Genomic DNA, 115343 nt, shown 5'->3' with positions numbered 1-115343 from the left:
GCTTGAGCTTGGGGCTCTTGAGCAGCTTGCTCACCTCGTCGTACCGCAGCACGGCGATGCCAAAATTGGTCCTCGCGTACCAGTTGGCCGCGCGTGCGTTGCGCAGTTCTTCGGACTGCATGGCGAACGACGGATCCGAAATGTTCAGGTACGGAATGTCAACAGTGGGCGTACTCATGGTTGGAACCTTTTCCTCATCTTGCTTTAGGTGGATTGCTGGGCTGGAAGGCCCGGACTGTGGCGCTAGGCGGAAAGTGATCCGGCAGGGACTGCATCTCCTGCAGGTGCGTCGCCCTTGAGGTAGGGCTTCTTCCAGACCATGTAGATCAGGCCAACAACCACCACGCCGACGGCGGAGATCAGCACCAGGTAGTTGACGAACCAGCCCGCCTCGGGCGTCCGCGGCCACGCCATGTTGATCATGCCGATCACGCCCCAGGTCAGGGCCGCAATGTTGACCGGGATCCCCCAGGCGCCGAGCCGGAAAGCGCCCTTGGCCTTCCAGCCCTTGAGCTTGGCCCGCAGCGAGGCCAGGACAACCATCTGGAAGCCCATGTACATGCCCATTGCCGCGAACGAAATGATGGTGACCAGGGCGTCTTCGGAAACCTTGGAGCCAATGACGATGATGGCCGGGACCAGGCCGGCCAGCAGCAGGGCGTACGGCGGAACGTGGCGGGTTTCGCTGAACTTGCTCAGCAGCTTGCTGCCCGGGAGGATCCCGTCACGGGCCATCGAGTAGGCCAGCCGCGAGGACGCGGCCTGAAGGCTCAACGCGCAAGACACGAAGGAGATCAGTACGATCCCGAGGACCACCTTGAAGCCAACCGGTCCGAAGGCCGAGAGCAGCACATTGCCAATCGGGTCGGTGTCCTCGCCGGAGATCACGGCGCCAAAGTCCGGCACGGCCAGAATGAGGGAGAGGCAGACGAACATCGCGGCGAAGCCACCGATGTAGATGGTCATCCGCATGGCCTTGGGGATCCGCACTCCGGGATTCGGCACCTCTTCGGCCACGTCGCCGCAGGCTTCGAACCCGTAATACTGGTAGATGCCGATCAGGCCGGCAGCGGCAAAGGCGATGAAGTAGTTGCTTCCTTCGCCTGCCCCAAAGCTCTGGAACAGGACGCTCAGATCGTGCTCGCGTGCGGTGGTCAGCAGCCACACGCCGACGGCGATGGCGCCACCCAGTTCCGCCAGCAGGCCGAGCATGGCGACCTTGCTCAGCACCTTGGTGCCGCCGAGGTTCAAGATGGTGGCCAACGCGATGACCACGAGGGCGGAAATGATCACCGTGTCGACTGTGCTTTCAAAGCCGAACAGCAGGCTGAGGAACGGACCGGCACCGTAGGAAACGCTCGCGATGGTAGCCAGTAGGGCGCAGAGGTAGATCCACCCGTTCATCCAGCCCCACTTCCGGCCCCAGAGGCGGCGTGACCATGGGTAGACACCCCCAGCCACCGGGTAATTGGAAACGATTTCGCCGAACACGGTGGCGACCAGCAGTTGGCCCAGGCCCACGATAACGAGGGACCAGAACATCGGTGGCCCCGCGATGCCCAGCGAGGCAGCGAAGAGCGAGTAGATCCCCACGACCGGGGACAAGTAGGTGAAGCCCAGGGATACGTTCCCCCAGAAGGTCATTTCGCGCTTGAATTGCTTCTCATACGAGTAGCCAAGGCTGGCAAGGTGCTCGGCGTCTTCGTCGACGCCCGAACCTTCAGCGGGTCTCGTCATTTCGGCTGACATTGCGCTCCTTCAAAACGAATAGTCAGTGCGGTGGACGGTGCACAGGAGTTTGCTGCCTCCGCATGTGATTGAGATCACAATAATGTCGATCACGAAAAAACCCTACAAATGAATGTTTTGTTTGGCAAGGGTTTCTTTTCCCGGCCAAACCTCCTCCCACCAGGGGCTCCGGATGCGGTGAAACTATTGACAAGCCCTGCGAGGCCTTGAGGTCGGCCTTCCGCCTTCCCGGGCGAAACCTAGACACGGTGCAGAAAAAGCCTCAGCTACGAGGGTTTTAGACACACCGGAGAGAAAGTTGCGCCGGTCAACCGTGGCGGAAGGCAGTGGCCGGAGGGGTTCCCCCGGCGAAGCACTTGGATGAAACGACCAGACATTGGGCCACCCGTCCACCCTCTTCCCGAGCTCCCTCCCGTAAACTCGGCGGCACATCATGCTTGCAGGAAGGATCGATCGTGCCCGACCCACTCAGCGTCTCGGCGCCGGTTCCAGCAGAAAGGCCTCTGGCCGGACTGCTGGTCGCGGACTTCTCACGCGTGCTGGCCGGCCCGCTGGCGACCATGACCCTTGCCGATCTCGGCGCGCGGGTCATCAAAGTGGAGCGCCCGGGCAGGGGCGACGACACCCGCAGTTGGGGGCCGCCCTACTCCCCCACCGGTGCCACGTACTTCGAAAGCGTGAACCGCAATAAGGAATCCGTCTGCTTGGATCTGTCCCAGCCCGGAGACCGGCAACTGGCCCGAAAACTGGCGGTAGCCGCCGACGTCGTCGTCGAAAATTTCATGCCCGGGGGGATGGACAAGCTCGGGCTGGGCTATGAGCAGCTCTCCGCCGAGAACCCGAAGCTGGTTTACGCCTCGATCTCCGGCTTTGGTTCGGCCGAGGGAGCGTCGCTGCCCGGTTATGACTTCATTGTCCAGGCAGTCGGCGGGCTGATGAGCATTACCGGGGACGCCGAAGGCTCACCCTACAAGGCCGGGGTGGCACTGGTGGATGTGCTCACCGCCAAGGATGCCAGTATCGGCATCCTCGCGGCACTCCAGGCCCGCTCCGCCACCGGACTCGGCCGGCGGCTGGAGGTCAACCTGCTCTCCAGCCTGCAGGGCGCATTGGCCAATCAGGCGCAGGCCTGGTTGGGCGCAGGGACCATTCCGCAACGGATGGGCAACGCGCATCCGTCCATCGTTCCCTATCAACTGCTCGAATGCGCCGACGGTCCGCTGGCGGTCGCGTGCGGCAACGACGGGCAGTTCCGGCGCTTGACGGAGGCGCTCGGACAGCCGCATCTGGCCGAGGACAAGCGCTTCGACACCAACACCGCCCGGGTGCAGCACCGCGCCGAACTGATCCCACTGCTGGAAAAGGCACTCTCGTCCACGTCCGCCGGGGTGTGGCAGGACAAGCTGACCGCCGTCGGTGTTCCGGCCGGCCCGGTCGCCACTATCGACGAGGGCATCAGCTACGCGGAATCGTTGGGCTTGAAACCGACCATCGAGGTGCGTGACGCCACCGGCCAGCCGGCCGGCCGCCAAGTCCGGCATCCGATCTCCTGGACGCCGCCATTTGAACCACGCGCTTCGGCCCCGCCTGCCCTCGGGGAGCACACCGAGTCCGTGGTGGAGTGGCTGCGGTCCTTGGACTAGTGACCGTGCCGGCGCAGCGCCAGCCAGAGGCGCGCCGCCACATCCGGGTCGTCGACGCTGACGCCGAGCACCCGCTCGGCAACAGCCATCCGGTGGCGCAGCGAGTTCCGATGCACGCCCAACTGCCGGGCCGTCTCTTCCCAGTGCCCGCGGTGGCGCAGATACGCCGCAACCGTCGCTACGAGGTCGGCGCGGCGGTAGCCGGCGAGCGAATCGACCCAGCCATCGGCACGGCTTTCGTCGTCGGCCGCCAGGTCCAGCAGGCGGCCGGCAGGGGCTAGTTCGGCAGATCGCTGCAAAGCCGCCACTGCCCGGGCAATCTCAGGCAGGTTGAGTGCTTCGGTCCACGCCGCCCCGGTCTCCGGCGCGGACTGCCCGCCCGGTTGCGGCGCCGCGGCCGGCGGCACGGCACCGCCGCTGCTGCTCCCTGCCGCCAACCCCACGAGCCCGACGTCGGTGGCCCCGCCGGCTGGGGCCTGTTCGGCCGCTGCTTCCGTTGCGCCCGGATCCAGCAGGAAGTAGCCCAGCCGCCCCTCGCGGTAGCTCAGCGTACACGCGGCCAGCGCCGCCAACGGTACGCCGCCGCCGTCGTCAAGCCGCAGTCTGGCCACCGCACCGGCCAGCGCCCGGAGGGAGTGGTAGGTTTCCATCCGCGCGGCCAGCACGCGCACGCGCCGGGGCAGCGGATCCAGCCCGGAATCCGCGGCCACCATCCGTGCGGCCTCCAGTTCCCCGCGGACCAGCAGCTTGGCAACCGCAGAGCCAAGCACGGCCGAGGTGCCCGAAAGCTCTTCCTGCTGCTGGGCTTTCATCGCCAGCAGCACGCAGACCGTCATGATGATCTGCCGGTCGGCCTTGGTCAGGGTCCGGCCCGGCCCGATGGCCAGGAAGCCTTCGATCCGGCGCCCCACCAGGATCGGATACTCCACCACCGGGCTCCCATGCAGCCAAAAGGTGGCCGCGGAATGAGTCCCCGCGACGTTGAGCCGGGTGGTTTCCAGCTTCAGGTGGGGCAGCAGGCTTGCGGCGCTGGACGGACGCACGGTGGCCTCGGCCCCGTCCGCCGGCAAGTAGGCAGCCCAGCCGCCCAGCGCCTGGGCCAGTCCCTCCACCACGGCCTGCACCGCGTCCGGGCGCGTCGCTGCCCGCGCCAGCGCCGTCTGGGTTCCGAGGCTGGCAATCAGGTCCGCTTGGGAACCGCGCGAAGTGAGGTCCCAGAAGGCACGGGATACGTCCAGGAACGGCACACCGTCGGGAACCACCAGCAGTTCCACGCCCTCCGCGGCGCAGGCCAGGACCAGATCGGCCGGCACGCTCTCTAGGCCTTCGCCCAGCCCCAGCCCCAAGGCGGCCACGCCCTTGGCAGCCAGCCGCCGTACATACGCGCCGGCGGCGGTACCCTCGAGCGGAATCCCGGTGGTCAGCAGCAGCTCGCCGCCCTCCAAATATGGTGTGGGGTCCGCCAACTCGGAGACGTGGACGCCGGAAAGCTGAATGCTTGGAACGGGACCAGGAACAGCCCGGCGGAGCGAACTGCCGAGCACCTGGCTGAGCTGGGCGAGGGAAATCATGGTCTGATTATCCAAGGTCGCGGCCCAAATTGGGCTAACCGTCCAATGACCCGTGCCGTCGCCGTGTCTAACGTTGCCCTTATGACCGATGCATACTCCGCAGCCGGCGCCCCGCCAGCTGCCCTCCCGCAGACCCGCCACCTCGCCACCGCCATCCCCGGCCCTCGATCCCAGGCGCTGCATCAGGAACGCCAGGCCAACGTCAGCGACGGCTTCGGCATCGTCCTGCCGGTCTTCATCGAGCGGGCCGACGGCGGCATCCTGCAGGATGTGGACGGCAACAGGCTGATCGACTTCGCCTCCGGGATTGCGGTGACCAGCATTGGAGCCAGCCACCCCCGCGTGCGCGAACGGGTGTCCGCCCAACTGGATCGCTTCACGCACACCTGCTTCATGGTCACCGAGTACCAGTCCTTCACCGACGTGGCGAAGTGGCTCAACCAGCACACGCCCGGTGACTTTGAAAAGCGCACCGCGCTCTTCTCCACCGGGGCCGAGGCCGTGGAGAATGCCGTCAAGATCGCCCGCTCGGCCACCGGCCGCAGCAGGGTGCTGGTCTTCGACGAGGCCTATCACGGCCGCTCGCTGCTGACCATGGCCATGACGGCCAAGGAGAACCCGTACCGGCTGAACTTCGGCCCCTTTCCCGCCGAGATCGTGCGCGCCGCATCGGCCAATCCGCTGCGCCCGGCAGCACAGCACGACGGCGGCGTTCCCGCCTCCGCGGCGAACGTCACGGCGGCGGCCCTCGCATCGGTGGAAGCCACCCTTGCCGAGCATGGCCCGGAGAACTTCGCCGCCATGGTCATCGAACCCATTCAGGGCGAAGGCGGCTTCGTGGTGCCGGCACCGGGCTTCCTTACCGGGTTGCGTGGCATCGCGGACCGGCACGGCATTGTCCTGGTGATCGACGAGATCCAGGCGGGCATGGGCCGCACCGGAACGCTCTTCGCCAGCGACCATGAAGGAGTAGCCGGCGACATCACCCTGAGCGCCAAGGCACTGGCCGGCGGCCTGCCCTTGAGCGCCGTGACCGGCCGCGCGGAACTGATGAACGCGGTCCACGCCGGCGGGCTCGGCGGCACCTACGCCGGCAACCCGCTGGCCTGCGAAGCCGCCCTGGCCGTCTTCGAAGCGTTCGAGGACGGCAGCCTGCTCGCCAACGCCCGGGCCATTGAGGCAGCGGCGCGGCAAGTTCTGGCGCCGCTGGTCACCGAGACCCACGCGGTGGCCGATTTCCGCGGGCGCGGCGCCATGCTTGCACTGGAGTTTGCCGACCGGGAGACCCTGGCCCCGCGCGCCGATTTGGCCAAGGAAGTAGCCGCCCGGTGCCACGCACAGGGAGTGCTGACCCTGACCTGCGGCACGTACGGCAACGTCATCCGTTTATTGCCGCCGCTGGTCATCGGCCAAGACCTGCTCGCCGACGGCCTCCAGGTGCTGCGGCAAACCATCCTCGACGTCACCGCCGAGCAGGGCGTCACCGCGGAGCAGGGCATCACGGCCGAACACAGCGTCACGGCCGCCTCCCCGTCCCTGGGCTGACGCCGGGCACTCACAGCGCACCGCCGTCGTGATCTCACATCCCTTTAGCTGACAGAAGGAAAGCACATGTCTCTGGACCATGACCTGATCGCCCTTGATTCGCTCCTGACCGAGGATGAGCGAATGCTGCAGAAGGACGTCCGCTCGTTTGTGGATTCGTCGATCAAGCCCCATATTGCCCGCTGGTACGAGGACGCCGTGTTCCCGCTGGAGATTGTGCCCGAGATGGCGAAGCTGGGCCTGCTCGGCATGCATCTGGACGGCTACGGCTGCGCCGGCCGCTCCGCCGTGGAATACGGTCTGGCCGGTGCCGAACTGGAAGCCGGCGACTCCGGCCTGCGGACCTTCGTCTCGGTGCAGGGCTCGCTGGCCATGAGCGCCATCCACAAGCACGGCTCCGAGGAACAAAAGAAGCAGTGGCTGCCGCAGATGGCTGCCGGCGAAGCGATCGGCTGCTTCGGCCTGACCGAACCCACCGCCGGCTCCGACCCGGCCAACATGAAGACCTTCGCCCGCCGCGACGGCTCCGGCCCCGACGCCGACTGGGTGCTCAACGGCTCCAAGCGCTGGATCGGCCTGGCCTCGGTGGCCAAGGTCGCGATCATCTGGGCCCAGACCGAAGACGGCGTGCGCGGCTTCATCGTCCCGACCAACACCGCCGGCTTCAAGGCCACCCCGATCGAACCGAAGCTCTCGATGCGCGCCTCCATCCAGTGCGACATCGAACTCACCGACGTCCGGCTGCCCGCCGACGCGCTGCTGCCGAACGCCAAGGGCCTGCGCGGGCCGTTCGAATGCCTGAACGAAGCCCGCTACGGCATCATCTGGGGCGCCATGGGCGCCGCCCGCGACGCCTGGCAAACCGCCGTCGACTACTCCAAGGAACGCCTGCAGTTCGACAAACCGCTGGCCGGCTACCAGCTCACCCAGGAAAAGCTGGTCAACATGGCACTGGAAATCAACAAGGGCTTCCTGCTGGCCCTGCACCTGGGCCGGCTCAAAGACGCCGGCCAGCTCCAGCCGCACCAGATCTCGGTGGGCAAGCTCAACAACTGCCGCGAAGCCATCGAGATCGCCCGCGAATGCCGCACCATCCTCGGCGGCAACGGCATCACCCTGGACTACTCACCGCTGCGCCACGCCAACAACCTCGAATCCGTCCGCACTTACGAAGGCACCGACGAGGTCCACACCCTGATCCTCGGCCAGAAAATCACCGGCCTCCCCGCCTTCCGCTGAGCACCCGGCACTGAGCAAAGGAGCATCATGAGCACTGCGGTTCACCTGCAGCACTACATCGGCGGCACGTGGTGCGACGGCGACGGGCCGCGCATCGCCAGCACTAATCCGGCCCGGCCGGACCAGGTGGTGGCGGAAGGCCGGCAGGCCGGAGCAGCGGATGTGGAGCGTGCCATGACGGCGGCTGCCGGCGCCCGGCGGGACTGGGCGCGCACCCCGGCGCACGACCGCGGCGCTGTGCTGCTGCGCGCCGCCGTCGTGATTGAACAGCACGCGGAAGAGTGGGGGCTAGAGCTGTCCCGCGAGGAGGGAAAGACCCGTGCCGAGGGCCGCGGCGAAGTGCTGCGGGCCGCACAGATTTTCCGTTACTACGGCAACGACGGCGACCGTACCGCCGGGGAGATCTTCGCTTCCCCGCGGCGCGGCGAACAGATCCTGGTCACCCGCAAACCGCTCGGTGTCGTCGGCGTGGTCACTCCGTTCAACTTCCCGATTGCCATTCCCGCCTGGAAGATCGCCCCGGCGCTGGCGTACGGCAACACGGTGGTCTGGAAACCTGCCAGCACGGTGCCGCTGCTGGCACTGCGGCTGGCGCAGGCACTGGAGGCCGCGGGCCTGCCCGCCGGAGTGCTGAACCTGCTGATCGGCCCCGGCTCCATGGGCAACGCCTTGGTGAACCACCCGGGGCTGGACGGGCTGACCTTCACCGGTTCCACCGGCGTCGGCCGCCAACTGGCAGCGGCCGCTGCAAGCCGCGGCGTTCCGGTGCAGGCGGAGATGGGCGGCAAGAACCCTGCCATCGTCCTCGCGGACGCCGACCTGGAGCTCGCCGCCGAACAGGTCATGCTCGGTGCCTTCCGGTCCACCGGGCAGAAGTGCACCGCCACCTCCCGGCTGGTGGTGGCGGAGTCCATCGCCGATGAGTTCCTGGCCATGCTGAAGGAACGCGTCGAGTCCCTCGTCGTCGGCGATCCGACGGACCCGGCGGTGCAGATGGGACCGGTGGTGAACGGCGGTGCCCGCAAGTCCATTCTGGAGGGCCTCGCCACCGCGCGGGCGCAAGGCGCTTCCGTCGTGGCCGAGGGGACTATGAGCGACGACGGAGACCTCGCCACCGGGTACTTTGTGCCGCCCACCATTCTGGAGCTGCCCGCCGGACGCGAGCTGGACGTGTGGCGCGAAGAGCTCTTCGGCCCGGTGCTGTCGGTGCGGCGCGCGGTCAGCGTGGAGCAAGCGTTCGAGCTCGCCAACGACGGCGAGTACGGGCTCTCCGCCGCGCTCTTCACCCAAGACCTCACCCGCGCGCTCGAAGGGATGGAGGACCTGGATGTGGGGATCCTGCACGTGAACTCCGAAACTGCGGGCGCGGACCCGCATGTGCCTTTTGGCGGAGCCAAGAAATCCGGCTACGGACCGAAGGAGCAAGGAGCCGCGGCGAAGGACTTCTTCACGCACACCACCACCGTGTACCTACGCGGCGGCGTGCCCACTGTCTGACTCCCTCCGTCGTCGATACCCCGCCCTGCGCCGACGTCCGAACCCGCTATTCCGCCGTCGTCATCTCCCACCGAAGGAACCATGAGCAATCCCAGCATCGAGAACATCAGGCACATCCTCGTCGTCGGCTCCGGCGCGATGGGCTCGCAGATCGGCCTGCTCGCAGCCCTTGTCGGCTACCGCGTCACGGTCCAGGACATTTCCGAGGAGATGCTGGCGGCCGCGAAGGACCAACTGGCCTCGCGGCTGCAGGCCAGCGTGGCCAAGGGCAAAGCCTCTGCGGACGACGCCGACGCGGCGCTCGCGCGAATGTCCTTCACCACCGATTTGGCAGCCGCGGCGGGCGCTGATTTCGTCATCGAAGCCGCCACCGAACGGCTCGACATCAAGCAGCAGATCTTCACCCGGCTCGGCGAACTGGCCCCGGCCCACGCCATCCTTGCCACCAACTCCTCCACCCTCGGCTCGTCCAAAGTGGCCGAGGCCAGCGGCCGGCCCGAGCAGGTGTGCAACATGCACTTCTTCAACCCCGCGCTGGTGATGAAGTGCGTGGAAGTGGTGCGGAACGATGCGACCTCGCAGGAAACCGTGGACACCACCATGGAACTCGCCCGCCGCTTCGGCAAGGAGCCGGTCTTGATCAACCAGGAGGTTCCCGGCTTCGTTGCCAACCGGCTGATGGCCGCGATCCAAAAAGAGGCCCTGGCCCTGCATGCTGCAGGTGTGGCCAGTCTCGAAGACATCGACGCCACCGCCAAAACCGCGCTCGGCCACCCGATGGGCCCGTTCGAACTGATGGACATGGTGGGCCTCGATGTCATCGACTTCATCGCCCGGGCCACCTATGACGAAACCGGCGAGGAAGCAGACCGTCCGCATCCGGCGATTACCGAGTTGGTCGCCGAGGGCAGGCTCGGCCGCAAGACAGGCCGGGGCTGGTATGACTACTGATGGATAACCGCACGGCCTCCGAAGTACCATCAAGCAATCAGAGTCCTATCCGCCCCAAAGACCATGAGGTAATAGTGCCCGCACCTATCGCGGATGTCCTGGCAACTCAGGTTTCCGCCCGCCCCCGCATTCTGGTCAGTTGTTCCCTCAGCGGACCGGAGAACGACGCTTGGTTGATCGAAGACTTGACTGCCTACGCAGACAATGTCGGGCATGAACTACACGCCCAGGACGCGGACTTCGAACTCCTGGACGTGGGCGCTGCTGCTTCCTGGGAGCTGGACGCTGCCACCAGCCTCAGCGGGTTCGACGGCCTGCTGGTTCTGGGCGGAGGAGACATCCACCCGTCCCTCTACGGACAGCATCCTACAGCTGCTCCCGGTTACGGAGTGGATGAGCGCGTCGATCAGGCGGAGATTGCGCTGGTGAGAAGCGCCGCCGGTTTTGGGCTGCCTGTGATGGGAATCTGCCGCGGCCTGCAGGTCATCAACGTCGCGTTCGGCGGGACTCTGACTCAGGATCTTGGCCCGGAATCCATCCATCAGGTGCACACGGATGAGCCCGGCATGAGCGGCCACGATGTGGTGATCAAGCCGGGCACCCTGGTTGCCGCGGCCTTGGGCGCCGGCGGCGTGACGGTCAGGTCCGGGCACCATCAGGCTGTTCAGGATCTCGGCATCGGGATGCTGGCCACCGCGGAGGCTCCGGACGGCGTCATCGAAGCCATCGAACACCAGGATCAGTGGGTCCTTGGCGTGCAGTGGCACCCCGAAGACCCGGACACGGTCCCCGGGCAACTCGCCGCGCTGCTGCGCATGTTCGCGGACCAGTGTCGGAAGGCGCCGGCCCCGCACCCGGGCGGGCGGACGATCGCCGCCTAAGACGCCTCGCTCGACCGGTCGGCAGGAACAAACTCTCCTGCCACCACGCGGCCCAGCAGTTCCGTGAGCAGATCCACGCCGGCGAGCATATCGTCGTCGTTAGTGAGCTCCTTCTCATTGTGCGAGACGCCGTCCACGCTGGGCACAAACAGCATGATGGTGGGGACGATGTCCTTCATGTTGGTCGAATCGTGCCCGGCGAGCGTGCGGACCGTTCCGTACGTCAGGCCCAGTGCCTCCGCGCTCTTGGCGGCCAGACGCAGGCCGGCTTCGTCATAGGCCTTGGCGGCCCATACATGTTCGGCACCGCGCTCGATCCGCACGCTGGCGCGCGTCTCGATCTGGGCGACCCGTCGGTGCAGCTCGGCGTCGGCTGCCGCGAGGACCTCCGGGTCGGTGCTGCGAACGTCCACCAGCAGCTCCACCCGGTTGGCCACCACCACCGGCGAGTTCGGGTGAACCGTGAACTCGCCGCAGGATGTGATCACGGCGTGTTCGTCCGTGCTGAATTCGTCGGCGATCTCCCGCGCCGCGACCACCAGCGACGAGGCCCCGAGCAACGCGTCGTGTCGGTCTGCAATAACCGTGGCGCCGGTGTGCGCCTGCTCGCCGTGCACAATGAATTCGTATTTGTTGGCACCCCAGGTGGACTCGACCAGACCAATGGTCAGCCCGTTGTCCTCCAGTGACCGACCCTGCTCAATATGGATCTCCACGTAGGCAGCGACATCCAGGGAAAAGTCGCCGACGGTGCCGATCGCTTCCAGCGCCTCGCGCACTGTGGTGCCGGACGGATCTGTGGTGGCCAGGACTTTCTCGGCCGGCAGTTTGCCGGTGAACACCGAGCTGCCCATCATGGACGGCTTAAAGCGGCAGCCTTCCTCGTTGAACCAGTTGATCACTGCAATGTTGAACATTGGCGCGGCATCCGCGGCCCCGGAGCTCTCGGCGCCGGTGTCTGCCCCCGAAGTCATCCGCTCCTTCAGCCGGATCGCCGCATGGGCTCCGGCCAGCACGCCGTAGGCGCCGTCGAAGCGCCCGCCGAACGGCTGCGAATCCAGATGCGAGCCGACGGCGATGTACGGCGCGCCGGGTACCAACTCAAGCAGCGCAAATTGGTTGCCCACCGCGTCGTAGCGGACCTCGAAACCGTGTCCTTCGACCAACCCGCGGAACCAGTTCCGCGTCTGCCCGTCCGCCGGGGTCCCTGCCTGACGGTCCACTCCACCGCCCGCCGTGGCACCGTACGTGCTCATCGAGCGGAAGTCGTGCAGGAAGGAGCGGGCGTCGTCGTTGGAAATTCCGGCCTGCTGCGAGGCAGTGATGGTCATGATTGCACTCCTAAAGGTTCTGGTTGGTGGCCGGAAGCGGAATCGGTCCCCGGGCCGAGGGCCGTGCCCGCGCCCACGTTGTCGAACGTGAATTCGCCGCCAACGATCGTGGCAAGGACCTCCAGCGCGGAGATGTCGGCAGCCTCCAGCGGTGAGCCGGACAGCACTGCGAAGTCCGCGAACTTCCCCCTGCGTAAGGTGCCCTTCTCGCTGGACGCACCGGTGGCCTGGGCGGCCCAGTCGGTGTAAGTCCGCAGCGCTTCTTCTGCGGTCAGGCCCTCGGATGCCCCGCCGAGTATCAGTCCTTGTTCGGTGCGCCGGTCCACCCAGGACTGCATGGCGCGCAGCACGTTGTTATCGGCCACAGGCAGGTCGGAGCTGCCGGCCACCAGGATGCCGGCGTCCACCAGCGAGCGTCCCCGATACAGCCAGCCCTCGCGTCCGGCCCCCACCAAGGCAGCAAACTGATCGCCCAGCGGGCCAATGAACGCGGCCTGCGGAGTGACCGCGATCCCGGCCGCGGCGACCGGTGCCAGCTGGTCCGGCCGCGATATGCCGAAGTGCTCAATCCGGTTGGGCAGGTGGTTCCGCCCGTACCGCTCCTGGCAGCCGGTAATAATGTCAATGGCCAGGTCAATGGCCGCATCGCCAATGGCATGAAGCGCGATCGGCCAGCCGGCGCGGTAGGCCGCGTCCACGCGTTCCCGGTAGGCCCCGGGTGAATCCAGCAGGTAGCCCGTGTTGTGCTGGTGGCCGCAGTAGTCCTCGGTCACGGCCGCCGTGGCGCCCAGCAACGAGCCGTCCATAAAGACCTTCACCGGTCCCAAGGACACCCACTCGTCGCCGAAGCCCGCAACCGCCCCGAGGTCCAGGCCGCATCCGTTGCCGGTGCCGTGCATGTCGGCTTCGTTGGCCTTGATCGGCCGCAGCGAGTCCAGCGCGGGCATCAACTGGGCGCGGGCATGAAGCTTGCCGGCCCGCCTAGCTGTCACATAGGCCTGGACTTCCAGCGGGCTGTGCCCGATCCAGCCGCCCCCGATACCTGCCTCGGTGAAGCTGGTGATGCCCTCAGCCGCGTAACGTGTAGTCGCCGCATCCAGCGCTTCGACAATCCGCTCCACGGGGTAAGGCAGCAGCAGGTTCTGGATCAACTGCTGCGCGGATTCCTCGACGATGCCGGTGGGGTAGCCGTCCGGGCCGCGCAGCACGGCGCCGCCGGTTGGATCGGTGAAACCGGGTTCCAGGACGCCGGCCAGCCGCAACGTGGCGGTGTTAGTGATGGACAGGTGCCCCGAGACGTGCCGCAAGTACAGCGGCCGGTCGCCGGTAATCTCGTCCAGCCGGCGAATGTCGGGGAAGGACCCGCCGTGATGCTTGTGGTTGAATCCGGTGCCGTTGACCCACGCGTCGGGCTGGTCCTCGAGCCGCCGGACCTCGGCTTCGAGCAGTGTGTACAGTTCTTCGAGACCGCGGGCGTGTTCCAATTCGACGACGCCCAAGCCCAGCCCCCACCAGGCGGTGTGGCAGTGCGCATCGATGAAGCCGGGCACCACCACGGCCCCGCCGAGCAGAATCTCACGTTCTGCGGTGCAGCCGTCCAGTTCGTCGTCGAAACCGACAATACGTCCATTGAGCACGCCGACGGCGCGGGCGTGGGGACGCTCTGCCTCGAGGGTGAGGATCTCGGCGTCGCGCAGGATCAGGTCCAGCTTCATCGCGTCCCCTCCCCCGCACCGGCAAGGGAACTGCCGGAATCCGCAGCCAACCGGGCGGAAGCCAGGCCCGCGAGCTCCTCCGGTGCATTCGCGGTGCCCGGCGGCATGGTCTCCGGATCCGTGACCAAGTGCAGCAGCGCCAGCCGCCCGCTGGCCAGGGCACGCTCCAGCGCCGGACCGAATTCCGCGGCGGTTTCAACCCGTTCGCCGTGCCCTCCGAAGCTGCGGATCCAGTCAGCGAAGTCTGGGTTGAGCATCGAGGTCCCGGACGGCCGCTCCGGGTAGTGCTTGCGCTGGTGCTGCACGATCGTGCCGTAAATGCCGTTGTCCACCACGATCACCAGCGGGGCGGCACCATGCGCCGCGGCCACTGCCAGTTCCTGCGCGTTCATCATAAAGTCGCCGTCGCCGCAGACCGCCACCACCTGCCGGCCCGGTTCGATCAGCGCGGCCGCGACGGCGGCGGGAACAGCCAGCCCCATGGCTCCGTTGCGCGGCCCGATCAGCGAGCCGGCACCATGGTGGGTCAGGTAGCGGTGGCCCCAGATCGTCGCGTTGCCCGCTCCGTACGTGACCACCTTGTCCGCGGGCAGCCGGTCTTCCAGCACGCCGAAGGCTACGCCCAGGTCAACGCCGGGGCTGTTGTCCGGACGGGGTGTGGCGTACCGGCGCTGGTCATCGGCGAGCGCGTCCATCCAGCCACTCCCGCGGGAACCCCGCACCATGGCGGGGCCAGGAAGTGCGTCAACCAACGACGACGGCGGGACCGCCAGGTGCTGGTCGATCCGGCCGGAGTGGGTGGCGGCATCCGGATCCGGCAACACAAGCACGGTTGGTGCGTTGAACCCCTTGGTGTAGCCGTCGCTGAGCACGTCGCTTCGGCCGCAGCCGATGAACACCAGCAGGTCGGCTTCGTCCAACCTTGCGGCGAGGGTGTCTGCCCGCCCGTAGCCCAGCCAGCCGGCCCACGCCGAAGAAGAATGCGGAACCACGTCATAGGCGCGCCAGTCGGCGGCAACCGGGATCTGTGCCTCGGCCGCCCATTGAGCGAGCCTTCCACCGGCGTCGCTCCAGCCGTCGCCGCCGGCAACGATCAGCGGACGGGCAGCCGCGGCCAGCCGGCCCGCCAGTTCCTCCATCGCAACAGTCGGCGGTACCGCAGTTGCGAGCGCACGCGGCGGAACTGCACCGGCGTCAGTCGCCCGGACCAGCACATCCTCCGGCAGACCGATCACCACCGGGCCGGGCCGGCCGGAGACGGCCAGGTGCATCGCTTCGGCCACGATTTCCGCGGCGCGGTGTTCGTCGTCGAGCACCACCACGCGTTTGGCGGTCGTCGAAAACCAGCCGTCCAGGCTGAATTCCTGGAACGAGTCCCGTCCCCGGTCGGCCACCGGGATCAGGCCGACGAAGAGCACCAGCGGCGTCGCGTCCTGCCACGCGGTATGCACGGCAATCATTGCGTTCGCCGCACCCGGCCCGCGGGTGACCATCGCGATGCCCGGGGTGCCGGTCTTGCGCCCCTCGGCCAGCGCCATGAAGCCTGCACCGCCTTCCTGGCGGCAGACAACCGTTGACACGGGCGAGTCGTGCAGCCCGTCCAAGACGTCGAGGAAGCTCTCGCCCGGAACCGAATACACGCGGCGGACGCCGTGCGCCTCAAGCTGGCGGACAATCAGGTGGCCTGCGGACTGGGTCATGGTGCGGTGCTCTCTCGTCAGGAAGTTCGTCGCCGGAAGGTGGAATCAGTGCTTGAAGCCGGGCAGGTTCACGCTCATGCGCGGGGCCACGACGCCGGCGACGGCGGTGAACAAGCTCAGGAACACCAGCATCACGGCGGCCGGCCACCAGTGGTTTCCGGCGGAGGCCACCAGGCCGGTAGCCAGCAGCGGGATGAAGCCGGAGAGCATGCCGGCAGTGTTCTGCGCGAAGCCCACGCCGGTGTAGCGGGTCCGGGCCGGGAACAAGCCTGTCAGCACCGTGCCGGAAGCCGCGTACGGGAAGGACAGCGTTGCCACGGCGAGGACCATGCCCATAACCACCAATACCGGGTTGCCGCTATCCACCAGCAGGAAGGCCGGAACCGCGGCCAGCGCGGAAGCGATGCCGCCCCACAAGATGACGCGGCTGGCGCCGAACCGCTCGCCCAGTCGGCCGCCCAGGATGAGGACAGGGATTTCGACGATGGCCGCAATCATGCCGCCCAGCAGCATCAGCTGGGCGGAGTAGCCCAGGATGTTCACGCCGTAGTAGACCACAAACGCGGTGACCAGGTAGAAGCCGCCTACGCCGAGCAGGGCCGCGGCCATGCCGATGATGATGTGCTTCCAAGACTCCCGCAGCGTGGTCCGGATCGGAGCTTTCTCCACCTGGTCGTGCTCCATGAGCTCCGCGAAGACCGGGGATTCGTCCAGTCGGCTGCGAATGTACAGCGCGATCAGGAGCATCGGGATAGCGGCCAGGAACGGGATGCGCCAGCCGAAGGAGTTGAAAGTCTCCTGCGAGAAGAACAGTGTCATCAAGAAGAAGCCGCCGGAGGAGAGAATGGTGCCGATCGGTGAACCGATCTGCGGCAGCGCGGCATAGCGGGCGCGGCGCTCCAGCGGAGCGTTCTCCACCACAATCGTCATCGCGCCGGACCACTCGCCGCCCACAAACAGGCCCTGGGCCACGCGCAGCAGCACCAGCAGCACCGGTGCGGCAATGCCAATGGCGGCGTACGTGGGCAGCAGGCCGATCAGGCCGGTCACCGCACCGATGCCGACGATGGTGATCATCAGGGTCTTACGGCGGCCGATCTTGTCGCCCATGGCGCCGAAGAACATGCCTCCCAGCGGACGCGCCACTAGGCCGACACCAAACGTGGCGAAGGATGCCAGCGCCGCCGCCGTGGCGTTCTCATTGGCGAAGTACTGGACGTTGAACACCAGCGCCGCCGCCGCGCTGAACAGGAAGAAGTCGTACCACTCCATCGCAGTGCCAATGAGGGCACCGATGGAAACCTTCATCGCCTCCTTGTCAGTGATCTGCCGGGTAGCCCCGGCCTCGAGGTTCAAGGTTTCTGACATGGTTCCTCCATGTTTGGTGTTCGGGTGTCCGGCCGTGCAGAACGGCCGCAACGAACTGATAATGCACACCAGTTTTCCAGAGTGGGCCGCGTCACACCCGCACGAATCGTCGCGGCTTTCCGGGGCTAGAATGTGCAAAAGCACATGATAGGGGCCGAGAACACCATGGAAACACCGCAGATTCATGAGAACGACGACGATGCCTCCGCCGCCCGTTGGAACGGCCTGCTGGACCAGCTATCCGTGGACAGGCTGACGGACCTCTTCCTCGAGCGCGTCCTGCAACTCGACGACTATAGGGACGGCGTCCTGCCGGCCAGCGAGATCCGCCGCACAGGAGCCGCCTCGTTCGAGGCGCTGATCGAAAGCCTGCGCCCGGGCGCAGACAGCAAGCGCCTCATCGCCGAGCGGCAAGGCATCTCATTGGACGTTGGTGTCTCCCGCGCCAGGGCAGGCGTCCCCGTGGAGTCGCTGATGACCGCCATCCGGATCGACTTCACCGTGATCTGGGGCGAGCTCATGGCGCTGGCGGATCCGGGCGATGCCGAACTGCTGGTGCGACGGGCCGAAACGGTATGGCAGGTGGTGGACTCTTACGCAGCGCAAACCCAAGCCACCTACATCGCCGAGCGCCAGCGCATGGCCCAGGAAGAATCCTCGGTGCGGCAAGGCCATGTGGCCACCATGTTTGGTCAGGTCAGCCCGGCATCGGAAATGCTCTCCCGCATCGCCGAGGAGCTCGGCATCGACCAGTTTGCTCCCCTCGTTGTCGCGGCAGCAACAACGGACGACGCCGCCGCCCTCCGTGTGGAGGTTGCCTCGGCTTCGCGCCGTGGCTCAGAAATATTCACGCATCCGCTGCCCGACGGACTGGTCGCCTTCTGGGCAGCCGATGACCGGCCGGGCAGCGCGGCCCGCGAAACCATCGAGCAGATCAAGAACATCCGATGCGGCCTGGTTGAACAGGTCCGCGGCCTCACGGACCTGCGCGTCGCCGCCCAGGCAGCCCGCGCCCTGGCGTCCTTGGCCAAAGACAACGATCAGCAGGCCCTCACCATGCGAAACTCCTGGGCACGACTGGCCCGGCACCGCCTGTCGGAAACCGGCGTTCCCATTGTGCCCGACGTCGACGCCGCGCTGGCCCGATGCGGAACAGTGGAACGAGCCCGGCTGGAAGAATCGGTACGGTCCTACCTATCCACCGGCAGCATCGCCGAGTCCGCAGACCAGCTCTTCTGCCACCGAAACACCCTCATGAACCGACTGCGCCGCTTCACGGATTTAGTCGGCATCGACGTGACCATCCCCCAACAAGCCGCCCGCCTCGTCGTCGCCTGGTCCTGATCGAGCGTCGTTTCCGACTCCAGCGAGCCGGAGCACCTCAGCTCCCTGGATATCCAGCGCACTCGACCGGTGACCTGACTGTCTGGGGTTCCTTGCTCCCAGGGGGGAGCGCTTGGTCACACCCGGCTGCGGGCGGCGATTTCCGGAAATACCCTACTGCCGAAGGTCGTTCTAGCCTGTTGTGACCCTGGCTCCCCGAATCCGCATCTTGGTAATATCCGCAGTCGCCGCCCTGGCCCTGGCCGCCGTCGTCGTCGGCTGGGTGTTCACAGCCAATGCACGGCCCTCCGCAGCGCAGATCCCGCAGAGTGTTCTGGCCGCGGACACCAGAATGGGAGCCGTAGAACTGCGGGTAAAGGACCTGCAGACCGTACGCAGGTTCTACGAAGAAGGCGTCGGCCTCGAGCCGCTCGGCGAAACCGCGGGAAGCGTCAGCCTGGGCGTGGGCGGCGAAGAGATCCTCCGCCTCACCGCGGCCGAGGGTGACTCTACGAATCCGGCCGATGCCGGGCTCTACCATGCGGCCGTCCTCTACTCGGATGGTCCGGCCCTGGCCCAGACGCTGGTACGTCTGATCCAGATGGCACCAAACCTCTATCAAGGGTCGGCCGACCATGCGGTGAGCCACGCGTTCTACTTCACGGACCCCGAAGGCAATGGCGTGGAACTCTACATCGACACGCCGGCCGACACTTGGAAGTGGCAGGACGGTCAGGTCCAGATGGGCAGCGCCGCACTGGATCCGAACGACTTCATCACCCGGCACCTCGGCCGAACCAGCGACGGCACCGCCGCTATGGGACACGTCCACCTCAAGGTCGGGGATCTGGTGCAGGCACGCGAGTTCTACGTGGACACCCTCGGCTTCGCGGTGACCTCCGAAATCAACGGAGCACTCTTCATGTCCGCCGGCGGCTATCACCACCACCTGGCCGCGAACGTGTGGAGTTCGGCCGGGTCAGGAGACCGGCCCGACACCCTCGGACTCGGATCATTCGCCGTGCGGCTAGCCGGTCCCGCCGAGCTCGACGCCGTAGCCGGACGCCTGGACGCCGCCGGCATCGACTACCAGCGCGCCAAGGACTCCATGGCCGTTGCCGACCCGTGGGGGAATGTGGTCCGTCTGAGCCACTGAACCACCCGGGAGAAGTCCTCCCGGACTCTCAGAGCAGAAGCCCCATCACAGGTGATGGGCTATCGCGTCTCGGAACCCAGCTACACCACCGCCCCCGCAGGCTCCTTCGCCGCGGCGGCACCGTCGTCGTCCGCGGCGCCGACTGCGGGCTCCAACTCGGTGATGCCCTTTTCCGCGGCCCGTCGATCCACCTTCCCGCCCGGCCACCAGAGGAAGCGGCGGCAGGCCAGCATGAACGCCGGCAGCGTCATGACGCGGATGATCGTGGCGTCCAGCAAGATGGCCGCGGCCAGGCCCACGCCAATCTGCTTCAACTCCAGGAAGCTCAGCGAACCGAAGATGGAGAACACCGCAACCATCACGACGGCGGCGCTGGTCACCACCCCGGCGGTGCGCACCACGCCGTCGAACACCGCTTGCTGGGCCGGCATCCCGGCCAGTGCGTTCTCCCGGACGCGGCTGACCACAAAGACGTGGTAGTCCAGCGATAGCCCGGAGAGCACCACAAACAGCAGCGTGGGCACCCACGGGGCTATGTACCCGCTGGACGCGAAGCCCAGCAGCGGCTCCGCCCAGCTGTTCTGGAAGACCAGCACCAGGATGCCGAAGGCTGCAGCCGTGGAGAGCAGGTTCAGCAGCACTGTGCCCAGCGCCACGGCCACGGAGCGGTACACCGCGAACATGTAGACGAAGGTCAGCGCGACCACGATCCCGATCACCACCGGCAGCTTCTCCATCACGTTGGCCACGTAGTCCATGTCGTACGCGATGGCCCCGCCCACATACGCCTCGGCCCCGTCGATGCTGCCGAAAGTCTCCGGCAGCAGGGCCTCGCGCAGCTCGGTCACAGATTCCTGCCCGGCCTCAGATCCCACCGCGTGCGGGGTCTCCACCTGCAGCAGCATGGTGCGCTCGTCGTCGGCAATCCACGGTTCCGCCACGGCGCCGAACAGCCCGGCCCGAGCCCCCACCAGCGCGTTGAAGTCCGCGGCCTCGCCGGCCAGCGCCGCTTCCGCCCCGGCCGGCACGTGCACGGTTACGGTGTTGACGTTTGAGCTGTTCGGGAAGTCTGTTTGCAGCCGGTCGAGCGCCTGGATGGTCTCCAAGCTGCGCGGCAGGTCCTCGATCTGGGCGTTCTTCAGGCTCATGCCCAGCGCCGGGGCGGCCAGCAGCAACAGCACCGCCACGGAGCCGACCAGTGCCAGTTTGGGGCGTCGGACCACAGGACGCAGCAGCGCCGGCATCACTCGAGGGTTCCGCCCGGCGGTCAGCCGCCAGACGAACGGCAACCGCGGCTTGTCCGCCCACCGGCCGCATGTGGCCAGCAGCGCCGGCAGCACTGTCAGCGAGGACACCATGGCCACCAGAACCACCAGAATCGCGCCGGTGGCCATGCCGCCGAAGAATGTGTCCTGCGTGACGAACAGCCCAGCCATGGACAGCACCACGGCCGCCCCGGAGACGATCACCGAATGCCCGGCGGTCTCGGCCGCGATCCGGATCGCATCGCCGTCGGCCTTCCCCGCCCGCCGTTCCTCGCGGAAGCGCCGCAGGTAGAACAGCGAGTAGTCCACGCCCACGGCCATCCCCACCAGCACTATCAGGTGCATCACCATGCCCTGATCCGGCACCAACTGTGACGCCAACGCCCAGAGCCCGACGGCGGACGCCACCGACGCGAGGCCCAGCACCATCGGGATACCCGCCATCACGATGGCACCGAACGCCAGCAGCAGGATCACCAGCGTCACCGGCACACTCAGCAGAGTCGCTTTTTCCACGTCCTTGTTCAGCCACTCGTTGATTTCCAGCGTGATGGTGGCATCGCCCACCTGCTCCAGCGCCAGCTCAGCGTACGCTGCCTGCACCTGGTCGGTGACCTCCAGCAGCGGCTCCACCCGCTCGGTGGCGGTGCCCGGATCGCCACTCAACTGCACCATCACCAGCGCGGCTTCGCCGTTCTCCGCCGGAACCGGACCTGCCGCCTGCTCTACTTCTAGCAGGGCTTCCATCTTCCGGACCAAGTCAGCCGCAGCTTCGGCAGCCTGCGCAACGTCCAGTTCCCCGCCATCCGCTGCCCGGATCACCACGCTCTCCGAGGCCCGCACCTCATAGCCGGCCTCATCGGCCAGTTCATACGCGGCGCGTACATCACCCACCATCAGCTCGGCCTGCGTGGCCTGCCGCGGACTCAGCACAAAGTTGAGCCCGAAGGTGATGAGGATCAGCAGCAGCCACGCGCCGATCGCCTTCCACGGATTGGTCGCGCTCCACAGAGCTATCCCGGTGATGACCCCACGCTTTTTGGGCGCGATGCTGTCCACTGTGTTCCTCCCCAACTGAACGCGCGCGCCGGTCTCCCCGGTCTGTCCCGCGTCCTCCGCCCCACCCTAGCTGGGAAGTCACTAAGGGCCCGTCGGCAGAAACAAGTTCGGCGTGAACATTCGATGAAGCATTAACCAACCCAGAGCACCCGAAACACTGTTGAGGAACACTTAACCCCCGCGGTATTTTGACTTAATCGCGCTTAGGTGTTGACATGGACTGCAGGCCTACCGGTGTTATTGGATCTTCGGTGGGCCGCTCCGAATCGCTCGCGCAGGCCCCCTCGCCTGCCCGCGGACACGGTGCCCGTCTCCCTCTCGGGATTGATTGTTCAGGGCCCGGCGCGTCTCTCGCGCCGCCAGTGTTATAACGCCGCGCACTATGCGCCTGCACCGCCACCGGTGCGCCAATATGGCCGTTCTGTGGATTCGGGGCGTCGAACCTGACGGACAGATCCAATGGATGAGGAGATGCATTTAGATGCGAGTCGGAATCATTGGCGCAGGACCCAGCGGCATGGCACAGTTGCGCGCGTTCGAATCAGCCCGGCAAAAGGGAGCCGAAATCCCGGACATTGTGTGCTTTGAGAAGCAGTCCGACTGGGGCGGACAGTGGAACAGCAGCTGGCGCACCGGTCTGGACGCCGCCGGCGAGCCCGTGCACAGCAGCATGTACCGGCACCTGTGGTCCAACGGGCCCAAGGAAGTTCTCGAGTTCTCCGACTACACCTTCGACGAGCACTTCGGCCGGCCGATCTCCTCCTTCCCGCCGCGCGAAGTCCTGTTCGACTACATTGCCGGCCGGGTCCAGAAGTCAGACGTCCGCAAGTACGTCCGGTTCAACACCGTGGCCCGCTGGGTCGACTACAACGAAGACAGCCAGGAATTCACCGTCACGGTCGAGGACCTCGCGGCGCAGCGCACCGAAACCCATGTGTTCGACAAGCTCGTGGTCTCCACGGGCCACTTCTCCTACCCGAACGTGCCGGCGTTCGAGGGCATCAACAGCTTCCCCGGTGAAGTGCTCCACGCCCACGATTTCCGCGGCGCCGAGCGGTTCGGCGGCAAGGATCTGCTGCTGATCGGCAGCAGCTACTCCGCCGAGGACATCGGCATGCAGGCGCACAAGATGGGCGCCAAGTCAGTCACCTTCAGCTACCGCAGCGGCCCGATGGGCTTCGACTGGCCGGAGTCCGCCGTCGAGCGCCCGCTGGTAACCCGTTTCGAGGGCCGGACCGCGCACTTCAGCGACGGCACTACCGGCGAGTTCGACGCCGTCATCCTCTGCACCGGCTACCTGCACAAGTACCCGTTCCTGCCCAGCGAACTGTCGCTGCAGTCACCAAACCTGCTCTACCCGGGCAACCTCTACAAGGGCGTGGTCTGGCAGCAGAACACCAACCTGTTCTACCTGGGCGCACAGGACCAGTACTACACCTTCAACATGTTCGACGCGCAGGCATGGTTCGCCCGCGACGTGATGCTGGGCCGGATCGAGCTGCCCTCGCTCGAGGAGCGCGACGCGGACATCCAGGCCTGGCTGGACCGGCAGGCCTCGCTGCCCGACCATGACGCCGAGGCGGATTTCCAGACCGACTACCTGCGCGACCTGATCGCGCTGACGGACTACCCGGAGTTCGATCTGGACACCGTCGCCACCCTGCTCAAGCAGTGGATGAAGGACAAGGAAGAGAACATCCTGGGCTACCGGGACAGCATCCACCGTTCCGTCATGACCGGCACCATGGCCACCCGGCACCACACCCGCTGGATCAATGCCATGGATGACAGCCTGGAACGCTACCTCAACGGCCCCTCCGAGGACATGGATACCGGAGCCTTGGCCGCCCTCACCGGCGACGCCGAGAAGGCTTCCGCCCGGCGGTAGAGCCAGCCTCGCACCGCGTACGACGGCGGGTGGCATGGGAGCACTGCTTCCTCGCCACCCGCCGTCGTCGCGACCGGCCCCGCCCGCCGTCGTCACACGGGCCGTCCGCCGTCGTCATCTCCGGTACCGGGAACCGTCCGCACCCAACTTCCCCTGCTGTCGGCGGCCGCTGCGCAGGGCTACAGTGGAGCCAGCCGTCAGAATCGAGTGGCAGCGATGGCGTCGAACACGATCACCTTGTTCCTGGCCGGCGACGTGATGACCGGCCGAGGCGTGGACCAAATCCTGCCGCATCCCGGCGCAGCCAAGCTGCGCGAAGGCTACATCCGCGACGCCCGCGACTACGTGTCCCTGGCCGAAGCAGCGAACGGCCCCATCCCCCGCCCGGTGGACCCGGCCTGGCCGTGGGGCGACGCGCTGGCGATCATCGGCGAGGCCGGACCGGACGCGCGCGTGATCAACCTCGAGACCAGCGTCACCGCCGACGGCTCCTTCGCCCCGGGCAAGGGCATCCACTACCGCATGCATCCGGACAACATCGGCTGCCTTACCGTCGCCGGCCTGGACGTCTGCGTGCTGGCCAACAACCATGTGCTGGACTTCGGCATCGCTGGCCTGACCGAGACCGTGGACGTGTTGCACGCCGCTGGCCTCCGCACCGCCGGCGCCGGCCGCGATGCCGCGCAGGCATGGCAACCCGCGGAGGTGGACACCGGCCACGGACGGGTGCTGGTGTTCTCCGCCGGACTGGCCTCCAGCGGCATTGCCGCCGCGAACGCCGCTGGCCCCAACCTTCCCGGGCTTGCCTTCCTGCCGGACCTGTCCAGGGACACCGCCGCACGGTTCATCGGCCACGTCCAGGCGATCAAACAGGACGGCGATCTGGCGGTGGCCTCGCTTCACTGGGGCTCCAACTGGGGCTACGAGGTTCCAGACGGGCACGTCCGCTTCGCCCGCTGGCTGGTGGACGGCGGGATCGACGTGGTGCACGGGCACTCCTCCCATCATCCGCGTCCGCTCGAGATCTACCGCGGCCGCCCCATCCTCTACGGCTGCGGCGACCTGATCAACGACTACGAGGGAATCGGCGGCTACCAGCAGTTCCGCGACGACCTGCGGCTGCTTTACTTCGCCACGCATGACGCCCGTTCCCGGGAACTGCGCGGGCTGCGCCTGGTGCCGGTGCGGGCCCGGCGGATGCGCCTGGAGCGGGCAAGCAAGCACGACGGCGAGTGGCTTCGTCACGTCCTGAGTGACGCCAGCGCTGGCTTCGGCACCCGGATCAGCCTGGTCGGAGACGGCAGCTTGTCCGTCGGTGTGCCGTAAAGCTGTCCGCCAGCCCTCCGCCACAGCTACACGGCCGGTACCCGATCATGATCCCGCGCACTTGTCCGCTGCGGTACCGTGGTGCGCAGGTTGCCCTTCCGAACGAGGACAGGATCATGCCCGTGGGACTCAGAAGCGCGCTGTTCGCGGCGCAGTATGACGCTGCCATGCGCCGGGCCGAGCATGAGGAACTCGCCTCGCGCCGTGCGGCGCTGCTGTCCGGCCTCAACGGGATTGTGTACGACGTCGGTGCCGGCACCGGAGCGAACCTGCGGCACTTCCCGCCGTCCTGCCAAGTGACGGCGGTGGAACCCGATCCGAACATGCGCAAGCGGCTGCAGGCCAAGGTCGGTTCAGTCGGCAACGTCCAGGTGGTGGATGCCGGCGCCGAAGTGCTGCCGGCCGACGACGCCAGCGTGGACGCTGTGGTCTTCACGCTGGTGCTCTGCAGCGTTTCCGACCAGGCCGCAGCCCTCGCCGAAACCAAGCGCGTGCTCAAGCCGGACGGAAGGCTGCTGTTCCTGGAGCATGTCCGCGGCACCGGCGCGCACGCCACGTTCCAGGACATGCTGCGGCCCGTGTGGTCCTTCGCGGCGCAAGGCTGCCAGCTCAACCGGAACACCGTCGCCGCCATCTCCGCGGCAGGCTTCACCGTGAGGGTGCAGGAAGAGTTCGCGGTGGGACCGGCCTGGCTACCGGTGAACCCGATGGTGATGGGCACGGCAACGCCCGAAGGCTGAGATGCCTCCGGGCGTGTGACCCGTAGCTGATCGACTATTCAACTAATGCCCTTCCCAGCGCTGAGAAGGGCGCCTGCTGACTCCTCGATGCAGCAAGGTGGCGGGCAGGAATGGTTTATCCGAATCCTCCCAGTTTGTCCTTCAGCCCGCCGAGCTTCTCCCCCAGGCCGCCGGGGAGTTTGCCAAGCAGGGCGTCGACGTCGATGCCCAGGCTGGACAGCAGGCCCGAGTCCTTCTCCGTGTCCACCTTCTCGGGCAGTTCGGAATCGGCCTTGGCGGCCTGGTCCTGGTTGCCCTGCTGTTTGAGGATGTCGATGATCTGCTGCTTGTCTATCTGCATGGTGTTCTCCGATCCACGTTGATGGTCAGCGCACTGTCCACTTTCCTCACTCGGCCACAGCGTGGCAAGCCCCAAGACGTCCGCAGGCTCCCGGTGGCATACTGTTTGGACGCCACAGCGCCGTGGCGTCTCCCGTGGACAGGATTGCAGGATTATGGCTGGTCATTTCGAACTCATTGATGCGCCCGACGGCGGATTTCGGGTCAGGATGTTGGACGGCGACGGAGCACTGATGGCCGAATCGGTGACCTTTCCTTCCGTCCGGGAAGCCCGGGAAGGCATTGAACGTGCCCGCGAAATCGCCGGCACCGGACGCGTCGTTGACCGGTCGGGCGCGGCCGCGCAGTCTGACTCTTAGCTGGCTACCTTTCTCGGCTCGTACCGCAGCGCCACCGCCCCCGAGCCGAACTCCAGTCGGCTGACGAGCTTCAAGTCGAGATGCTTCGAGAGCCCGGCGAACAAGACTACCGAAGCGGTCGCATCCCGCCAGAGTACCTAGCCGGAGGCAGCGAACCCTTCGGTCCTCGACGCCGGCTAGCGGCGGCCGCTTTCCGGGCCGAAGAGGAACTCCTCCGCGTGGGCCACGGCTTTCTTGAACGAGTCGTTGCGCAGCGCCAACTGGTCGGCCCCTCCGCTCTCCGTGTACTCGGTGAACCCCGGGCGCAGCGCCCAGATCCCGCCGGCCGGCGGCAGATAGAAGACGGCGAAGGAGCGGTGCTCGGTGTCGTCTTCCCAGACCGGGACCACTGCCGCGGCCGCTCCGGTGTCCACGTTGATCCACTGGGCCCGAGGCCGCGGCTGGCCTTCCTCGAAAACACTGGGGTCAAGGAACGGAGCGGTTCCGGGTCCCCAACGCTCCTCGAACCGCTCATGGAACACCGGAAACAGGTGATGGTCGTAGCGGCGCCAACTGGTAGCAGGCATTAGTCCTCCTTCAACGATCTAAAACAATCCATCGGCGGAAGTCCCCTGAGTACGACGGCGGCCGCTCGCCCAGCCGGACTGCGTCCGGCGGGATGGGGTCGTCGAACCCCAGGTAGACCGTGGGTCCGGACGGAACCGACGGGCTGGCGTGCGGACGCCGACGCGCCGAGGATTTAGCGCGCTCGGCGGCACCGCGCATACCGGGCTCCGCGGCCCCCGGCTCCGCAGCCCCGTGCCCGGCGTACTCGCCGGGCTCTCCAGACTTGTTGTTTTGCCGGGCGGTGATGCGCCGTGAGCTGTGCCGGTCGTAGTCAGCGCGCCGCGCGGCGTCGCCCAGCACCATGTAGGCGTGGAGGATCGCCGCCGTCGTCCGTTGCTCCGCGCCGGTTTCCGCGTCATGCCCCGTGTCCGGCTCTGCCGGTCCACCGCCGTCGGGGTTCAGGTCCGGATGGTGGCTGCGGAGCAGCGCTCGGTAGGCGCGGCGGATATCTTCGCTGCTGGCGTCCGGGGCAACCTGCAGCACGGCATAGAGATCGGTTTGGTTCACGTTCGCCTTCCCTCCCGCCCACGCAGAGGGGTGAAAGTGGTGCGCCTCAGCGCGGAGGCCCGGTGAAGAGTCGCGGTGAAAAGCCGCAGTGGGAGCAAAACAGTAGATGCGGCCCGGCCGGCGGCTCCGCCGCGGTTGGACGGAGCCGCCGGCCCGGCCTGATCGATCAGGCGTCGATCATCTGCTTGCCGTCACCGCTGCTGATCTCGATCTTGCGTGGCTTGGCCTGCTCACGGATGGGGATCCGCAGTGCCAGAACGCCGGCCTCGTAGCTGGCCGTGACGTTCTCCGTATCCAGCGTGTCGCCCAGGACCAGCTGGCGGCTAAACGTCCCCGTGGCCCGCTCGGCGGCCACCACGTCCTTGCCGTCGTCGATCTTGGACCTGCGCTCCGCGCCGATCGTGAGGACATTCCGTTCCACGTCAAGGTCAATGGTGGACGGATCGACGCCGGGCAGATCCAGCTCGACGACGAATTCATCGCCCTCACGCCACGCGTCCATCGGCATGGCAGCGGGCCGCGCCTGGTTTCCGAAGACCTGCTGGGTCAAGCGGTCCAGCTCACGGAACGGATCAGTTCGCATCAACATTGCAGCAGCCTCCTTCAGTCATATTCTCTTGTCGCCCGTTCAGCTAATCTATGCCTTCGGGCACAGATATTATGACTCCGGGCTAGAATGTTTTTCAAGTCTGATGTGGGAGGAATTTTGGCAGCGGGGAAGAAGCAGCCCAGGGCGGACCAGGGCGTGTACGGCATCTCCGTGGTCAGCGACCTGGTGGGCGTGGGCGAGCAGACCTTGCGCCTCTATGAGCGGCGCGGGCTGGTGGAACCGGAGCGGACCGAAGGCGGCACGCGCCGGTACAGCCGGGACGACGTGGACCGGCTCCGCCGCATCGGCGAACTGGTGGACGACGGCGTGAACCTGGCCGGCGTGGGAAAGGTGCTGGCGCTTGAAGCTGACAACGCCGCCCTGCAGCAGAAACTCAAATCCGCCGTGAAGCACTCGGCCCGCCGCCAGCAGATCCAGGGTGCGGACGACGCGTCAGCAGCAGGCTGACATCGGGGGCCGAATCTGTTGTGCGCGCCGGCACTCCTGAGAACCCGCGCACGCGAAGAGGCAGCACCGGAGTACGTCCGGCGCCACCTCCTCGGCAGTTCTCTGTTTCCCGTTGGCGCTAGCCGGTCAGCTGGGCCGCTTCGCGTGAGCGGACGGCGAACCCCCGGTAGCCGTCGTCGGCAATTTCTTGGGTGATCTGGCGGTAGTTGTGGACTCCGCCCACATAGGGCAAAACCTGGCTGGGCTTCCCGTCGATGTTGGCACCCGTGTACCAGGATCCGGACTGGGGGAACAGGGTGAAGTTCGCGACCTCGGTGGTGTGCCGGCCCCACTCCCTCTCTGCTTCCTCGGTGGGCTCGATCTGGTCAATGTCGTTCTGCTCGAGGTAGGCGAGGCAGTCGCTGATCCAGTCAACATGGTGCTCAATGGAGACCATCATGTTGCTCAGCACCGAGGGGCTCAGCGGCCCGGTGATGGTGAACAGGTTCGGGAAGCCATGCACGGCGAGGCCAAGGTAGCTGCTGACAGCCTGCCCCCACTTCTCTTTGAGGGACTGGCCGCCACGTCCGCGGACGTCGATGCGGGTGAAGGAGCCAGTGACGGCGTCGAACCCGGTGGCCAGGACCAAGTAGTCGACCTCATAGGTGCGCTCTGCCGTCGCGATTCCCTTGCCGGTGACCCCAGTGACGGGTTCCTTGAGCAGGTTGACCAGCGTGACGTTTTCGCGGTTGAAGGTCTCGTAGTAGCCGGTGTCGATGCAGAGGCGCCGGGTGGCGATCGGATAGCCGGACGGCGTCAGGGCGGCAGCTGTTTCCGGATCCTCGACGCGCTCGGCGATCTTGCGGGCGACAAAATCGGCTGCCGTTGCATTCGCTTTGCGGTCAGTCATCTGGTCGGTGAACAGGCCTTGGAACTTGAAGGGCTGGCCTTCGGCATACACCTGTTCGAAGATCTCCGTACGCTCGGCTTCGGAGACCTCGAAGGCGGATTTGCCGGTCTCTTCAAGGGCGATGCCGCCGATGGCATTCCGGGAGGCTTCGCGCAATTGGGAGTAGCCGGCCTTGACTGCGTCCAGTTCCTCGGGGGTCAGGGGCCTGTTGTGGGCCGGCAGACTGAAGCTGGGGGTGCGCTGCAGGACGTACAGCTGCTCCGCCGTCTTGGCGATTTCGGGAATTGCCTGGATTCCGGAGGATCCGGTGCCGAGGACGGCAACGCTCTTGCCGGTGAAGTCGACCGGTTCTTCGGGCCAGTCGAAGGTGTTCAGGACGGTGCCACCGAAGTTCTCCAGTCCGGGCAGGTCCAGAACCTTCGGGGTCGAGAGGACGCCGGTGGCCAGGATGCAGAACTTCGACGTGTATCGCTCCCCGTTGTCGGTGTGCAGAGTCCATTGGTTCAGGTCCTCGTTGAACACTGCGGAACTGATCTTGGTGTTGAACTGGATGTCCCGGCGCAGGTCGAACCGGTCGGCCACGTGGCGAGCGTAGGACAGCAGCTCGGACTGGGAGGCATAGCGTTCGGTCCAGTTCCATTCCTGCTGCAGTGCATCGTCGAACGAATAGGAGTAGTGGATGCTCTCCACGTCGCAGCGCGCGCCGGGATAGCGATTCCAGTACCAGGTGCCGCCGACCTCCGGGGCAGCTTCCAGGACGCGGGCGGAGAAGCCGCGGCTGCGCAGACGGTGCAGCGCCAGCATGCCGGACCAGCCGGCGCCAACAATCAGGACATCAAAATCGGTTGTCTGGGTCATTACCGGTCCTTTCTAGGCGCCGACGGCGTCGGTGGCGGCTTCGAGTTCGGCGGCTTCGTCCAGCCGGGCGGCCAAGAACTCCCCGGCAGCCGCCAGCGCGTCCCGGCCTTCGCTGAGCATGAAAGCAAACAGCGGCCAGTCGTGGAACAGGTTCGGGCCGATTTCCAGCCTGGCACTGGTGCCGGCGGCGCCGGCACGTGCGGCGAGGCGGACGGCGTCGTCAAGAAGGATTTCGGCGGAGCCGGCGTGGATGAACAGCGGGGCCAGACCGGAGAGGTCGGCATAGATTGGCGAGGCCAGCGGAGAGCGTGGGTCCGTGCCGTTGAGGTAGTCGTTGGCGGTCTTGCGCAGTCCGGGTTCGTCCAGCAGCTTGTCTTCACCGGCCTTGGTCTTCACCGACTCTCCGGTCAGGGCGAGGTCCGCCCACGGCGAGAGCAGCCACGCGCCGGCGGGCTGCTGCAGGCCCGCGCCCTTGATAGCGACCAGGAGTGCTGCTGTCAGTCCCCCGCCGGCGGAATCTCCGGCCAGCACAATCTCTCCGGGTGCGAAGCCTTCCTCGAGCAGGCCGCGGTAGGCGGCCAGCGCGTCGTCGATGGCCGCCGGGTAGCGGTGCTCCGGGGCCAGCCGGTACTCCGGGGCGAAAAGCGAGACGCCGGCGGCGCGGGCGATGTTGCAAGCCAGCGAGCGGTAGCCGAAGGCTGTTCCGACCACGTAGGCGCCACCGTGCAGATACAGCAGCACCCGGTCCGGATTCTCGTCGCTGGTAAGCCAGACGCCTTCGATGCCGCCGATGTTCCGGGTTTCGAACGCCAGATCAGAGTCAACGGGCAGCGAAGCAAGCAGGCCCTCGAAGTCGGCGCGGACCTTGGCTGCTTCATCTTTGAAGTCCGGTCCACCCTGCTGCATCAGCTCCATGATCTGGTTGAGCTCGGAAGTAGTCACTGCGTTGTCCTCTCACAGGGATTCCGGCTCGACGGCCGGCTATGAATCCATGCTGACAGTGAGCCAGTTCACAAACTGGTGTTTGCGTGCGGGACCACTGGGGTGAGAGTGCAGGCTTCAGCGCGCGGCGGGCCGCAGCGTCGACGGCGAGGCCCCGAACGCCTGCCGGAAGGTCTTGCTGAAGTGTCCTGCGTCGAAGAAGCCCCAGCGCGCGGCGATGTCGGCGACCGAATGCCGCGTCAGCAGCGGGTCCCTGAGGTCCTGGCTGCAGTGTTCCAGCCGGCGGGTACGGATCCAGGCGGCCACGGTATGGCCTTCCGAGCGGAAAAGGCTGTGCAGGTGGCGGATGGAGATGAAATGCGCCGCGGCAATGGACGACGGCGTCAGCTCCGCTTCCGGCAGGTGGTCTTCGATGTACCGGTAGATCTGCCGCAGCTGCAATGCCGGCCCCTGCTGTGGCAGTTCATCGAGCTGGTCGGCAAGCAGGGTGCCGATCAGGTCCAGGCCGATCCGGGACAACCGGTCCCCGGTGGGACCGGCGAGACCGTCCAGGTTCTGAACCAGGCCGTGCATATAGGAGGCGACCATGCCGCCCAGGCCTGAGGTGCCATCGATCTTGTAGCCGGCGAGCGACTGCGCGTCCGGGGCATAACCGCGGATCACATCCGCCGGGAACATCGCCACCAGGAAGGAGAAGTCGTCCTCGTGGACCATCGAGTACGGCCTTGAGGTGTCGTATAGGGTCATGTCGCCGGGCTGCAGAACGGTTTCGCGTCCGTCCTGGACCATCAGGCTGGTGCCCGACAGATGCAGCGAAAGCTTGAGGTACCCGCCGTCGTTCTTGGAAATCAGATCAGGAACACGCTCGATCACATGCCCGGACGACGACAGGTGGGACATGAGCAGCTGATCCGACCCTGCCGACCGGGCATGACCCCGGAATTCTTCGCGGCCCGGCAGGGAAATGCGCAGCGGCGGAAAGACGGCACCTACGATGGATTTCCAGCGCGCGAAGTTCACGGACGGCTCACCCGCGAAGTCGACGTCGGTGGTCCGGCTGATCAGCTTCGACATCAGGTACCTCTCTAACTGCCCTTCATTGTGCCGTGCCCGCTGTCACGTCCCGCATTAGTTACGCGGCAGTCCCTGCCCGGGCTACCTGGCAGGGACGGCTCCGCGTTTGGGACTAAACGCCGGCGGCGACGCCGGTGAAGAATTCTGCAGCCTTCTCACCGATGAGGACTGCCGCCGCGTTTGTGTTGCCGGTGGGAACCAGCGGCATCACCGACGCGTCGGCCACACGAACGCCGTTCAGTCCGCGGACCTTCAGACTGCGGGGGTCGACGACGGCAAGTTCGTCGAGGCCCATCTTGCAGGTGCCGACTTGGTGGTGGTAGGTGACGGCGGTTTCGCGGACGTAGCGTTCCAGGTCTTCGTCGCTGTCCGAGTACGCCGACCCGGGATAAACCTCTTCGGGCCCCCAATCGGCCAAGGCAGCGGTGCGGCCCATTTCGCGGCACTGGCGGACGGAGGCCGCGAGAGCGCGGACGTCCTCTTCGGCGGTCAGCGCGCCGAGATCAATCTTGATCGGATCCTCAGCTGCGGGGCCCGAAAGCTTGATTTCACCACGGCTGAGCGGGCGGACGATGCCGCCGATCAGGGAGAAACCGTTCTCCGGGCCGGTCATCGAATCCAAGAAGTACATGGGCAGGGAAAAGTGGATCGGCTGGGTATCCGGTACGGCCAGATCCGGGTTGCTCTTCCAGAAGTGGTGGGTCTCCGCGGCGCCCACCTGGGACGGCGGCACTTCCTTCTTCGTGGTGGTGAAAATGACCGGCGAGAGCAGGTGATCCTGCAGGTTCTTGCCGACACCGGGCAGGTCCATGACCGGTTCGATGCCGGCCTCGCGCAGTTCTTCCGAGGGCCCGATGCCGGAGCGCAGCAGCAGTTCCGGCGAGTTGATGGCCCCGGCGGCCAGGATGGTTTCCCCCGCGGTGAGGGTGAGGACTTCGCCGCCCTTGTGGTATTCGACGCCGGTGACGGTTCCGTCCTCGATCAGCAGGCTGCGAACGTGGGCGTTGGTGATCAGGGTGAGGTTCTCGTGTCCGAGGACTGGCTTCAGGTAGGCGTGCCAGGTGTTGAACCGCTTGCCATTGCGCACGTTCAACTGCATCTTGGAGGCGCCTTCGACGTCGCCCGAGTTGTAGTCCTCATTGAGCTTGACGCCCACTTCCAGCGCGGCTTCAAGGATGTCATCCTGGACCGGGTTCCGTGGAAAGTCCTTGACGACGTCGAGCGGGCCGGAAGCACCGCGCGTTTCCGAAGCGCCGCCGTCGTAATTTTCAATTGCTTTGAAGACGGGCAGTACATCGTCCCAGTTCCAGCCGGGGCAGCCCAGGTAGGACCAGGTGTCGTAGTCCTGCTTGGCGCCGCGGACCCAGATGGTGGCATTGAGCGCGTGTGATCCGCCGGTGACCTTGCCACGCGGCAGGTGCAGTTTCCGGCCGGCACAGGCTTCCTGCTCCGTGGTGTAGTAGTCCCAGTCCTCGGGACCGTGCCAGAGTGCACCGGCGGCGAACACGTCGGCAATCGCCGGGTTGGTGTCCTCGCCGCCGGCCTCCAGCACAGCTACGGTCTTGCCGGCGTCGACCAGCCGGCGGGCGATAACGGAACCGGCGGAGCCGGCGCCCACCACAATGTAATCGAATTCGTTGGCTGTCATCGTCGACAAACTCCTCTGCATCTCTGCACTGGTATTGATTGTCCATCCATAATGCCCGTGACGTGGGTCTCAGGTCTTGCACTTAAGCGCTCGCCCATGGGAATTCGGTGCACGCTTTAGCCCGAAGGTCTCCGCAATATCGGCGGCCGCTCGTTTCCGGAGCGGCCGCCGATGCGCGGAGTGAACCGGGTGCTGTTAGCCGAGATAGGCCTTCTGCGGCACCTCAGCCGCAGGTTGGAGCGGTGCCGGCGAGAGCTGTGGGACCCGGTGTACGCGAGCCACCCGATCAGTGCCACTCAGCCAGGTGGGGCTTTCGTCATCCTGCCTATTTCAGCCGCATCTTCCGGGAGGCTTTGGGGCAGTCTCCAAGCGAATTCCCTTTCGAAAACTAGGGCACGTCAAAAGCGTCGAGGCTGTTGCCAGGTCTTTGGTGCAGTCCTATACTCGGCCACAGCCCAATCGGGAAAACCTCCGGAACCTTTGCCCAGCGGGCGTTCGGCCTGTCCGGACGGGGGCCGCGTTCTGGAAAACAGAACAGGAAAGTGCCATGACCAAGTACTTGTTCCAGGGAAAGTATGTGGGCGACGGAATCAAAGGCCTGATGCAGGAAGGCGGTTCCAAGAGGCGGGAGGCCGTGATCCGGGCCTTGGAATCGGTGGGCGGCTCGCTGGAATGCATCTACTACGCGTTCGGGGAGACCGACGTCCTTGGTGTCTTTGAGATTCCGGACCAGGCAAGTGCCGCCGCGCTGTCCCTGATGATCAATTCCAGCGGTGCGGTGGAGTTGCGGCTGACACCGCTGATGACGCCCGAGGATCTGGACGCGGCGGCAGGCAAGACACCGTCCTACCGGGCGCCCGGACAGCAATAGGGCACTTTCTTCCCCCGCGGACTCTCACGTCCGCCGAAGAGCGGGCCGCCGACCGGTGACCCGTTCCAGCCAGCGCTGTCCGGCGGACTGCACCGCCCAGTTCAGCTTCAGCGTGGCGAAGGCCCAGCTGAAGCGCCGGGCAATGGCTCCGGCGTCGGAGAACATGCGGCCGGCCGCACCGACGCTCAGCCGCCGATCAAACCGGACTGTCGCCCAGGGGGCCAGTTGGAAGCTCAGGTCCAGGTCGTCGTGGATCCCGGCCCGGTGCCGGTGGATGCCCGTTGCACATCGCTGCCAGGTGGTGCGGCGGATGGCGAAGTTGGACCCCCAGACCGGAATGCCCGCCAGCGCGGCACCGGCGCCGAAACGGTAGCCGGAGGAATACGCGGCGGACGCCAGCCAGGCCACCGGCCGGGGCAGGTCGTAGAACCGGCCCGGACCGGTTAACGCGTCAAGGCCGGGGTCGGCGAAAGCGGCACCGATCCGGGCCAGCCAGTCCTCCGGCGGACGGGTATCGGCGTCGCAGCGGACAATCACCTCGCCGACGGCGGCATCGTAGCCCGCGGCGGCAGCGGCCGGGATCCCGCGCCGCGGTTCGGTGACCACGCGTGCGCCGGCGTCCAACGCCACCTGGGCCGAGGTGTCCGAGCAGCCGTTGTCCACCACAATCACCTCGTCGGCGGGACGTGTCTGCCGAGCCAGCAGCGCCAGGCACTCGGCGAGCGCCGCGGCATCGTCCAGCACCGGAATCACCACGGACAGAGCCGGGCCGCTCGGCGGCCGGGCCGCGTCTGGCCGCACCGGGGTCACCGCCGGCCGCCGTGGCTATCGGCCAGACGGGCGGCCACCACGGCACCACGACGGCGGACATTGTGGCTGCGCTTGTCGTGGACTGGCCGGGGTGTCTGGCCGTGCGGCGTGCCCCAGGTTCGGACGGCGAGGGCGGCGCCGAGGATAGCCCCGACGAAGTTGGCGGCCAGGTCGCCGATGGTGTCGTCGTAGCCCACGCCGATCTCCGGGGTGATGTACGTGTGGCCCAGCCACTCCCCCAGCTCCCAGAGCACGCCCAGCGTCACCGTCGCGCAGACCAGCAGCACCGCCGGCACCACGACGCCGGTCCGGCCGCCGCGGCCGTTGCGCCCCGTTGAAGGGGCGGCCGCGCCAACAGCCGGCGCGCCACTAGCCGGGGTACCGCCCGCCAGCTGACCCCGCGCACCCAGCAGTTCCGCCCGCAGCAGTTCCGCCGCCAGCAGCGCCACCACCAGGCTGGCCAGCGCGTGCATCACCGCGTCCAGCCAGGACACCCGATGGTAGAGCCCCACCGCGCTGAACCACCCGGCCGCCAGCAGCACCAGTTGGCCCGCCGCGTCGACCGGCCGGCCCAGCAGATACCAGCGCAGCAGCCACTGCCCGCCGCAGACCAGCAACATGGCCGCGGCCGCCGGCCAGCCCGCCACCAGCCAGGAAGCAGCGACCAGCACCGCACCGAGCAGCCGGCCGGCGTCGGCCGCGTACCACCGGTCCTGCGCCGGACCGGGCCGCTTGCCCGGCGTGCTCACCGGATCCCCGCGTACCAGATCAGCAGCATGGTGACCAGGAATCCAACCACATAGTTCAGCCAGAGGAAGCGCTTCCAGCCGGCGTTCGCGGCGGCCGATCCGGCGTCGTCAATCCGGGCGAAGCGCAGCACGTTGACCAGGTACGGCAGCACCAGCAGCGCCGCCAGCGGGCCGGGCCAGTCGGTGGCCAGCATCAGCAGCCCGGCGGCGGCATAGGCAGCGGCGGACAGCAGCACCGTGCGGCGGGCGCCCAGCACCGTGCCGATCGATCCCAGCCCTGCCTCGCGGTCCGGGACCACGTCCTGCACCGCACCGAACGCGTGGCTGGCCATCCCCCAGAGGAAGTAGGCGGCCAGCAGCGCCCACAGCTCCGGCGTGAACTGCGCCCCCGCCAGCACCAGCCCGTAGACCGCGGGCGAGACAAAGTGCGTGCTGGAGGTCAGCGAATCCAGGAACGGCCGCTCCTTGAAGCGCAGCCCCGGCGCACTGTAGGCATACACCGCGGCCAGCGAGACCAGCAGCACCAGGTTGGACGCCACGCTGCCGGCCAGCGCCAGCACCACCACGAACGGGAGGGTAGCGATGGCGCAGGCCTGCAGGATGGCGCGGTGCCGGGCCCGGTCCACCACGGCGCCCTCGGCCCCGCCCTTGCGCGGGTTGAGCAGGTCGGATTCGTAGTCGAACACGTCGTTGATGCCGTACATGGTTAGGTTGTACGGGACCAGGAAGAAGACGGTGCCCACCACCAGCAGCCAGTCGATCCGGCCGGCGGCCAGCAGGTAGGCGGCGGCGAACGGGTAGGCGGTGTTGACCCAGGACACCGGCCGGGACGTGATCACCAGTTCGCGGATCACCGGCTATCCCCTCCCCTGGCCGTTTTTCCAGCACGACGACGGCGGGGGCCGCCGGTGAGCAGCAGCCAGACCGCGGGCAGCAGCAGGGCGGCGCCCAGCGGGTAGGCGAAGTCCTCGATCGGCGCCAGCCCGATCCGCAGCCCGGCCAGCGCGTGGCCGCCGTAGTCAAACAGGCCGGAGGCAATCATCACGTTGTCGAACACCGCAGTCAGCACCCACAGCGCGGCGATGGTCAGGCCGGCGGCCGCGGCGGCTCCGCGGGGCACCCGGCGGGCCAGCAGCGCGGCTGCCACGGCGGCGAGCGCCAGACCGAGGAAGATCCAGTTCAGCTCCAGGAAGTTCATGCCGCGCCCCCTGCCCTTGGGCCGCCGTCGTGCTCCACCAACTGTGTTTCAGCGCGGCGGGCCGCGCGCCGGTGCCGGCCCCAGGCCAGCAGACCGGTGAACAGGATCATGGTCTGGTAGCAGAGGAAGGCCAGGAAGAACGCTTCCTCCAGCGGCAGTTGCGGGCCCAGCATGATGCCGGTCATCAGCGGCGACTCCCGGTGCAGGAAGATGCCCAGCGAGATCGCCCAGACGTCCCAGGCCAGGAAGTAGGCCAGCCCGGCGGCCATGGTGATGGTGGCCGCGAGCGGCCGGGCGAAGAAGAACAGTTTGTAGCGGGCATCCAGCAGGGCCATGCAGCCCAGCAGCGCCACGAGAACGGCGAGGTAGATCATGCGCTGCTCCCCGCGGTATCGGCGGACGGCACTTCGGCCGGCGTCGCGCCAGACGCAACCGGCCCGTCGGGCTCCGGCAGCGCGCCCGGCTTCTTGATCCCCTGGACGGCCTTGAGCACCAGTTCGGCGCTGATCAGGCACATCGGCACGCCGATGCCCGGCCGCACCGAGCTGCCCGCGTAGTGCAGCCCCTCCACCTTGGCGCTCCGGTTGCCCGGCCGCAGGAACGCGCTCTGCCGCAGCGTGTGCGCGGCGCCCAGCGCGCTGCCGCGCCAGGCGTTGAATCCGTCCACGAAGTCCCCGGGGCCGTAGGTGCGGCGGACCGCGATCCGGCCGCGCAGGTCGGCGATGCCAGTCCAGGCGGCCAGTTGGTCAATGGCCGCGTCGGCCACGGACTCCACGATGGCCGAGCCTTCGCCGTCGTCGCCGCCGTTGCCCCAGGCCGGCGCCGCCGGGGTGGGCACCAGGATGAACAGGTTCTCGTCCCCTTCCGGTGCCACGCCGTCGTCGGTTGCGCTGGGCTTGCACACGTAGATCGAGGTCTCGTCCGCCAGCGCGCGGCCGGTCTGGATCCGGCCGAAGTTGTCCTTCCAGTCTCGGGTGAAGAGCAGGTTGTGGTGGGCCAGCTCCGGCAGCTTGCCGCGCACGCCCAGGCAGACCAGCACCGCGCTGGGTCCCGGGTCGCGGCGCCGCCAGACCGGTTCCGGATGGCTGCGGAGGTGGGCCGGCAGCAGTTCGGTCTCCACATGGTGCAGGTCGGCGGCGGCGACCACGGTGCGCGCCGGCGTCCGCTGCTGGGTGCCGTCGGCGTCGGTCCACACCACCGCCTCGCAGCGGGCCTTGTCGCCGGACGGGCCGGTGATGATCCGTCGGGCGGTGGCGCCGGTTTCGATCTGGACGCCGGCCTCGCGGGCCAGCCGCTCCATCGCATCGACCAGCGCGGCGAACCCGCCCATCGGGTAATACACGCCGTCGTCCAGGTCCAGGTGGCTCATCAGGTGGTACATCGCCGGGGCACGGAACGGGCTGGTGCCCAGGAACACCGCCGGATAGCCCAGCACCTGCTGCTGCCGCGGCTCGGCGAAGCGCTCGCGGACGTAGCGGTCCAGGCTCCAGCCCAGCAGCTTGGCCAGCCGCGGCGCCCGGCGCAGCACGTGCGGGTGGGCCAAGCCGCGGAAGCTGGCGAAGTCGTCGTACAGGAAGTGGTCCTTGGCCAGCCGGTAGGTCTCCGCGGCCTCGTCCAGATAGCGGCGCAGCGGCGCCCCGGAGCCCGGCTGCAGCTGCTCGAACAGCTCGACGGCGTGCTCGCGGCCGGAGCGCACTTCGGCCACCTCGGGGTGCCCTTCGAACCAGGTCCGGTAGGCCGGGTCCAGCTTCACCAGGTCCAGCTGCTCGGCCGCACTGGTGCCCATCAGCCGGAACCAGTGGTCGATCACCTCCGGCATCAAATACCAGGACGGGCCGGTGTCGAAGCGGAAACCGTCGCGCTCATAGCGTCCCGAGCGGCCGCCCAGGCCGGAGCGCTGCTCCAGCAGGGTCACCCGGTGCCCGGCCTTGGCCAGCAGCCCGGCCGTCGCCAGCCCGGAGATGCCGCCGCCGATCACCACCACGGGCTTCTCGCCGGCGCCGCGGGCCGGCGCGGCCGGCCCCATCTTCACCCGGCGGGCCGCCAGCCGGTGCTTGAACGAGGTCAGGCTCATCAGGCGGCGCTCCGTCCACGCAGGCGCTGCCGGGCCACAACCTGCAACGCGATCGCCGCCTTCTGCGGCGTGCCCACCCGGACCCGGCGGGACAGCAGCTCGTCGGCGGGAACGCGCTCCAGCCGGTTCACCAGCGCGCTGAACAGGGCGTGGGCCAGTTCCACCGCGCTCCGGGCGCCGGGCGGGAGCAGCGGAATGCCCTGCCGGGCCGCGTCCAGATCCTCGCGGATCTCGGCCACCAGCTTCAGTTTCAGCGCCTCGTCGAGGCTGCCTGCATCCGCCCGCGGGAAGTAGCTGCGGCCCAGCTCCACATTGTCCGCCGCCAGGTCGCGCAGGAAGTTCACCTTCTGGAAGGCCGCCCCCAGCCGGCGGGCGGCGGCGGCGAGCTCTTCGTCGTGGCCGGGAACCGCCCCGGGCATCGACTGGAACACCCGCAGGCACATCAGGCCCACCACCTCGGCGGAGCCGTAGATGTATTCCTCCAGCGAATCGTCGGTATGCTCGGCCACCGTGATGTCGGCGCGCATGGAGGCGAAGAACGGACGGGTCAGGTCCGTGCCGATGCCGCTGCGGCGGGCGGTTCCCGCGAACGCGTGCACCACCATATTGGTGCTGTAGCCGGACAGCATCGCCGTTTCGGTCTCCCGTTCCAGCCGGTCCAGCTGGTCCCGCACGGCGGCGGCGTCCAACCCGGCCGCGGCGGCGGCGCCGTCCACCGCCTCGTCGGCCACCCGGACCAGGGCGTAGATGTTGGCGATGTCCCGCCGCCCCTCCGGGCCCAGCAGCCTGCAGGCCAGGCCGAAGGAGGTGGAATAGGCGGACAGCACCACGCCGGCGCTGCGGCCGGCAGCGTCGGTGTAGCGGAGCAGCGGGTTCAGTTCCATGGTCCTTAGTTCCCCCTGGTCAGTACGTGCAGGCAGACACCTTCGAGTTCGGCCCGGGCGGCGGCGTGCAGCGGCAGCCTCCGGGATTCCCGCAGCGCCTCCTCCACCAGGCTGCGGGCGAGGCCCTGCGCCCGGGTATCGGCGCCGCAGTCCATGAGCGCGGTCCGCACCCGGTCTGCTTCCGCTTCTCCCCTGCGGAAAGCGGCCAGCAGGTCATCGAACCCCTCGGCCTCTGCGGCAAAGGCGGTCAGCACGGTGCGCTTGCCTTCGCGCAGATCGGACTCAGCCGACTTGCCGGTGGTGTCCGGTTCGCCGAAGGTTCCCAGCACGTCATCCACGATTTGATAGGCGACACCGATGCGCCGCCCGATCGCCGCCAGCGCCTCGGCCTGGCCCGGATCGACGCCGGCCAGCAAGGCCCCTGCCTTCAGCGGGGCTTCGAAGGAGTAGCCGGCGGTCTTCAGGCTCTCCATGTCCAGCACGTCCTGCAAGTCGGGCTGCCCAGTGGAGGCGGACAACAGCACGTCTTCCAGCTCGCCGGCCGCGGACGCGAACACCGCGTCGTGCACGGTGTTGGTCAGCTCTTCGGCCTGCGGCAGGCCCGCGGCAGCCCGGCCGGCCAGCCGCAGCGCTCCGGCTAGCAGCAGGTCGCCGGCGATGATCGATGCCGAGTGGCCGAAGTGCTCTGCATCCGGCGTGGACAATCCTTGGTCCAAGGCGTGGTCCCGGTAGTGGGCGCCGACGGTCGGCTGCCCGCGGCGGACGAAGTCGCGGTCGATCGCGTCGTCGTGCACCACCAACGCGGTGTGGAGCAGCTCGAACGCGGCCGCCATCTTCGCGCAGCGACCGATATCCCCGCCATCGAAGGCCGTGTAGGCCAGATGCACCATCCTGGGACGCAGCCGCTTTCCGCCGACCAAGGCCGACTCGATGTGATCCCACATCAGCGGGAAGGACCGCGAGATCCTGCCGGCCTGGGTACGGTGTCTGCGCACGAAGTCTTGCAGTTCCGCTTCGACCAGCGAGCTGAACCGCTGCCACCTGCCATTGTTTGACGACGGCGGGGCAGGCTTCCGGCTGGTGGTGTTGACGGTCATGACGGGCCCTTCCCGGTCAGTTGGGGGACAACGGGTTGCTCCCCCGCCAGCTCTACAATGTGCTGCTCCATCGCCTGGATGACCCCGCCCAAGTAGGCGACCACCGCTTCCTGCTGGTCGGGTTGCATGTCCCGGACCATTTGGTCCGTCTGCTGGATCATTGGCATCAGCTTGGCCATCGCGAAGTCGGCCGCATGCGCTGTCGGCTCCACCATCGTGCTCCGCCGGTCCAACGGATGCGGCACCCGGCGCGCGTGGTCGGCCCGCACCAAGCGGTCCACCACCGTGGTGGCCGCGGCAGTGGTGATGTGCAGGACATCCGCTAGTTGGGACGGCGTCATCGGCCCCTTCGCCATCAGATGCTGCATCGCCTGGAAGTCAGTCTCGTTCGTCCCCATGACGCGACGCATCTGGTACTCCACCTTGTCGTTGAGCACCAGCACCTTCCGCATCAACACTGACGCGGCATGCATCTCCGGCCTTCTCGGCTCTTCACCCTCGTCCAAAACCACAACCCAACTGATCATCAGAAAGTTTAGATACATGATGGTCTAAACAAGTTGGTTTGTCGAGGGCAGTTGCTTAGATGGGGAGGACTTTCAGGTAGCGGTAGGACGACGCACTACATCCGCGCTAGCTCGAGGAGCGCAGGCGACGGTCAGGCGGCTAGTGAATGTCAACGCATGTCAGACTTCCGCATCCGTCACTTCGAGCACCACGGTGAGTCGCTGCGCCCGGCCCTCTTGGCTTCCGGGATAGTGTTGAGTCGCCATGAAAGCACCCGTTAAAGCGCCGTTCGAACGCGCACGCCGAGCCGATTCAATCACCATGCTGGATCTCTTCGCCGGGGCCGGAGGGCTAACCCACGGGTTCTACGCAGCCTCTTCCCGCTTTGTCACGGAGCGAGCCGTGGAATTCGATGCCGCAGCGGCTGCCTCCTACCGCCACACCTTCGGCGACAAAGTCTATGCGGGCCCAATCCAGCAGTGGTTGAAGGATGAGACCACGCCGCAGGTGGACGTCGTCGTCGGCGGTCCGCCCTGCCAGGGATTTTCCCTTCTCGGAAAACGGGACATCAACGATGACCGAAATTCCCTATGGAAGGAATACGCCTCAACTTTACGAAGGGCGCGACCAAAGTACTTCGTCGTTGAAAACGTAGCTGCCTTCGGCAAGTCCTCCCAACTTCGGGATTTCGAACGAGCTGCGCGGCCAGGCGGAGAACTGGAGGAGTTCCGCTTCGAGTGGTACGTACTAAATTCTGCAGATTTTGGCGCACCACAGGCACGCAAGCGCGCGATCCTCATCGGCCATCGCCATGATGTTCCCCGACCTTCCTTTCCAGTTCCGACTCATGTAGCCAGACACAATACGGTGAGGAGCGCATTCAAGGGCATTCCCTTTGAAGTGAGCGGCACGGAGTTACCCAAATCAACCGCTGAAACATCAACGCGACCGATGCCAGGGCCATTCAAAACCACCGAACTTCACCTTGGCCGCGACTACGCCCCTCTTTCCCTCAAGCGTTTCCGCGCGATCCCTTTGGGGGGCAATCGTACGAACCTCCCCGAAGACCTCATGGCGCCCTGTTGGATCGGCCACACGTCCGGTTCTGGTGACGTAATGGGCCGGCTCCACTGGGACCGTCCGGCCGTCACGATCAGGACCGAGTTCTTCAAGCCCGAGAAAGGCCGGTACCTTCATCCCGAGGCCGACCGAGCCATCACGCACTTGGAGGCGGCACGCCTGCAAGGCTTCCCTGATGCACACCAATGGGTGGGGTCCAAAACATCGATCGCCAAGCAAATTGGGAACGCGGTGCCCATCCCTCTGGGTATGGCGATTGCGTCACAAATACTGCAACATTTCTAGAACTTAAACACCATCGCAGCCCTGCCTTGCCAAAAGTGTCCGGGGAGAGTGGTAGATATGATCGGGAGCTCGGCGCTGGCCGATATGTTACTTGATACTGGGGGGACCGATGATGGTTCAGGAATCGTGGGCTAACACAACTTCACCGCTTAGTCAATTTGTTGCTGCTGAAACGGAAAGGCAGCTCAACGCGTATCGGGCCCACCCGAATCTCGTGCGTGAGCACAGCAACATCGAGGCAGCAATTTCTCAGGGCGGTTACGGCCGCAAGCAGCTCAACGAGCTCATCCAAAACGCTGCTGATGCGATCAATAAGTCGGACGACATTGGCGAGTCCGGTGGACGCATTCGAATCGTTCTAAGCAAAGACAGTCTTTACTGCGCGAACGAGGGCGCTCCGTTCACCGAAGCCGGTTTTCGCACCCTCATGCTCTCCCATTCGTCGGAGAAGCGCGACGACGAAATTGGGCGCTTTGGCCTGGGGTTTAAGTCCGTCATCGAGATCACGGATGAGCCAAAAATATTCAGCCGGAGCGGCTCTGTGTCATGGAGCCAGAAACAAAGCCGTGAACAGCTCGAGGTTCTTTTCCCAGGCCTTGACGCGTACCCCATCCTGCGCCTGGCAACTCCAATTGACCCTTATGACGAAGCTGCCAGCGACCCAGTTCTGTCAGAGCTGATGACATGGGCCACGACCGTCGTTAAATTGCCGATAACTGGGGGCAGCTCCTGGATCTCAGACGAGATAAAGGAATTTCCGCATGAGTTCCTTCTTTTCTCCAATCGGGTTGGCGCGCTTGAGTTTGAGGACCTGACGCGGAACGCGTCTGTAGCGTGGAATGCGTCTCGGCACGGAAATAAGGTTGTTCTCGAAAATGGCAATGCCAACAGTGAGTGGCTGATTTTCAAGTACAAGCACACAGTGAGCCCGCATGCTGCAGCAGACGCGGGGAGCGTTGCCGCCCGAGAGCATGTCGACGTTACATGGGCGGTTCCGCTGACCACCACCAACTACCGCGGCAACCTCGGAAGGTTTTGGAATTATTTCCCTACCCGGCACGAAACGTCCCTACGTGGAATAGTCAACGCGGCTTTCAAGATGAACGAAGACCGCTACAGCATGTTGGAAAAGCTCTACAACGAGGAAATACTTACAAAGGCAGTACCACGGATGGTGGCTGGCGCATTGCCTCAGCTTCGCACTCCTGATGATCCCGCTTTGTTCCTTGACATCCTCCCGTCGCGAGATAAGGAATCCGAGTCATGGGCCGACCGGATCATCAACAAGCCGATCTTCCAGGCAATCGCGTCAGTTCCTTGCCTTCCAGACAGGTCCGGAACTCTTAGAGTGCCCGCGGACATCAAAGTTCAGCCTGAGTTGAAGGAAGCCACGAAGCTTACAGCTCTTTGGGAATCCTGGGTCGCGGAAGACCGCCCGTGGCTCCATCCTGCCGCACTGACCCGAGGGCGGGAGCCGCAAGTTGTTCGCATCCTAAGAGACGCCAATCGTAAGCGCGCGTCTGTCGAGGAATGGCTGGAGGAAGCTGCTGCAGGCGGCGAGCTCCAAGATTATGAGAACGCGCTGCAGATTGCCGCCATGATCGACAAGTCTTACGACGAATATCAGCCAGCTATGCGGCGCAGTCGCATCGTTCTCATGGCCGACGGCAGCGTTCAGCCACCGATCACTTCGCGGGTTTTCCTCCCCTTGGATGCGGACGACGAATCAACCAACGTTGTCTCCTACGACCTGATGCATCACGGCAACGCAAACAGTTATCTGCGGATGCTGGACCTTCAAGCTCAGGACGGCAGGGGCAGAATCAACCGTGTCGCGAGCCAGGTCTCTGCAGATTACGAGAATCAGGAGCTTGCGGAGTCGCTCTGGCGCATGACCCGCTCTCTACCCGTCCCTGAGAGCCTAGCTATCTTGAACGATCGGACGACTCCTTCAAGAATCCTGGTCCGCAGTCGCGATCAGAAGTGGCGGCCACTTGAGGACATCTGGCTCCCTGGCGCACTAATACCGAGTAGTAGCATCGGGGACGAAAGCGTTCTCATTGATGAACGGTTCCATGGGCACGATCTTGTCCTGCTCAAGAACCTGGGTGCCCGTACGGCTCTTGGCGAAGCACAGATGTCGCGCGGGGGTGCGACTTATGATTTGTGGAAGACCACTGAGGCAACCCGGATCGCGGAAGCCTCGCGCAACAGCGCGGTCCCGGTTTCCGAGGCTGGCATCCGATTCAACCAAGCGTTGGCAACCGATGGGCTTCATCTGCTAATTGGTGCTTCAGCCGCAACCCGAGCTCGCGTTACTCGGACGCTTCTAGGCCGGCCGCAGTACCCCACCAAAGTAGAGTTCTCCAGCGCCTACAAAGCCCCTGAGACGGTTGATGGACCTGATTTGTGGTGGGTCAGGAACTACGGCGTCTTCGAGACTGCACTCGGACTGGTCGACGTAAAACACTGCGTCGGGGCCGTCGATGGGGTCCCCAGCGACTATCTTCCATTCCCCGGATCCGCGGAGGCCGAAGCTCTGAACCTTCCGGGCGACGTGCAGCGGGTTAACTGGAGTTACGTCCTGCCTTTGGCGGAAGCACACCTCTCCATGACACAGCTTCATGAGCTCTACGGAATCCTAGCCTCACGGGGAGTGAAAGCCCCGAAGGAGGTACTCGCCCCAATAGGGGGCGGGCAGAGCACGCGGTATGCCCCCTCGCTGGCCGTCCTGGCATTAGACAAGGAGAGTCGAGACTATCTCGTCGATGTGGCGAATGTTCCAACCCTTTACACCGATCACGCAGATCTCAATGCAGCCCTTTCTGAGAATTGGGGACTGGAGGCCCGTTCGGTTGAATTCCACACCGTCGTCCGACCAACGCCGACGTCGGACCTTGAACCAGTCTCAATCAAGGATCTCTACCCCTACCTACGCCGGGCTGCAAGCGAGATAAAGGTCCAGACGCTGTGCGTCCCCTGCACTCTAATCGAAGAGGTTCGGTTAAACAGCTATCACCCTGACCGTACCGAAGCCACATCGGTGGCCTCCTACCTAGGAGACGACGGCCCCCTGTATTACAGGGCCCCGCAAGGCGAGCAGGCGCTGTTGACCACAATTCTTCGAGCGTTTGGCAGTAAAAAGTCAGCTTCTCAGGTGATGGCGACGATGAAGCAGCTCAAGAAGGATGCAGAGGCCCAGGCACGCCTTGCCCGGGTCAACAAGCAGACTACTGATGCTGGTAAAGTGGCCGAGCTCGTAGGCCGGGAAACCCTTCGGCGCCTTATCCCCGCCTCCGTAATTTCGATGCTTGAAGCACGCAATCTTGAGCTGACAGACGAACGGCTTTTTGAGATTGTCAGCAATCTTCACGGTACTAGTCTCCTTAAGGTACTCAAGCCTGCTCTCGAGGAGGCCGGCATCGAAACGCCGGACCAATTCCGCGGTGGCCGTTCTGCACAGGAGTTCGTCAAGGAGCTAGGGTTCTCCCCTGCGTTGGCCGGAGAGTCCATCAAGCGGAAACCGATGCGTGAAGAGGTCGTCGGTCCAGTACAGCTCAATCCGCTCCATGATTATCAGAAGTCGACGAGCAGGAAGATCAGCGAACTTCTGGCGGGAAGGACGAAGTCGACTCGCGGATTGGTTCAGCTTCCCACCGGAGCGGGCAAGACACGGGTTGCCGTCGAGTCAGTAATCCGAAATATTGCTGAATCGCCCAAGCATCAGCTCATTATCTGGATTGCCCAGTCGGAGGAACTCTGCGAGCAGGCCGTTGAAACATGGAGCTACGTTTGGCAGGCAGCAGGAGCACCTGGCGAACGGATGGCCGTAAGCAGACTCTGGGGCGGCAACAATGCCGTACCGGAGGAAACCAAGTTGCATTTGGTCGTTGCCACGATCCAGACGCTGTCCAGCATTCAGCAGAACCGCCGCCAGGTCTATAGCTGGATGTCGGACCCAGATCTTGTAATTATCGACGAGGCACATGGCGCGACAGCCGCCTCCTACACGCCCGTTCTTTCATGGTTTGGCCGCTCCTACACAGACAAGTCAAAGCTTCTGCTTGGATTGTCGGCAACTCCTTACCGGGGCTCTAATGAGAGGGAAACGGAACGATTGGTAGCTCGTTTCGGTCGAAATCTGATTGAACCTGACGAGTTCGGCGCCCAAGGCGCGCACGAGTATCTCCAAAGGATGGGCGTGCTATCGAACGTCCGCCACGAGGTGCTAGATGGAATCGAGCTCAAGCTCAAGGATATGCGTTCGGCCACCAACGAGGACTCACAGAACGCCATGCTCGAAGCACGGCTCGATCTCCGGCAGGTTGCCGACAGCGTGCAGCGAAACGAGGCGATCTTAGACCGCATTAAGGCAACTGACACAAATGGTCCGACCCTCGTGTTTGCTGCGTCTGTCGAACATGCTGAGGCCTTGGCCGCGGTGCTGACCGTCGAAGGCATTCCCGCCGCTGCGATCTCTGGACAAACGGATCTCGGTCACCGACGTTCCATAATCGAAGACTTCCGTCGAGGCAAGATTCGAGTCTTGACCAACTTCGATGTGTTGACGCAAGGTTTCGACGCTCCGAAGGTCGACGCCGTGTACGTGTGCCGTCCGACCTTCTCACCCAACAAATACATCCAAATGATCGGACGAGGACTGCGTGGACCGCTCAATGGAGGTAGTGACGAGGTGCTGATCGTCAATGTGAAGGACAACCTGGACCAGTACGGCCAGCAACTCGCCTTCACGCAGTTCGATCACTTGTGGAACAGGGAGGACGCAAGTGTCCGTTGATTTGCAGCTGGACCGTAGTCAGATTGAGGTAGCCGAAGCCGAGCCGGAGGCGCGTCTCTTCGTCACGGCGGCGGCCGGCCAAGGAAAAACCGAAGTTCTGCTTGCACGAGTCAAATCATTGGTTGAGGACGGGCTGAACCCTGCCGACGAGATCTTGGTCCTGAGTTTTTCGCGTGCCGCGGTTGAAGCGGTGAGGAAACGAGCGCGGGTCCATGACCTAGACGGACTTCAAATCCGCACTTTCGACTCTTTCGCCGCGCAGATTTTGATCGACATGGACCAGGAGACCCTTGGCGACAGCTTCGATGCCCGAATTAGGAAGGCCACGACGTACATCGCTGGGGAAGAACCTCCGGACCGAATTACACATCTGAAGCACATCCTTGTCGACGAGGCACAGGACCTGGTCGGGGACCGGGCTGAGCTTGTCCTGGCGCTCTTTTCTGTACTTGATGACGATTTTGGCTTCACCGTACTCGGCGACCCCTTGCAAGGGATCTATGACTTTCAGCTGGAAGAGTCCGACTCGAAGCTGACATCGGCGGAACTCATTGAGAAGCTCATCCAAGATTTTGGCGCCGGACACCAGACATTGTCGAAGCATTATCGGGCTATGACAGAGCGCACCCGGGAACTCATCACCGTAGGTAATGAGATCCGGAGCTTCGGCGCCCTTGAAGGATCATTATGCGAGTCTGCACACGACCTGCTTGACGATTTCCGCCGTCAAGTATCGAGCAACTCCTTGCTGAACGAGTCTGGAGCCCTCAGCCCAAGGGCAGGTGAGACGACGGCTCTCCTATGCTCGACCAACTACGAGGTCCTCATAGCAAGCGAACTCCTATGGCAAAACGGATATCCTCACCTCATCCGACGCAAGGCACAGGACATGAGCGTGGCCCCATGGGTACATTATGTCTTCAAGGATCTCGAGGACAGGACGTACGACGCCGACGAAATCAAGTCCCGCCTGCACGAGCTTTTTGGGGAGGCAGCAGCCGACCGATGGCTTGCCTTGAAGACAGCAGAGGGCAACTTTTCCGCTTACGACTCGCTGAATGTCCCCCAACTCAGCCAACGCCTACGCAGCAGGTCAGTCCCGTTGACACTTACGGTCGCTGACGTCGCGCCGCTGGTCGTTTCGACAGTTCATCGGGCCAAGGGGCTTGAGTTCACCAATGTCCTGTATCTGCAACCGGAGTTTGGCTCGCCCGCCGCAGAGCAGAACGCAGCCACGTTGAAGCAAAAATACGTAGCCCTAAGCCGTGCCCGTGAGGAGATCGTCTCCACAAAGCTGCCCAAGAAGGCGCTCAAACACGCCGACGGGTCCCGGGGCCGATGGCTGGAGAAAGCTTACGGGAAGTACGGTCAGTACACGGCGAGGATGGAATTTTTGAACTCCGACATCGACGATGTTTCCCCCTATTACCCCGTGGACGGAGACGCTGATGCGGTGCAGAGCAATCTTGTCCTTGACGACCTTATGGGTCAGGTCGTCTCCGGCAGGCTTGAGTCCCAGCCGGAGCCTGGAGAAGTGCCACGCTATGAGCTGTCGACCGGTGACGGCCGAGTGCTCGGTCGGACCAGCCAATCTTTCGCCTTCGCATTGAAAAGGAATTTCGGTTTCAAGGGCAACCGCAGCCAAGAGTGGCCCACGGCCTTCACCGGCGCTCGGGTCACGTCCATAGAATGCGCAACCGGCCACCCCGAGGAGACGAAGCTCGCAGGCCTCGGATCCTCCGGCATGTGGTTGGTACCCCGCCTCACAGGGCTGATCAGCCGGATCAAGGATTAGGAGAACGAGAGTGTCGACCCTAGATAGTAAATACGCATTCCGCCGCGAAATGGTGGACCGGCTTGTTACCGACCTCTACGGGCCCGGTGCTTCCGACGAGCTCATCACGGAGCGTCCCCTCGAGCGCTATGTCACTGGAGTTCTCTGGCCAGCGGCTGATGACACTTTCGTGGAGGCACCTGATGAGCCTGAGTCCGTGGCCTCGGCGTCAGGTGAGCCTTCCGTCGACAGCCCAGTTGCCAACGCCCGTTTGACCTATCCAAGCAGCGTGGGCATGACAGTGTCCGTTAACACAAAACTTTCTACAGTGCTGTATGTCTCGCCGACGGCGGCCAGGTACGCACCTATCCCGACCGTTCGTGAGAGCGGTAGTAAACGAGGTGAGGCGTATGACTGGCAGCGTGAGCCGGCCGACCTTCCTGTAATCGAGGTCGACCTTGAGGCGGCTGGGCCCAAGCGTCATCTTCTTGAGGGCGGTGCCCTGGAGCTATATGTCTTGGTGCGAGCTCCCGAAGACGCCATCGTGACAGCGACGGTCGTGCTGCGGAACACTCAGCCCAAGCCTGATCCGAAATCAGATAAGGATGTGGCGTGCTGGTTCCAGGCCGGGCTGTCAGTTCGCACGGATGTGCCTTCGTTGGTGGACCGATCAAAGCTGCGCACCGATGTTCCCTCGGACCCCGACCTTGCTTCTTCGGAACTTCTCTACCGCAATCACATGGTCTTCGGCGCAGGACATGGCTGCGCGGTCGAAGTGGAACCTTCGGATGTCGTTGGCCGGCTTTGTCACCGAGTATCGACGACGTTTGTGCCCCGGCAAGATGTCCACAGGTCGATGGCTGGTGGGAGCGCGGCCAATCTTTCGCTGTCTTTTATGGGTTCGGCTTCCCGTGGTGATGTGGTTGCTCAGCTCAGCGTCCTGGCAGAGGACTACTCGTCATGGATCGAAGCATCGATCAATTCCATGACCGTGCAGGGCCCAGGCGAAGTTCCGCCGCACCTGCAGGGTGTAGCCGCTGATCATATGAGTCAGGCTCGTACCGCTCACGACCGGATTAAGGCCGGCATCCGACTTCTCGAACAAGACGACAAAGCCTTCGAGGCGTTCCAGTTGGCGAACAAGGCAATGCACATGCAACGTTCCCGTCAAGACTGGGTTCGAAAAGGAGCCCACGGGGAATTCGTCTTGGGTGACCAGGCGTGGCGCCCGTTCCAGATTGCGTTCATCCTGATCAATCTGCCCTCCGTCACCGAAGATGGGCACCCTGAACGCGATATAGCAGATCTCCTCTGGTTCCCCACCGGTGGTGGCAAGACGGAGGCGTACCTCGGTCTGGTTGCCTACCTCCTGTTGCTTCGGCGCCTGCGAAACACCGCTGTCCGGGGCGTGGCTGTGATCATGCGATATACCCTGCGACTTCTAACGATTCAACAATTTGAACGCGCTGCCATGCTCATTTGCTCCCTCGAATCCGTTCGCGTGGAGAACGAAGACAGGATCGGCGGTACGCCGTTCGGGATCGGCCTATGGGTAGGTGGGGGCGCCACGCCGAATGATATCGCCACTGCAAGGACTAATCTTGGCAAGTTGAGGAACAACCAGGAGGTAGTCGAAGGAAACCCGAAGCAAATCGAAGCATGCCCCTGGTGCGGTACTCGACTCACCGTCGATGATTACCGGATCGTTAAAGATCCCTCAGACCGCATGATTGTCAGCTGCTCCAACAAGACTTGTGACTTCTCGGACGGACTACCGGTCCACATCATCGACACGGATGTGTACCGGGAACGGCCCGAACTTGTGATCGGCACGGTGGACAAGTTCGCCGGTATGTCATGGAGAGGAGAAATCGCGACCCTCTTCGGACGCATTTCGCCGGACGATCTGGGTCCAGACCTCATTATCCAGGACGAACTGCACCTGATCTCCGGTCCGCTCGGTTCCACCGTAGGTCTGTTTGAAACTGCGGTGGACTTTGCGGCCAGCGGAATTGGACGAGGAGATGGTTCGGCGGGCCGAAAGCCAAAGATCATTGCTTCGACGGCAACGATCCGAAGGGCCAAGGACCAGATCAGCTCCGTCTTCGACCGGGAATCGAGTTTGTTTCCGCCGCCGGGGCTCGATCCGGACGATTCTTTCTTCGCGCAGAAGGCGCCCTCGGACGAGTTCGGGACGAGGCAATACGTCGGAGTTCTGGCATCCGGAACCAGTCACGCCACGCTCATGGTGCGCACCTACGCATCCTTGCTGCACTCAGCCAGCGTCATTGAGGACGCGGTGGCCGAGGACCGTGACCCCTACTGGACGCTCGTCGGCTACTTCAACAGCCTCCGTGTCCTTGGCTCTGCCTACCTGCAGGTTTACGACGACGTACGGGCCCGTCTCCATCTTCTGGCCAAACGTGAAGGCAGGACAACTGCGCGCGGAATCCAGTTAAGTGAGCTCACAAGCCGCGTGGAAAACCATAAGATTCCGGAGGCACTCAAGTCCCTCGAGAAGAGCCTGATGAGTGGCCTGACGCCAGAGGACGTCGTGCTGGCCACCAACATGATCTCTGTCGGCCTGGACGTTGACCGCCTAGGCCTGATGGCCGTCATGGGACAGCCGCAGTCGAGCGCCGAGTACATCCAGGCAACCAGCCGCGTCGGACGCCAGCATCCCGGGCTTGTGGTGACCATCTTCAATGCGGCGCGTACACGCGACCGCTCGCATTACGAGTCATTCAATGACTTCCACGGGGCTCTGTACCGCGCTGTGGAGGCCACAAGTGCCACACCCTTTGCTGCGCGATCGCGCGACCGCGGCCTGCACGCCATGCTCGTTTCAGCCCTCAGGATGCTTGTGCCCGAGCTGCGAACTGCTGCAGGTCATGTCAGGGACGAGTCTTCCTCCGTGGACGAAGTCATGTCCTGGATTGGCGACAGAGTCACTGCCGTCGATTCTGAGGAAGCGGACGCAACACGTGAAGAGCTGGAGCGGCTGATAAACATCTGGCGTAAGGCGGCCTTTGCCGACGCTGACCTGCCGTACCAGGCTACGAAAAAGTCCCCGCGGGCACTGCTTATCGATTCAGCAAAAGCGCTCGAAGACCCTGATTTCGTCTACAGCACTAGCACCCTCCCATGGCCGACGCCACGCAGCATGCGCGATGTAGATGCCGAAACTACTCTCCGCCCGGCCCCACTAAGGAAGGACGCCTCCGTTGGCTAAGAAGACCTACGCCGCACGGCGCAGCCAGCTCATATCCACGTTCGGAGTCGGTAGCCTGTTTCCGGCCGAGAATAACAGCTTTATGATCACGAGCATCGATCAGTGGGACAAGAAGCATTTGAAGCCGGTCAGTGAGCCGCGTCTGGCCCGAAGTTTGAGGGTTTCACAGCTGCTGCTGCCTCCGGCCGGAGCGCGCGGAAGAATTCCCGTGGTCCGATTTCCTGAAATGCTGGTTTGCCCCAACTGCAATCGGATCGGAAAAGTCAAGCAGCTTCAGGCATCGTACGAGGACCCGAAGTGCGGGCTCTGTAAGTCCCTGGCACCTTTGACGCCATCCCGTTTCGTCGTCGCGTGCGAAGACGGGCACATCGACGATTTCCCTTACGCATATTGGGTTCATGGTTACACTCCCAACGGAGACACTGAACATCTGCTGAGCCTTGCATCCGAAGGCCGGACGTCATCCCTGGCCGACATGGTGGTTCGGTGCTCATGTGGAAAGTCCCGGACGATGGCCGATGCGTTCAATTCGATCGCGCTGAAGGAAATGAAGTGCCAGGGCAACCGCCCGTGGCTCGGGTGGGGCTACCGGGAACGTGAGTGTGGCAAGTCCCCAAAGACGGTTCAGCGCGGTGCTTCAAATGTTTGGTTCCCCGTGGTGAGGTCTGCAATCTCCATTCCGCCCTACTCCGAGTTCCTCGCCAAGGTGGTGACGTCGAAGGCGTCGCAGCTTAGCCAACCGCAGGCACTGGAGCCCGGGTCCAAATGGGTTCTGGACGGTGTGGTTCAGGAATTTGACGGCCGCTTTTCCGTCGACGAACTCCGGGCCGAAATTAAGCGGCAGTTCCATGGCGGAGAGGAAAATGAGCTTTCCGAGGAGCAGCTCCGGGAGCAAGAGTTCCTCGCGTTGATGAACGGCCGCCGGGACAGCCCGGACACTGATTTTGTGGCTGAGAAGGTAGCCGTCCCTGATCGCTACCAGCACTGGATTAAGGCTGCGCGAAAAGTTACCCGCCTCAGAGAAGTGAGGGCACTCTACGGCTTCAGTCGCCTGCATCCCAGGAGTGAGGACAAGCCGGATGCAAAATTGTCGCCGCTATCTCCTGACGACAACCGCCAGAACTGGCTTCCCGCGATCGAGACGCTAGGTGAAGGTCTCTTTCTAGCGTTGGACCGGTCGCAGGTAGAGGCTTGGGCAGCGACAGACTTCGCAGCCGGGAGGGAGAAAACGCTCCAGCTCAACGCGAAACGTGCGGCGGAGCAGCGCGGTCAGGATCCAGCTCCGGTCAGCATCGTGGAAACTCTAATCCACACTCTCTCCCACATCATCATCGACCAGCTCTCGCTGGACGCCGGCTACCCGGCGTCCTCGATTCGGGAACGGCTCTACGTAGGTCCGGACCAAGTGGGAGTACTTTTGTACACAGCATCCTCCGACTCGGCAGGTAGCCTCGGCGGCATCGCCGCACAGGCGAGCCCCAGCCGGCTGGAAGCTGCGCTGGACGAGGGACTGTTCCGCACTTCCTGGTGTTCAGCGGATCCTGTCTGTATTGAGTCGCGCGGTTCGGGAACGGATGCGCGGAACCTTGCCGCCTGCCACTGCTGCGTCCTTGTGCCGGAAACCAGCTGCGAGCTGTTCAATTCCAATCTCGACCGCGGATCCTTATTTGGGGTTCACGGTCAGATCGGCATGGGTTTCAGGGATTGGGCAGCGCTAAACCCGATCATCGAGGGTTTGGAATCGACGGTCAGTGTCCCGGACGCTGGCCACGATGACCGGATCCCAGATAGCGTGCGCAAGAGTCCGTGGCTAACGGTGTTCACTGAATCCGCACCGGACCTACAAGAACTGATTTCCGAGCTCGTTGAGGTCGACGTCGACCTCGGGGACTGGGGCGCCGACATCGGTCCGGACAACCAATGGCAGGTCGATCTCTCCTGGGCTGGCCCACGCGTGGCAGTGATGGTGGAACGGGACGATCAGAGAGATGACTGGCTAGCAGAGCAGGGCTGGACTATTTATCACACACCAGACTTCGCTCCGGCTGACCTCGCCGACAAGCTCGCGGACTTAGTTTATTAAGCCCACGTGGGGGACGCCCGAAAGGCGTCCCCCACACAATGCTTGGTCCTAGTCCAGGAAGTACTCGTAGCTCAGCGGCAAGAGGTTCTCGAGTGACGGCCGCCAGTCAGGGTAAACACTCATGAGCCCATCGTCCGTGGCAATGGAACCGTCCTTGTGTCGCTCCCACTCAATCTCCGCTACGACCACCAGATCCGTACGTCCGAACTCGTTAGCGTGGGTTACCTCGTTGCGGGTCAGGATGACCTTCTGGACGTGGCCCTGAGAGCCCTTGACCTCCACGTGCCGGACCTCGTCACCGCGCACTGCCTCAAGATCGTACGAACGGTACGCGCCGACGTCCTCCACGGTGTATCCCGCGGCCTCGTAGTGGACGATTGCCTGGCGCACGGCCTGCATCTCGATGGCCTTCTTCAAAACGGGATCCGCGCAGAACCCAGCGTAGCGCTGTCTCACCCCGTTTTGTCCGCTGACGGGCGGTGCAACAAGCGGCCGGTCGAAGCCGCCCCAGTCGCTGTCCGGTAGCAGGTCTGGAGCAGCACGGAGAACTTCCCCCGGAAGTTTGAACAGATACCCCTGATTGGGTTTCAAGCCGCTGGTCGGGTGCTTCTGGAAGGGAAAGTACATGTGTACCCGCGGTTGTCCGCAAACTCCTGCTCGAGTTCGGCCTTGACTCCGAGAATGTCGGGTTGATGATCGGCGCGCAGATCGGTCAGTAGGTACGGTCGGGGTAGTGCCGTGTACTTCGTCAGTGGGATGGTGTTAGCGGGCTTGCCGAACCATTCCCCGGCCCGCGGCTGCAGCTTTCCTGCCACGATTGACGCGCCATACATGCCGGATTTAAAGCCCATGGGGTTGTTCTTTCCCACCCAATGGAGAACGACATCTCCCACTTGAACGTCGCGCATGAGGTCGTAGCGCGGAGTATCTGGGGCAATCAGTTCGCTGCCCCAGGTCTCGACATTGACCAATTCCATCCAATAGCGCTGCGTCGGGTTACCGTCCCACCAGCGCGCTTTCTTTACAGTCGCGTTCACCATCATTACTCCCCCAACTGAATTCTGCTTTTATCTAAGTACCGAGACTACTTTGTACCAAGCAGCTCCGACGGTTTTCCGCTCCAAGACACCACGAGCCCGTCCCGGGCCCTGGTGGCAGCGACATAAAGCAGCGAACGCTCACGCAGAAGGGCGTCAGCTTGCTCGGCTGCCGCCAGGTTCTTCAATTGGTATGCCGCCGGCATTGATTGGTCAGACAGGCCGAAGAGGACCACGCGCGTAAATTCCATGCCCTTTGATCGGTGCATCGTCATTACTGACGGGACGCCGGTAGCGAGGGCCGATCCTGCCGTCCGTGCCTCAATCCCCCGTTCGTTAAGTCCGCTAATCACTTTCCCGATCTGGAAGTTAGCGCGAACGAGAATGCCAACTGTCTCGAGGGGCACACCTTCTTCCCGCCACGTGCGCAACGTGTGCGCGAGGTTGTCCAGCTCTTCCACGTAGGAGGTCGCCGAGTGCTCTTGCGGCTGGGGACCGACGCGCGATGAGGTGTATCCGCTGATGGATTCATCTCCGCCCTCAATGTCCGTCACCGGCATGCCCCTCAGAAGTCCGACGGCGTACGCGAGGTTTTGTTGCGTAGTCCGGTAGTTGAGGGTCAACCGTCGGGACCGCCCTACAATTCCGATTCCGAAGCGGGACAGCGGGATCTTTTGTCCATAGATGCGTTGATGTGAATCTTCGGCAATGAAAAGGTCGTCCGGGCCGAGCTGAACCAATTCCCGAAGGAAAAGCCAATGCCCCGCATGCAAGTCCTGGGCTTCGTCTATCAGAACGTGATCGGCCAATCGGGCCTTCCCGTTCTCGGCTCGCTGCCGCAGGATCAGCGTCGCCAGGTGCGCCATTTCCACGAAAGACGCGTGCATCTCAATCCGATTGTAGTACCTGTATCCCTCGATAATTTTCCAAACTGCAAGCCGCTTTGCACGGTTCAAAGCGGTGCCACGCCCAGCTCGCGGCACCTTGAGATATGCGTCCTTGTCGCTGATGAAATTTGGAAGTACCACGGTCTCATATTCCTGCTGCAGGAACGTCGGATTGGCTAGCTCAAGCTCCAAATCATGTTCCACGTCGCCAAGGGCAGATTCCCATTGTTGGCGAGCGAAATCCGTGTCCACAATCTTTCCTGGAGCCGCAGTTTCAAGCCCGAAGAGGTCCTTCATGGACTTCCGCTGCTCCGCCTCAGACGCAGCGCGGAACACTTTGCTCACCAGTGCATCCACGCCCGCGACATAAACACCCGCTTCGCCCGGTTTGGCCGCCCGAAGGAGGTCCGAGTCGAGTTTGGACAGACCTGATCCGAGTGATTCAGCAAGTGTGGTCGTAAACGTCGTGAGAACAATGCGCGCCGCAGGCTCAGCGCGAGACAGCGTCCTGGCGCGATGCAACAGCACCACAGTCTTGCCCGTACCGGCGCCTCCCGAGAGGCGGAACGATCCGTTGTATCGGCGTTCGGCATAGATACGCTGTTCGGGGTGGAGGAAGGTGCGCCAAGAATCAAAGTCGCCGCCCTCAATCACCTTCTTCAACTCCTCGGAGTTCTCCCCCACAAAGGTGAACTGCATCTGCGTTGCCGGATGCTCCAACGCCCGCTTGATCTTGTCCTCCTCGGACACGAGCGGGTCATCAACGTACCGGTTGAGGGCCAGCTTGTCCTGAACCTCAGCGACGGATGTACCCGCGGCGAGTTCCAAGAGCGCGGTAGCTTGCCACTCGGGGGCGTCACCCAAGAGGTCCAGGAGCTCTTCATCTGACAAAGCGGCGAAAGTGCGGTCCACAAGATCAGCGGCGAGACCCAAAGTAGCGACAAGCTCCGCTTGATCCATACCGCACGCAGCCAGTGGATTCGTCCATGGCTGTGCCTGATCCTGCCCACCTTCGCGCTCAGCCTCTGTCTCCTCCGCTGCCTCCACGACGGGAGCTTCCGCTGCGGTCCCCGTGGAAGTCGGTGTGTCCGGCGACGTCGGGGGTTCTGCCGCCGGAGCTGCGGCCTTCAAGACCTCGAGAACACCGTTGACTGAGTTGACCTGCAGCACACTTGAGCGTGCAATCTCAATGGCTTCATCGTGCGGCCACGCGCCGTAGTAGAAATAGTGCGGTATGTTTTCGAAGGCGACCTTGAACAGCACGGCGCGGTAGTTCAGGTCAATGCGCCCTGTGCGGACCCTGGGGTCTGCCGGCGTGTGCATCGGCTCTATATGCAGACCGGGGGCGGTATCGTCCTTCTGGAGCTTTTCAAAGAAGGAATAAACCTTGGCCTTCATTGCGCCGTCGATCTTGTCCTTCTTCTTGATCAGTGTCAGTAACGGCACCGTCAAGCCTCCTTCATTTTGAGCAGTCCGCGAATATCGTCAACATTAGGTCCCACCGTCGTCCAACCGGCGGCCTGGAGCTCCGAGTGCCCGTCGTCGTCGAATACGACCCCGATCTGGTGGTCGGGCCACGCGATGGAGACCGGGAGGCCATTCACCTCATATCCGAGCTCTGGCAGAACATCGAGACCGGCCTCAGCAAGTTGGAGCAACAGGGCTTTCTCAAGCACTGTCGCCTGCTCAAGAAGTTCTTTCAAAGCCGGCTCGGTCGCTTCAGCGGTCTCCTGGCGGGCCACTTCTGCAAGCACCGAGGTTCCAGCGCTCACGGTCGAGGAGACGGACCCGATGGTCAAACCTATCGGCTTGAACGCCAGTAGGTTGGACAGCTGCAGCCAGAGGCGCCAAGAGGCTTCATGCGCGGAGGATGTCAGTGCTTCGGCTCGGTCGTCAAGGCAGAGGCCGACAGCGATAGTGGACAGGCTGTTGGGTGACCCTGCCGCGGCAAACCCAACGCTTCCTGACCGGAAGGTCCATCCAGTGGTCGCGCCTTGGGGCAACACTAGGTGTTGTCCCTGTGCCAACGCTACGGCGTGGCCATACATGGAGTCCGGGTCGGCTGGCTGAGGTTTCTGCTGCATGAGCATGAGCGGCACCAGCTCGGAGAACTTGGTCCAGGCTTCGGGGTCGGGCTGATTGACCCAATGCCAGAGAATGCTCACAGCGTCCCGGCCCAGCACGCCCATGATGGACGCGTCCACAGGGTACTTCGCCATAAGCTGTGCGTTCAGCTTGGCGTTCATCCAGGACGGCAGCGTCGCAGGGGCCGAAGGTCCTGCCTCGAAGGCGTCCACGTCCTGCCACGTCACGGCCCAAGGAACCACCGCTGAGGACAGCTCTGACGTATGCCGGAGCTTGTCGCGCTTTGCTGCGTCATCCGCAATCCGGTTGTGTTCGGGCGACGCATGGAAGGTAAGCCCATCAGTGTAGATGGCGAGCACGGGGAAGTTCGGGTCCGGCGGCCCCTTCAGCAGGAAGTCGGGCCGCGTACCGGCAACATCCACCTGGGGCAGAAGCTGCCACTGAAAGTTCTGGCCGGGCATCCGGAAAGTAATGGTGTCCGCAAGCGCTCCCGGCGTCACTTTTGTGTGAGCCCCAACGGCCTTGAGCCTGTCCATCCAGGCCTTGCGGAACCGCTTTTCCAGCAGCGATTCGATCGACGTTTCGCCGCTCGGCGCCTCTTCGGTTACCGACCAATCCGCGTACGACGGCGGAGCGCCACCGTCCGCGGGCTGCTGCCCAGAGCGCAGCAGGAGACCAAGCAACCGTTCCGCACTCGCCCTGGCCACTCTGTCCACTTGCCATGGCTCGGCGTGCGGTAGGAGGCAATGATGGCAGGCAAGCCGCTCCTCAAACCGGCAACTGCAGTCGCGCACAGTCTCCCATGCGGCGTACAGCAGCTCCCAAACACGTTCCGAATTGGCGAACTCGGCCAGGTACCCTGTGCCTCCCGGGACCTTGTCATGAAGCATGAGCGCGATCCGGTCCCCGCCGTGTGCGGGATCATTGATCCGCAGCACACCGAGGTGGTCCGGCGCTCCCCCCAACACTTTCTGCAGCCCCAGGAGCAGCGCCGCCTGGAGACTCGGCACTGAGAAGTCGTCACCATAGGTCACGTCCAGCGGAAGGTGGAGCACCACGCCCTGCGTGTTGAGCTCACGGGCCAGGACAACTTCCTTAACGCTCTCTTGAAGTTCCTTCCGGAACTTGCACCAAAAGCGGTGCTCGCTCGGACGGTTCTCCTTGGCAGACTGGTCCAGCTGGCCGCAGTAAGAACACAGTCGAAACATCGGGGTCCGCACGTCGTCGCCGGCGATGGTCCTCACGCCGCCATTCGATGCGGTCCGCCCCGTATTGATCCATCGGATGTCCACCCGGTTGAAGTACTCCGCGCCGAAGTCGTAGCCTTCCACGAACCAGCGCTTTTGCAGATGCTGCTCGTCAATGTCCGCCGCGGCCACGATGGTGAATCGTTCGCGGACCCTGTTGTCGCGGCGGTCGTTGATGGCGGCCTCGTCGCGTCGAACTTCAGCGGAGACCTTCTTCATAACCACGACGTCGAGGATCTGGCCCATGTCCGCAATGGCCGCCGTCCCGCACCGCACGCAGCTCGCCACAGGGGCGCCCGTACTGGCGTCTGTCTTGATCCAGCCGCATTGAGGACATACCTGCCATTTCTGGACGTGGCTTTGCTGCGGCCCAAGATCCACTGCGTCGATGAGTATTTCCATGCCTTGGGCGTAGAAGGTGGCTCCGGGGGCGAACTCGCTGAGTGCTACGGAGGCGCCACGGTTGTACGTCACGGTGTCCGTGACGAACTCCTGCGTGTCGGCGTCCTTCCAGGACAATCCCACATCCAGGCTGACCGAATCGTCCAGCAGGGTGTAATTGGGCAGCACGCCGTAGGCTTCCAAAACGGAGATCCAGTAGTCGCCTCTGAGCTGCTTCAGCTGGTCACCGATCATGCGGAGAGTCGCTTTAGCGGTCCGCAGGGCTTGAAGTGCATCAGAGGACTTGTCGCCAAGGCGTTCCGCTTCTTTGGCCGCGGTTTCGAGCTCCGGTAGGGCCGTATCGATTTCCTTGCGCCGGCCCTCAAGCTCGTCGATGTCGGCCTTCCACTCCCCCGCCGCCCGGATGAGGTGCCGGGCCAGACCACTGGGCTCGCCGTCGTCGTGCTCGGAGGCCCAAGCAATCAGGCGCTCTCGGCTTCCCTCCGAAATCCGTTCGCCGAACTGGCCAAGGAATTCAGGCAGGTAGACCTTGGCATTCTCCGTGGCATCCCGGATCAAGTCTCCAATGAACGATCCCGGAGCAACGCTCCCGAGCGCCTGAACGGCGTCACGAGGGTGCGGTCGGCCAACGGTCCGGGCGAACCGATCTGCTACGTGGGCGACGTACTGGCGCCCCAGGATTTCTTCTGCATCCAAGTAGGTCGCAGGCGGCCGGACCTCCCCGTTGATGACCGAGAGAGGGTCGTGAAGTTTGGGCAGATGCTCACCGCGGCCACGCACAAACGCGAGGACCAACGAGTTGCCGGTCAGTCGGCCGGCGCGGCCCACCCTTTGAAGGTAGGAGGCCACTGAAGTGGGCAGCGAGGCGAGCATGACGCAGGACAGGTCACCGATGTCGATGCCCATCTCCAAGGTGGGGGTAGCGACTAGAACGTTAGGCGCCTGCGGATTGTCCGAGCCGGACTTAAATTGAGTTTCGTAACGGATCCGGGTCTTGTCGTCCAGCAGTGAGGTGTGTTCGCGGGCCACGACGCGCTTGCTTTCCCGTGAGGAGTATAGGTCCCGGTAGAAGTTCCGGGGGTCCCCTGCCTGGCGCTCTAGCCTCCCGCTGCATCGAACCAAGGTGCACGGAGCGCCGTCCAGCTGGTCGATGACGGTCCGGCTTCCGGGGGTTACGGCCTTGCAGACCTTGCACGCCAAAATGTGGCGCCCGGATTCGAGGTCATCGACGGCAGGCACCGAGAGCATGATCTTCTCCGGATCCAGCCAATAGATGTCTGCTCCGGAGTTGGTGCTGCTCTTGCCCAGCACACCGTCTTCGGCCAGCGCCGTTATCAGCGCCTTCGAAAGGTAGCCGCTGTCCGACGGCGCGACGCCGAGGCAGCGTGCAGTCCACCGTGAGTACCAGGACGTCGATGGCGTGACGGAGTCAAGATTATCGGTGGCCGCGGCCGCGCTGCCGATCCGCGGGAATGCAGGCGCGGGACGACCGGAGGGGAACGCCGGCATGCCCTCGCCCTTGGGCCGACCGCCCCAGATCTGCCAGCGTTTGCCGTCAGTGGCGATGTAGCCCTTAAGCCATTCATGATAGATGCCGCCCTGGAGGCGAACGCGTTCCACCGTGCCGCAGAGCCACTGCAGCAGCTGCTGCTCGCTAGGCGCGGTGTCCCCCACCATCGTCTGGTGCTGGGCGGAGTCGTAGGCCTTGCGGGCGACGGCGAGCATGCGCGTCGCGCTGCCTGCGTCGGTCTCGACAGCGAGAGAACCGGTGAGCTCCAGGGTCCGGCCTGTACGCGATTGCAGACCGAGCTCCAGCAGTGCGTCGAACTGAAGCCGGCGCCTCGCGAATCGGCGTCCGCGGGCTTGCTCCGGCGGTGTTGCCTGTGGATCCCAGAATTGCCTAAAGCTCTGGCGGTCAACGTAGTCCGGTGCCACCAGTTGGTAACGCTCCGCCGGCGTAGTCGCCCCGGCGATGGCGGCATCAACGACCTCCGGCAGGGTGGCCGTCTGCGCCCCCAGCGCGCGCCGCAATGCGGTTCGGAGCGTCATGGTGTGGGAGCGGGACTGGACGTAGCCGGCCCGATGGGCGGCATCCTGCACACTATCGGTGAAGACCAGCGCCTTCTTCTCGCCCTCGTCCAAGCCTTCGGCCCCGAACAAATTGGAGATGCTCACGGAGAGCATTGTTGCAATGGCGCTGCCCATGAAGGCGATGCCTTCCTTGGCCAGGCAAGCAGGGCAGACGTCACGCTTCGATTGGTCGTCCGCGACCTGTCCGCTGAGCATCAGCACGGGAATGACGCGGCCTTCGGCAAGATCGGCGCTGTCCGCTGCTGGAGGTGTTTTGGAAAGCCCACGATTGACCGTGTGTAGCCAGTGGAGCCCTTGGACCTGTTCCGCGCCGTCCTGATCGAACTCGATAATGTCCGCCTCGGCGGCGGCAGAGATGAGTGTTCTGAAGCGCGGGTTATTCGCCAGCCGCGCCTCGCGAATTTTGGAGTCGTCCAGCTCTAAGTCCATACCCGTGGGTGCCAGAACCGCGCCCCAACCGGACCGACCGCAGTGCCTGCAGTATACGGCGGGCAGGAACATATCGTTCGACTGATCCACTCCGTCATCCGACCAGCGGAATCGCGGGACGGTATCTACGGCGGCGTCCACCCGGGACATCTCACGAATCCATAAGTGCGTTTCCACGGTCAGGGCCGCACGGCCATGCCGGGCACGGATGTGGCTCAGCAACGCGATGACATGAGACAGGAATTCTTCGGCATCCACAGCTCCGACGCCCTCCGGCAGGGAATGCGCCGGGAAGACTGTCCGTGACAATTTGGCAAGCTCGACGGCGACGGTGGCGTGGTCAAGGAGGGTTTCGATGAGCGGATGCGTGCGCATCGCGTCCAACAAGTCACCCGGTCGCTGCTCGAAGAGCGCGTCGATAACGGGTTGGACAACGGCTTCGGGACTGTCACCGGCATCACGAAGTGCCGCGACGGCGATGTTCGTATTGGTGATAGATCGTGCAACGGTCTGAAGATCCCTGGGTTGGGCAACTCCCGAGCCGAGCGCGGACCAGGCCTCGGGACGCAACCGGGATTCAGTCACAACGGCTTCCGGCGGAAACACCTCTCCGAAAACAGTCTCCGCGAAGCGGAGCATCGCCTCGGGGTCCCCCTTGCTGCCGAGGGTGGCGGAGGTAGCGACCGGCGTGACGCGGCCGAGCGGCCGCGCACGGTCCTCCTCGGTCAGCCCGTGCGGACCGTCCGCGAGGGCATCAGGCCAGTAGCTCTTGAGCGACAGACCCAGCCGGCGCAACAGCATTGCGACGTCGGTTCCTTGGGCGCCGTCGTAGGTATGAAATTCATCCAACACCACGTACTGCAGGCTGGTCGCGGACTTCTGCCAGAGGGGCGCGTCCTCTTGCCGAAGCAGGAGCATGTCCAGCATCTTGTAGTTGGTCAGCAGTATGTCCGGCGGTTCCTCGCGGAAGACCTGGCGATCATTGATCAGGCCCTCCGGCGACACCTTAGTGCGGCTGGTGTCCTGCTGGCCGGTGTAGATTCCAGCGCTGATGCCTGACAGTTCGCCGTGCTTTGTCAGCAACTCTGCCAAACGCTTGGCCTGGTCGTTGGCCAGGGCATTCATCGGGTAAAGGATGAGCGCCTTCATCCCCGTGGCGCCTGCCCGCTTTGCGCGCAACACGTGGTCCAGGATTGGGTATAGGAACGCTTCGGTCTTACCGGAGCCGGTGCCCGTGGTGATCAAGGTGGGCTCGGGCCTCCGATACCCACCGTTCGTGCCAGCGCCTGTGTCCCCCTTACTACTCAACCGCCGAAAAGCTGTCGCCTGGTGACCGTATGGCTCAAAGCCTTCATACCAGTCCAGACATTCGCGCCAGCCCGGCGGAGCTGTTTCGAACGGAAGGCGCAGCCGGACATATGGGCCCTTGAACAGGCCGTCTTCGGTATCTGCCAGAAAGCCCTTGATGGCCTGCTGAGCGTTGCTGTCAGTCAGAGCGAATGTCGTCGCCAGATAGTCAGACAGTCCCCGGCGCAAATCCACGGCCTGGTTAGTGGGCAACAACTCCGTCATGACGACTGCTCCGCCAAGATCATCTCGAAATGCGCAAAGGCATTCCGCATGTCCTCTTCACGGTCGAAGCTCCGGAACGGGAACTCGAACACATACTCAACCCCGCTTTGGAGGTGCGTCCATGTCCTTTCATCGACGGTAAGACGGCCTCCATGCTTGCGGTACAAGTTGCTAATAACAGAAGGGACAAGGTGACCGTTTTTGTCGAAAAATGCGTGCTTTTCTGCCTTGGCAAGAATCGGAAACTGCGTTCTATATATTGCGCACAGCTCATCTACAGTGATTCCCCAAGCAATTGAAATCAGAACGTCGATCTCTATTTCCAGCTGTCGACGCGCATCAGCCCGACGCACCCAGCTCGCTTCGTTCCATTTGGATCCTGAAACCTCATTCCACAACCTGGCATATGCGCTCGTACAGCACACCAGCTGGGCCGCCCTACGCACAATTTCGCCCGTTAGCTGACTCTCGGCCAGGACGCGTGGGAATCGATTTATAGAGAGACCATAGAGATTTGCGAGACCGGTAGTCTTGAGCAGAAAATCGGCAGGGATCGATCCCAGCGTAGCCAAGAGAAGTAACAGTTGAGCCGCTGTCATTTCAGGCGATCCGGCCGACTGTAAGCTCAGGGTGTGACCTGCCCCTGGCGGTATCATTGCCACGTTCAATGACCGACGAATGTCGTGAGCAATCATTAGCCGCCATGCAACTCTGTAGAAATTGCGAACTGGACGCCCCACGCCCGCGCCATCAACCCAACTTCCGTAGGCAGCGTCGTACGCAGCCCTATCACCCACTGGCTGCAATCCAGACTTGGGAACATAATCAAGAGGAAGAGACAATAGGTCAACCTCAGACCAACTTGCCTTGCCCTTTCCTGGTGTCTCGAACGTCTTGTAGACCGGGTTAAACGTCGTGAGGTGCGACCCCTGAAGGATCGTATCTTCCCACGATGCATCGTCCATTGTTCCGTATTCGATGTACCCCTTCTTCCGATCGATTGTTTCGTCCCAACCCCGTGAGTATTGCAAACCCAACTCTTTAAGTTTGGGCAATTTCCCCATCTTCTCGAGAACTTTGCTACTAGACGTGTTGACTGCGTAAACCATTCGAGCTTCCGAATAGGGGGTTTTCTCCTCGTCAAGAAGATCCGCCCAAACCCTCAGAGTATTGCTGTCGACAAAGGCGATACGCTCTCTGTGCGGCCGAGTATCCCACGCGCCATCCATGGTCTTCACTCCCGGCACTTCCCCTTCGCCTCTATGCTCCAAAGATCGAACCACCGTGTCAGGATGATAAAGGAAAGAAGCAGAGAGGAAACCCGGTTCGCTCTTGCGCGGCCCGTATACGTGTACGCCATAAACGGTATTGGCGTGCACTTCAAACAAGGATAGGGAATTCGTAAACTGCCAATGTCGACGAAGATGCCGGTAAGTCTCAGCCCGCAGCGTTGCAGCCTTTTTCTCGGTAAAGTGCGATTCGGGATGGATGAGAGCGACGGCACCTTGCTTCGAGGCCGAGGTCCAAGTGCGCACCATGAAGGCGCGATATAAGTCTGGCTGGAGGCCAGACAGGACCGGGTACGTCGAATTCGAGCCCAAATACTCGGCTACGACCGGGGCGGCGATGGCGTTATCTACAAAAAGCTCAAGCATGCCGTCCCGAGCAAGCGTCTGCGCTCGCCTAGTCTTAACAGCTCCTTGGGTCGGCTTCTCGGCTAGCTGCCACCATGGATCGCCCTCCGCCAGAAGGGCTGCCTCGTCCGAACGTGGACGCACCCACGGCGGATTACCCACTTGGAGGTCGAATCCTCCGCGACCGAAAACGGACGCGAAGTCGAGTTCCCAGTGGAAGAAGCCCTGTTCCTGCGCCACCTCTTCGCAGACTTTCAACCATGGGTGCTCCCTCAGCACCTGGTCGATGCCGACAGCTCGAGAAGTGGCGATCGCCAGGGGCTCGCTGACATCCAGGTCAGCCCACGTCATAGATGCTGAAAGCATTTGCTGTCCCTGCGCCCGCCCAAATTTGTGGTGCGCCGCAGGCAAGTACTCCAATCGTCCCAAGATGCCCTCGAGTGCAGCGACCCACTCATTCACGCTCGGGGGCTGGAGGCCCCTAGTTGCAGCGTCCGTGAGGGGCCAGAACCAGAGAGCGTTCCAAGCGTCCATGACCCGCCGCAGCCGTTGGTAGGCGCTGTTCGGGTTCCCCAGTGCTTCTTCGATTTGTTCACGTGACACAGCTTCAACGCCGACAGGCTCGCCATGTGCTCCTTCGGAAGTGCAGCGTCCGAAATAGTCAATGTATCGCCGTGCTCCAGCATCAGCGATTTGTAGCCGTCGAAGTGCGAACTTCCACAGGACCTCCACTCGATTGGCAAGCTTGGCAAACCGGTCCACCTGGGCCTTGGTCGGCTTGCCCAGAACTTGCTTTCGCCAGGCCTTCAAGCGCTGCTGGGGATCCGATGCTAGATCCTTTACTTCCTTGGCATCTGCTGCGGCACCCCAGCCCGCAGCTGGCAGCAGGAAGTGGTGGATGCGGCCAATCACCGCTTCGTCGTCGGTCGCACGCTGCATGGCGTCGACGAGTCCCGTTAGGGGCGCATCCTGCGGCGCGGAAGTCAACCAGGACTTGTCGTTGACAGACTGCCGCGAATAGGTAGCCCGGCGGGCGCCAATGAGCGAGTTTCCGCGGCGCAGCCGCAGCCCGAACCACGGTGCCTGAAGGTCCTTGACCATAGTGTCCAGCCAGAGCGAGACTTCGGCGAGCTCCACCGCCGTCGAATTCAGGTCCACGCCATGAACCTGGTGAAGTGCGATCTGTGCTTTGACCTTCTGCAGTTCCTGCGGGTACTCGTCCGCAGGAATCTGGATGTCCAGCTCCGTTTGCTTGCGCTTGAGGTACTCGTCGGCCAGCTGACGCACGGCCTCGATTGCGAACGCCCCAGAACCTAGAGCAGGCTCGCACACGGTCAGTTTGAGGATGTCATCCGCTGGCGTCAGCATACCGTCCTGGTCCAGCAGCTCCGCGAGCGCCTGAGAGACGACGAATTTCGTCAGCACTTCGGGAGTGTAGTAGGACGCCGATTGCTGGCGCTCCCGCCCGGCAAGACGGAAAACAAAAGATCCGGCTCGATGCACCACCGGGCGCTTCTCCCCGGTCTGCTCGTCCACTGCCATAACGAAGTGTCTGGCTTCTATGGATTCGGAGCGGTCCACTGGCACGACCCAGGAGCCCTTCTCCGAGTTACCGTCCTTAGCTACTTCATACAGGTCCGTCTCGGCAATAAAGCCGGTGTAGGACATGAGTCCCTCGTACACTGCGCCCAGCTGGTTGATTCCCAGCTCAGCATAGGAGATAAACCCGCGGTCCCTGCCTCGCGTTTCCTTGCTCAGCAGTAGGTGCTGAAGGACCCGCTGGAGCTCCATGTTGCTGAGCTTTACCTCGTCGATCAAAAACGTCGCGGCGGGGAGGAACAAATCGGCCTTGAGCGGTTGGAAGACCAGGCCCTCGTTCACCGCGGAGGCTTCCTCCGACGTCGAGCCGTCCCCATGCCCGTGGCCGTCATCCACCAAGCGGAAGAGCCGTTCCAGCGACTCGTAGATGTGAGTCCCCTGCTGCGACGCCGGCGACTGGATATTAACGAGGGTCAGCTCCCGCAGCCGATCCAGGCCGTAGCCCTCGTTATATTCGCCCGCCCCAACAGGAAGAACGCCCATTTCCGGCGAGGCCTCCGCATAGAGCAAGAACAGGATCCGGTAGAGGAACCGCAGGGACTGGCGGGCCAGCAGCTGTCCGTCGACGTCGTCCGCAGAGATGCCCTGCGCTGCGCGACGTTTGAGAACATCATTGGCGATAATTTCGATGGACCTTCGGATGCCCTCGCGCAGATCCTGGGACACGCCCACTGTATGCTTCACGGACGCCTCGAGGACGCCGTCCCACCAGAGCGCTCCGTCCGGTGACGGCAAGAGGGAATCGCGGCCAAAGATGGCGAGGAACCGGTCTGTTTCGGCGTGTTTCTTCGTGTCGTTGCGGTCAGCCACCAGCAGGACGTCGGCGGCAAGATACCGGCCTTCGGCCCAGCGTTCCTGCTCGGTCAGCATCAACCATCGACCCGCCATTATGATCACGTATTTCGGTGCCCGCTCCGACAGGTACATCTCGGAGACGACCTTGGCGACGGTCAGGGCCGGCTTCGGCTCCTTGCCGTCCACCAGCACCCGGCCGAGCGGCAACACGGTGGACAGCACGTCCTCCGCGGCGTCGGCCGGTGCTGCTTCGACGAACAGCACCTCGTAGTTTTCCGTCGCCCATACGCCGGGGACCAGCATCTCGGTGCCGCTGCGGTCGAGCGCCACGTCCGCCGTCGTACCCTTGAAGCCGAGCGCGGTGCGCAGAAGGTCGTACGCCTCGGGTGCTCCCACCGCGTCTTCGGACAACCCTGCCAACAGAATCTGGAGGCGGCCGCGGACCTCCGAGAACCGGCTCAGGGCGCTCGAGTGGCCTTCCTTCCCCTGCTCGTCCCAGGACTTCCTAAGCTTGGCTACTTCAGCCTGGAAGGATTCTTTGACGGAGTCCGTGGTGAAAAAGTGCTCACTGATCCAGTTTTCACCTACGACAATCGAATCAAAGGACGGCATTACTGGTCAGCACCTTCCAGGTCGACAACGGGGGTATTGCGGGGAACCACGATGAGGAGCGGGCGCACCAGCCGCTGAGCGGGGGCAAGGGACTCTGCAATTTGCTGTTCCTCGGTGATTCGCTCGCGCTGCTTCTTAATTTCGACACGTTGGGTATGTTCGAACGAGAGCTGGGTCCAGTCCTTGGCACGGTTCTTCCAGTCGTCAAGCCGCTGGTTTGCCGCTGCGGCGGCCGACTCGAAGGTCAGCTGCATGGTCTGGCGAGCTGACTCCACTGCATGTGGGAGCAACGCCTGCAGACCGTCGGTCACCACGGGGCCGGGGTTGTTTGCCTTGGCTTTGACACCAGTATTCTCAAGATGCTCCCCCAGGTCCTCCAGCGGTTCCGACAGACAGAAACTCGGAGTGGCGAGGTCGGGGAAGTCGACGGCGATAAAGGCCTTGGAAACAACCTGGCCGCGTCGGTTCATCAACGTTCCCATCAACAGGACCTGAGCGACTTCGACGTCACCGCGGACAGCCAGCACTTCGCTGCGGGACATAGAAGCGAGAGCACGATCGCTAGCCCACTCCAGCACCGGGTGAAGCGGTCCCAGGTAGTGGGCCTCGGGCCAGCTCATGTCATCAGATTCGCGCGCACGGTCAAGCTCTCGAGTCCCAGCTTCCACCGTGGTGGCAAGCTTGAGGCGCTCGCCAACGCGCCGCTCTGAAAGGTAATCCTGCGGAAGGTAGCCCAGACGGTGCTGGAGATCGGCCGGCGGTGTCAGCTCTGCGAGCCCGTGCGCAGTGTGGACAGTCCAACCGACCTTCTTCTGCGGTTCCTCAAATGCTTCGTTGAGGGCCTCGTCGAGGAATTCCAGGTCCGACGAATAGAGGCCCAATGGCTTCTCGACGGGGATGTCTTCGACCGCAGGCTCACCGTGCAAGGATTCGAAGTCGAGGAAGTCCCAGACGTCGCCCGACTCCGGATCCGGGTCCGGGACGCCGACGGCCTCCTCGAAGCCTTTCTTGCCCATCAGGACGTCGCGGATGGCGTCCTCCTCCTGCTTGACACTGTACTGACCCATCAACGAGGCCACGTCATTCAGTACGGCATGGGCCTCATGTTCGCGTTCCATCAGGCGGGTCAGGACCTTGATGTCGCCGGAGAAGCGAGTGTTGTGCGGATTTAGGAGCAGCGTTGTGATCTGCGGCTTGTGCCGTTGACCGAAGCGGTCGATGCGGCCGTTCCGCTGTTCGATGCGGATGAGGCTCCACGGAATGTCGAAATGGATCAGGTGGTGACACTTGGCGTGTAGGTTGACGCCTTCGGAAGCGACGTCTCCTGTGACAAGAACGCGCAACGGACTTTTGCCCCGTTTGAAGTTGTCGACGATGTCCTGCTGTTCAACGTCACTCAGACCACCGTGCAGCAACCCGACGTTCTCGGGCTTGAGGCCAAGCGCCTGGGGCAACTTCTCCTGAAGCCATTTGAGGGTTGCGACGCGCTCGGCGAACACCACCGCACGCATTGGAGATCCCTTGCCGACGCCGATCTTTTTCAGGTAAGAGACTAGCTCGTTGTACTTAGCGGACTCACCGGTGTTGGCGTCGTCGGCCAGTCGCCTTAGACGACTCAATGCCTCCACTTCTGCGGCCTCGGTGGGTGCATCGCCGTCGAGCTTTTTGAGGCGCTCCGTCACGGTTTCGAGCAGTGCAGCCGGGCTAGACAGGAAGGCCTTGGCGAGCGTCCAGGAAAAGAGGGATCCGGTTTGCCCTGAATAAGGGGATGGCCGGCCCTCAGGGTACAGCCAGACATCGGAAAGCTCCTCGGCGATCGCGTCCTCGGCCGCAGACGCCGACACCAGCCGGTTATCCGGTTCCTCCCGCTCGGCCCAGTCGGCACCCACTTCCTGGGCGACCTCCGGACTGTGGCGGTGCCGACGGATAATCAGGTTTTCCACCTGCTTGGGATCAAACGTCCCGTCCGGGCGGACGACGGTGGGATCGAGCAGGCGGAGCAGCTCCGCGAAGGATTCGTTGCGGCCGTTGTGCGGAGTGGCCGATGCCAGGATCAGGGCCTCGGAATTCGGTGCCAGGATCCGGGCAAGTTCGTTATTGAGGGTGCCCGTGTTGGTCAGGTTGTGGGATTCATCGATGACCACGGCGTCCCAGCGAAGCTTACCTAGATGCGCACGGTAGCGTGCGCTCTTCAACGTGTCGATGGAGATGATTGCTCGCTTGTAGTACGTGAACGGGTTCCGGGTGGCCGGAAGCTTTTGACGAACTTTTTGAATACCGGAAGAGTCCAGGCGGACGAATGGCAAGGCGAAGCGGCACCACAGCTCGTGCTGCATCTGCTCCAAAACATGGCGCGGCGTAACAATGAGGATTCGCTCACCCCGGCCACGCTTGACCAGCTCGCTGAGAATCATGCCGATTTCGAGAGTCTTGCCCAGGCCAACGGCGTCCGCGATGAGAATGCGCGGGCGGATGTTCTTGGTATCGAGAGCCTTGGCGACGGCGATCTGCTGATACTTCAGGTTCCTGGAGAGCATCCGGGTGGAGACGGTCAGGTGCTCGGCTGATTGGGGAGTTGGCGTCTTGCGCAGGGTTGTCTCAAGAAACAACCGAGCTCTCCGGTAATTGGGAGTGCAGTCCGCAACCACCTTTGATTTAGCGGGATCGACGACTTCAATGTCGTCGAGCGCACTGTAGAAGGCAGCCGTTGTGTCACGTACGAGTTCCGTAAGGCCCTGAACGCGGACAAGCGTCCCGTCGACGGACGGTTCCGTCGCCGTAACCATCCAGTCCTCGTCCCGGATCCGTACAACGGATCCTGGTGCAACGTTTAGGCCTGAGGTCAACGTCTCGGTCAAAGAACCCGCTCCTATGCGATTGGTGCCCCCTGCAATCACTCATGCAGCTCATCCAGAATAGGCGCTTTCCGTACCAAATTTCCCGCCGAGGCTTAACAGCTTGGCGCCGACCCGTGTTTTGGAGGCGGCACGCAACAGTTGAGTCACGCGTTTAGGGCTGGACTGCTCTCGGCGTGGTATGAACCCTTGCATGAGTGATTCGCACGTCTTCGTAACGATGGGCAGCATAACCAACTTGGCTTGTGATGCATGGTTGCTGCCCACGGATCGCACGTACCACGTACGAGATCTCTGGCTGGAAGCGGTACCACAGCTCAAGAAAGCCCTCTCTGCGACTTTCGATGCGGAATTCAAGGCAGGGCACCGCTTTGCCCTGCCTCTGAACGAGTGGCCAAGTGATCTGCCGCTCCCGGTGCTGACGGCCGTCCCCTACAGCGGGATATCCTCGACTCAAGAACTCGTCCCACCCCTTCGGCAGTTCATCGAGATCGCTTCGAAAAGTGCGCGGCAGCGACGAAAAATCGGAATGGGTACCAACCGGCCGATCCCACTGCTGGCAGTCCCCCTCTTCGGCACGGGGGAGGGCGGCGCTGCCCATGTACGAGGGGACGTAATCCGACTGATCCTCGAGGAAGCCCGTTCTGCCGGCGCGGAAAGCTCCGACGTTGTCTTGATGCTCCAGGATGAAAAGGATTTCGCCCTCGCCCAGGAGCTCCGCAAGCGAGGCGGGGGGCCTTGGTGGAGCTCTCTAGCCCCGGAGCTACTGGCACGTGCAGAAGAACTGTCCAAAGAGGCTCAAAACGGCAATCTTGTTCCCTTCATGGGGGCTGGCGTCAGTATCAGCGCTGGCGCTCCTGATTGGAAAGAACTCATTCAGCGTCTGGCACTAAGGATCAGTCTTTCCCCTTCCGAGTTACAGTCGCTGGACAGCCGCGGAGTTCTGGACCAGGCAGGGATTCTTCGCACTTTGTATGAGGAGCGGCGGAAAGAAGGCTGGCCAAGCTTCAACGAAGCTATCGCCGACGAAGTCCGCTTGGAGCGATACGGGCTTGCACCTGCCCTACTCGCCAGCCTCCCGAGCAAGCAAGCCATCACTCTGAATTACGATGCCTTGTTCGAGCTTGCATCGAGAGATGCCGGAATCCAGAGAACGGTCATTCCCGGCAACATCGAAATGGGCGATAGCTGGCTACTCAAGTTGCATGGTTCAGTGGAGAGCCCTGAGACGATAGTTCTGACTCGCGATGACTATCTCGGCTTCAATACTTCGCGGGTGGCATTGTCTGCTCTGGTTAAGGCGACGTTGATAACTCACCACTTGCTGTTTGTCGGATTTGGCCTTGGGGACGACCACTTCCACGAGATCCTGCACGATGTCCGGCGGGCGCTTCCTATGGGACGCGAGACCAACAACGAACTCGCGACCGCCCTGACCCTGTTCAAGGACGCCCTGGATGAACGAGCATGGGCGGATCAGCTCACCCTTGTGCCGATGAGCGACTGCGGCACTGTCGGCGAGGCGGCCAGGACACTGGAAGTCTTCTTGGACGCACTCTTGGCGAACGCAACCGACAGCCATTCGTATCTATTGGCGGATGGCTACCAGGCGGCACTATCCCCCGAAGAACTTTTCACTTAGGAAGAAGCTCCGCGCGCTAACTGAAGAGCTAACCGAGGATGAGGCGAATAGCAGCGGTGGGGCTCGCCTGCTCAAAATGTTGCAAGAGCTTGGCGCATAGGACTCTCATGCCGCATTCTTTAGGTGCCGCTCTGGACCCTCCAAGGCGCCGGCGTTCCGACAATTCGTGCTTGCACCGATAAAAGGATTTCAATAATGACGAATAACAAGTCATTCTTCGACAACAGAGACCTTGAAGCCCCTCTTCCGGCTGACCCCGACGACTGCGTCATAAGACTGGCGGAGCACAGGGGACCTCACGGCGGCACTCAGGTCTTCATGCTCTGTGACCTGAGATCCGAGGATAGGACCACCTACCTATATAGACGCTACGGAGCATGGTTGGAAACCGCCGGTCACCTCGTTGAAGACGCATGGTTCTTCGCTGGCGAGGAAGGTGACATGCCGCCTTGCTACTGGTATGGCGATTCCAAAGATGAAACTGTACCGGCCGAGCTGGTGCCTGAGTCGATCATTTGGTACGACGCCTACGAACGAGGCGAGTCGACTGAAATCTGCGCCACGGCTTTCGTCGGAAGCGATCCGGAAATGCTTGTACGACGATTGCCGGGCCGTGCGCATTTTTCGATCGAGCTCCTAGTCAATGATGTTCTGTGGCAAAAATCGGCCGATGAATCCTGGACGTTTTTTAAGAATCTCTCAGTGCGCGACAGAGTGCAGCTAGAAGCACTTCAAGTAATGGCAACGCATATTCTCGAGACGGCTTTCCTCGCCAGAGAACAGGACGGGCCTGACATGGACATTGATGTAGCCGAAGCTCACGCGCTTGCTTTAGGGGCTTATCTTCCGGTCATTCCGACTTTCGAACAGAAACTGCTGGAATTGTATAAGCAAGGCCCGCTTCTCTGGAAAGATATTTCGCCTCTCGTTTCACTCCAGACCGCTTCAGAATTCTTGATTGACGGTCATGACCGCGTGTTTGGGTTAGTTGTGAATCAGGCGCATAAGAGCTGGTTGCGTTTGTACGGGACCTGGACACAGGTAGACCCCGCGCGCATTGCTAAAAAAAATTTCAAGACCCATAAAGTCAGCATTCGCAACTTGAGGAATGCAGTCAATTGGTGGGATATATGTAACCGCCCAGAAATATTTGCGCATGAGCTTCCAGTCCTACTCAATGATCGCCTGCAATTTGTGACTAATACTGACCCCTATGAGTCCCGCAACTTCCCGCTGATTCAGCTCGTCCGAGGGTCACTAAATGATGGAGATGGATGGATTAGGCAGGGCTACAACTGGCATCGTACCCAAATTCCGGTCCTCGACGTTGAGAATCATATGCCAGCAGACGAGGGAGACATGCGGCCTTGGGGCGGCGAATACCTCTACTGCGTGCCGGAAGCTTTGGAACCACTGGCATTGAGTTTCTGGGATAAAGGGCAACACGATTACCTTGTAGGCAACCGCCACCCTAGCTGGAACGACTTTCTGGACTGGCTCAAAACACGCTCATGAAGCCCTCCGATACAGTCGCGGAGAGGCTTCTTAGACTAAACCTCCAGCCTGCTTTCTAAACAACCTCGAGGGCCGGCCGCGGCCACCGCCAGTCATCGCGCCGGTGGGCACAAGTTGTGGCTCCATAAACCGTCGGAACGTGTCGCGCATGAGTTCATGGCCCGCAACAGCCTCGTGAATGATGCGTAGATCCCGCAAGGTAAAGGGCTTGGTCAGCAGGTCACCGGGGTCGGGGGCTCTCTCGTAGTCGGCGCGTGCATACTCCACGGCCTTCGCAACCATGGCTGGATGGTCGTACGGGAGTACGGGACCGCCGTCGTCCGCAGGGAATAGCTCCACGCGATCGTTTTCCAGCGCAGGTTCGAGTTGCTCGAACGGCACAACGTCCGCATGGGCCACTGACAGCACTCGGCCGCGCGGGTCACGTTGGGGGTCGTCGAACACGTATAGCTGCTTCGGGGTGCGGCCGCTGATGCCTGCCTTGTCCCGCAGGGAGCGCAGCACTGCCTCCGCCAACCGCTCCCCCTCGTGCAGGAACGTTCCAGGCAGTGCCCAATCGAAGCCAGGCGCCTTGGTGTGCTCAACGGCCAGGACGCATAGTGCGTCCCGCCAAACTGTCAGCACTGCGGTATCTACTGCTACAGAAGGGCGTGGGTAGTGGGTCAGGGGCGTGGCGTTCTTGGGCGGGGTCACAGAAAACATTAAACGCACTCTTGCGCTAAATGGCCAACTGGGCTTATCCTTGATTTAGCGCAGAAATGCGCAATACAGATATTGGCCGACAGCCGAAGCTGCGTGGCCGGACGAAAGCGAAGGGGGGATCGCATGAAGATTGGACAGCTACACATCGGAAGCGGCAGCCGGCTCGGCCCGCTCACACTGTTCCCGGTCTGGGCCGAGGGTCGTGATACCGTCGGCTTGGCCACCGGGGCGGCCGCGAACTTGGAGGTCAACGAGCTCGGTTCCGGCCCTGAGGTTGGAAAGCTCACCGTCACCAACCGCGACACTAAGCCGGTTCTGCTGCTCGAAGGCGAGCTGCTCGAGGGCGGACACCAACACCGGGTCTGCGCCCGGGACGTTATCCTGGCGGCAGGCGAGACGCGCGACGTGGATACCTTCTGCGTGGAACACGGCCGTTGGGGCGGCGCTTCGGCTCACAACCGCTCCGCCCGCCGCGCGCCACTAAACGTCCGGGCCGAGCTGCACCGGCCTGACCGCGGCGCGGAAACCCAGGGCCGGGTCTGGGAACGAGTTGCCAGGTACCAGGGCTTGAACACGGTGTCCGATTCCGGTTCCTTGGTCCATCACTTGGACGCGGGCGCGCGGAGTCCAGGCCCGGACCTGGGCCGGCTGCCCCGGCCGATCTACGGCCAGCGCGGCGTAGTCGTCGGATTCGGCGGCAAGGCGCTGATGCTGGAGTTGTTCGGCAGCCACAAACTCTTCGGCAGCCACTACCGGTCCATGGTGGAGGCGGCTTGGCTGGACATTCAGCTCACCGCGGGCTCCCTACCGGACGTCAGGACGCCGGCGCAGTCCGCAAGGGACCTGGCTGTTCGACTGATGGAGGTGCAGTTGCCGCCTCTGCCCCACGGCTTCGCCCACAGCCTGGGACCGGTGTCGGTCAGCGGCATCACCGCCTTAGAGCCAAAGTTCGGCCAGCAACCTGCCCTTGCGCACTTGAGCGGCTGGGACACCAGGCACCCGATGATGACCGGCTGACCCGCATCATCTGCCTAACCCGTACAGCTGCACCGCCTATTTCCCATCCGATAACTTCCCACTGGAGGCACCCATGAACCTTTCTTCTGCTCAAAACGACCGCGCTGCCGGCGTGCTCATCGCCCAGGCCGCCGGCGACGCCCTCGGTGCCGGCTACGAATTCGATGCCCCGATGCCGGATGGCACCCCGGTGGCCATGATCGGTGGCGGCCCCTTCGGCTTCGAGCCGGCAGAGTGGACGGATGACACGTCCATGGCGCTGGTGATCGCCGAGGCCCTGCTCGATGCCCGGGCGCATACGCTCGACGCAACAGCCAAGGACGCGGTCGTCCGCGGCTGGGCAGAATGGGCGCGAGACGCCCGGGACGTCGGCGCCATGACGTCGTCGGCCTTGAGTGGTGCCGGGCGCTTGGCCGCAGCTGCCGGCCGCACTGCACCGAACGCGGTGGACGCGCTGGCCTCCGCCGAGCAGGTGCACCTGAACACCGGCCGCTCCGCCGGCAACGGCTCGCTGATGCGCACCGCTCCCCTGGCCCTGGCCTACCTGAACGCGACACCGCAGGACCTGTTCGACGACGCTACCGAGTTGAGCTCGCTCACACACTTCGACCCGGAGGCCGGCGAGGCCTGCGCTCTCTGGTGCGTCGCCATCCGCCAAGCGGTGCTCACCGGCGAGCTGGACGTCCGCGCCGGGTTGTCCTTGCTGCCCGCCGACCGCCGGACAACCTGGCTCGAACGCATCGAAACGGCCGAGCGCAGCCGGCCGCGCGACTTCAGCCGCAATGGTTGGGTGGTCGAGGCATTCCAAGGCGCGTGGTCTGCCATTACGACGACGGCAGGCACCGCCTCCGGCCCGGCTCACCTTCGTGCCGCCTTGGAAGAGGCCGTCCGCGGCGGCAACGACACGGACACCGTGGCGGCGATCGCCGGCGGGCTACTCGGCGCGGCCTACGGCTACACGGCCGTGCCGTTCGAGTGGCGCCGACACCTGCATGGCTGGCCGGGATACAACGTGCGGGACCTGCTGCGGTTCGGCTACCAGCTGTCCCGCGGCGAGGGCAGGACGCCCGGCCGCTGGCCGGACGTGGACGTGTTCGACAACGCCGGCTGGATCAGCTCCGCTCGGACCGAGGTGGTGGAACACCCCCTGGACCCCGGCGTCCTCCTTGGTGGCGCTCCCGCCCTGGCCCGGGATGACTACGACGCCGTTGTCTCCCTGTCCCGGGTTGGAACCGGCGAAGCACAGTCACCAGCATCCGACCACGCCACCTTCCAGCTGCTGGATGAAGCCGATCCGTCCGCGAACGCCCACCTGGAGTTCGTGCTTAAGGAGGCTGCGGCCGCCGTCGCGCTCTTCCGTTCTGAAGGCAAGCGGGTGCTGTTGCACTGTGTGCGGATGGAAAGCCGCACTCCCACGGTCGCCGCGCTGTACGGGGCCTTAGTTACCGGGATGACTCCACTGCAGTCGCTGGAGAAGGTGAAGGAAGCGCTCCCCCGGGCGAACCCCAACACCGGATTCGTTGCTGTTCTTCGCCGGCTTTCCGGAGAGACAGCATGAAGGCGAACACTGACCCAATGTGCCCGCACTGTGGAGGCGAGAGGCCCGAGCATCTAGTCCTCCGTAACTATCTCTGCAGCGGTTGCTTCGCCCGCGCCAGCAAGACCGGAAGGGGACGCGCTTGGCTGGACGGCGTGGAATATGCCATCGGTGAAGCGCATATGGCCGGGGTCGACGTCATGTGGCCGCTACGCCAGGATCAGCTGCGCCCTGAGGCCGTGCCCCCAGCTTCGGCCCGTGCTGCCCGAATCGACCAGCAGGACGCAGAACTCTTCGCCGAGCCGGTGACCCCCACCGGGTGGGGACAGGTTGTCGGCCTGATTGCCGAGGAGATCCGTTGGCTCAAGGACGGTGACTTCGTGATGATCGAATACGGACAGTCCACCGACGACGCCATAGCACCATACGCCCAGGTGGCATTGGACGAGGAAGGCTACTGGTGCGAAATCGTCTCCAACGACTTTCTGCCCGGCGACACTTGGCCGCTCCACGGTGACCTGCTGAAGGAAGCGGGTTGGGACGCCCCTGACTCGGCTTGCCCGAACTGGCACAGCCTAAGGACGGGTTGTCAGGCAACGGCAGAAGCTGTCCTGGCTGGCCTCCGCTATGGGCGCGGGTGCGTCGATGTACGTAATCTGAATTGGCGCCCCGCTAGCGCGCCGCCTGAGCTCGGCTGAGCGACAATGTTCACGACTACTTCAAGATGGGCCCTAACGTCCGGCCGATAGTGGCAGAGAGGCTGCGACCAGCCGACGCGTAGGTTGCCATCAGGTCAATTGGCCCGTCGCTTCGCGTGTGCATCAAGCCCCACTGATCCAAGACCGCGACTGATTCCCCCTGTCGGCTCAGCACCCAGAAGCCATACGCCGCATCCCCGAGGACAGCAGTCCTACCTACCGCTATCCTCTGTTTTTCGGCCGTTGGATAGCCTGAGAAAACGGTTTCAGCTGGTCCACTACCATGGCCAGATGTATCGACATAGGCAGACCAGGCATTCCAATCTGTCTTGGCGTTGACCATTTGGAGCAGAACACTGGCAAGAATTCGGTAAGTCAACGAGTGAGGCTCCGTAGGGAGCGACTTTTCGGGAGACTTCAATCCCGCCCCACGCTCAATACGCTCGACGATGGACATTGGTGAGCTAGAGAAAACTTCTTCCCAGTCAATCCCGCGAAAAGCTGCATTCTTCATGACATTTAATCGACCGCCCTCTGCTCGGTTGAGAGAAAGTGCTACTTCCTCGCGGGCAAGGTCCAGTACCCCGAGGGCGTCTGCCTGCCCGCCACCCGGGTGCCAATGCAGAATTCGAAGATGTGCGTGACGCCGCACAAGTTCACTCGCTATCCACCACGACTGAGCAACGAGGAACCGTTTCTGAAATTCCATAGGACTCTTTTCCTGTTCTTCTTGGCCCAAAGAGTCGCCTCGGGCATGCTTCGAGTCGTCCATCTATATGAAATCAAAATTGCCGGGTTCTACAGTGGCAGGACAGGCGCTACCTATCGTGTCGCGCTCATCTGCTGCACTGCCGTGAGCGCCCACAGAGGCCATGCAGGTCGAAGAGTCACACTGGAGGGCGTCGCCGCAACCACCGTCACGGGCCAGAAGCCTGCCGGTGTGGGTCTGTAACATGGGCTTCCTAGCTGAGGCCGGCGGATTCAACCCTGGGGGCCCAGATACGAGCCGCGCCGTGCTCATCCATCCTGCCGACGGTGAACCGGACAACTTGGGATGTAAATCGTCGGTCCTGGCAGCTAGGTTTCGCTGCATGAGAGATCTCAGAAATGGACCGCTATGGTCCCGCGTCTTGGCCATGCGTGAGGCCGGCGTACCGATGAATACCGCGGCAGAATTGCTCCGCGTCACGCTTGACGAGCTGCGTGCCGCAGGCGCGGTGTGGGCGGCAGTCGAAGTGGAGCCACCGGTAGTGGCCGACGACGGTACAACGACGTGCCCGCGTTGCAGCCACGAAGCCTGGCCGGTTGCCTACGGCATGTGGATACCTTCCTACGACGGTCCGGAGCCCAAGGTAATTAGGGCTGGCTGCGTCATCGAGCCGGGCAACGCAGATTGGCAGTGCACGGATGAAAACTGCGGATACACATGGTGTGTTTGGGCGCCTTACCCAGAAGACTGAATGCCCGCTCAGGGGTAAAGCAAGCGTGCGAAGACTCAATTTGAGTAGAAATCGTCACAGGCGGGTGTGATCATTTTCGGTAGGGGTCCTGTGCTGAGGGGAAGGCGCAGAACCGGCTGGCACTACACACCGGAAATGGGAACAGAGGGCATTCGCAAGCTTGCGGCAGCAGGTGTCCATCGGCCGGGGTAGTCATTGAGTTGGGGGGGCCATGGCTGGCAAGCCACGAGAGGTGAACAACTACTTCGATACTCGGCAGCGACTTGATTCGGCGGTAGGGGCAATCGAGCGAATTACAGCCAAAATAAGTCCTGCGGTTGAGAACGTAACCAAAATAGAGCGACACTACGCCACTATCGCGGCCGGTTATGAGAGGTGCCTGAAGCAGTTACGGGCTGCAGATGCCACTGATCCCCGTGTCCTAGGACTTATCGAAACCGGAGAGAAGATGTTCCGGATTGCTGAACGGACTCGGGACTATTGGCGGGAACGGCACCAACGGGAAGAAGACCGCCGAGACAAGCTCCAAGGTGTGCGAAACGAGCTGGTTCATGCACGAAACCGTCTCGACGTTGCTCAGAAGCTCGCGGATGGCCATGCCCACCTGGCGTCACTCGCAGCACTGGGCGACCCTCCTCCGACGATCCGCAATACAGAACTCCCTGAGTTCCGGGAGGCCCTAAGGCTGGCGCGCGAGGCCGAGGCTCTCGCCGAATTGAAGGAGTGGCGGTGAAGAAGGCCAGCAGCAGCGCGCCAGATTCAATCGCGACTGCAACCGTAAAGGTCCCAGTAGCTGAGGGAGGGTGCGGAGGCTGTCTGCTCGGATTCGCTGTGCTGATTGCACTCCTATGGTTATTTGTCGCGCTGGTAACCGGAAGTGGCGTCGACGTCTCGTTGTTTGTGTTCATCCTTGTGCTGTTTTCATGGGTGCCTCTCCGCCTTGCAGCGCGACGTAAGTCGATTCGCCGGATCGAAGAGGCGGTAAATAATGCCCTCGCTCAGGACTTGCAGTCGCACTTGCGAATCACGCGGAAAGAGTCACACCGGCTGCATAGCCTCGCAGGCACGGAGATCCAGGAAGGCAACCAGACCTATAAGTTCGTGCCGGAGCAACCGAAACCGGGAATCACAGGCAGTCAGCCCTCCTCCAGCAGTCATGCCGTCACCATCACCGTCATGCACGGCGACCTTGGCTTGTCGGCGTACGAGGATATGGTCAAGGCAGTGCTGAGATCGCCGTAACTGCCCACTGATTCGCTCACAAAGCATCGATGCCAAGATTGTCAGCGAAGCGCTGTGCCCGACCGTTGATGGCTGGCTTGTCGGTCTCGTTGGGTGCGATGCGCAGGACGAGGTTGCCGGCTTTACGGCCGGTGTCGGCGAAGCGGTGGGCTTCGACGATGTCGTCCAGAGCGTAGGTCCTGTCGATGACTGCGCGGTACTGGCCGGATTCTGCGAGGTAGACGAGGTGTTTGAGGTCATCGGCGGTGTACTTGCTGGTGACGACGACTCGCTTGCCTGCTTTCCGCGTGCGGCTCGGTGCCTGCAGTATTGCATTGAGGTCGGCGATCACCAGAAGCAGTGAACCGCCGGAATTGAGCGATGCCTCGACACGCTCGAAGGGTGCGTTGCCGACACAGTCCATGATGACGTCGTAGGTCTTGCCTTCAGCGGCGAAGTCGGTCTGGGCGTAGTCGATGACCCGGTCGGTGCCGAGCGAGGCGACGAGTTCAGCGTTGGCTGCGCTGCTGACGCCGGTGACGTGGGCCCCGAGTTGTTTGGCGAGCTGCACCGCAGCCGTTCCTACAGCGCCGGAAGCGCCGTTGATGAGCACGGTATCCCCCGGTTTGACGTCGGCTCGGTTCAGGAAGCTGCGCGCGGTGAGTCCACCGAAAACGAGCGTCACGGCGTCTTGAAATCCCAGGTTGCGGGGTTTTGCGGTGATGACACCGTCCTCGGGCAGGGACACGTACTCCGCATGGCCGCCAAACTTCGCGCCGAGCATTCCGACGACGTTGTCGCCGGGGTGGAATTTGGTGACCTCCGAACCTACGGTGGCCACGACGCCTGCGAAGTCCATGCCAAGGATCTGGTTGCGCGGCCGAAAGAGACCGAGGCCTTTCGCGGCCAACAACCCGAGGCCTTTGGGAACGTTGCGGCTTCTGGAACGGTAATCAGCCGCGCTCACCGTGCTCGCATGGACTTTGACCAGCACATCGCGTGGACCGGGCGAGGGCTGCGGCACCTCTTCCACGCTGACGACCTCCGGAGCACCGAACTTCCGGTACACCGCCGCCCTCATCGGGGAAGCAACAGCCGGGAGTGCAGTGGACTTTCCGGGCGTGCGCCGCGGGGGCGTCGACCGGCGGGCGCGCCGGCGGATGAAGTACTCGGCGACCGCGAGGTTGAGCAGCCAGGCCGCGCCGAGGAGGGCCGCCCGGCTCAGTTCGTTGGTCGGGCCGACCAGCACGAACCACGGGATGCTCACCAGCGCCTGGGTTCCGGCGGCGATGCCGATGGCGTAACCGCGGGCCATCCAGGCGCCGTGGCTCGCAAAGTCCCGGCGCCGGATCGCGAGGACGCCCAGGACGATGCTCGCCGCCATTGCCGTGCCGAAGACCAGCCGAAGGACCAGCAGGATGACGCCGTCGTCGGGCGGGAGATCGTAGAAGACCGCCATCCAGAGGCCCGAAAGAGCCGAGAGCAGTCCGGCCGGGATAAGAATGACCCCGGCGAGGCGGTGCCAGTTGCGGCGGCCGCGCTTGCCGCGACGCAGCGACGGCACAAACTGGAAGGCCCCGAGCAGGCTGTAGACGATGACGGCGGGGATGTGGATCAGCACCGGGACCGGCGAGTCGAAGAAGCGCTCGTTGGCCGGAGTAACCGCGGCGCCGCTGGCGAGCTCGGCCAGCCGCAGCGACCCGAAGATCACCGGGATGATGCTGATGAAAATCAGGCCGGCGGGCACCAGCCAACCGGTGCGGGAGCTTTTGGCTGCCGTCGTGGCGCCAGCGATTTCTGAGATCATGACTGATCCTTGAGTCATTGGTATACGGCGTACACCTTTGTGCTTTCAAAATTAGGTGTACGACGTACACTTGTCAAGGGAAAGTTTCGTCGTGATGAAGATGGCCCGGCGGACGGAAGCGGTACGTCGCGCACCGCTGAACAGGGGGGTGCTGAGCGCCGCCGTCGTGCTTGCGGATGGAGCCGCGGATCAAGAAGACGCCCATCGTCCTGGACGACATGGACTCAGCGATCAGAGTTCCGGGCCGGCGGGTTCTCGGTCGATCTCACGCACCACCTGATGCACGCACTGGGGAGCCGGATGCCGGGCTTCAGCCAGCAGTTGCTCGACGACTCGCAAGCGTCCCTGCAGACGTACCGCCGGGATGCTGCAGATGAAGGGATGAACCTCAGCCAGTCGCGGATGGGCGACGGGCCGCTGGCTCAGCGCATTTTGGCAGCGTGCACGAAGTCGCGGATCAGGCCGATGTCCTTGACGCCGCGGCTGGATTCCACCCCGCTGGAGACGTCGACGCCGTGAGGTCGGAGCGCTGCAATCAGCGCGCCGACGTTGGTCGGGGTCAGCCCTCCGGCCAGCAGCCAGAATCCGCGCGGCGGTTGCGCCTGGATGGCGCTCGGATCGAAGGTGACCCCGGCGCCGGGCTTAACGGCGTCGAGCAGGATCCGCCCGGTCCCCCAACCGGCTTTTTCATCTTCCGGGAGTGCACTGTAGGCATCGGCGGAGAAGGCGCGGAGGGTGCGGAACCCGGCGTCCTCCAGCAGGCGGAGGTCGCTGAGCGGTTCGTCACCGTGCAACTGGACGGTGCTCACCGCGGCAGCACGGGCGGTCTCGATGACCTCACCGATGGGCTGATTGCGGAACACGCCGACCGTTTCAATCTTCGCCGGCACGGCGCTGCCGAGCGAGCGGGCCAATTCGGCGCTGACGGTGCGCGGGCCGCCCGGCGCGAAGACAAATCCGATGGCGTCCGCGCCGGCGTCGACCGCGGCCGCTACCGTTACGGGGGTCCGCAGTCCGCAGATCTTGACGTAGGTTTCAGCCATTATTCCTGCCCCTCTATGTCGTGCGTGTACGTATGCATCTGCTCGCCGTCGGGACCGAAAATGCTGAGGATTTCGACGCGTTTGCCGTCGGCGGATCCCATGCTGTGCGGCACGCGGGTGTCGAACTCGGCGGCCTCACCCGGTTCCAGTACCAGGTCCTTCTCCCCCAGCTTCAGCCGCAGCCGGCCGGAGAGTACGTAGAGCCAGTCGTAGCCGTCGTGCGTTCGCTGCGCCGGCATGGTCTTGCGCGCGGGGTAGGTCATTTTGAACGTGCGGGTCGGCGAACCGGGCGGGGACAGGCGGACAATCTGCACGCCGTGGTGCATGGACCGCGTGGGCTTGATCCGCGGATCCGGCACCTCGGCCGGAATCAGATCATCAATGGTGATCCGCAACTCGCGGGTGAGCGGCAGCAGGATCTCCAGGCTGGCCTGTCGCTTCCCGCTCTCCAGCCGCGAGAGCGTGGACACGGACATCCCGGTGCGGGTGGCCAAGTCCTCCAGCGTGCGGTCCTGCTTCATCCTTGCGGCACGCAGCCGCGGACCGATCTGTTCCAGCACCGAGTCCTTCATGACCCCCCCCTCGACTTGCTGTTTCTGCAAAGATACTTGCAATACTAACATTGGCTCCCGCACCCTTGGACCATGGAAAACAACGAATGGGATGTCATCATCATCGGCGGCGGCGCTGCCGGGCTGAGCGCGGCCCTGATGCTGGGCCGGGCGCTGCGGCGGGTCCTGGTGCTCGACGGCGGCACCCCGCGCGACCGCTTCGCCACCCACATGCATGGGGTGCTGGGCAACGAGGGCGCCGACCCGCTGGAATTCCTCAGCCGGGCCCGCGCCGAGGTGGCAGGATACGGCGTCGAGGTGCGCACCGCCGTCGTCAAGCAGGTCAGCGAGACCGCCACAGGACTCGAATTGGAGACGGACGACGCCGGCCGGCTCACCGCCCGCCGCTTGATCGCCGCCTCCGGCGTGCGGGACGATCTGCCGGCGATTCCGGGGTTGGCCCAGCGCTGGGGCCGGGACGTATTGCACTGCCCGTATTGCCATGGCTGGGAGGTCCGCGGGAAGCGGCTGGCTGTGCTGGCCACCTCCCCGATGGGCATCCACCAGGCGCAGCTGATCCGGCAGTGGAGCCGGGACGTGGTCTTCTTCACCGCTCTGGCCGGACCGGTGGACAGCGACGTTGCCGCCCAGCTCGCGGCGCGGAACGTCGTCAGCGATCCGAGGCCGGTGACGGAGTTGGCGGTCAGCGACGATGTGCTGACCGGCGTCCGGGTCGAGGGCGGCGAGGTGGTGGACGTGGACGCGGTGTTCACCGCCGCCACGCTGGTTCCGCAGGACGGCTACCTCGCCGGTTTGGAGCTGGAGCGCGAAGTCTCGGTCTTCGGCAGCTTCCTCAAGGTCGATCCGACCGGACGCACCAGCCATCCCCGGATCTGGGCGGCAGGAAACATCACCGCGCCGGGCGCCAATGTGTCGATCAGCATCGCCGCCGGTGCCATGGCCGGAGCGATGATCAACGCGGATCTGGTGACCGAGGACTTCGCGCTGGCCGCCGCGTCCGCAGAAAGCTTCCCCGCCGACTCCGCCGCAGCTGCTGGGGCGACTTCCTCCGCAGCCGGCGCAGTGACTTTTGCCGCAGCGGTCGAAGGGAGGGCATGATGACCGGCCACTCCTCCCCCGAACAAGCGACAGACGCGCGCATCTTCTGGGATGCCCGCTACGGCGAGCACGCCAGGATCTGGAGCGGAGCAGTCAATCAGGTCCTGGCGGACACGGCCCCCGGACTCGCGCCGGGACGCGCTCTGGATCTGGGCTGCGGCGAGGGCGGCGACTCGGTGTGGCTGGCCGAACGCGGCTGGCAGGTCACCGGAGTGGACGTTTCGGCCACCGCGCTGGAACGCGCCCACGCACTCTCCGAGTCCCGCGGCCTGGGAGCGGAACAGATCAGCTGGCAGCAGATCGATCTGGCGGCTGACTTCCCGGCCGGCGAATTCGAGCTGGTCTCCGCCTGCTTCCTGGCCTCCCCCATCCAGCTTCCCCGCGCGGACATCCTGCAGCGGGCGGCCGCGGCCGTCGCCCCGAGCGGAACCCTGCTGGTGGTATCCCACGCCGGTGCTCCGCCGTGGGCCGGAGACTCGGGCGGCCATAAGCACTTCTTCCCCACCCCGGAAGACGAGCTCGCAGCACTGGAGTTGGAGGACGACGCATGGGATATCCGCTGCGCCGAAGTCAGGAGCCGCGAGGCGGCGGGACCGGACGGCGAACGGGGCCTGCTGGAGGACACGGTGGTGATTGCCCGCCGCCGATGAGGCCCGGGCGGTGTGTCCGCAGCCGCGCGGCTAGGTCTGGCCCGGCGCAGAATCAGCGGCGCAGCTAGCGCGGAGACCAGGCGAAGGGTGGCCTTGAGGCGGCAGGGCCTGCCGCAACCCCAAGGGAAGGATGGTCATGGAACCCGAGGAATTCGACCTGCTGGTGGTCGGCGGCGGCAAGGCGGGCAAGTCCCTGGCGATGGACCTGGCCAAGTCGGGACAGCGCGTGGCGATGGTCGAGCGGGCCATGATCGGCGGCACCTGCATCAACGTGGCGTGCATCCCCACCAAGACCATCATCCACTCGGGCCGGGTGCTGGAGACGGTGCGCCGGGCGGCGGAGTTCGGGGTGGCCGGCGCGGAGAACCCGCGGATGGACATCAACCTGCTGCGCCACCGCAAGGAAGACGTGGTGGACACCATGGTGGCCGGCCAGAAGAAGCTGTTCACGGGCTCCGGCATGGACTTCATTCTGGGCGAGGCCAAGTTCGTGGCGCCGAAAACGGTGGAAGTTTCGCTGAATGACGGCGGCACCCGCGTGCTGCGCGGCACCGACGTCGTGATTAATCTGGGCACCGAGCCGGTTTTGCCCAACATCGAGGGGCTGGCCGAATCCAACGTGCAGACCAGCAACACGCTGCTGCACTTGGAGCAGCTGCCCAAGAGCATGGTGATTCTGGGCGGCGGCTACATTGGCTGCGAATTCGCCGACCTGCTGAACACCATCGGCGTGCGGGTCACGGTGGTGCAGCGGCCCGGGCGACTGCTGCCGCGCGAGGACGCTGACGTGGCCGAGGCGGTGGCGAAGGACTTCACCGACGCGGGCATCACGTTGAAGCTGGGGGCGTCCGCAGAGAAGATCCAGCGCGCCGACGATGGCACGGTCACGGTGAGCCTGTCCACCGGGGAGACGGTCAGTGCCGAGGACGTGTTGGTGGCGCTCGGGCGGCGGCCGATGACGGACGGAATCGGGCTGGAGGACGTTGGCGTGGTGCTTTCGGAACGAGGCATGATCCAGGTGGACGACCGGCTGCACACGTCGGCCCACGGCGTCTGGGCCGCGGGCGACGCAGCGGGATCACCGCAGTTCACGCACGCGTCCTATGACGACTACCGCATCCTCAAGGCAAACTTGGCCGCTGCCCGCGGTGAGGGACGGCCGCGGTCCACCGTGGAACGGCTTATCCCCTACACCGTCTTCACGACGCCGGAGCTTGGCCGGGTCGGGCTGACCGAGCGGCAGGCCCGCGACGCCGGCCACGACGTGCGGATCGCGCGGATGCCGGTGAGCGCGATCCCGCGCGCCCGGGCCGTCGGACTGTTGGCCGGCGAGTGGAAGGCTGTGCTGGACCGCGCGACCGGAAAGATTCTGGGCGCTGCGCTCAGAGGTGTGGACGCCAGCGAGGCGATCGCCGTGCTGCAGATGGCGATGATCGGCGGGCTGGACTACACCGCCGTGCGCGATGCGATCATCACCCACCCGACCGTGGCCGAGGGGTTGAATCTGCTGTTCACGCCGGCGTGGATGGAGGACTAGGCGTAGGGGGGAGCGCCTAGTCCTCCGGATCAGTGAGCGTCGATCACCGTTGGCCCAATGCCTCACGGATTTCGAGCTCTTGGGCGATGGCGTAGTACTGGACGATGGCGTCGCGGACTGGATGCTTGCGGTCAAGCTGCCGGAAGCACCGGCTGCTGAACATCAGGAGCTCGTCGATAGACAGTACGGACAAATCCGATGGGAAGACCGTTTGTTCCGAAGTCAGAATCATGGTGCTCATGCCGTCACCTCCACGTCGCGATGACCGCGGTGCAGGGGGAGGCATTCGTGAGACTGTGGCTTTGCGGGTACGTGCAGCTGGTTTTTCAAGGGACTTCTCGTTCCATACGACTGTTCCGTGGCCAACTGCTTAGCCACGTTTCACGCTACAGCAACACTCCTCGTTGTCAACGCGAAGCTTGAGAAGCAGCTCCGGTCACCGGTCGAAATGTGTCCCCTCCGAGGCTGGATCGGCCGACGCCACCAAGCCAGCCGCCAGGTCGCGCAGTTTGATGTTGCGGCTGCTGGAGGCGGACCGGAGCAGGTCGAACGCTTCTTCCTGGCTGCAGCGGTTCTGGCCCATCATGATGCCAATGGCCAGGGCGACCGTTGTCCTGGAATCCAGCGCCGCCTCGAGGTTAGCTTCAGCGTCGCGGTGGCGGGCCAAGCGGATGGCCAGGGACAGCGCTCTGGACGCTTGGCGGGCGTATTGTTTGGCAGACTCGATGGCTTCCTCGTCGAACCTGTGGGATTCGTTCGAGTACAGGTTGAGGGCTGCGGAATCGCCGGAATCGATGGGAATCGGGACGCCTAGGATGGACCGGACGCCCTCATCGATGACGCGCGGCCGGTACTCCGGCCACCGGGCGTCTTCGTGCACGTCTGCCACGTGCACCAGTTCTCCCTCCCGCCCCGCCCTCAGGCAGGGACCGTCGTCGTAGTCGTACTGGATCTCGTCCACGCGCTGGGCACGGTCGCTGCTGCTGGCCACTGTGGCGGCCTTCTTGTGGCGCAGCAGCGTGATGCCGCAGAGGAGTTCCTCGTCCGGGTGCGAAAGGTTGTGGGCGGCCAGGCGCAACAAGGCATGGAGGAAAACCTCGATGTCAGTGTTGTCGACTGCCGCGTCGTGGAGAAATTCCTCCACCGTCAATTGAGAAGCCTCTTGATTTTCGCCCGGCATGGCGCTTTCCCTTTCCCCGTTCTGCTTGACGCTAATTTAACCCAAGTCGGGCGGCCCGCGCATCATTGTTCCGCCGTAATCCGCAACACGCTCCGGATCAAAGGCAGCCGAACGGATGCCCGCCGATGCCAGTAGCGCTAGTGTTTGTCGGATACCCGCCAAGCCAAGCAGGAGGAGGAGCATGCGCGCCTATCTCCTGCTGATGCTGGTGGTGGTCTTTTATGCCGGCAACATCCTGACCGGCAAAGCGCTCAGCGACCTGCCGCCGCTGACCATCGCATTCGGCCGGATCGCCGTCGCTTTCCTGGTGCTCATTCCCATCGGCTGCCGCAGCGCGTGGAGTTCGCGGGCCCTCTTTATCCGTCATTGGAAGCCGCTGTTGCTGATGACCGTGACCGGCATCGCGGGATTCAATACCTTGATCTACTCAGCGCTGCAGTTCACCTCGGCCACGAACGTTTCGGTCCTGGAGGCGTCCATTCCCGCAGTTACCGTGCTGCTGGGTTTCTGGTTGCTGCGCGAGCGGCTGCGGCCGCTGCAGTGGGCCGGTGTGCTGCTCTCGCTGTGCGGGGCGCTGTGGGTGGTGACCAACGGCCAACTGCTGCGCCTGGCTGAAATGTCCTGGAATGTGGGCGACGCGATCATGGTGGTGGGGGCGCTGTCCTGGGCGGTGTACTCCATTGCGGTGCGGCGGTACCTCAGGCTGTTCCCGGCCCACGGAGCCGTCTTGGTGATGACCGGTTTGTCCGTTGTGTTCATGCTGCCGCTGCTGCTTGCCGAGTGGGCTTTGGTGGGAATTCCCCAGATCAGCGGCGGGCAGTGGTCGGGCCTGCTGTACCTGGGTATTTTCCCATCGGTGATTGCCCTGCTCCTCTACAACCGGGCCGTGGCCACGCTCGGCGCCTCCCAAGCGTCCGTGTTCCTGAATTTCGTGCCGGTATTCACCATGCTCGGCGCCTACGTGCTGCTGGACGAGGCGATCAGCCTGATGCAGGTTCTGGGCGCCGTGGCGGTGATCCTGGGCGTTTTCTTCACCACCCGGAGCAAGCGGGCGCCCGTCCGCTTCGAAGAACGGTCCGTGGTGGCCGCGGACGAGTGATAACGATTCAGCATTCCGGCGGCTTTTGGTCGGGTCCGGGCTCCGACACCCGTACGATTAGTAAGGGTGCTGTCAAAGTGGCGGCCCGGGAGCCGCCACCCGCGGCCAGAAAGCAGGAGACGTTGGCGCCTCATCTCGATCGATCCGGCATGCTGCTAGACGGGCGGTACCTGCTGATGAACCTGGTCGGAACCGGAGCGAACGCCAAAGTGTACCGGGCGGAAGATCAGGTTCTGGGCCGGGAAGTGGCCGTCAAGGTCATTCAGCGCCCCTCGATGAACGAGGAGGAGTTCCACCGCGACGACGCGGAGATCAAGCTCCTGGCCCGACTCAACCACGGCAACCTGGTAACCCTCCTGGACGCGGGCATCGACCGGATCGAAGCCGGGCATCCGCAGATCTACCTGGTCATGGAAATGATCGAAGGCGCAGACCTGAAGGCTCGCGTGGCGCAGGGTCCCATGCCGCCGCGGCATGTTGCCCAAATCGGCCATGATCTGGCCGAGGGCTTGGCCTACATCCACAACAACTCCGTGGTCCACCGGGACGTTAAGCCCGGGAACATCATGCTGTTTAATTACGACGACGGCGGGTCGCGCCTGCGCGCCAAACTCGCCGACTTCGGCGTCGCCGTCGTGATCTCAGAAGATGCCCATGTCCCTGGCATCTATGGCACTGCCGGCTACCTGAGCCCGGAGCAGGCCAAGGGCGAACCCATCGGGCCGGCCAGCGACATCTATTCGCTGGGTCTGGTGCTGCTGGAATGCCTGACCGGCGAGCCCGCGTTCTCCGGGCCGCCGCTGGAGTCTGCCGTCGCGCGGCTCCTGCGCGATCCGGCGATCCCGGCCAGCCTGGGGCCGGAGTGGGTGCAACTGCTGACCGCGATGACCGCGCGGCAGCCAGAGGAACGGCCTACCGGGCGGGACGTGGCACTGGCGCTGGCGGACACGATGATGTCATTCCGCGGACGCCGCAGAGTGGACGCCTCGGTCATTCCCGTCGATGAGCCGTTGCGCATGGAAGAAGTCAAGCGCTACGACATCCTGGACACCCCGCCGGATGGCAGCTTCGACCGCATCACGGCGCTGGCGTCCCGGCTGTTCGCGACCCCTATCGCCATTGTCAGCGTGGTGGACCATGACCGGATTTGGTTCAAGTCGCACCACGGGCTGGATGTCGAGCAGATCGACCGGGAGCCCGGGCTCTGCGCGTCGGCCATCCTGCAGAACGGGCCGTGGATCATCAACAACGCGCCCGCGGATCCCCGGGCGATGACCAACTCGCTGGTGGCCAGCGACTTCGGGCTGAAGTTCTACGCCGGCGTCCCGTTGAAGACCCGGGACGGCTACAACTTGGGCACACTGTGCGTCCTGGACTTCGAGCCGCGCGATTTCAGCGCCGAGGACACGCAGACGCTGGAGGACCTGGCCGCCGTGGTGATGGACAGCCTCGAACTGCGGCTGGAAAGCCGCCGGCAGTTGTCGGAAGAGCCGATGGCCGTCTAGTCACCCCGTGGGCCGGTTGCTACACTTGCTACACGTCCCACGGAGGCTCCCATGACCACCATTCCCCACCGGCAGTTGCGCAACGAGAGCAGCAAAATCCTGGAGCGCGTCAAGAATGGCGAGACCATCGACGTCACCAATAATGGCGAAGTCGCCGCGACGTTGATACCGCCGGCGTCCTCCCCATTCGAGCGTCTGCTTCGCTCGGGCGCAGTGAGGCAGCAGTCCCCTACCGGGCCAGTGGACTTCACTCAGCTGGAACGGGCTCAGGCCGATGTCAGCACCGAGGAGCTACTGGACGACCTCCGCGGTGATCGGTGACTGTCTATCTCGAAACCTCAGCGGTCTTGAAACTGGTCATCGATGAGGCCGAATCTACCGAACTGGCCTGGACGCTGACCCGGTTCAGTGCGGACGGCGAGATACTGGTGGCGTCCATGCTCCTCTATACCGAACTGCACTGTGCTGCGCGACGGCGGTCAGGCGCCATGGTCCCTGCCCGTACCATTAATTCCGTGCTGGCTGCCATCAACCTGGTTGACCTCGCCCGCGAAGACCTGATGGTCGCCGCCGCGTTACCCGGGCGCCTCAGATCCGCCGATGCAATCCATCTGGCCACAGCGATCCGGCTCCGCACCGACATCTTCGTGGCCTACGACCGCGAATTGGTGGCCGCCGCAGAGGACGCCGGACTCTCCGTCCTGTCACCGGGGAGGGCAGACAGCGAGGGCGATCTGCGGTAGCGTCCCACCATCACGGCTAACCGCCCCGCAAGCGGCGCCGGCTAACGACCGGAAGGGCACCCATGCTGCGAGGAATGAGCACGGTCAGCTACTGGACCTCGGACCTGCCGGCAGCGGTGGAGTGGTATTCGGACCTCCTCGGCACGAAGCCGTATTTCGAGCGGCCAGGCTATGCCGAGTTCCGGATCGGCGACTACCAGCATGAGCTCGGCCTGATCGACACCCGGCACGCTCCGGCGGGACACGCCATTGATCCGGGCGGCGCCATTCTTTACTGGCAGGTGGACGATGTGGAGGCCGTACGCCGTCGGCTGCTGGAAAAGGGCGCGACCGAACTGGAACCGGTCATTGAGCGGGGCCATGGCTTCATCACGGCCTCGGTCGTCGATCCGTTCGGCAACGTACTGGGCATCATGCAGAACCCGCACTACCTGGAAATCCTGCGCTCCCGTCCGGGATCTTGAGGCCGCCGGTCAGCTTGCCGGCCGCCGCGCCAGCTGCCGGCGCCGCCGCTAGCCACGCCGCGCCATTTTGTCAGAGGCGGCACCTAGTCTGAAAGCAGCTTCACGAGATGCGCGCCGCCCTCCGGCAAGGAGGGCAATGCTCCGACATGGCCGCACACCAACCCCAACCTCACGGGTGGTTCGGATGAAGAAGCGGCCCGCCTCCAACTGGAGCAGGCAAGAGCGTCCGCGGTGGCGGACCGTTGAAAGGAACTGGCATGGCCAACTACCAAAACCGAGCAAACGATGAGCCTCAGATGAGGACCGAACCGTGCTCGAAGTTCGGCCCGGGACACCAAGTCCATTGGATCCAGGCCCGGAAAGCACTCCAAGACGATGTTGGTTTTCCGGTGACCGTTCATCTGGAGGCAGAAGGAACAGTCCGTCTGGATGACGCAGGCCAGGAGCGGCGCTACTGGCACCATGACACGGCCGGCCTCGCCGAGGCCTTAGCCCTCCCCTGCGGCGACATCATCTGGTACGCGCGGTTTAGTGTGCTGACGATCGAGACGATCGTGGACCGACGCCTTTTCAACCTAGGACCGGTCGGCAAGGCAGTGGAGTGCTGGTCTTAGCCCGGACACGCCGGCGCTGAGGGTAGGCTGACGCGCTTCCGCGCCTTTGGGCGCGGAAGCCGCGTCAACTGCCGGCCGCTTCCAGGTTGGCAAGGTAGCCGGCGAAACCGCCCGGTGTCCGGCCCTGCAGTCGGCCCGAGGTGGTGACCTGCAGGTGCGCCGCCGGCAGCACCAGGCCGCCGAGCGAACGGATGGCCTCCACCAGCCGGACGTCCTCATGCTCGGCGAGCGCGGGGAAGCCGCCGGCCGCCAGGTACATGGACGCCCGGACGCCGAGGTTGGCGCCGTGCACCCTGGTACTCGGTTCCTGCCCGGTGTAGTTATCGCGCCAGGCACGCAGCAGCCCGGGCGCCAGGGATGCGGTCTCGGGTTCCACCGTCCCCGCCACCGCATCCGCTCCGGCGTTGGCCAGCAGCGCAAAGGACGTCAGCCAGTCGTCCGGCACCAAGGTGTCCGCGTCGGTGCAGGCCAGCCAGGTCTGCTCGGCTGGGGTGTGGCATCCATCGGCGTCCAGCGCGGCAGAGACCCCGGCCGCCCGCGCGGCACCCACGGAGCCGAAGTCGCCCGCCAGCACGGTGATCCGGCCGTCCGCGCGGCCCGCGTGCCCGGCGATCTTGGCCGATTGGTCGGTACACCGGTCCAGCACCACCACCAGCTGCACGCCGCAGTTCGGCTGCGCGTCGCCGAGCGCGTCCATGGCCCGCCGCAGCCGGCGCAGGCACTTTCCCAGCAGTTGCTCCTCGTTATGCACCGGAACAACGACGGCGATGCGCCGCAACGCGGGTGCCGCAGCCACTTCCCCGGCGGCGGACTCTGCCAGCGTTACTTGGGTGGGGCCGGCCACCGGCGCGGCGGTCACTGCGGGCGCTCCGGCGCTTGGAGCACTTCCAGCAGGAAGTCCCGTTCGCAGTGGAGGGCCACTACATCCCAGCCGGTGGCTTCCTTCGCGACCGCGTGGACCTGTTCGCCGTCCAGTTCCCAGCCCTCGATCGGATGCAGCCAGTGGCACAACAACAGGTGGCCTCCGGGGTTCAGGGTTTCCTGCACCTTTCGGAGCAGCTCCCGCAGTTCCGGGTCGGTCAGGAAGTAGCCGATTTCCGAGATGGCCACCAGGTCCAGGCTGTCAGCGGAGCTTGGCCAGCCGGCGGGCAGCTGTGCCTGCACCAGCTCCACGTTGTTAACGTCCGCCAGCCGGCGGCGTGCCTGCTCCAAGGCCACGCCGCTGGCGTCCACCGCCGTCAGCCGGTCGCAGCGGCCGGCGAGTTCCGCGGTCAGCACGCCGATAGAGCAGCCGACTTCCAGCGCGTTGCCGTACTGTTCGGCAGGGAGTGCGGCCAGGGTGACGGCGCGCTTGCGGCGCTCGTACCAGCTGGACAGGTAGTTCCACGGGTCCGGATCGCTGCGGTACAGCCGATCGAAGATTTGCTCGGCGTGCTCCGAGCCGGCCGGACCGGCCGGGGTCCACTCGAAGACTTCGATGCCGCGGTCAAAGTGTTCCTGGAACGCCTCGCTGAGCAGCACCTCGTCGCCGGCCGCCGGGGACAACGGCCGTGTCTGCGAAACGTGGGCGGCCAGGGCCAGTTGTTTGGCCGCCGCGTCCTGCGCCGACAGTTGCACGGCCCGCCAATCCGCCCAGCGCGGGTCCGCATCAGAGTCGGCCCAGTGCCAGTACCAGATAGGGAACTCCAGCAGGTCCGCTCGGTGGGCCGTGGCCGACCGGGCCGCCGCATGGCCCACCGCTTCATGGTCCGGGTGACCGTCCTGCCGGTAGGGCGCCGCCACCAGCGCGTGCGCGTGGCCCTCCAGGGCTTTGGCGAAGGCGGCATCCAGGGCGTCGGTGTGCTGGCTGACCTTCCCGTCGGGGATGCCCAGGAATGTCCATTCCAGTCGGCCGGCGGCTGATCCGTGGTCCGTGTCGGCTTGGGTCTGGGCCTGGGCCTGGGCCTGGGCTTGGGCTTGGGCGGAGGTTTCCAGGGCATGCATCGCGGCACGGAATTCCGCCAGCCGCAGCCGGCGCAGATCGGCGGCAGAGTAGGTGGGCGATTCCGGATGGGAGGCTTCCCCGGCGGTGCAGAGCAGCACGGTGACGTCCGCTCCCCGGACCAGCGCGGAGTGGATCAGCCCCGCGGCACCGAGCGATTCGTCGTCGGGGTGCGCCGCGGCCACCACCAGCCGCCAGCCGCGGCCCGGAAGCACGCCCTCCGCGAGGGCAGGCAGCCGGTCGATGCCCGCCGCCTGCCAATCGGCTTCGGGGGTTCCGGCGTCAACGTGGGAAAAGCTCACCACTCCGACTCCCCCTGTTCCATCATGATGGTGCCGAGCGCCGCGTCATCCCGGACGGCGTGGTGTTGGCGGATATAGACGCTGAGGTCGGCCATCCGCCGGGCGTGCTGCTCGTCCCACACCATCGGTGCAGGGCCGAGCGCGTGGCCACAGATCTCCAGCATCCGCGAGCAGACCGCCGCGATCTGGCCGCGGACTCGGTGGGCCTGGACCGCACCGGCGGCGCCGTCGTCCACTGCGCCGGCCGCCGCGGCCAGCACGTCGGCACCGGCCGCCAGCAGGCGGTCCGCTTCGCCCAGCCAGGCCAAGGCCAACTGGTCCGGGGGGCGAGAGGTCGCAGCTGCCCGGAGCGTGCGGAAGAGCCCCACAGCCCCGCCGAACCAGCAGGCGGCGACGCCGATCCCGCCCCAGGCAAAACCCGGGCGGTGCAGGTACCAGTCGGTTCCACCGACCGGGGTGCCAGCTGCCTGCTGGAAGGACACCGGGCCGCTGGGAACGGCGGCCAGGCCGCGGCTAATCCACTCGGCGGGCTCCACGGTGACCGCCGGCTGCGTCAGGTCCACGGCGAATGCCCGGCGCCCGCCCTCCACGTGCGCCGTGACCACCGCGCGGTCCAGCTGCGCTGCCAAGGAGCACCATGGCTTGGTGCCCGATAAAAGCCAGGCACCGCCGTCGTTGTTGGGTTTGGCCTCCAACCGGGTGCCCGACGATTCCGCCGCAAACACGCCCCACGTTGTTCCCGCGGGACTCTCCACCCGGGCCTGGGCCAGGATGGCGGCCGCGTCCAGATGCGGCTCCACGGCGCGGGCGGCGGTCAGGTCCTCGGCAGCCAGCGCGGCGAGGAACTCCCACAGGGCCAGGGTGTTGCCGGAGCCGGGCACGGGCGCCGGGGCCGGCGCGGCACGGAGGATCGGGAGCAGCGGCAGCGGATCACCCGCGCACCGGGAAGCTTCTGCCAACAAGGGCCCGGCAGCGCCCCACTCGAGGCGGGGCTGCTGCCGGACCCTGAAGGCGCTGTTTTCTTTCACAGCGGGCGGCCGGGTTACTTAGTCTTCTTGGCCGCGCCCTTTTCGGTCTTCTCGCCGCCGCTGGCCAATTCGCCGGCGCTGTTCTCCAAATGCGCACGCATGAACCACTGGAAGAGTTCCAGCTCGGCGGTCTGGCCGATCAGCAGGTCCTCGGTGATCGGGTCGATCTCGCCGACGGTCTCGATGGCCTCGCGGTGCGCGCCGACCACCCCGTTGTAGACCACGTCCAGCGCGGCGAGGTGCTCCGCGGTGCCGGCCCGGTGAATGTCATAGTCGTCCCAGCTGCGTTCCTTGACCAGGGCGCCGGGCAGCCCGTTCGGGGAGACACCCAAGGTGGCCATGCGCTCGGCGACGGCGTCGACCATGGCGCGGACCTTTTCGATCTGCGGATCGAGCATTTCGTGGACCCCGATGAAGTCCCGGCCCACCACGTTCCAGTGGGCGTGCTTGAGGGTCAACTGCAGGTCATTAAGGGCGTGGAGCCGCTGCTGCAGGATCTTCGCGACCTTGCGGCCGTCTTCCAGCTTGAGGCCGGGAACTGTGTAGCTTGCCTTGGATGGGGTCGTTTCCGCCATGAGAAACCTCCTTGCTCGGCGATGCCGCTTGTCGGCATCCTGCTGTTTTCCAACCTAGCGGCCAACTGTAGAAACGTCCCGCCGGAGCACGTTGCGTCAGCCAAGGGCGAAATTCAGTAGGCTTACTAATCGCGGGGGCCGGTGCCGGCTACCACCCGAACCACCACCGCGGTGATCAGCACCACCGCCGCACAGATGGCGGCTGCGATGGCGGTGCCGTGATCGACCAGCCCGCCGTCCACCCGCCCGACCGCGATCCAGGCCAGACCCCAACTGGTGGCCAGCGCCGGGGCCAGCCGGCCACGGCTGTAGACCGCCGTGGCGACGCCAATGGCCGCCGCCACGGCAAGCACGATCGAGGACAGCAAGGTCACCGGAAGCCCGAAGCCGTCCACGCCGGACGCGGCGAGGACGGCCGCGGCATTGGCCACCGTGGCCACCGTGACCCAGCCCAAGTAGAGGCCGAAGGTGCCGTCGGTGATGAGCGCGTCCAACGCTCCCCCGTTGGGCGTGCGGACCAGGATCACCAGGATGCGGGCCAGCACGGCCAGCAGCACGATGATCACGGCCAGGCTGATCACCAGCAGTCCGAGCTGTACCACCCAGATCCACGCCGCGTTCAAGAGCATGGAGGCCACCGCCCAGCGGCGCAGCGCGGCATGCCGGGCGGACCGCCGCTGGGCCGGCAGCAGTTGCCAGACCGCGTAGGCGAGCAGACCTAAGTAGATGACGGACCAGATCCGGAAGGCCGGCGAGGCCGGAGCCAGCGGCGTGGAGTCTTCGTTCAGCCAGCCTCCGGCCGCCTCCTGGATAGGGGTCCCGATCAGCACGCCGCTGCCCATGAAGGCGGCAGCGATGGCCACCAGGGAGCTGACCAGCACAAGGACCGGCACTCCCAATCCGGTCCTGACATCCGTTCCTTGCTGCATGCTTCCTCCGGCCGTCGTCGGTGCGTTCATTGCTGAAGAGGGTCCACCGTGGAATAGCGATCAGGTTCCGAGGCTGCCGCGGACGATGCTGACGGTGGAGTGCGCGGGGTTGCCGTCCAGTGGCTCGTCCGAGACGTCCACAATGGGGAACTTGGACAGGTCCAGTCCTTGCGGGATGGGGAATCTGCCGCTGTCCGTGTCCATCACGCCGAGGCTGACCAGCCCGGACAGGTCCGGCGCTATCAGCCACACTTCCTGATAGCCCTTGGCCTCGTTGGCGCTCAGCCGGACCTCGAGTTCCCTGATGCCGTTGGTCTCCACCACCCTCGCCGTCCCGGTGGCGGCGTACTGCTCCAACGGCTTCAAATCCGCCTGTGCCAAAGTGGCAGCGTTTCGGTTGACGCTCCAGGACACACCGATGACTACCAGCAGCACCACGGCTGCCGCGGCGGCCAACCAGGCGGGCAGGTTTCGGACCCTGGGGCGCCTCGCGGACTGCAGACTGCGGACCGCAGCGGGACCGCCGGTTTCGTGCAAGGGGTCTTCCGCCAGTTCCGGGGAGAGCCCCAGTTCGCGGTGGATGGCTTGCCAGACGTGCGGCCCCGGGGACTCCAGTTGCGGATCGGGATCTGCCTTGGCAGCGTTCACCGCACGGCGAAGTGCTTGGTACTCGTCGGCGCACTGGCTGCAGGTACGGAGGTGATCCCGGTCGGACCGGTCGCCGACGGCGTCGTCCAGCGCGAGCAGGCTGATCAGTTCCGGATCAAGGTGCTGCATGATCAACCTCCAATCGGCGCCTCAGGTGCTGCAGACTGCGATGAATATGGCTCTTGACGGTACCAAGCGGCAGATCGAGCCGGCGGGAGATCTGCTCGTGGGTCAAGTCTTCGTAGAACGCCAGCCGCATGATGGAACCCTTGGGTTCGCCCAGCCGTTCCAGCTCGCCGTCCAGCAGCAATCTGTCCGCGAGTGTTTCCGGGGACTGGGAGCCTTCGGCATACTCGGGGTCGGGCAGGACCGCCGAGACGGCGCGGACTTTGCGGTTCTCCCGGGCGGTGGACGACTGCGCATCGGCGATGGCGCGGCGGGTTATCCCCACGATCCACGCCGGCAGCCGGCCCAGCGACGGGTCGAATCCGTCCCGCAGGCGCCAGGCCCGGATAAAGACTTCCTGGGTGACATCGTCCGCGGCCGCCTGATCCCGCAAGGCTCGGGAAGCCAGCGTCCGGACCAGCGGAGCCAAGTGGCGGTAGGCGTCGGCGATGGCTGACTCCTCACCGGCGGCGAAGGCCTTATCGATGCCGGTATCCCACGCGTCGAAAGGAGGAGGTACCAAGCCTGCATCCTTCCGGTCGTCGGGAGTGGAAACTACCCCGCTGGCTGGTGCAGAAGGGCCGGAAAAGTCAGTCTGGGACCGCTGTGACAACCACATTGTGGCTGTAATCCTGCCGTGCGTCCAGCCACTCGCCGCCGCAGGTGACCAGCTTCAGTTGTGGTTTTCCGTCCCGGCGGAACACGGCCGCCGCATCGAATTGGTCCTTGTCCATTAGTTCAACTTCCGAGACGCGGTAGGTGAGGGTCTCGGCGTCCGCCCGTTCCACGATGATGCGCGTGTCCGGCCGCAGCTGCCTGAGCTCGGAAAACGGGGCCAGTCCGGACAAGGTGTCCACGTGGGCCGCTATCACCGCGGTTCCGGTCCCGTCCCCCGGTGCCGGACCGTGGCGGTACCAGCCCGCCCGGTCAACGGAATCGGGAATCTCCATCTGGTTGCCAGCCCTAACTCCGACGGCGACCACGCTGACATCGATCGAGGTTCCGGCCACCACCAGCCGGGTCGGCGGTGCTTTCTCTTCCGGCGCCGCGGGCAGTGCCCGGTGGACCGGAATGGCCGCCGGGTCCGGGATCACCGAGGATTCCGGGGCGGCCGAGGATTCCGGGGCCCGGCCGTCCTGTCGGGCGCCTGCGTTGCCCGGGCCCTCAACCGAGGGCGTTACGGAGGACGCGACCGGGGACAGCGGGACGCCCGCGGCCGGCTGCGGTGCTGCGCATCCGGCAGCGGCGAGCAGGACTGCACCGAGCAGAAGCCCGGCCCGGGCCGCCGTCGTCGTCGTGTTGGTCATGGCGCCTTCTGACGTGTGGTTTGCGGGTATCGGGCTGGTGGGTAGCGGAGGAAGCCGGTGGTGCCCCGGGCAGGCACCACCGGCTTCGGAGCCCGCCGCTGCTAGTCGTTGGCGCGAACCGACAGCTTGCGACGGGCGGCGGCGCCGGCGCCGAGGAGCAACAGGAGGGCTCCTCCGGCAACTGCGGCGCTGGTGTAATCCGGGCCGGTTTCGGCGGCCGCTCCGGACCGGCCGCCAGGCACAGCGCCCGGAGCCGAGTGGAGTCCTTCGATGTTCTGCACGGCCACGGCCAAGTTGCCGTCATCCAGGCTGCCCCACGCGTAGACGATGGTGTGCGTGCCCTCCGCCACCGGCACGTCGGCCGGCCCGATCACCGGTTCGGTGGTCCCGGCCGCAGCCACCGTGGCCGAGATGGTTCCCGGGTCCAGCGTGAGCGTCTGTTCGTCCGGGTTGGACAGGCCTTGGATCACTGCGGAACCGCCGGCCAGCACGTCGACGGCGGGGGCTGCAGCGGTGTGCCGCACTGTCAGCTTGCCCTTGCCGGCGTCGATCGCGGCGACGTCGTTGGTGAACAGGTTGGCGGCGGGATTGCCCTCCGCGTCCAGGTTGGCCACCGCCGTGTAGTTGCCGCCGGCTTCCAGCTGGACGTCGACAGGGCCGATGGCCGGGTCGTCCGCGTTTTCGGCGTCCGCGGCAGTGATGGCCAGGGTGTACTCGCCCGCGGGCAGTGCCAGCGGTCCGGCCAGGTCGCCGGGGACGAAGTCGTCCAGTGTCCGCTCGCCGTTGACCCAAACATCCACGGTCAGGTCGGGTACGCCGTGCAGGACCGAAAGCTGGGCCTCCTGGTCGGCGGCCTGGGCCGGAGCTGCCGCTCCGAGCGCCAGGAACCCCAAGGCGGAAACAGTAAAGATGCTCTTGCGCATGTGGATCTCCTTCAAAGGCCCGGGTGCACCAGGCTGATGGCTGCTTACACCCCTACTACCGCCCGGGCCGCGTGTTTGGATGCACGCTCATGAAGTTTTTTTGGCCGGGCCCAACACCTTGTAGATGGCGCAGATGAAGGACCTGTTGCGCGCCAGGTCAGTGAGTTCCAGGTCAAACTTGCGCGGGAACAGCGGGCGGCCGGAGCCCACCGTAGCTGGCGCGATCGACAGGACTAGCTCGTCCAGCAGCCCCGCCTCGGCGAACTGGGCTGCGAGGTCCCCGCCGCCCACCACATAGATGTCCTTGCCGGCGGCCGCAGCCGCGAGCGCGGCATGGATCGGCTGGATGTCTCCCTGCGCAAAGCGGATGTCGGCGCCCTCGACGCCCGGCAGTTCTCCATGCGAGAGGACCCAGGCTGGCATCTTGTACGGCCACGGTTCCTCCGACGCCAGCAAATGTTCACGGACCCACTCATAGGTTGTCCGGCCCATCACCACCGCCCCGACGCCGCTGATGAAATTGTCGTAGCTGTTCGGGCCACCGCCGTCGATGTCCTGCTTGAACAGCCAGTCCAGCGAGTCATTTTCATCCGCGAGGTACCCGTCCAGGGTGGTGGCGGTGAAGAAGATGGTGCGGGTCATGGGATTCCTCCTGACGGCCGGTGCCGGTCCTGATCTGTCTGGAAACAGTGTGCCGGAAGGACGGCCGGGTGGGCAGGGTGGTGACCGTCCGACCCCAAGCCGGTCACCGACGTCGTGGCTTTCCCGCACGCGGGGAGCCGCCGGAGAGGCTAAATTTTAGGTATGGCTACGGATGAACGCGTGAACGAAGAGTCGAGGGGTCGCAACGAGACCTTCGAAGAGAAGCTGGACCGCAACTGGAACGAACTGCTCCAGGAACTGCGGGTTATGCAGACCGGCGCGCAGATCATCACGGCGTTCCTGATGACGCTTCCGTTCCAGAGCAGTTTCCAGGACCTGGCCCCGTACCAAGTGGGCCTGTACATCGGGCTGCTGGTGCTGGCGGCGCTGATGACCGGGCTGATCCTCACGCCGGTCGCCATCCACCGGCGGCTGTTCGGCCTGCATCTCAAGGACGCCACGGTGGCCCAAGGGCACAGGATTGTGAAGATCGCCGTGCTGGGCATCGGGTTGCTGGCCACCGGCTGCGTGGCGTTCATTGTGGATGTGATCGCCGGGGACGTGCTGGCGCTGGCCATCGGCGGCGGGGTGCTGCTGGTGATGGTCTTCTTGCTGTGGATCCTGCCGCGCGTGCTGCAGCACGGGCTCCGCAGCGGAGCAGGCACCGACGACTGACGCCCTGCGGTCGGCTGAACCCGTGACAGGCTTCCGCCCGAGTGGAAGCATGGCGGCATGGGCATTCCATCAGAACCGATCCCTCCAGCGGGACCCCGCACTGATGAACGCGGTCCGGGCGGCAAGACCTTCTTCGGCCAGCCGCGGATGCTGGCCAATCTGTTCAGTGTGGAGCTGTGGGAGCGCTTCTCCTTCTACGGCATGCAGGTTGTGGTCCTGCTCTACATGTACTTCTCGGTGGACGAAGGCGGCCTGGGCATCAACCCGGCCGTGGCCACCGGAATCATCGGTGCCTACGGCGGCACCGTGTACCTGTCCACGATCGTCGGCGCGTGGATAGCCGACCGGCTGCTGGGTTCCGAGCGGACGCTGTTCTACGCCGCCATCATGATCATGCTGGGGCATATCTCGCTGGCGCTGATTCCCGGCATCCCGGGGCTGGCGATCGGCCTGATCCTGGTGGCCTTCGGGTCCGGTGGACTGAAGGCCAACGCCACCTCGCTGGTCGGTTCGCTCTATGCGCTCGACGACGACCGCCGGGACGCGGGCTTCTCCATCTTCTACATGGGCGTGAACATCGGCGCGCTGTTCGGGCCGCTGCTGACCGGCCTCACGCGCGACCTGCTGGGCTTCCACTTCGCGTTCGGGCTGGCCGCGGTGGGCATGGCGATCGGGCTCGTTCAGTACGCGCTGACCCGCAAGAACCTGCCGGAGGAATCGCACCAGATCGCCGACCCGTTGCCCAGAAGCAAGATGCCGCTGGTGGGCGGAATCGTGGCGGTGGTGCTGGTCCTGATTGTCATTGCGGTCCTGACCGGAGTGGTGAATGCCGGCAACCTGGCCACAGTGGTGGCGCTGGTAGCGGTGGTCGCGGCAATTTCCTACTTTGTGGTGATCCTCTCCAGCAAGCACATCAGTGAAACAGAACGACGGCGGGTGCTCTCCTTCATCCCGATGTTCATTGCCAGCGCGGCGTTCTTCTCCATGTTCCAGCAGCAGTTCACCGTGGTGACGCTGTACTCCGACCAGCGGCTCAACCGGAACATCCTCGGCTGGGAGATGCCGATCGAGTGGGTGCAGTCGATCAACCCGGTGTTCATCATCCTGCTGGCCCCGATTTTCGCCGCGGTGTGGACCCGGCTGGGCCCGCGGCAGCCCATAACGCCGGTGAAGTTCGCCGTCGGGCTGGCGATCATGGGGCTGGCCATCCTCGCCTTCATCCCGCTGGCCGGCGGCGGTCCGAACACCACTCCGCTGCTGGCGATGGTGGGGATCCTGCTGATGTTCACGCTCGCGGAGCTGTTCATCTCCCCGGTGGGGCTGTCCCTGTCCACCAAGCTGGCGCCGCACATTTTCCGCACCCAGATGGTGGCGCTGAACTACCTGTCGGTGTCGCTGGGCACGGCGCTGTCCGGCGTGCTGGCCGGCTTCTACAACCCGGAGGACGAGGTCCCGTACTTCGGCGCCATCGGCCTGGTGGCGCTGGTGCTGGCCGTGGCCCTGTTCCTGGCCGCGAAGCCGATCAAGAACCTGATGAGCGGGGTGCACTAAGCGTGGTGACGCCGCAGCGGGTGCTGGTCACCGGCGCCACCGGCTATATTGGCGGCCGGCTGGTTCCGCGGCTGCTGGCGCGCGGGTACCAGGTCCGCGTGCTGGTCCGCTCCCCCAACAAGCTGGCCGCGGTGCCGTGGCACGACGACGTGGACATTGTGGCCGGGGACCTGGCCGATGAGGACGACGCGCGGCGGGCCTGCGTGGATGTGCAGACGGTGTTCTATCTGGTGCACTCGATGGCCTCCGGGCCCGACTTCGAGGAACGCGAACTGGCGATGGCGCGCACCGTCGCTGCCGCCGCCGCGGCTGCGGGGGTGAACCGGATCGTCTACCTGGGCGGGCTGCATCCCGAGAACGTCGAACTCTCCCGCCACATGCGCTCGCGGGCCGCTGTGGGCCGTGCGCTGCTCGAAGGCGACGTGCCGGCGGCAGTCTTCCAGGCCGGCGTCGTGATTGGCTCCGGTTCCGCCTCCTTCGAGATGATCCGGCATCTGTCCGAAAACCTGCCGGTCATGCCGGCGCCCAGCTGGGTGCGCCGAACGGTGGAGCCGATAGCCATCCGCGATGTGCTGCACTATCTGGAACGCGCGCCGGAGCTACCGGTCGGACTGAACCGCACGTTTGACATCGGCTCGCGCGAGCGGTTGACCTACGCGGGCTTGATGTACGGGTACGCGCACGAGGCCGGGGTGCGGCAACGGCTGATCTATGCCCTGCCGATCCCCGCCCCGGCGCTCGCCGGCTGGTGGGTGGCGTTGACCACGCCGATCCCGCACGCCATGGCGGTGCCGCTGGTGCAGTCGCTGCAGCACGATGCGGTCTCCGCCGAGCACGACATTGACCGGTACATCCCGCAGCCCGAGGGCGGGCTGACCGGTTACCGCCGGGCGGTGAAGCTGGCGCTGGGGAAGATGGCCAGCGGCGAGGTGGAGACCAGCTGGAGCAACGCGTCCAACGCCCCGCCATCGGACCCGCTGCCCAGCGACCCCGACTGGGCCGGACGGACCGTGTTCGTGGACAACCGGGAACGAGGATCCGAGGTTCCCGCCGAGGACATCTGGCGCGTGATCCAAGGGATCGGCGGGACGAACGGCTGGTATTCGTGGCCCGCGGCGTGGGCGATCCGCGGCGTGCTGGACAAGCTGGTGGGCGGCGCCGGGCTCACCCGCGGCCGCCGGCACGCCGGCCGGCTGGGAGTCGGCGACGCGGTGGACTGGTGGCGGGTGGAAGCCATCGAGGAGGGACCCGAGCGCCGGCTGCTGCGGCTGCACGCGGAAATGAACGTGCCCGGGCAGGCCTGGCTGGAACTATCGGTGGCTCCCGAGGACGGCGGCAGCGTGTACCGCCAGCGCGCCATCTACTTCCCCAGCGGACTCTCCGGCAAACTCTACTGGTGGCTGGTCCTGCCGTTCCACGGCCTGATCTTCCCGTCCATGGCGCGCAACATCATCCAGCGGGCCGCCGGGCTCGGTGCGACTGATGACGCAGCCGCCAGCATCCGCTAGATTGACGGATCATGAACGACGACGACGCACCGCTCGAACGTTACCGGCGCCCCGATGGGCTCGACGACGCCACGGTGGAGGGCCTGGGCAAGCTCTCCGAGGCGCTGGAGGTGATCGAACACGCCCGCGGCCACCTCTACGCTTTCCACCGGCTCACCGGCAAGGCGGACTTCGCCCTGGGCGACGCCGCGGCGCTGCTGCGCCAAGCCGGGCACCACGAGTTGGCCGAGCAGGTCGAGCAGGAACTCGTCGGCCGGAACGTGATTGAGGGACGCTGGACCTTCCAGATCGTCGACGAGTACGACGAGACCTACTACGGCCCGTGCAAGGAACTGGAACGGCAGGCCCGCGAGAAGCTGGCCGACGGCCGCAAGCACTTGTTCGAGGCCGAGATGAAAGAGGACCGGCGCACCCACGGGCTCAATCACCATGAGGCAACTCCCCCGAGCCTGCCCGACCTCGATTCCTAAGGAGCGGGCCGGTTTCCGGGCGGGCGCAACATGCAAGTGGCTTGTACAGTGGGCGCCACATTCCGCCAGGAAGGGTCAGCATTCCTAACGCTTGCGTTGACTGGCTCCTACGATCCCGGGCAGCTGGGCCTGGGGGGGGTAGGCGAGCCACGCCTGCAGGTAGATAACCGTCTGAGACAAGCGGCCGGTGTTCCGCTGGTTGAACCCGCCAGAGCGGCGGACGCCTCGCCGGCCTACTGAACCAGCGCTTCTTCCTCGGTTAGCTGATCGTTGACTACGTTTGCCGTTCGGAACTTTGAGAACATCAGCACCAAGGCCGAAAGCAACATGACTCCGGCGGCTGCCCAGAGGGCCACGGAAGAGCTTGTGATTGTGGCGAGCGCACCCCCTAGCGGCGCACCCACAACAATCATTCCCCGGTTCATCGAGCGTTTGGTGGCACTCATCCGGGCGATTAGCCTGTCCGGAGTCACTGCCTGCTGATATCCCATTTCCAACGGACCCTCGACGCCCATGGACAGCCAGAAAAGGAATTGCCCTCCCGTTGCGACAGCAAACGCCGCCCAAAGTGCCGCCGGCCAAGCGGCAGGAAAGTCACTCGCGCGCTCATTCAACGGTCCGCCCACAGCGGCAATCAAGGGGGATAAGGCGATCACACTAAGCGCTACCGGCTGGACCAGTCGTGTGATGATCATTGTTTTGCCGGTTCCCCACCATTCCCCGAGACGTATCGAAATGAGTGCTCCCGCTACGGAGCCGACTCCTGCGCTGCTGAGTATTAAACCTAGCCCCAGGGCACCAAGCCGTAGGTCGTTGAGAACGAGTGCCGGAAGGACTGTGCCCATGATGGCGGAACCGATGAACCACGCATGGGTGGACCAGGACAACGGTCCGAGCCGCGGGTGGCCGTAGACCCAGCGCAAACCCTCCCCAATTTGGCGCCTCAGGGAGCCGTCCCTGTGCAATGGCGGTTTGTTGGCAGCCGCGTGCTTCAGGGAGAGCAGGACGGCTCCGGACAAGAAGTGGGTTATCGATCCCAGGAGAAGAGCGAAAGGTGCCGTCACTAAGGCCACCAGGCCGCCAGCTACCGCGCTGCCCGTGGTTTGAGCGACGGTGTCGCTTTGTTGCAGCCGGGCATTCGCCCGCGTGAGTAGGGGTCTGGAAACAAGCTGCGGCAGGAAGGATTGATAGGCGGCGTCGCTCATCAGTGCCAGTGTCCCAAAGCCAAACATCAGGACCATCACCGAAGGAACGTTGAGGAAACCTAGTACCCCCAGCAGACAGAGCGTTGCCAGAATCAGACCGCGGCCAAAATCGCCGGTGATAAGGACGGTGCGGCGACGGAACCGGTCCACCCAAATTCCGGCGAGCAACCCGAAGATCAAGTAGGGCGCCCAGCGTGCAGCGTTGACCAATCCCTGGTCCAGTGCGGTGCCTTTTAAGGACACCAGAATCAGGACTGAGAGCGCCACAGTCGTGATGTAGGTACCGAAATCTGACACGGTTGATGCCAGCCAGAACCGTACGAATGCTGAATTGCGGCGTAGTGTCATTTCTTCGTTTGGGGCAATATGATTCCGAATGCCGGCTCCGAGCCCCGTCGCCTTTCCACCGAGTGCAGTTCGTGGCTTAACGGTCTTTCTCTACAGATAGTACCTATTCGAATATGCCAGCCCCGTTGGTACGACTGGCGCCCGGTCGTACAATCCCCAAATAACACCGGATGGATCGCACGCTGCCTCTATGACTGGCAATTCTGGCCGCGATCACATCACAGACGAGAGTGGCGTTTAGCTGGCTTCATTCGGAATCGATGGCAACCGGCAGGCCAACGCCTGCCAGGTAATTTGAAATAACGCTGGTAAATGTTTCTTCCGGCCTTTCGGGTTCGTGCTGCCCGGTAAGCGCGGCGGCCAGCAGCGGGTAGTTTCCGGACCCTGCGACGTCGGAGATGTACTGCATGCGCGCCGGCAGCGAACCGTCGCTGCCCACCGCAGACGCGGTTGCCGAAGCCAGTTCATTCTGCGCAAACGATGACGTGATGGCCGTCAGCATGGCCACCGTCTGCAACTTGGCGCGGCCAGACAGATCCACAGCTTGAAGGGCGGACAAAGCCCGTTCCAGATAAAGGAGCGAGTTCGGCCCCATGGAGGGGCGCGTCAACAGCAGCGGAGCCAACCACGGATGCCGGAGCATGATGCTCCGACCCTGAAGTGCCAAGTTCACAAGCTGGATCCGCGGTGGTTCATTGGAGGGGCCAAGGTCATATTCGCCGCTGACCGTGTCGACCATGAGTTCGACGAGTTCGTCGTGGGATCTCAGATACCGGTACAGGGACGCCGTGCCGGCCCCGACGCGCGCAGCAACACTCCGGATGGACACCGCCGCCAAGCCGTCGCGGTCAGCGATCGAAACCGCTGCCAAAGCGATTCCCCGGCGGGAGTGCGCCGGTTTTGGCCCGACGCCCGAGCGCTCAGGCCGCCGCCAGATATCAATGGGGTCATTTGTTGACATCCCCGTTCCACTCCTCATCCGGTCCGTGGTTCCTCCTGCAGAGATTCCAGTATATCCTCAATTGCGAACATCGATCGCAATTGAGGAATGAGGGACGGCATGCGGATACTGATGATTGCGCCCGGGACTCGAGGCGATGTTGCGCCGATGGCCGGGCTGGGCAGCAGGCTTCAAACTTTGGGATTTGAGGTCGCGATCGCGGCAAATGCGGCCTACGCCCAGCTCACCACCGCAGCCGGGTGCGAACATCGAGAGCTGCCCGGGGACATGAGCCATCTGGTGAGCCCTGCTCCCCCAGGCCAGAAGGCGACGGGCGCGGATCTGCGCAGCTATATGCGTGAACTCGGCGACTACTTCGATCTGGCCGCCACCGGCACGCTGGCTGCGGCCGAGGCGGGTGCCGACGTGATCTTGGCCAATGCGGTTGCTCCGTTTGCCTATGACGTGGCCGAGGGCCTCGACATTCCTGCCATCGGTGCCCATCTGCAGCCGACCGAACCCAGCGCTGCCTACCCTCCTATGGTTCTGGGGACCGCTCGAAGTTTGGGGCCGGTCGGCAACAAGCTACTCGGCTCATTGCTATCCGCAGGCAACGCCCCCTACGACGCCCCGAGCGCGCGCGTCCGCCAAGCCTTCGGCTTGGTCAAAAAATCGCGGGCTGCCGCCGAACGGGCCCGCAGGAAAGCCAACCACCCGGTTCTGCACGGCATCAGCCCCACCGTATTTCCACGCCCGGCAGATTGGCGGTCCGGACTCGTCATGACTGGCTACTGGTGGCCGGAAGCCGATCCGGCCTGGCAGCCACCGTCCGAGTTGCTCGAGTTCCTTGCGAACGGACCGCCCCCGGTCTTTATCGGCTTCGGCAGCAGCGCAGCCGTGGACGTGGACTTCATGCTCGATGCCGCACAGCGCGCGGGGGCCCGCGCGGTGCTGCAAGGCGTCCAGAGCGTGTCCGGACCCGATGCCATCAGTGTCGGAGCCGTACCGCACGAATGGCTGTTCCCACAGATGGCTGCTGTTGTTCACCATGCTGGAGCGGGGACCACCGCTGCAGGGCTGCGCGCCGGTGTGCCGACGGTGAGCGTGCCGATCTATACGGACCAACCGTTCTGGGCCGCCCGCATCACGGCCCTCGGGGCAGGTCCGCAGCCGGTCCCCTACAAGGAACTCACCAAGGAACGGCTCGCCGCCGCCATCATGCAGGCGATGACGACGCCGGATTACGCCGCGCGAGCACGCCAACTGTCGGTAACTCTCTCGACAGAGGACGGGACCGTGCCCGTCGTGGCAGCGCTCCGGTCCGCTGTTGAGTTGACGTAGCATCCCCCAAAGAACCCAGAAGGAGACCGAGTTTGGTGTCACCCCGGTCGGGCTAATCCTCCGGATGAACCACCGCCAGCGGCAACCGGCCGCAGTTCAGCACTGTGAGCTTGAGGCCGGTGTAGCGCTCCCCGCGAGGCTGCACGGTCCTCGGCGCAGCCGGGAAATATGCAACCGTATCGCCGCCTCTTGAAGCTTCCGCCGTGGCAAGGGCCTGTTCGGCCGGCACGGCCCCCGGCGCCAGCAGCGTTCCGGCAGCCAGTTGCGCGTCGGCGGAGACCACCACCCGGCCAACATGGTTGACCAGGGCTGCGGCCGGGTGCAGTTTCTTCAGCGTCGGCAGCAGCACCCGTTCCAGTGATTCAACAAAGACGTCGGCGCCGGCCACGCCGACCCGTCGTCCCCCTGCCGTGACCGGGACAGTCATGGTCATGGTGTATTCGTCGGTGCAGAGGAAGTCCACGTACGGGCCGGTCACATGCGGAAGACCGGTTGCCATGGGCTTGGTGAACCACTCGCGCCGCATGTAGGCGTCCGATGCCGACGCGAGAGCCGGCAGCACCAGCCGCTCCATGGTTTCGCCCTGCCACCACGCCATGTGCCAGGCCGCGTCGGCCACGGCCTGATCAGCTGCCACAAAGCCGGCGCCCACCACGGGCCACTCTCCGCGCCGCACCAGCGCTGCGGCCAGCGGCTGCATGGTGGTGGTGACGCGCTTGCCGCCCGGCGGCCGGTCCGGATCAGCGAAGAGTTCGGTCAGGACCGGCACCCAGCCGGAGACCTCGGCCAGGATCTCTTCGAAGAATCCGGTAACGTCGGCGAGCGGATCCGCGTGACGTTCTGCAGCCAGTTCGGCCAATGAGCTCATCCCGTTCTCCTCTGAGCGGTAGCGGACGTGGGGTCGGCGGGCCGGTCGGTCAGCCGGGCATGTTCATCGATCAGCGCCGCGAGGCCGGTCTGGATCTGGGCGGTCACGGTTTCGCGGGCTGCCGCGGCATCGGCTGCGGCGACTGCGTCGGCGATGCGTTCGCAGAACAGCACCATGCTGGCGTCGAACTCGTTGTCCTCATGCAGCAGCGACATGAGCGGGCCAAAGTCCTTGTAGAGCCGGACGAACTCGCGCGTCAGCCGTGCCGACTGGCTCAAGGCCGCCAGCTCCAGGAGGAATTCGCCGACCACCGCACCGCCCAGTCCCGACGGGTGGGAACCATGCAGGATTCGTCGCAGCGCCTCGGCGTCGTCGGGGTCGGCAAAGTCCGCTGCCAGTTCGGCCGCGGTGGCGGCGATGGCACGGTAGTGGATGGCCAAATCGCGGAGCTCCACCCGGCTCATGCGGCCCAGCCGGCCGCGGACCAGCTCCGCGCGCCGTCCGGTGGGGACGGTGATGAAGGTGCCGCCGTCGCGGCCCCGCCGGGTGGCCACCAGTCCCCGGGCACGCAAACCCACGAGGGCTTCCCGGGCGGTTACGGTCGCCACACCCATCGACGAAGCCAGCTCGGCCTCGCTGGGAAGCCGGTCGCCGTCGGCCAGTACGCCTGTGGCTATGCCCTCCACAATTCGGTCCTCGACGCGCTGGGCCTTGCCACCCTCGCCCAGCGGGGCGAAGACCGCAGCCAGCAAGCGCTGGCGTGGCGGGGAGTCCTTGGGCATGCGGCAGATCCTTCCAGACGGATGGCTGGTCGACGGTGCGACCCGGCCGGGCTCGCGGCTCCAAACGATCCGTAACAAGAAATTTACACGATGCGACGATCTTTACATTTAACATCTGCTTTCATAGGTTAACGCAGGACGACGTAACCCGCACCACATCAGACTTCTGAAAGGACCGAGCCGTGCAAGCCACAGCCACCTCCGCCACCACCGCCCCGGACGGCACGGCGGCCACCGCTATCCCGGCCATCTCGCTGCGGCAGGTGGTGAAGACCTTCGGCGACTTCACCGCTGTCCAGGGACTCGATCTGGACATTGAGCAAGGCGAGTTCTTCTCGCTGTTGGGCCCCTCCGGCTCCGGCAAAACCACCGTGCTGCGGATGATCGCCGGCTTCGAGCTGCCCAGCTCCGGCCGGATCGACCTGGCCGGCCGCGAGGTCACGCGGAAGGCGCCCTTCGAACGTGACGTCAACACGGTCTTCCAGGACTATGCGCTCTTCCCGCACCTGACCGTGGCGCAGAACGTGGAGTACGGGCTCAAGCTGCGCAAGACGCCGCGGACCGAGCGCCGCAAGCTGGTGGCCGAGGCGCTGGAGATGATCCGGCTGCCACAGGTGGCCGACCGGCTCCCCTCGCAGCTCTCCGGCGGCCAGCGCCAGCGCGTGGCCCTGGCCCGAGCCCTGGTGCTGCGCCCCCAGGTGCTGCTGCTGGACGAACCGCTCGGTGCCCTGGATAAGCAGCTCCGCGAGCAGATGCAGGTGGAGCTGAAACAGATCCAGCGCACCGTGGGCATCACGTTCGTCTTCGTCACGCATGACCAGGAAGAGGCGCTCACGCTCTCGGACCGGGTGGCCGTGTTCAACGACGGCGTGGTGGAGCAGGTCGGCACGCCGGAAGATCTGTACGAACGCCCGGGCAGCCGGTTTGTTGCGTCCTTCCTGGGCAACACCAACCTGGTGGAAGGCGCACTCGCCCTGCAGCTCACCGGCTCCGAGTCGCTGCTGAGTATCCGACCGGAACGCATCCACGTCCGCCGGCTGGACGATCCGCTGGACTCCGACGGCCTCTCCACTGTGGAAGCGACGATCGAAGAGATCATCTACACCGGTCCCGCCACCCGCTACGTGGCACGTACCGCCGGCGGGCAAAGCCTGATTGTCCAAGAACAGAACGACTCCCGTGCCTCCGCGGCCCAGCGCGGCGACCGGGTCCGGCTCCAGTGGTCCTCCCGCTTCAACTACGCCGTCTAGACCTGCACCACTCGCATCAACTACGCACCGAAGGAAAGGCACTCCATGAAGATCACCAAGGCACTGCCGCTCGCGGCACTCGCCTCGCTCTCGCTGGTTCTGGCCGGCTGTGGCGGCTCCGCTCCCGCATCGTCCGCCGGCGGCATCGAGGTCCCGGACATCCCCGCGGCCACCGAGGTAGGCGCGTCCGAGGGCGAAGTCAACATCATCGCCTGGGCCGGCTTCGTCGAGGACGGCTCCACCAATCCCGACGCCGACTGGGTCAGCGAATTCGAAGCCCAGACCCAGTGCACGGTCAACCGTAAGGTCGGCGCTACCAGCGACGAGATGGTCCAGCTGATGCGAACCGGTGAATACGACCTGGTCTCGGCCTCCGGCGACGCCTCGCTGCGCCTGATTGCCGGCGGCGACGTCGCCCCGATCAACACCGACCTGATCCCGAACTTCGGCCACATTGTGGACGGCCTGAAGGGCCAGATCTACGACACGCTGAACGGCAAGAGCTACGGCGTCCCGATCGGCCGCGGCGCCAACGTGCTGATGTACAACACCGAGGACGTTCCCGATGCACCGGATTCATGGGAAGCCACCTGGGACCCGAGCAGCGAGTACGCTGGCAAGATCATGGCCTACGATTCGCCGATCTTCATTGCCGACGCTGCGGTGTACCTGATGGCGACCCAGCCGGACCTCGGCATCACCAACCCGTACGCACTGGACCAGGATCAGTTGGCCGCCGCGGTCGAGCTGCTGAAGTCCCAGAACAACATCGCCGGCGAGTACTGGAACGATGCTCTGAAGGCGGTCTCCTCGATCTCCTCCGGCACCGCGTCGATGGGCACCGGCTGGCAGGTCATCGTCAACATTGCCCAGGCCGACGGCGGCAAG

The 115343-nt window shown here is 64.5% G+C and carries 95 protein-coding genes and 1 riboswitch (2 of these 96 running past the window's edge); of the genes, 42 read left to right on the top strand and 53 right to left on the bottom strand.

Annotated features, from left to right (window positions below; genetic code table 11):
• Nucleotides 1–178: the start of a cytochrome P450 gene (locus ACWF5H_RS09620; protein WP_452036464.1), read on the bottom strand. The gene continues 1022 nt to the left of window position 1, outside the view; only the first 178 of its 1200 coding nucleotides appear in the window; it begins with the start codon at nt 176–178; the stop codon falls past the left edge of the window.
• Between the two features lie 65 nt (nt 179–243).
• Nucleotides 244–1749 (bottom strand): APC family permease, encoded by a 1506-nt coding sequence (locus tag ACWF5H_RS09615; protein WP_452036462.1) that lies wholly within the window; start codon nt 1747–1749, stop codon nt 244–246.
• Nucleotides 1750–2204: 455 nt separating this feature from the next.
• On the opposite strand from ACWF5H_RS09615, the gene ACWF5H_RS09610 reads away from it, so the two are divergent.
• Nucleotides 2205–3392, top strand: a complete 1188-nt coding sequence (locus ACWF5H_RS09610) for a CaiB/BaiF CoA transferase family protein (RefSeq protein ID WP_452036460.1) — start codon at nt 2205–2207, stop codon at nt 3390–3392.
• Here ACWF5H_RS09610 and ACWF5H_RS09605 read toward each other — a convergent pair.
• Nucleotides 3389–4963 (bottom strand): PucR family transcriptional regulator, encoded by a 1575-nt coding sequence (locus tag ACWF5H_RS09605; RefSeq protein ID WP_452036458.1) that lies wholly within the window; start codon nt 4961–4963, stop codon nt 3389–3391. The genes ACWF5H_RS09610 and ACWF5H_RS09605 overlap by 4 nt on opposite strands.
• 81 nt (nt 4964–5044) lie before the next feature.
• On the opposite strand from ACWF5H_RS09605, the gene ACWF5H_RS09600 reads away from it, so the two are divergent.
• From ACWF5H_RS09600 to ACWF5H_RS09580, 5 genes are all read left to right on the top strand, one after another.
• On the top strand, nt 5045–6508 hold the full coding sequence (locus ACWF5H_RS09600) for an aminotransferase class III-fold pyridoxal phosphate-dependent enzyme (RefSeq protein ID WP_452036456.1): 1464 nt from the start codon (nt 5045–5047) through the stop codon (nt 6506–6508).
• A 66-nt stretch (nt 6509–6574) separates the two neighbouring features.
• On the top strand, nt 6575–7747 hold the full coding sequence (locus ACWF5H_RS09595; protein ID WP_452036454.1) for an acyl-CoA dehydrogenase family protein: 1173 nt from the start codon (nt 6575–6577) through the stop codon (nt 7745–7747).
• A 27-nt stretch (nt 7748–7774) separates the two neighbouring features.
• Nucleotides 7775–9244, top strand: coding sequence for an aldehyde dehydrogenase family protein (locus ACWF5H_RS09590; protein WP_452036452.1), 1470 nt, complete (start codon nt 7775–7777; stop codon nt 9242–9244).
• An 81-nt stretch (nt 9245–9325) separates the two neighbouring features.
• Complete coding sequence (locus tag ACWF5H_RS09585) at nt 9326–10195, top strand: 3-hydroxyacyl-CoA dehydrogenase family protein (RefSeq protein WP_452036451.1); 870 nt, start codon at nt 9326–9328, stop codon at nt 10193–10195.
• Nucleotides 10196–10269: 74 nt separating this feature from the next.
• Nucleotides 10270–11076 carry a gamma-glutamyl-gamma-aminobutyrate hydrolase family protein gene (locus ACWF5H_RS09580; protein WP_452036449.1) on the top strand — a complete coding sequence of 269 codons (807 nt, stop codon included), beginning with the start codon at nt 10270–10272 and terminating at the stop codon, nt 11074–11076.
• Here the strand turns inward: ACWF5H_RS09580 and ACWF5H_RS09575 are convergent.
• Genes ACWF5H_RS09575 through ACWF5H_RS09560 form a run of 4 tightly spaced genes read right to left on the bottom strand, consistent with a single transcriptional unit; the run spans nt 11073 to nt 17190 of the window.
• Entirely contained in the window at nt 11073–12407 is a 1335-nt protein-coding gene (locus tag ACWF5H_RS09575) for a M20 family metallo-hydrolase (protein ID WP_452036447.1), read from the bottom strand. The two genes, ACWF5H_RS09580 and ACWF5H_RS09575, sit on opposite strands and share 4 nt — an antisense overlap.
• Complete coding sequence (locus ACWF5H_RS09570; protein ID WP_452036445.1) at nt 12404–14122, bottom strand: amidohydrolase; 1719 nt, start codon at nt 14120–14122, stop codon at nt 12404–12406. The genes ACWF5H_RS09575 and ACWF5H_RS09570 overlap by 4 nt, the downstream gene beginning before the upstream one ends.
• A complete protein-coding gene (locus ACWF5H_RS09565; RefSeq protein WP_452036443.1) occupies nt 14119–15822 on the bottom strand; it encodes a thiamine pyrophosphate-dependent enzyme in 1704 nt (567 codons plus the stop codon). Before ACWF5H_RS09565 ends, ACWF5H_RS09570 begins: the two co-directional genes overlap by 4 nt.
• Before the next feature lie 45 nt (nt 15823–15867).
• The gene (locus ACWF5H_RS09560; protein ID WP_452036441.1) at nt 15868–17190 is read right to left on the bottom strand and encodes an MFS transporter; all 1323 of its coding nucleotides are present in this window, start codon (nt 17188–17190) and stop codon (nt 15868–15870) included.
• A 165-nt stretch (nt 17191–17355) separates the two neighbouring features.
• Here ACWF5H_RS09560 and ACWF5H_RS09555 point away from each other — a divergent pair, with 165 nt between their 5' ends.
• Nucleotides 17356–18534 (top strand): helix-turn-helix domain-containing protein, encoded by a 1179-nt coding sequence (locus tag ACWF5H_RS09555; RefSeq protein WP_452036439.1) that lies wholly within the window; start codon nt 17356–17358, stop codon nt 18532–18534.
• Nucleotides 18535–18742: 208 nt separating this feature from the next.
• Entirely contained in the window at nt 18743–19669 is a 927-nt protein-coding gene (locus ACWF5H_RS09550; protein WP_452036437.1) for a VOC family protein, read from the top strand.
• Between the two features lie 80 nt (nt 19670–19749).
• Here the strand turns inward: ACWF5H_RS09550 and ACWF5H_RS09545 are convergent, their stop codons facing one another.
• A complete protein-coding gene (locus ACWF5H_RS09545) occupies nt 19750–21993 on the bottom strand; it encodes an MMPL family transporter (protein ID WP_452036435.1) in 2244 nt (747 codons plus the stop codon).
• 481 nt (nt 21994–22474) lie between these two features.
• Here ACWF5H_RS09545 and ACWF5H_RS09540 point away from each other — a divergent pair, with 481 nt between their 5' ends.
• From ACWF5H_RS09540 to ACWF5H_RS09530, 3 genes are all read left to right on the top strand, one after another.
• Nucleotides 22475–23881, top strand: coding sequence for an NAD(P)-binding domain-containing protein (locus ACWF5H_RS09540; RefSeq protein ID WP_452036434.1), 1407 nt, complete (start codon nt 22475–22477; stop codon nt 23879–23881).
• 216 nt (nt 23882–24097) lie between these two features.
• Complete coding sequence (locus ACWF5H_RS09535; RefSeq protein WP_452036432.1) at nt 24098–25207, top strand: CapA family protein; 1110 nt, start codon at nt 24098–24100, stop codon at nt 25205–25207.
• Between the two features lie 122 nt (nt 25208–25329).
• Complete coding sequence (locus ACWF5H_RS09530) at nt 25330–25947, top strand: class I SAM-dependent methyltransferase (protein WP_452036431.1); 618 nt, start codon at nt 25330–25332, stop codon at nt 25945–25947.
• Between the two features lie 115 nt (nt 25948–26062).
• Here the strand turns inward: ACWF5H_RS09530 and ACWF5H_RS09525 are convergent, their stop codons facing one another.
• Nucleotides 26063–26287 carry a hypothetical protein gene (locus ACWF5H_RS09525; RefSeq protein WP_364646392.1) on the bottom strand — a complete coding sequence of 75 codons (225 nt, stop codon included), beginning with the start codon at nt 26285–26287 and terminating at the stop codon, nt 26063–26065.
• Nucleotides 26288–26441: 154 nt separating this feature from the next.
• Here ACWF5H_RS09525 and ACWF5H_RS09520 point away from each other — a divergent pair, with 154 nt between their 5' ends.
• The gene (locus ACWF5H_RS09520; protein ID WP_452036429.1) at nt 26442–26645 is read left to right on the top strand and encodes a YegP family protein; all 204 of its coding nucleotides are present in this window, start codon (nt 26442–26444) and stop codon (nt 26643–26645) included.
• A 176-nt stretch (nt 26646–26821) separates the two neighbouring features.
• On the opposite strand, the gene ACWF5H_RS09515 is transcribed toward ACWF5H_RS09520, so the two are convergent.
• The 3 genes from ACWF5H_RS09515 to ACWF5H_RS09505 all read right to left on the bottom strand — a co-directional run bounded on the left by ACWF5H_RS09515 (nt 26822) and on the right by ACWF5H_RS09505 (nt 28347).
• Nucleotides 26822–27211, bottom strand: coding sequence for a hypothetical protein (locus ACWF5H_RS09515; RefSeq protein ID WP_452036427.1), 390 nt, complete (start codon nt 27209–27211; stop codon nt 26822–26824).
• Nucleotides 27212–27221: 10 nt separating this feature from the next.
• Complete coding sequence (locus tag ACWF5H_RS09510; protein ID WP_452036425.1) at nt 27222–27758, bottom strand: J domain-containing protein; 537 nt, start codon at nt 27756–27758, stop codon at nt 27222–27224.
• A 166-nt stretch (nt 27759–27924) separates the two neighbouring features.
• On the bottom strand, nt 27925–28347 hold the full coding sequence (locus ACWF5H_RS09505) for an Hsp20/alpha crystallin family protein (protein ID WP_364646377.1): 423 nt from the start codon (nt 28345–28347) through the stop codon (nt 27925–27927).
• Between the two features lie 105 nt (nt 28348–28452).
• Between ACWF5H_RS09505 and ACWF5H_RS09500 the strand changes: the two genes are divergently transcribed.
• The gene (locus ACWF5H_RS09500; RefSeq protein WP_452036423.1) at nt 28453–28815 is read left to right on the top strand and encodes a MerR family transcriptional regulator; all 363 of its coding nucleotides are present in this window, start codon (nt 28453–28455) and stop codon (nt 28813–28815) included.
• Between the two features lie 118 nt (nt 28816–28933).
• On the opposite strand, the gene ACWF5H_RS09495 is transcribed toward ACWF5H_RS09500, so the two are convergent.
• The 4 genes from ACWF5H_RS09495 to ACWF5H_RS09480 form a co-directional block, all read right to left on the bottom strand.
• On the bottom strand, nt 28934–30562 hold the full coding sequence (locus ACWF5H_RS09495; RefSeq protein WP_452036422.1) for a flavin-containing monooxygenase: 1629 nt from the start codon (nt 30560–30562) through the stop codon (nt 28934–28936).
• Nucleotides 30563–30574: 12 nt separating this feature from the next.
• Nucleotides 30575–31504: an alpha/beta hydrolase gene (locus ACWF5H_RS09490; protein WP_452036421.1), complete on the bottom strand. Its 930-nt coding sequence runs from the start codon at nt 31502–31504 to the stop codon at nt 30575–30577.
• A 117-nt stretch (nt 31505–31621) separates the two neighbouring features.
• A complete protein-coding gene (locus tag ACWF5H_RS09485; RefSeq protein ID WP_452036419.1) occupies nt 31622–32578 on the bottom strand; it encodes an AraC-like ligand-binding domain-containing protein in 957 nt (318 codons plus the stop codon).
• Nucleotides 32579–32690: 112 nt separating this feature from the next.
• The gene (locus tag ACWF5H_RS09480) at nt 32691–34226 is read right to left on the bottom strand and encodes a GMC family oxidoreductase (RefSeq protein WP_452036417.1); all 1536 of its coding nucleotides are present in this window, start codon (nt 34224–34226) and stop codon (nt 32691–32693) included.
• Nucleotides 34227–34333: 107 nt separating this feature from the next.
• Here ACWF5H_RS09480 and ACWF5H_RS09475 point away from each other — a divergent pair, with 107 nt between their 5' ends.
• Complete coding sequence (locus ACWF5H_RS09475) at nt 34334–34618, top strand: AraC family transcriptional regulator (protein WP_452036415.1); 285 nt, start codon at nt 34334–34336, stop codon at nt 34616–34618.
• Nucleotides 34619–34773: 155 nt separating this feature from the next.
• Nucleotides 34774–35097 (top strand): GYD domain-containing protein, encoded by a 324-nt coding sequence (locus ACWF5H_RS09470; protein WP_452036414.1) that lies wholly within the window; start codon nt 34774–34776, stop codon nt 35095–35097.
• Between the two features lie 24 nt (nt 35098–35121).
• Here ACWF5H_RS09470 and ACWF5H_RS09465 read toward each other — a convergent pair whose 3' ends face one another.
• The 9 genes from ACWF5H_RS09465 to ACWF5H_RS09425 are packed head-to-tail and all read right to left on the bottom strand — an operon-like array spanning nt 35122 to nt 42436.
• Nucleotides 35122–35853, bottom strand: a complete 732-nt coding sequence (locus tag ACWF5H_RS09465) for a glycosyltransferase (protein WP_452036413.1) — start codon at nt 35851–35853, stop codon at nt 35122–35124.
• A gap of 50 nt (nt 35854–35903) precedes the next feature.
• Nucleotides 35904–36656, bottom strand: a complete 753-nt coding sequence (locus tag ACWF5H_RS09460) for a hypothetical protein (RefSeq protein ID WP_452036412.1) — start codon at nt 36654–36656, stop codon at nt 35904–35906.
• Nucleotides 36653–37510: a prenyltransferase gene (locus tag ACWF5H_RS09455; RefSeq protein ID WP_452036411.1), complete on the bottom strand. Its 858-nt coding sequence runs from the start codon at nt 37508–37510 to the stop codon at nt 36653–36655. Before ACWF5H_RS09455 ends, ACWF5H_RS09460 begins: the two co-directional genes overlap by 4 nt.
• Nucleotides 37507–37854, bottom strand: coding sequence for a lycopene cyclase domain-containing protein (locus ACWF5H_RS09450; protein WP_452036409.1), 348 nt, complete (start codon nt 37852–37854; stop codon nt 37507–37509). The genes ACWF5H_RS09455 and ACWF5H_RS09450 overlap by 4 nt, the downstream gene beginning before the upstream one ends.
• Nucleotides 37851–38228, bottom strand: coding sequence for a lycopene cyclase domain-containing protein (locus ACWF5H_RS09445; protein WP_452036408.1), 378 nt, complete (start codon nt 38226–38228; stop codon nt 37851–37853). The genes ACWF5H_RS09450 and ACWF5H_RS09445 overlap by 4 nt, the downstream gene beginning before the upstream one ends.
• Nucleotides 38225–39880 (bottom strand): phytoene desaturase family protein, encoded by a 1656-nt coding sequence (crtI, locus tag ACWF5H_RS09440; protein ID WP_452036723.1) that lies wholly within the window; start codon nt 39878–39880, stop codon nt 38225–38227. The genes ACWF5H_RS09445 and crtI overlap by 4 nt, the downstream gene beginning before the upstream one ends.
• A 47-nt stretch (nt 39881–39927) precedes the next feature.
• Nucleotides 39928–40812, bottom strand: a complete 885-nt coding sequence (locus tag ACWF5H_RS09435; RefSeq protein WP_452036407.1) for a phytoene/squalene synthase family protein — start codon at nt 40810–40812, stop codon at nt 39928–39930.
• A gap of 5 nt (nt 40813–40817) precedes the next feature.
• Nucleotides 40818–41909: a polyprenyl synthetase family protein gene (locus ACWF5H_RS09430; RefSeq protein WP_452036406.1), complete on the bottom strand. Its 1092-nt coding sequence runs from the start codon at nt 41907–41909 to the stop codon at nt 40818–40820.
• Entirely contained in the window at nt 41906–42436 is a 531-nt protein-coding gene (locus tag ACWF5H_RS09425; RefSeq protein ID WP_452036405.1) for a MarR family winged helix-turn-helix transcriptional regulator, read from the bottom strand. Before ACWF5H_RS09425 ends, ACWF5H_RS09430 begins: the two co-directional genes overlap by 4 nt.
• A gap of 244 nt (nt 42437–42680) precedes the next feature.
• Between ACWF5H_RS09425 and ACWF5H_RS09420 the strand changes: the two genes are divergently transcribed.
• The 5 genes from ACWF5H_RS09420 to drmB all read left to right on the top strand — a co-directional run bounded on the left by ACWF5H_RS09420 (nt 42681) and on the right by drmB (nt 55668).
• The gene (locus tag ACWF5H_RS09420; RefSeq protein ID WP_452036404.1) at nt 42681–43781 is read left to right on the top strand and encodes a DNA cytosine methyltransferase; all 1101 of its coding nucleotides are present in this window, start codon (nt 42681–42683) and stop codon (nt 43779–43781) included.
• A 109-nt stretch (nt 43782–43890) separates the two neighbouring features.
• Nucleotides 43891–48579, top strand: a complete 4689-nt coding sequence (locus tag ACWF5H_RS09415) for a DEAD/DEAH box helicase family protein (RefSeq protein WP_452036403.1) — start codon at nt 43891–43893, stop codon at nt 48577–48579.
• Nucleotides 48569–50374, top strand: coding sequence for a UvrD-helicase domain-containing protein (locus ACWF5H_RS09410; protein ID WP_452036402.1), 1806 nt, complete (start codon nt 48569–48571; stop codon nt 50372–50374). The genes ACWF5H_RS09415 and ACWF5H_RS09410 overlap by 11 nt, the downstream gene beginning before the upstream one ends.
• 10 nt (nt 50375–50384) lie before the next feature.
• Complete coding sequence (locus tag ACWF5H_RS09405; RefSeq protein ID WP_452036400.1) at nt 50385–53585, top strand: helicase-related protein; 3201 nt, start codon at nt 50385–50387, stop codon at nt 53583–53585.
• On the top strand, nt 53578–55668 hold the full coding sequence (gene drmB / locus ACWF5H_RS09400; protein WP_452036398.1) for a DrmB family protein: 2091 nt from the start codon (nt 53578–53580) through the stop codon (nt 55666–55668). Before ACWF5H_RS09405 ends, drmB begins: the two co-directional genes overlap by 8 nt.
• A gap of 48 nt (nt 55669–55716) precedes the next feature.
• On the opposite strand, the gene ACWF5H_RS09395 is transcribed toward drmB, so the two are convergent.
• The 6 genes from ACWF5H_RS09395 to ACWF5H_RS09370 form a co-directional block, all read right to left on the bottom strand.
• On the bottom strand, nt 55717–56085 hold the full coding sequence (locus ACWF5H_RS09395) for a protein NO VEIN domain-containing protein (RefSeq protein WP_452036396.1): 369 nt from the start codon (nt 56083–56085) through the stop codon (nt 55717–55719).
• Between the two features lie 170 nt (nt 56086–56255).
• Nucleotides 56256–56711, bottom strand: a complete 456-nt coding sequence (locus ACWF5H_RS09390; RefSeq protein ID WP_452036395.1) for a hypothetical protein — start codon at nt 56709–56711, stop codon at nt 56256–56258.
• A gap of 41 nt (nt 56712–56752) precedes the next feature.
• The gene (locus tag ACWF5H_RS09385; RefSeq protein ID WP_452036393.1) at nt 56753–59038 is read right to left on the bottom strand and encodes a 3'-5' exonuclease; all 2286 of its coding nucleotides are present in this window, start codon (nt 59036–59038) and stop codon (nt 56753–56755) included.
• Between the two features lie 2 nt (nt 59039–59040).
• The gene (locus ACWF5H_RS09380; RefSeq protein ID WP_452036391.1) at nt 59041–65418 is read right to left on the bottom strand and encodes a DEAD/DEAH box helicase; all 6378 of its coding nucleotides are present in this window, start codon (nt 65416–65418) and stop codon (nt 59041–59043) included.
• Nucleotides 65415–70058: a DNA methyltransferase gene (locus ACWF5H_RS09375; RefSeq protein WP_452036390.1), complete on the bottom strand. Its 4644-nt coding sequence runs from the start codon at nt 70056–70058 to the stop codon at nt 65415–65417. Before ACWF5H_RS09375 ends, ACWF5H_RS09380 begins: the two co-directional genes overlap by 4 nt.
• Entirely contained in the window at nt 70058–72844 is a 2787-nt protein-coding gene (locus ACWF5H_RS09370) for a helicase-related protein (RefSeq protein ID WP_452036389.1), read from the bottom strand. The genes ACWF5H_RS09375 and ACWF5H_RS09370 overlap by 1 nt, the downstream gene beginning before the upstream one ends.
• Before the next feature lie 262 nt (nt 72845–73106).
• Here ACWF5H_RS09370 and ACWF5H_RS09365 point away from each other — a divergent pair, with 262 nt between their 5' ends.
• Together ACWF5H_RS09365 and ACWF5H_RS09360 are read left to right on the top strand one after the other, a co-directional pair.
• Entirely contained in the window at nt 73107–74555 is a 1449-nt protein-coding gene (locus tag ACWF5H_RS09365) for an SIR2 family protein (protein WP_452036388.1), read from the top strand.
• 195 nt (nt 74556–74750) lie between these two features.
• Nucleotides 74751–76070 carry a hypothetical protein gene (locus ACWF5H_RS09360; protein ID WP_452036387.1) on the top strand — a complete coding sequence of 440 codons (1320 nt, stop codon included), beginning with the start codon at nt 74751–74753 and terminating at the stop codon, nt 76068–76070.
• Between the two features lie 30 nt (nt 76071–76100).
• On the opposite strand, the gene ACWF5H_RS09355 is transcribed toward ACWF5H_RS09360, so the two are convergent.
• Nucleotides 76101–76772, bottom strand: a complete 672-nt coding sequence (locus tag ACWF5H_RS09355; protein ID WP_452036386.1) for an NUDIX hydrolase — start codon at nt 76770–76772, stop codon at nt 76101–76103.
• Nucleotides 76773–76895: 123 nt separating this feature from the next.
• Between ACWF5H_RS09355 and ACWF5H_RS09350 the strand changes: the two genes are divergently transcribed.
• The 3 genes from ACWF5H_RS09350 to ACWF5H_RS09340 all read left to right on the top strand — a co-directional run bounded on the left by ACWF5H_RS09350 (nt 76896) and on the right by ACWF5H_RS09340 (nt 80024).
• Nucleotides 76896–77789, top strand: a complete 894-nt coding sequence (locus tag ACWF5H_RS09350; protein ID WP_452036384.1) for an ARPP-1 family domain-containing protein — start codon at nt 76896–76898, stop codon at nt 77787–77789.
• Nucleotides 77790–77862: 73 nt separating this feature from the next.
• The gene (locus tag ACWF5H_RS09345; protein ID WP_452036382.1) at nt 77863–79347 is read left to right on the top strand and encodes an ADP-ribosylglycohydrolase family protein; all 1485 of its coding nucleotides are present in this window, start codon (nt 77863–77865) and stop codon (nt 79345–79347) included.
• 134 nt (nt 79348–79481) lie between these two features.
• A complete protein-coding gene (locus tag ACWF5H_RS09340; RefSeq protein ID WP_452036381.1) occupies nt 79482–80024 on the top strand; it encodes a TY-Chap domain-containing protein in 543 nt (180 codons plus the stop codon).
• A gap of 16 nt (nt 80025–80040) precedes the next feature.
• Here ACWF5H_RS09340 and ACWF5H_RS09335 read toward each other — a convergent pair whose 3' ends face one another.
• Nucleotides 80041–80733: a TY-Chap2 family putative peptide chaperone gene (locus tag ACWF5H_RS09335; RefSeq protein ID WP_452036379.1), complete on the bottom strand. Its 693-nt coding sequence runs from the start codon at nt 80731–80733 to the stop codon at nt 80041–80043.
• Between the two features lie 1172 nt (nt 80734–81905).
• Nucleotides 81906–82037 (bottom strand): hypothetical protein, encoded by a 132-nt coding sequence (locus ACWF5H_RS09330; RefSeq protein WP_452036377.1) that lies wholly within the window; start codon nt 82035–82037, stop codon nt 81906–81908.
• 278 nt (nt 82038–82315) lie between these two features.
• Between ACWF5H_RS09330 and ACWF5H_RS09325 the strand changes: the two genes are divergently transcribed.
• A complete protein-coding gene (locus ACWF5H_RS09325) occupies nt 82316–82726 on the top strand; it encodes a hypothetical protein (protein WP_452036375.1) in 411 nt (136 codons plus the stop codon).
• A 16-nt stretch (nt 82727–82742) separates the two neighbouring features.
• Here the strand turns inward: ACWF5H_RS09325 and ACWF5H_RS09320 are convergent, their stop codons facing one another.
• The 3 genes from ACWF5H_RS09320 to ACWF5H_RS09310 all read right to left on the bottom strand — a co-directional run bounded on the left by ACWF5H_RS09320 (nt 82743) and on the right by ACWF5H_RS09310 (nt 86127).
• Nucleotides 82743–84512, bottom strand: a complete 1770-nt coding sequence (locus ACWF5H_RS09320) for a DUF2306 domain-containing protein (RefSeq protein ID WP_452036373.1) — start codon at nt 84510–84512, stop codon at nt 82743–82745.
• Between the two features lie 422 nt (nt 84513–84934).
• Nucleotides 84935–85555: a phosphoribosylanthranilate isomerase gene (locus ACWF5H_RS09315; protein WP_452036371.1), complete on the bottom strand. Its 621-nt coding sequence runs from the start codon at nt 85553–85555 to the stop codon at nt 84935–84937.
• Nucleotides 85555–86127, bottom strand: a complete 573-nt coding sequence (locus ACWF5H_RS09310) for a helix-turn-helix domain-containing protein (RefSeq protein WP_452036370.1) — start codon at nt 86125–86127, stop codon at nt 85555–85557. Before ACWF5H_RS09310 ends, ACWF5H_RS09315 begins: the two co-directional genes overlap by 1 nt.
• 72 nt (nt 86128–86199) lie before the next feature.
• On the opposite strand from ACWF5H_RS09310, the gene ACWF5H_RS09305 reads away from it, so the two are divergent.
• From ACWF5H_RS09305 to ACWF5H_RS09295, 3 genes are all read left to right on the top strand, one after another.
• A complete protein-coding gene (locus tag ACWF5H_RS09305) occupies nt 86200–87225 on the top strand; it encodes an NAD(P)/FAD-dependent oxidoreductase (RefSeq protein ID WP_452036369.1) in 1026 nt (341 codons plus the stop codon).
• Nucleotides 87222–87875, top strand: coding sequence for a class I SAM-dependent methyltransferase (locus ACWF5H_RS09300; protein ID WP_452036368.1), 654 nt, complete (start codon nt 87222–87224; stop codon nt 87873–87875). The genes ACWF5H_RS09305 and ACWF5H_RS09300 overlap by 4 nt, the downstream gene beginning before the upstream one ends.
• 136 nt (nt 87876–88011) lie before the next feature.
• Nucleotides 88012–89412: a dihydrolipoyl dehydrogenase family protein gene (locus tag ACWF5H_RS09295; RefSeq protein WP_452036367.1), complete on the top strand. Its 1401-nt coding sequence runs from the start codon at nt 88012–88014 to the stop codon at nt 89410–89412.
• A 43-nt stretch (nt 89413–89455) separates the two neighbouring features.
• Here the strand turns inward: ACWF5H_RS09295 and ACWF5H_RS09290 are convergent, their stop codons facing one another.
• Together ACWF5H_RS09290 and ACWF5H_RS09285 are read right to left on the bottom strand one after the other, a co-directional pair.
• Nucleotides 89456–89653: a hypothetical protein gene (locus ACWF5H_RS09290; protein ID WP_452036366.1), complete on the bottom strand. Its 198-nt coding sequence runs from the start codon at nt 89651–89653 to the stop codon at nt 89456–89458.
• Nucleotides 89654–89848: 195 nt separating this feature from the next.
• Nucleotides 89849–90556, bottom strand: coding sequence for an ANTAR domain-containing protein (locus ACWF5H_RS09285; RefSeq protein ID WP_452036721.1), 708 nt, complete (start codon nt 90554–90556; stop codon nt 89849–89851).
• Between the two features lie 217 nt (nt 90557–90773).
• On the opposite strand from ACWF5H_RS09285, the gene ACWF5H_RS09280 reads away from it, so the two are divergent.
• The 6 genes from ACWF5H_RS09280 (at nt 90774) to ACWF5H_RS09255 (ending at nt 95017) form a co-directional block, all read left to right on the top strand.
• A complete protein-coding gene (locus tag ACWF5H_RS09280; protein ID WP_452036365.1) occupies nt 90774–91691 on the top strand; it encodes a DMT family transporter in 918 nt (305 codons plus the stop codon).
• A 149-nt stretch (nt 91692–91840) separates the two neighbouring features.
• A complete protein-coding gene (locus ACWF5H_RS09275) occupies nt 91841–93196 on the top strand; it encodes a GAF domain-containing serine/threonine-protein kinase (RefSeq protein WP_452036364.1) in 1356 nt (451 codons plus the stop codon).
• Nucleotides 93197–93247: 51 nt separating this feature from the next.
• Nucleotides 93248–93517, top strand: coding sequence for a type II toxin-antitoxin system Phd/YefM family antitoxin (locus tag ACWF5H_RS09270; RefSeq protein ID WP_452036363.1), 270 nt, complete (start codon nt 93248–93250; stop codon nt 93515–93517).
• On the top strand, nt 93514–93939 hold the full coding sequence (locus tag ACWF5H_RS09265) for a type II toxin-antitoxin system VapC family toxin (protein ID WP_452036361.1): 426 nt from the start codon (nt 93514–93516) through the stop codon (nt 93937–93939). Before ACWF5H_RS09270 ends, ACWF5H_RS09265 begins: the two co-directional genes overlap by 4 nt.
• Nucleotides 93940–94013: 74 nt before the next feature.
• A complete protein-coding gene (locus ACWF5H_RS09260) occupies nt 94014–94403 on the top strand; it encodes a VOC family protein (protein ID WP_452036360.1) in 390 nt (129 codons plus the stop codon).
• Nucleotides 94404–94501: 98 nt separating this feature from the next.
• Nucleotides 94502–94632, top strand: a riboswitch (SAM riboswitch).
• A gap of 67 nt (nt 94633–94699) precedes the next feature.
• The gene (locus ACWF5H_RS09255; protein ID WP_452036359.1) at nt 94700–95017 is read left to right on the top strand and encodes a hypothetical protein; all 318 of its coding nucleotides are present in this window, start codon (nt 94700–94702) and stop codon (nt 95015–95017) included.
• Nucleotides 95018–95081: 64 nt separating this feature from the next.
• On the opposite strand, the gene ACWF5H_RS09250 is transcribed toward ACWF5H_RS09255, so the two are convergent.
• The 10 genes from ACWF5H_RS09250 to ACWF5H_RS09205 form a co-directional block, all read right to left on the bottom strand.
• The gene (locus ACWF5H_RS09250; protein ID WP_452036357.1) at nt 95082–95876 is read right to left on the bottom strand and encodes a glycosyltransferase; all 795 of its coding nucleotides are present in this window, start codon (nt 95874–95876) and stop codon (nt 95082–95084) included.
• Nucleotides 95873–97300, bottom strand: coding sequence for a PIG-L family deacetylase (locus ACWF5H_RS09245; protein ID WP_452036355.1), 1428 nt, complete (start codon nt 97298–97300; stop codon nt 95873–95875). The genes ACWF5H_RS09250 and ACWF5H_RS09245 overlap by 4 nt, the downstream gene beginning before the upstream one ends.
• A complete protein-coding gene (locus tag ACWF5H_RS09240) occupies nt 97297–98328 on the bottom strand; it encodes an acyl-CoA dehydrogenase (RefSeq protein ID WP_452036354.1) in 1032 nt (343 codons plus the stop codon). Before ACWF5H_RS09240 ends, ACWF5H_RS09245 begins: the two co-directional genes overlap by 4 nt.
• A gap of 14 nt (nt 98329–98342) precedes the next feature.
• Nucleotides 98343–98903 (bottom strand): Dps family protein, encoded by a 561-nt coding sequence (locus tag ACWF5H_RS09235; protein ID WP_452036352.1) that lies wholly within the window; start codon nt 98901–98903, stop codon nt 98343–98345.
• Between the two features lie 125 nt (nt 98904–99028).
• The gene (locus ACWF5H_RS09230; RefSeq protein WP_452036350.1) at nt 99029–99832 is read right to left on the bottom strand and encodes a tryptophan-rich sensory protein; all 804 of its coding nucleotides are present in this window, start codon (nt 99830–99832) and stop codon (nt 99029–99031) included.
• 60 nt (nt 99833–99892) lie between these two features.
• Nucleotides 99893–100609, bottom strand: coding sequence for an anti-sigma factor (locus tag ACWF5H_RS09225; protein WP_452036349.1), 717 nt, complete (start codon nt 100607–100609; stop codon nt 99893–99895).
• The gene (locus ACWF5H_RS09220) at nt 100596–101168 is read right to left on the bottom strand and encodes an RNA polymerase sigma factor (protein ID WP_452036347.1); all 573 of its coding nucleotides are present in this window, start codon (nt 101166–101168) and stop codon (nt 100596–100598) included. The genes ACWF5H_RS09225 and ACWF5H_RS09220 overlap by 14 nt, the downstream gene beginning before the upstream one ends.
• Before the next feature lie 67 nt (nt 101169–101235).
• A complete protein-coding gene (locus ACWF5H_RS09215) occupies nt 101236–101952 on the bottom strand; it encodes a class F sortase (RefSeq protein WP_452036346.1) in 717 nt (238 codons plus the stop codon).
• Between the two features lie 101 nt (nt 101953–102053).
• Nucleotides 102054–102875 (bottom strand): DUF4397 domain-containing protein, encoded by an 822-nt coding sequence (locus ACWF5H_RS09210; RefSeq protein ID WP_452036344.1) that lies wholly within the window; start codon nt 102873–102875, stop codon nt 102054–102056.
• Nucleotides 102876–102962: 87 nt separating this feature from the next.
• The gene (locus ACWF5H_RS09205; protein WP_452036342.1) at nt 102963–103517 is read right to left on the bottom strand and encodes a dihydrofolate reductase family protein; all 555 of its coding nucleotides are present in this window, start codon (nt 103515–103517) and stop codon (nt 102963–102965) included.
• 162 nt (nt 103518–103679) lie between these two features.
• On the opposite strand from ACWF5H_RS09205, the gene ACWF5H_RS09200 reads away from it, so the two are divergent.
• Genes ACWF5H_RS09200 through ACWF5H_RS09185 form a run of 4 tightly spaced genes read left to right on the top strand, consistent with a single transcriptional unit; the run spans nt 103680 to nt 107721 of the window.
• Nucleotides 103680–104192 carry a DUF6328 family protein gene (locus ACWF5H_RS09200; protein ID WP_364646260.1) on the top strand — a complete coding sequence of 171 codons (513 nt, stop codon included), beginning with the start codon at nt 103680–103682 and terminating at the stop codon, nt 104190–104192.
• 57 nt (nt 104193–104249) lie between these two features.
• Nucleotides 104250–105743, top strand: a complete 1494-nt coding sequence (locus tag ACWF5H_RS09195; RefSeq protein ID WP_452036340.1) for a peptide MFS transporter — start codon at nt 104250–104252, stop codon at nt 105741–105743.
• Between the two features lie 2 nt (nt 105744–105745).
• Nucleotides 105746–107251, top strand: coding sequence for an SDR family oxidoreductase (locus ACWF5H_RS09190; RefSeq protein ID WP_452036338.1), 1506 nt, complete (start codon nt 105746–105748; stop codon nt 107249–107251).
• A gap of 11 nt (nt 107252–107262) precedes the next feature.
• A complete protein-coding gene (locus ACWF5H_RS09185) occupies nt 107263–107721 on the top strand; it encodes a hypothetical protein (RefSeq protein WP_452036337.1) in 459 nt (152 codons plus the stop codon).
• A gap of 233 nt (nt 107722–107954) precedes the next feature.
• Here ACWF5H_RS09185 and ACWF5H_RS09180 read toward each other — a convergent pair whose 3' ends face one another.
• Both ACWF5H_RS09180 and ACWF5H_RS09175 read right to left on the bottom strand, forming a co-directional pair.
• Nucleotides 107955–109274 carry an MFS transporter gene (locus ACWF5H_RS09180; RefSeq protein ID WP_452036336.1) on the bottom strand — a complete coding sequence of 440 codons (1320 nt, stop codon included), beginning with the start codon at nt 109272–109274 and terminating at the stop codon, nt 107955–107957.
• Between the two features lie 247 nt (nt 109275–109521).
• Nucleotides 109522–110145: a TetR/AcrR family transcriptional regulator gene (locus tag ACWF5H_RS09175; RefSeq protein ID WP_452036335.1), complete on the bottom strand. Its 624-nt coding sequence runs from the start codon at nt 110143–110145 to the stop codon at nt 109522–109524.
• Nucleotides 110146–110334: 189 nt separating this feature from the next.
• On the opposite strand from ACWF5H_RS09175, the gene ACWF5H_RS09170 reads away from it, so the two are divergent.
• Nucleotides 110335–111555 carry a glycosyltransferase gene (locus tag ACWF5H_RS09170; protein WP_452036333.1) on the top strand — a complete coding sequence of 407 codons (1221 nt, stop codon included), beginning with the start codon at nt 110335–110337 and terminating at the stop codon, nt 111553–111555.
• A gap of 52 nt (nt 111556–111607) precedes the next feature.
• Here the strand turns inward: ACWF5H_RS09170 and ACWF5H_RS09165 are convergent, their stop codons facing one another.
• Entirely contained in the window at nt 111608–112423 is an 816-nt protein-coding gene (locus ACWF5H_RS09165) for a PDC sensor domain-containing protein (protein ID WP_452036332.1), read from the bottom strand.
• Nucleotides 112420–113205, bottom strand: coding sequence for a winged helix-turn-helix domain-containing protein (locus ACWF5H_RS09160; protein ID WP_364646241.1), 786 nt, complete (start codon nt 113203–113205; stop codon nt 112420–112422). The genes ACWF5H_RS09165 and ACWF5H_RS09160 overlap by 4 nt, the downstream gene beginning before the upstream one ends.
• A 182-nt stretch (nt 113206–113387) precedes the next feature.
• Here ACWF5H_RS09160 and ACWF5H_RS09155 point away from each other — a divergent pair, with 182 nt between their 5' ends.
• Nucleotides 113388–114455 (top strand): ABC transporter ATP-binding protein, encoded by a 1068-nt coding sequence (locus ACWF5H_RS09155; protein WP_452036331.1) that lies wholly within the window; start codon nt 113388–113390, stop codon nt 114453–114455.
• A 45-nt stretch (nt 114456–114500) separates the two neighbouring features.
• On the top strand, nt 114501–115343 hold the 5' portion of the coding sequence (locus ACWF5H_RS09150; RefSeq protein ID WP_452036329.1) for an extracellular solute-binding protein. The gene runs 354 nt beyond the window's last position; the window shows 843 of its 1197 coding nt (coding positions 1–843); its start codon is at nt 114501–114503; its stop codon lies beyond the right edge, outside the window.

This window comes from Arthrobacter sp. NPDC055138 (genome assembly GCF_053607305.1).
This window is presented reverse-complemented; position numbering and strand designations above follow the sequence as displayed.

What these genes read in the sequence shown, in the direction of transcription:
- ACWF5H_RS09615 (WP_452036462.1), bottom strand. Translation starts at nt 1,749, where the DNA reads ATGTCAGCCGAAATGACGAGACCCGCTGAAGGTTCGGGCGTCGACGAA.
- ACWF5H_RS09605 (WP_452036458.1), bottom strand. Translation starts at nt 4,963, where the DNA reads ATGATTTCCCTCGCCCAGCTCAGCCAGGTGCTCGGCAGTTCGCTCCGC.
- ACWF5H_RS09600 (WP_452036456.1), top strand. Translation starts at nt 5,045, where the DNA reads ATGACCGATGCATACTCCGCAGCCGGCGCCCCGCCAGCTGCCCTCCCG.
- ACWF5H_RS09595 (WP_452036454.1), top strand. Translation starts at nt 6,575, where the DNA reads ATGTCTCTGGACCATGACCTGATCGCCCTTGATTCGCTCCTGACCGAG.
- ACWF5H_RS09590 (WP_452036452.1), top strand. Translation starts at nt 7,775, where the DNA reads ATGAGCACTGCGGTTCACCTGCAGCACTACATCGGCGGCACGTGGTGC.
- ACWF5H_RS09585 (WP_452036451.1), top strand. Translation starts at nt 9,326, where the DNA reads ATGAGCAATCCCAGCATCGAGAACATCAGGCACATCCTCGTCGTCGGC.
- ACWF5H_RS09575 (WP_452036447.1), bottom strand. Translation starts at nt 12,407, where the DNA reads ATGACCATCACTGCCTCGCAGCAGGCCGGAATTTCCAACGACGACGCC.
- ACWF5H_RS09570 (WP_452036445.1), bottom strand. Translation starts at nt 14,122, where the DNA reads ATGAAGCTGGACCTGATCCTGCGCGACGCCGAGATCCTCACCCTCGAG.
- ACWF5H_RS09565 (WP_452036443.1), bottom strand. Translation starts at nt 15,822, where the DNA reads ATGACCCAGTCCGCAGGCCACCTGATTGTCCGCCAGCTTGAGGCGCAC.
- ACWF5H_RS09560 (WP_452036441.1), bottom strand. Translation starts at nt 17,190, where the DNA reads ATGTCAGAAACCTTGAACCTCGAGGCCGGGGCTACCCGGCAGATCACT.
- ACWF5H_RS09555 (WP_452036439.1), top strand. Translation starts at nt 17,356, where the DNA reads ATGGAAACACCGCAGATTCATGAGAACGACGACGATGCCTCCGCCGCC.
- ACWF5H_RS09540 (WP_452036434.1), top strand. Translation starts at nt 22,475, where the DNA reads ATGCGAGTCGGAATCATTGGCGCAGGACCCAGCGGCATGGCACAGTTG.
- ACWF5H_RS09535 (WP_452036432.1), top strand. Translation starts at nt 24,098, where the DNA reads ATGGCGTCGAACACGATCACCTTGTTCCTGGCCGGCGACGTGATGACC.
- ACWF5H_RS09525 (WP_364646392.1), bottom strand. Translation starts at nt 26,287, where the DNA reads ATGCAGATAGACAAGCAGCAGATCATCGACATCCTCAAACAGCAGGGC.
- ACWF5H_RS09520 (WP_452036429.1), top strand. Translation starts at nt 26,442, where the DNA reads ATGGCTGGTCATTTCGAACTCATTGATGCGCCCGACGGCGGATTTCGG.
- ACWF5H_RS09515 (WP_452036427.1), bottom strand. Translation starts at nt 27,211, where the DNA reads ATGCCTGCTACCAGTTGGCGCCGCTACGACCATCACCTGTTTCCGGTG.
- ACWF5H_RS09505 (WP_364646377.1), bottom strand. Translation starts at nt 28,347, where the DNA reads ATGTTGATGCGAACTGATCCGTTCCGTGAGCTGGACCGCTTGACCCAG.
- ACWF5H_RS09495 (WP_452036422.1), bottom strand. Translation starts at nt 30,562, where the DNA reads ATGACCCAGACAACCGATTTTGATGTCCTGATTGTTGGCGCCGGCTGG.
- ACWF5H_RS09485 (WP_452036419.1), bottom strand. Translation starts at nt 32,578, where the DNA reads ATGTCGAAGCTGATCAGCCGGACCACCGACGTCGACTTCGCGGGTGAG.
- ACWF5H_RS09480 (WP_452036417.1), bottom strand. Translation starts at nt 34,226, where the DNA reads ATGACAGCCAACGAATTCGATTACATTGTGGTGGGCGCCGGCTCCGCC.
- ACWF5H_RS09470 (WP_452036414.1), top strand. Translation starts at nt 34,774, where the DNA reads ATGACCAAGTACTTGTTCCAGGGAAAGTATGTGGGCGACGGAATCAAA.
- ACWF5H_RS09450 (WP_452036409.1), bottom strand. Translation starts at nt 37,854, where the DNA reads ATGAACTTCCTGGAGCTGAACTGGATCTTCCTCGGTCTGGCGCTCGCC.
- ACWF5H_RS09445 (WP_452036408.1), bottom strand. Translation starts at nt 38,228, where the DNA reads ATGATCTACCTCGCCGTTCTCGTGGCGCTGCTGGGCTGCATGGCCCTG.
- crtI (WP_452036723.1), bottom strand. Translation starts at nt 39,880, where the DNA reads ATGGGGCCGGCCGCGCCGGCCCGCGGCGCCGGCGAGAAGCCCGTGGTG.
- ACWF5H_RS09435 (WP_452036407.1), bottom strand. Translation starts at nt 40,812, where the DNA reads ATGGAACTGAACCCGCTGCTCCGCTACACCGACGCTGCCGGCCGCAGC.
- ACWF5H_RS09430 (WP_452036406.1), bottom strand. Translation starts at nt 41,909, where the DNA reads ATGACCGTCAACACCACCAGCCGGAAGCCTGCCCCGCCGTCGTCAAAC.
- ACWF5H_RS09425 (WP_452036405.1), bottom strand. Translation starts at nt 42,436, where the DNA reads ATGATCAGTTGGGTTGTGGTTTTGGACGAGGGTGAAGAGCCGAGAAGG.
- ACWF5H_RS09420 (WP_452036404.1), top strand. Translation starts at nt 42,681, where the DNA reads ATGAAAGCACCCGTTAAAGCGCCGTTCGAACGCGCACGCCGAGCCGAT.
- ACWF5H_RS09415 (WP_452036403.1), top strand. Translation starts at nt 43,891, where the DNA reads ATGATGGTTCAGGAATCGTGGGCTAACACAACTTCACCGCTTAGTCAA.
- ACWF5H_RS09390 (WP_452036395.1), bottom strand. Translation starts at nt 56,711, where the DNA reads ATGATGGTGAACGCGACTGTAAAGAAAGCGCGCTGGTGGGACGGTAAC.
- ACWF5H_RS09380 (WP_452036391.1), bottom strand. Translation starts at nt 65,418, where the DNA reads ATGACGGAGTTGTTGCCCACTAACCAGGCCGTGGATTTGCGCCGGGGA.
- ACWF5H_RS09375 (WP_452036390.1), bottom strand. Translation starts at nt 70,058, where the DNA reads ATGCCGTCCTTTGATTCGATTGTCGTAGGTGAAAACTGGATCAGTGAG.
- ACWF5H_RS09370 (WP_452036389.1), bottom strand. Translation starts at nt 72,844, where the DNA reads ATGGTTACGGCGACGGAACCGTCCGTCGACGGGACGCTTGTCCGCGTT.
- ACWF5H_RS09365 (WP_452036388.1), top strand. Translation starts at nt 73,107, where the DNA reads ATGAGTGATTCGCACGTCTTCGTAACGATGGGCAGCATAACCAACTTG.
- ACWF5H_RS09360 (WP_452036387.1), top strand. Translation starts at nt 74,751, where the DNA reads ATGACGAATAACAAGTCATTCTTCGACAACAGAGACCTTGAAGCCCCT.
- ACWF5H_RS09355 (WP_452036386.1), bottom strand. Translation starts at nt 76,772, where the DNA reads ATGTTTTCTGTGACCCCGCCCAAGAACGCCACGCCCCTGACCCACTAC.
- ACWF5H_RS09350 (WP_452036384.1), top strand. Translation starts at nt 76,896, where the DNA reads ATGAAGATTGGACAGCTACACATCGGAAGCGGCAGCCGGCTCGGCCCG.
- ACWF5H_RS09345 (WP_452036382.1), top strand. Translation starts at nt 77,863, where the DNA reads ATGAACCTTTCTTCTGCTCAAAACGACCGCGCTGCCGGCGTGCTCATC.
- ACWF5H_RS09335 (WP_452036379.1), bottom strand. Translation starts at nt 80,733, where the DNA reads ATGGAATTTCAGAAACGGTTCCTCGTTGCTCAGTCGTGGTGGATAGCG.
- ACWF5H_RS09330 (WP_452036377.1), bottom strand. Translation starts at nt 82,037, where the DNA reads ATGAACCAGCTCGTTTCGCACACCTTGGAGCTTGTCTCGGCGGTCTTC.
- ACWF5H_RS09320 (WP_452036373.1), bottom strand. Translation starts at nt 84,512, where the DNA reads ATGATCTCAGAAATCGCTGGCGCCACGACGGCAGCCAAAAGCTCCCGC.
- ACWF5H_RS09315 (WP_452036371.1), bottom strand. Translation starts at nt 85,555, where the DNA reads ATGGCTGAAACCTACGTCAAGATCTGCGGACTGCGGACCCCCGTAACG.
- ACWF5H_RS09310 (WP_452036370.1), bottom strand. Translation starts at nt 86,127, where the DNA reads ATGAAGGACTCGGTGCTGGAACAGATCGGTCCGCGGCTGCGTGCCGCA.
- ACWF5H_RS09305 (WP_452036369.1), top strand. Translation starts at nt 86,200, where the DNA reads ATGGAAAACAACGAATGGGATGTCATCATCATCGGCGGCGGCGCTGCC.
- ACWF5H_RS09300 (WP_452036368.1), top strand. Translation starts at nt 87,222, where the DNA reads ATGATGACCGGCCACTCCTCCCCCGAACAAGCGACAGACGCGCGCATC.
- ACWF5H_RS09295 (WP_452036367.1), top strand. Translation starts at nt 88,012, where the DNA reads ATGGAACCCGAGGAATTCGACCTGCTGGTGGTCGGCGGCGGCAAGGCG.
- ACWF5H_RS09290 (WP_452036366.1), bottom strand. Translation starts at nt 89,653, where the DNA reads ATGAGCACCATGATTCTGACTTCGGAACAAACGGTCTTCCCATCGGAT.
- ACWF5H_RS09280 (WP_452036365.1), top strand. Translation starts at nt 90,774, where the DNA reads ATGCGCGCCTATCTCCTGCTGATGCTGGTGGTGGTCTTTTATGCCGGC.
- ACWF5H_RS09275 (WP_452036364.1), top strand. Translation starts at nt 91,841, where the DNA reads ATGCTGCTAGACGGGCGGTACCTGCTGATGAACCTGGTCGGAACCGGA.
- ACWF5H_RS09270 (WP_452036363.1), top strand. Translation starts at nt 93,248, where the DNA reads ATGACCACCATTCCCCACCGGCAGTTGCGCAACGAGAGCAGCAAAATC.
- ACWF5H_RS09260 (WP_452036360.1), top strand. Translation starts at nt 94,014, where the DNA reads ATGAGCACGGTCAGCTACTGGACCTCGGACCTGCCGGCAGCGGTGGAG.
- ACWF5H_RS09255 (WP_452036359.1), top strand. Translation starts at nt 94,700, where the DNA reads ATGAGGACCGAACCGTGCTCGAAGTTCGGCCCGGGACACCAAGTCCAT.
- ACWF5H_RS09235 (WP_452036352.1), bottom strand. Translation starts at nt 98,903, where the DNA reads ATGGCGGAAACGACCCCATCCAAGGCAAGCTACACAGTTCCCGGCCTC.
- ACWF5H_RS09230 (WP_452036350.1), bottom strand. Translation starts at nt 99,832, where the DNA reads ATGCAGCAAGGAACGGATGTCAGGACCGGATTGGGAGTGCCGGTCCTT.
- ACWF5H_RS09225 (WP_452036349.1), bottom strand. Translation starts at nt 100,609, where the DNA reads ATGCAGCACCTTGATCCGGAACTGATCAGCCTGCTCGCGCTGGACGAC.
- ACWF5H_RS09215 (WP_452036346.1), bottom strand. Translation starts at nt 101,952, where the DNA reads ATGACCAACACGACGACGACGGCGGCCCGGGCCGGGCTTCTGCTCGGT.
- ACWF5H_RS09210 (WP_452036344.1), bottom strand. Translation starts at nt 102,875, where the DNA reads ATGCGCAAGAGCATCTTTACTGTTTCCGCCTTGGGGTTCCTGGCGCTC.
- ACWF5H_RS09205 (WP_452036342.1), bottom strand. Translation starts at nt 103,517, where the DNA reads ATGACCCGCACCATCTTCTTCACCGCCACCACCCTGGACGGGTACCTC.
- ACWF5H_RS09200 (WP_364646260.1), top strand. Translation starts at nt 103,680, where the DNA reads ATGGCTACGGATGAACGCGTGAACGAAGAGTCGAGGGGTCGCAACGAG.
- ACWF5H_RS09195 (WP_452036340.1), top strand. Translation starts at nt 104,250, where the DNA reads ATGGGCATTCCATCAGAACCGATCCCTCCAGCGGGACCCCGCACTGAT.
- ACWF5H_RS09185 (WP_452036337.1), top strand. Translation starts at nt 107,263, where the DNA reads ATGAACGACGACGACGCACCGCTCGAACGTTACCGGCGCCCCGATGGG.
- ACWF5H_RS09180 (WP_452036336.1), bottom strand. Translation starts at nt 109,274, where the DNA reads ATGACACTACGCCGCAATTCAGCATTCGTACGGTTCTGGCTGGCATCA.
- ACWF5H_RS09170 (WP_452036333.1), top strand. Translation starts at nt 110,335, where the DNA reads ATGCGGATACTGATGATTGCGCCCGGGACTCGAGGCGATGTTGCGCCG.
- ACWF5H_RS09165 (WP_452036332.1), bottom strand. Translation starts at nt 112,423, where the DNA reads ATGAGCTCATTGGCCGAACTGGCTGCAGAACGTCACGCGGATCCGCTC.
- ACWF5H_RS09160 (WP_364646241.1), bottom strand. Translation starts at nt 113,205, where the DNA reads ATGCCCAAGGACTCCCCGCCACGCCAGCGCTTGCTGGCTGCGGTCTTC.